The 115343-nt window shown below is 43.8% G+C and carries 91 protein-coding genes and 1 tRNA gene (2 of these 92 only partly in view); 39 read left to right on the top strand and 53 right to left on the bottom strand.

Going from position 1 to position 115343, the window contains the following annotated elements:
• The 6 genes from I6E86_RS03950 to I6E86_RS03975 all read right to left on the bottom strand — a co-directional run.
• Positions 1-539, bottom strand: the start of a protein-coding gene (locus tag I6E86_RS03950; protein ID WP_320158517.1) for a formate dehydrogenase accessory sulfurtransferase FdhD. The gene continues 544 nt to the left of window position 1, outside the view; only the first 539 of its 1083 coding nucleotides appear in the window; it begins with the start codon at positions 537-539; its stop codon lies beyond the left edge, outside the window.
• Between the two features lie 104 nt (positions 540-643).
• A complete protein-coding gene (locus tag I6E86_RS03955; RefSeq protein WP_197175479.1) occupies positions 644-2959 on the bottom strand; it encodes an FdhF/YdeP family oxidoreductase in 2316 nt (771 codons plus the stop codon).
• Between the two features lie 169 nt (positions 2960-3128).
• Positions 3129-3923 (bottom strand): ABC transporter ATP-binding protein, encoded by a 795-nt coding sequence (locus I6E86_RS03960; protein WP_197175481.1) that lies wholly within the window; start codon positions 3921-3923, stop codon positions 3129-3131.
• Positions 3924-3987: 64 nt separating this feature from the next.
• Positions 3988-4887: an ABC transporter permease gene (locus tag I6E86_RS03965; RefSeq protein WP_197175483.1), complete on the bottom strand. Its 900-nt coding sequence runs from the start codon at positions 4885-4887 to the stop codon at positions 3988-3990.
• Between the two features lie 356 nt (positions 4888-5243).
• On the bottom strand, positions 5244-6269 hold the full coding sequence (locus I6E86_RS03970; RefSeq protein WP_194362963.1) for an ABC transporter substrate-binding protein: 1026 nt from the start codon (positions 6267-6269) through the stop codon (positions 5244-5246).
• A 92-nt stretch (positions 6270-6361) separates the two neighbouring features.
• Entirely contained in the window at positions 6362-7402 is a 1041-nt protein-coding gene (locus I6E86_RS03975) for an ABC transporter substrate-binding protein (protein ID WP_197175485.1), read from the bottom strand.
• Between the two features lie 426 nt (positions 7403-7828).
• On the opposite strand from I6E86_RS03975, the gene I6E86_RS03980 reads away from it, so the two are divergent.
• On the top strand, positions 7829-8230 hold the full coding sequence (locus I6E86_RS03980) for a hypothetical protein (protein WP_197175487.1): 402 nt from the start codon (positions 7829-7831) through the stop codon (positions 8228-8230).
• A gap of 93 nt (positions 8231-8323) precedes the next feature.
• Here I6E86_RS03980 and metG read toward each other — a convergent pair whose 3' ends face one another.
• Together metG and I6E86_RS03990 are read right to left on the bottom strand one after the other, a co-directional pair.
• Entirely contained in the window at positions 8324-10417 is a 2094-nt protein-coding gene (gene metG, locus I6E86_RS03985; protein ID WP_197175488.1) for a methionine--tRNA ligase, read from the bottom strand.
• A gap of 486 nt (positions 10418-10903) precedes the next feature.
• Positions 10904-12319 (bottom strand): GntP family permease, encoded by a 1416-nt coding sequence (locus I6E86_RS03990; protein ID WP_197175489.1) that lies wholly within the window; start codon positions 12317-12319, stop codon positions 10904-10906.
• 410 nt (positions 12320-12729) lie between these two features.
• Between I6E86_RS03990 and I6E86_RS03995 the strand changes: the two genes are divergently transcribed.
• From I6E86_RS03995 to dcd, 6 genes are all read left to right on the top strand, one after another.
• On the top strand, positions 12730-14070 hold the full coding sequence (locus tag I6E86_RS03995) for a short-chain fatty acid transporter (RefSeq protein ID WP_197175491.1): 1341 nt from the start codon (positions 12730-12732) through the stop codon (positions 14068-14070).
• 255 nt (positions 14071-14325) lie between these two features.
• Positions 14326-15027, top strand: coding sequence for a CoA transferase subunit A (locus tag I6E86_RS04000; protein WP_197132185.1), 702 nt, complete (start codon positions 14326-14328; stop codon positions 15025-15027).
• Positions 15028-15130: 103 nt separating this feature from the next.
• The gene (locus tag I6E86_RS04005) at positions 15131-15760 is read left to right on the top strand and encodes a 3-oxoacid CoA-transferase subunit B (protein WP_197175493.1); all 630 of its coding nucleotides are present in this window, start codon (positions 15131-15133) and stop codon (positions 15758-15760) included.
• A 156-nt stretch (positions 15761-15916) separates the two neighbouring features.
• A complete protein-coding gene (locus I6E86_RS04010) occupies positions 15917-16717 on the top strand; it encodes a 3-hydroxybutyrate dehydrogenase (protein ID WP_197175495.1) in 801 nt (266 codons plus the stop codon).
• Positions 16718-16921: 204 nt separating this feature from the next.
• Positions 16922-18148 carry an iron-sulfur cluster carrier protein ApbC gene (gene apbC, locus I6E86_RS04015; RefSeq protein ID WP_197175497.1) on the top strand — a complete coding sequence of 409 codons (1227 nt, stop codon included), beginning with the start codon at positions 16922-16924 and terminating at the stop codon, positions 18146-18148.
• Positions 18149-18324: 176 nt separating this feature from the next.
• Positions 18325-18900, top strand: a complete 576-nt coding sequence (gene dcd / locus I6E86_RS04020) for a dCTP deaminase (protein ID WP_010199897.1) — start codon at positions 18325-18327, stop codon at positions 18898-18900.
• Between the two features lie 98 nt (positions 18901-18998).
• Here dcd and I6E86_RS04025 read toward each other — a convergent pair whose 3' ends face one another.
• The 6 genes from I6E86_RS04025 to I6E86_RS04050 all read right to left on the bottom strand — a co-directional run bounded on the left by I6E86_RS04025 (position 18999) and on the right by I6E86_RS04050 (position 25389).
• On the bottom strand, positions 18999-19436 hold the full coding sequence (locus tag I6E86_RS04025) for a ClpXP protease specificity-enhancing factor (protein ID WP_197175499.1): 438 nt from the start codon (positions 19434-19436) through the stop codon (positions 18999-19001).
• A 149-nt stretch (positions 19437-19585) separates the two neighbouring features.
• Positions 19586-20200, bottom strand: coding sequence for a glutathione S-transferase N-terminal domain-containing protein (locus tag I6E86_RS04030; RefSeq protein WP_197175501.1), 615 nt, complete (start codon positions 20198-20200; stop codon positions 19586-19588).
• Between the two features lie 195 nt (positions 20201-20395).
• Positions 20396-21112 carry a cytochrome c1 gene (locus I6E86_RS04035; protein ID WP_197175503.1) on the bottom strand — a complete coding sequence of 239 codons (717 nt, stop codon included), beginning with the start codon at positions 21110-21112 and terminating at the stop codon, positions 20396-20398.
• Entirely contained in the window at positions 21112-22317 is a 1206-nt protein-coding gene (locus I6E86_RS04040; protein ID WP_194363251.1) for a cytochrome b, read from the bottom strand. The genes I6E86_RS04035 and I6E86_RS04040 overlap by 1 nt, the downstream gene beginning before the upstream one ends.
• A gap of 22 nt (positions 22318-22339) precedes the next feature.
• Positions 22340-22924 (bottom strand): ubiquinol-cytochrome c reductase iron-sulfur subunit, encoded by a 585-nt coding sequence (petA, locus tag I6E86_RS04045; protein ID WP_194362976.1) that lies wholly within the window; start codon positions 22922-22924, stop codon positions 22340-22342.
• 527 nt (positions 22925-23451) lie between these two features.
• The gene (locus I6E86_RS04050; RefSeq protein WP_194362977.1) at positions 23452-25389 is read right to left on the bottom strand and encodes an ATP-binding cassette domain-containing protein; all 1938 of its coding nucleotides are present in this window, start codon (positions 25387-25389) and stop codon (positions 23452-23454) included.
• Between the two features lie 250 nt (positions 25390-25639).
• On the opposite strand from I6E86_RS04050, the gene I6E86_RS04055 reads away from it, so the two are divergent.
• From I6E86_RS04055 to I6E86_RS04065, 3 genes are all read left to right on the top strand, one after another.
• Positions 25640-25897 (top strand): SlyX family protein, encoded by a 258-nt coding sequence (locus tag I6E86_RS04055; protein WP_197175505.1) that lies wholly within the window; start codon positions 25640-25642, stop codon positions 25895-25897.
• A gap of 214 nt (positions 25898-26111) precedes the next feature.
• Positions 26112-27611, top strand: a complete 1500-nt coding sequence (locus I6E86_RS04060; protein WP_197175513.1) for an OmpP1/FadL family transporter — start codon at positions 26112-26114, stop codon at positions 27609-27611.
• 377 nt (positions 27612-27988) lie between these two features.
• Positions 27989-29419, top strand: coding sequence for an outer membrane protein transport protein (locus I6E86_RS04065; protein WP_197175521.1), 1431 nt, complete (start codon positions 27989-27991; stop codon positions 29417-29419).
• Positions 29420-30186: 767 nt separating this feature from the next.
• On the opposite strand, the gene putP is transcribed toward I6E86_RS04065, so the two are convergent.
• Together putP and I6E86_RS04075 are read right to left on the bottom strand one after the other, a co-directional pair.
• Positions 30187-31686: a sodium/proline symporter PutP gene (gene putP / locus I6E86_RS04070; protein ID WP_197175523.1), complete on the bottom strand. Its 1500-nt coding sequence runs from the start codon at positions 31684-31686 to the stop codon at positions 30187-30189.
• Between the two features lie 460 nt (positions 31687-32146).
• On the bottom strand, positions 32147-33019 hold the full coding sequence (locus I6E86_RS04075) for a LysR family transcriptional regulator (protein ID WP_197175525.1): 873 nt from the start codon (positions 33017-33019) through the stop codon (positions 32147-32149).
• 345 nt (positions 33020-33364) lie between these two features.
• On the opposite strand from I6E86_RS04075, the gene leuC reads away from it, so the two are divergent.
• The 5 genes from leuC to I6E86_RS04100 all read left to right on the top strand — a co-directional run bounded on the left by leuC (position 33365) and on the right by I6E86_RS04100 (position 39198).
• Positions 33365-34783, top strand: a complete 1419-nt coding sequence (gene leuC / locus I6E86_RS04080; protein ID WP_197175527.1) for a 3-isopropylmalate dehydratase large subunit — start codon at positions 33365-33367, stop codon at positions 34781-34783.
• A 135-nt stretch (positions 34784-34918) separates the two neighbouring features.
• Positions 34919-35569 carry a 3-isopropylmalate dehydratase small subunit gene (gene leuD / locus I6E86_RS04085; RefSeq protein WP_197175529.1) on the top strand — a complete coding sequence of 217 codons (651 nt, stop codon included), beginning with the start codon at positions 34919-34921 and terminating at the stop codon, positions 35567-35569.
• Between the two features lie 133 nt (positions 35570-35702).
• Positions 35703-36431, top strand: a complete 729-nt coding sequence (locus tag I6E86_RS04090) for a hypothetical protein (protein ID WP_197175530.1) — start codon at positions 35703-35705, stop codon at positions 36429-36431.
• Positions 36432-36476: 45 nt separating this feature from the next.
• Positions 36477-37580 (top strand): 3-isopropylmalate dehydrogenase, encoded by a 1104-nt coding sequence (gene leuB, locus I6E86_RS04095; protein ID WP_197175531.1) that lies wholly within the window; start codon positions 36477-36479, stop codon positions 37578-37580.
• Between the two features lie 460 nt (positions 37581-38040).
• Positions 38041-39198, top strand: a complete 1158-nt coding sequence (locus I6E86_RS04100; protein ID WP_197175532.1) for a L,D-transpeptidase family protein — start codon at positions 38041-38043, stop codon at positions 39196-39198.
• Between the two features lie 271 nt (positions 39199-39469).
• On the opposite strand, the gene infA is transcribed toward I6E86_RS04100, so the two are convergent.
• From infA to dinB, 7 genes are all read right to left on the bottom strand, one after another.
• On the bottom strand, positions 39470-39691 hold the full coding sequence (gene infA / locus I6E86_RS04105) for a translation initiation factor IF-1 (RefSeq protein WP_021814850.1): 222 nt from the start codon (positions 39689-39691) through the stop codon (positions 39470-39472).
• A 121-nt stretch (positions 39692-39812) separates the two neighbouring features.
• Entirely contained in the window at positions 39813-40652 is an 840-nt protein-coding gene (gene truA / locus I6E86_RS04110; RefSeq protein ID WP_197175533.1) for a tRNA pseudouridine(38-40) synthase TruA, read from the bottom strand.
• Positions 40653-40694: 42 nt separating this feature from the next.
• A complete protein-coding gene (locus I6E86_RS04115; protein ID WP_197175534.1) occupies positions 40695-41795 on the bottom strand; it encodes an asparaginase in 1101 nt (366 codons plus the stop codon).
• A 261-nt stretch (positions 41796-42056) separates the two neighbouring features.
• Complete coding sequence (locus tag I6E86_RS04120) at positions 42057-43679, bottom strand: FimV/HubP family polar landmark protein (RefSeq protein ID WP_197175535.1); 1623 nt, start codon at positions 43677-43679, stop codon at positions 42057-42059.
• A 51-nt stretch (positions 43680-43730) separates the two neighbouring features.
• Positions 43731-45488 (bottom strand): FimV family protein, encoded by a 1758-nt coding sequence (locus tag I6E86_RS04125; protein ID WP_197175536.1) that lies wholly within the window; start codon positions 45486-45488, stop codon positions 43731-43733.
• A gap of 110 nt (positions 45489-45598) precedes the next feature.
• Positions 45599-46774, bottom strand: coding sequence for a tRNA preQ1(34) S-adenosylmethionine ribosyltransferase-isomerase QueA (gene queA, locus I6E86_RS04130; protein WP_227680527.1), 1176 nt, complete (start codon positions 46772-46774; stop codon positions 45599-45601).
• A gap of 223 nt (positions 46775-46997) precedes the next feature.
• Entirely contained in the window at positions 46998-48083 is a 1086-nt protein-coding gene (dinB, locus tag I6E86_RS04135; protein WP_197175544.1) for a DNA polymerase IV, read from the bottom strand.
• 504 nt (positions 48084-48587) lie between these two features.
• Here dinB and I6E86_RS04140 point away from each other — a divergent pair.
• Positions 48588-48830: a hypothetical protein gene (locus I6E86_RS04140; RefSeq protein WP_227680528.1), complete on the top strand. Its 243-nt coding sequence runs from the start codon at positions 48588-48590 to the stop codon at positions 48828-48830.
• A 108-nt stretch (positions 48831-48938) separates the two neighbouring features.
• On the opposite strand, the gene I6E86_RS04145 is transcribed toward I6E86_RS04140, so the two are convergent.
• Positions 48939-49024: transfer RNA gene (locus tag I6E86_RS04145), tRNA-Leu, on the bottom strand.
• 146 nt (positions 49025-49170) lie between these two features.
• Positions 49171-49944: a ferredoxin--NADP reductase gene (locus I6E86_RS04150; RefSeq protein WP_194362995.1), complete on the bottom strand. Its 774-nt coding sequence runs from the start codon at positions 49942-49944 to the stop codon at positions 49171-49173.
• A gap of 450 nt (positions 49945-50394) precedes the next feature.
• Between I6E86_RS04150 and tsaA the strand changes: the two genes are divergently transcribed.
• From tsaA to gspK, 8 genes are all read left to right on the top strand, one after another.
• The gene (gene tsaA, locus I6E86_RS04155; protein ID WP_197175548.1) at positions 50395-51291 is read left to right on the top strand and encodes a tRNA (N6-threonylcarbamoyladenosine(37)-N6)-methyltransferase TrmO; all 897 of its coding nucleotides are present in this window, start codon (positions 50395-50397) and stop codon (positions 51289-51291) included.
• A gap of 66 nt (positions 51292-51357) precedes the next feature.
• Positions 51358-53139 (top strand): GspE/PulE family protein, encoded by a 1782-nt coding sequence (locus I6E86_RS04160; protein WP_197175549.1) that lies wholly within the window; start codon positions 51358-51360, stop codon positions 53137-53139.
• 128 nt (positions 53140-53267) lie between these two features.
• On the top strand, positions 53268-54056 hold the full coding sequence (locus tag I6E86_RS04165; protein WP_197175550.1) for a TatD family hydrolase: 789 nt from the start codon (positions 53268-53270) through the stop codon (positions 54054-54056).
• Between the two features lie 224 nt (positions 54057-54280).
• On the top strand, positions 54281-54964 hold the full coding sequence (locus I6E86_RS04170; RefSeq protein ID WP_197175551.1) for a TetR/AcrR family transcriptional regulator: 684 nt from the start codon (positions 54281-54283) through the stop codon (positions 54962-54964).
• A 203-nt stretch (positions 54965-55167) separates the two neighbouring features.
• A complete protein-coding gene (locus tag I6E86_RS04175) occupies positions 55168-55986 on the top strand; it encodes a prepilin-type N-terminal cleavage/methylation domain-containing protein (RefSeq protein WP_197175553.1) in 819 nt (272 codons plus the stop codon).
• Positions 55987-56027: 41 nt separating this feature from the next.
• Positions 56028-56480 carry a type II secretion system minor pseudopilin GspI gene (gspI, locus tag I6E86_RS04180; RefSeq protein WP_197175555.1) on the top strand — a complete coding sequence of 151 codons (453 nt, stop codon included), beginning with the start codon at positions 56028-56030 and terminating at the stop codon, positions 56478-56480.
• Positions 56477-57316 carry a type II secretion system minor pseudopilin GspJ gene (gene gspJ / locus I6E86_RS04185; RefSeq protein ID WP_197175556.1) on the top strand — a complete coding sequence of 280 codons (840 nt, stop codon included), beginning with the start codon at positions 56477-56479 and terminating at the stop codon, positions 57314-57316. Before gspI ends, gspJ begins: the two co-directional genes overlap by 4 nt.
• A gap of 72 nt (positions 57317-57388) precedes the next feature.
• On the top strand, positions 57389-58489 hold the full coding sequence (gspK, locus tag I6E86_RS04190) for a type II secretion system minor pseudopilin GspK (protein ID WP_197175557.1): 1101 nt from the start codon (positions 57389-57391) through the stop codon (positions 58487-58489).
• A gap of 71 nt (positions 58490-58560) precedes the next feature.
• On the opposite strand, the gene I6E86_RS04195 is transcribed toward gspK, so the two are convergent.
• The 4 genes from I6E86_RS04195 to ychF all read right to left on the bottom strand — a co-directional run bounded on the left by I6E86_RS04195 (position 58561) and on the right by ychF (position 62638).
• On the bottom strand, positions 58561-59241 hold the full coding sequence (locus tag I6E86_RS04195) for a TetR family transcriptional regulator (protein WP_197175558.1): 681 nt from the start codon (positions 59239-59241) through the stop codon (positions 58561-58563).
• Between the two features lie 104 nt (positions 59242-59345).
• Positions 59346-60776 (bottom strand): deoxyguanosinetriphosphate triphosphohydrolase, encoded by a 1431-nt coding sequence (locus tag I6E86_RS04200; protein WP_197175559.1) that lies wholly within the window; start codon positions 60774-60776, stop codon positions 59346-59348.
• 80 nt (positions 60777-60856) lie between these two features.
• Entirely contained in the window at positions 60857-61417 is a 561-nt protein-coding gene (locus I6E86_RS04205; RefSeq protein ID WP_197175560.1) for a hypothetical protein, read from the bottom strand.
• A 129-nt stretch (positions 61418-61546) separates the two neighbouring features.
• Positions 61547-62638 (bottom strand): redox-regulated ATPase YchF, encoded by a 1092-nt coding sequence (ychF, locus tag I6E86_RS04210; protein ID WP_197175561.1) that lies wholly within the window; start codon positions 62636-62638, stop codon positions 61547-61549.
• 373 nt (positions 62639-63011) lie between these two features.
• Here ychF and I6E86_RS04215 point away from each other — a divergent pair, with 373 nt between their 5' ends.
• From I6E86_RS04215 to I6E86_RS04225, 3 genes are all read left to right on the top strand, one after another.
• A complete protein-coding gene (locus I6E86_RS04215) occupies positions 63012-65192 on the top strand; it encodes an ATP-dependent helicase (protein WP_197175562.1) in 2181 nt (726 codons plus the stop codon).
• Positions 65193-65531: 339 nt separating this feature from the next.
• Entirely contained in the window at positions 65532-66779 is a 1248-nt protein-coding gene (locus tag I6E86_RS04220; RefSeq protein ID WP_197175564.1) for an NAD(P)/FAD-dependent oxidoreductase, read from the top strand.
• Between the two features lie 59 nt (positions 66780-66838).
• Complete coding sequence (locus I6E86_RS04225; RefSeq protein WP_194197603.1) at positions 66839-67177, top strand: RidA family protein; 339 nt, start codon at positions 66839-66841, stop codon at positions 67175-67177.
• Between the two features lie 174 nt (positions 67178-67351).
• Here I6E86_RS04225 and I6E86_RS04230 read toward each other — a convergent pair whose 3' ends face one another.
• Together I6E86_RS04230 and I6E86_RS04235 are read right to left on the bottom strand one after the other, a co-directional pair.
• A complete protein-coding gene (locus tag I6E86_RS04230) occupies positions 67352-68164 on the bottom strand; it encodes an enoyl-CoA hydratase (protein ID WP_197175566.1) in 813 nt (270 codons plus the stop codon).
• Positions 68165-68366: 202 nt separating this feature from the next.
• Positions 68367-68867, bottom strand: a complete 501-nt coding sequence (locus I6E86_RS04235) for a lactoylglutathione lyase family protein (RefSeq protein WP_114700921.1) — start codon at positions 68865-68867, stop codon at positions 68367-68369.
• Positions 68868-68973: 106 nt separating this feature from the next.
• Here I6E86_RS04235 and I6E86_RS04240 point away from each other — a divergent pair, with 106 nt between their 5' ends.
• Complete coding sequence (locus I6E86_RS04240) at positions 68974-69843, top strand: LysR family transcriptional regulator (RefSeq protein ID WP_197175568.1); 870 nt, start codon at positions 68974-68976, stop codon at positions 69841-69843.
• Positions 69844-69907: 64 nt separating this feature from the next.
• On the opposite strand, the gene I6E86_RS04245 is transcribed toward I6E86_RS04240, so the two are convergent.
• From I6E86_RS04245 to ppsA, 8 genes are all read right to left on the bottom strand, one after another.
• Positions 69908-71044: a glycerate kinase gene (locus tag I6E86_RS04245; RefSeq protein WP_197175570.1), complete on the bottom strand. Its 1137-nt coding sequence runs from the start codon at positions 71042-71044 to the stop codon at positions 69908-69910.
• Between the two features lie 67 nt (positions 71045-71111).
• Positions 71112-72470, bottom strand: a complete 1359-nt coding sequence (locus I6E86_RS04250) for a GntP family permease (protein WP_197100199.1) — start codon at positions 72468-72470, stop codon at positions 71112-71114.
• A gap of 320 nt (positions 72471-72790) precedes the next feature.
• Positions 72791-73030 carry a hypothetical protein gene (locus I6E86_RS04255; RefSeq protein ID WP_197175572.1) on the bottom strand — a complete coding sequence of 80 codons (240 nt, stop codon included), beginning with the start codon at positions 73028-73030 and terminating at the stop codon, positions 72791-72793.
• Positions 73031-73381: 351 nt separating this feature from the next.
• Positions 73382-73885: a 50S ribosomal protein L9 gene (gene rplI / locus I6E86_RS04260; RefSeq protein WP_197175574.1), complete on the bottom strand. Its 504-nt coding sequence runs from the start codon at positions 73883-73885 to the stop codon at positions 73382-73384.
• 24 nt (positions 73886-73909) lie between these two features.
• Positions 73910-74140 (bottom strand): 30S ribosomal protein S18, encoded by a 231-nt coding sequence (gene rpsR / locus I6E86_RS04265; protein WP_010198808.1) that lies wholly within the window; start codon positions 74138-74140, stop codon positions 73910-73912.
• A 16-nt stretch (positions 74141-74156) separates the two neighbouring features.
• A complete protein-coding gene (rpsF, locus tag I6E86_RS04270; RefSeq protein ID WP_045446907.1) occupies positions 74157-74561 on the bottom strand; it encodes a 30S ribosomal protein S6 in 405 nt (134 codons plus the stop codon).
• Positions 74562-74849: 288 nt separating this feature from the next.
• Positions 74850-75824: an RDD family protein gene (locus tag I6E86_RS04275; RefSeq protein WP_197175576.1), complete on the bottom strand. Its 975-nt coding sequence runs from the start codon at positions 75822-75824 to the stop codon at positions 74850-74852.
• A gap of 114 nt (positions 75825-75938) precedes the next feature.
• On the bottom strand, positions 75939-78323 hold the full coding sequence (ppsA, locus tag I6E86_RS04280) for a phosphoenolpyruvate synthase (protein WP_197175578.1): 2385 nt from the start codon (positions 78321-78323) through the stop codon (positions 75939-75941).
• A gap of 641 nt (positions 78324-78964) precedes the next feature.
• Between ppsA and I6E86_RS04285 the strand changes: the two genes are divergently transcribed.
• From I6E86_RS04285 to sthA, 3 genes are all read left to right on the top strand, one after another.
• Positions 78965-79861 carry a pyruvate, water dikinase regulatory protein gene (locus tag I6E86_RS04285; RefSeq protein ID WP_227669409.1) on the top strand — a complete coding sequence of 299 codons (897 nt, stop codon included), beginning with the start codon at positions 78965-78967 and terminating at the stop codon, positions 79859-79861.
• A 67-nt stretch (positions 79862-79928) separates the two neighbouring features.
• Positions 79929-80330 (top strand): DUF4377 domain-containing protein, encoded by a 402-nt coding sequence (locus I6E86_RS04290; RefSeq protein WP_194363018.1) that lies wholly within the window; start codon positions 79929-79931, stop codon positions 80328-80330.
• 78 nt (positions 80331-80408) lie between these two features.
• Positions 80409-82052, top strand: a complete 1644-nt coding sequence (gene sthA / locus I6E86_RS04295) for a Si-specific NAD(P)(+) transhydrogenase (RefSeq protein ID WP_194363019.1) — start codon at positions 80409-80411, stop codon at positions 82050-82052.
• A gap of 100 nt (positions 82053-82152) precedes the next feature.
• Here the strand turns inward: sthA and I6E86_RS04300 are convergent, their stop codons facing one another.
• From I6E86_RS04300 to I6E86_RS04320, 5 genes are read right to left on the bottom strand one after another with little or no spacing between them, the layout of a single operon-like run.
• Positions 82153-83355 carry an ABC transporter permease gene (locus tag I6E86_RS04300; protein ID WP_197175580.1) on the bottom strand — a complete coding sequence of 401 codons (1203 nt, stop codon included), beginning with the start codon at positions 83353-83355 and terminating at the stop codon, positions 82153-82155.
• Positions 83355-84680: an ABC transporter permease gene (locus I6E86_RS04305; RefSeq protein ID WP_197175581.1), complete on the bottom strand. Its 1326-nt coding sequence runs from the start codon at positions 84678-84680 to the stop codon at positions 83355-83357. Before I6E86_RS04305 ends, I6E86_RS04300 begins: the two co-directional genes overlap by 1 nt.
• Before the next feature lie 3 nt (positions 84681-84683).
• The gene (locus tag I6E86_RS04310) at positions 84684-85883 is read right to left on the bottom strand and encodes an HlyD family secretion protein (RefSeq protein ID WP_197175583.1); all 1200 of its coding nucleotides are present in this window, start codon (positions 85881-85883) and stop codon (positions 84684-84686) included.
• Between the two features lie 48 nt (positions 85884-85931).
• Positions 85932-86822, bottom strand: coding sequence for a YihY/virulence factor BrkB family protein (locus I6E86_RS04315; RefSeq protein ID WP_197175585.1), 891 nt, complete (start codon positions 86820-86822; stop codon positions 85932-85934).
• 51 nt (positions 86823-86873) lie between these two features.
• On the bottom strand, positions 86874-88544 hold the full coding sequence (locus I6E86_RS04320; protein ID WP_197175586.1) for a TolC family protein: 1671 nt from the start codon (positions 88542-88544) through the stop codon (positions 86874-86876).
• 643 nt (positions 88545-89187) lie between these two features.
• On the opposite strand from I6E86_RS04320, the gene glpK reads away from it, so the two are divergent.
• The 4 genes from glpK to I6E86_RS04340 all read left to right on the top strand — a co-directional run bounded on the left by glpK (position 89188) and on the right by I6E86_RS04340 (position 93700).
• Positions 89188-90819: a glycerol kinase GlpK gene (gene glpK / locus I6E86_RS04325; protein ID WP_197175593.1), complete on the top strand. Its 1632-nt coding sequence runs from the start codon at positions 89188-89190 to the stop codon at positions 90817-90819.
• Between the two features lie 255 nt (positions 90820-91074).
• The gene (locus I6E86_RS04330) at positions 91075-91587 is read left to right on the top strand and encodes a hypothetical protein (RefSeq protein ID WP_197175594.1); all 513 of its coding nucleotides are present in this window, start codon (positions 91075-91077) and stop codon (positions 91585-91587) included.
• 183 nt (positions 91588-91770) lie between these two features.
• Positions 91771-92793 (top strand): endonuclease/exonuclease/phosphatase family protein, encoded by a 1023-nt coding sequence (locus tag I6E86_RS04335; protein ID WP_197175604.1) that lies wholly within the window; start codon positions 91771-91773, stop codon positions 92791-92793.
• Positions 92794-93007: 214 nt separating this feature from the next.
• The gene (locus I6E86_RS04340; protein WP_194363028.1) at positions 93008-93700 is read left to right on the top strand and encodes a TetR/AcrR family transcriptional regulator; all 693 of its coding nucleotides are present in this window, start codon (positions 93008-93010) and stop codon (positions 93698-93700) included.
• Positions 93701-93829: 129 nt separating this feature from the next.
• On the opposite strand, the gene I6E86_RS04345 is transcribed toward I6E86_RS04340, so the two are convergent.
• From I6E86_RS04345 to I6E86_RS04365, 5 genes are all read right to left on the bottom strand, one after another.
• Positions 93830-94606 (bottom strand): hypothetical protein, encoded by a 777-nt coding sequence (locus I6E86_RS04345; RefSeq protein ID WP_197175606.1) that lies wholly within the window; start codon positions 94604-94606, stop codon positions 93830-93832.
• Positions 94607-94750: 144 nt separating this feature from the next.
• The gene (locus I6E86_RS04350) at positions 94751-99994 is read right to left on the bottom strand and encodes an SdrD B-like domain-containing protein (RefSeq protein ID WP_227680529.1); all 5244 of its coding nucleotides are present in this window, start codon (positions 99992-99994) and stop codon (positions 94751-94753) included.
• Between the two features lie 208 nt (positions 99995-100202).
• Positions 100203-102275 (bottom strand): beta strand repeat-containing protein, encoded by a 2073-nt coding sequence (locus I6E86_RS04355; RefSeq protein WP_197175610.1) that lies wholly within the window; start codon positions 102273-102275, stop codon positions 100203-100205.
• Between the two features lie 40 nt (positions 102276-102315).
• Positions 102316-102783 (bottom strand): hypothetical protein, encoded by a 468-nt coding sequence (locus I6E86_RS04360; RefSeq protein WP_197175612.1) that lies wholly within the window; start codon positions 102781-102783, stop codon positions 102316-102318.
• Between the two features lie 256 nt (positions 102784-103039).
• Positions 103040-105034 (bottom strand): hypothetical protein, encoded by a 1995-nt coding sequence (locus tag I6E86_RS04365; protein WP_197175614.1) that lies wholly within the window; start codon positions 105032-105034, stop codon positions 103040-103042.
• A gap of 581 nt (positions 105035-105615) precedes the next feature.
• On the opposite strand from I6E86_RS04365, the gene aceE reads away from it, so the two are divergent.
• On the top strand, positions 105616-108429 hold the full coding sequence (gene aceE / locus I6E86_RS04370) for a pyruvate dehydrogenase (acetyl-transferring), homodimeric type (RefSeq protein WP_197175616.1): 2814 nt from the start codon (positions 105616-105618) through the stop codon (positions 108427-108429).
• A 25-nt stretch (positions 108430-108454) separates the two neighbouring features.
• Positions 108455-110173: a 2-oxo acid dehydrogenase subunit E2 gene (locus I6E86_RS04375; RefSeq protein ID WP_197175619.1), complete on the top strand. Its 1719-nt coding sequence runs from the start codon at positions 108455-108457 to the stop codon at positions 110171-110173.
• A gap of 144 nt (positions 110174-110317) precedes the next feature.
• Here the strand turns inward: I6E86_RS04375 and I6E86_RS04380 are convergent, their stop codons facing one another.
• Positions 110318-110959, bottom strand: coding sequence for an OmpW/AlkL family protein (locus I6E86_RS04380; protein ID WP_197175620.1), 642 nt, complete (start codon positions 110957-110959; stop codon positions 110318-110320).
• Between the two features lie 307 nt (positions 110960-111266).
• Between I6E86_RS04380 and I6E86_RS04385 the strand changes: the two genes are divergently transcribed.
• Entirely contained in the window at positions 111267-111494 is a 228-nt protein-coding gene (locus I6E86_RS04385; protein ID WP_194363037.1) for a hypothetical protein, read from the top strand.
• A gap of 132 nt (positions 111495-111626) precedes the next feature.
• A complete protein-coding gene (locus tag I6E86_RS04390) occupies positions 111627-112610 on the top strand; it encodes an ion transporter (protein WP_197175621.1) in 984 nt (327 codons plus the stop codon).
• Between the two features lie 170 nt (positions 112611-112780).
• Here I6E86_RS04390 and I6E86_RS04395 read toward each other — a convergent pair whose 3' ends face one another.
• The 3 genes from I6E86_RS04395 to I6E86_RS04405 all read right to left on the bottom strand — a co-directional run.
• Positions 112781-113428: a TerD family protein gene (locus I6E86_RS04395; RefSeq protein WP_197175622.1), complete on the bottom strand. Its 648-nt coding sequence runs from the start codon at positions 113426-113428 to the stop codon at positions 112781-112783.
• Between the two features lie 100 nt (positions 113429-113528).
• A complete protein-coding gene (locus tag I6E86_RS04400) occupies positions 113529-114656 on the bottom strand; it encodes a helix-turn-helix transcriptional regulator (protein ID WP_197175623.1) in 1128 nt (375 codons plus the stop codon).
• A gap of 395 nt (positions 114657-115051) precedes the next feature.
• Positions 115052-115343 carry the 3' portion of an ATP-binding protein gene (locus I6E86_RS04405; RefSeq protein ID WP_197175624.1) on the bottom strand. 2591 nt of this gene lie beyond the right edge of the window, so the window shows 292 of its 2883 coding nt (coding positions 2592-2883); its start codon lies off the right edge, out of view — the gene reads right to left on this strand; it ends in the stop codon at positions 115052-115054.

Consider the following 115343-nt stretch of genomic DNA (forward strand, 5'->3'; position numbering starts at 1 on the left):
ATACGTTGATGGCAGCGCTGGCTTAATACCAGTTCTACGACATAGATATCATAATCTTGAAATCGCTCTAGGCTTTGCGCAATTGATGCTGGCTCGAAATTCTCATCGTTTGAGTCCTGAGTAAATTTTTGATAGCTTTCAATATCCGTAAGATGAGTCACTTCCCAATCGAGTAACTCATGACTGTACTGGATCAAACCTTCACTAAATAAGAACCCGATGGCCAAATACTCTAACTGGTGAGGACTGGCCATTAATACCGCATAATGAATGCCATTAATGATAATAGAGACAGCGGCTTCCACGGCGAGACTGGCATGTTGGTCTTCTACTCGAACAGATGGCTTATCACTACCATCCTGAGCGTGTGAGGGATAAGAGTGCTTCTGTGCCTCATGGCTGCGCGCAAGCGGTGTCTCTGACAACCCATCATCGTTAGACCGTTCAGGGGCCACTATCTCAGCACCAGTTGAACGATCTATCATAGTAGGGTCAATAAAAGCCCCACTTTGCTCAGCGTTATCTTCAATGGTTATCACGGGTTATCATGGCCTAAAATTATCAGCATATTTATTGTCAATTAGAGGGATAGCCTTTGAAAATGATATGTTCATTGGCTATCCGCAGTCGGGCTTAGGCAGGATCAGGCAGGCTCAGCGGTGCTTGCTTCTACGCGTTCTAAAACGATGGTCGTCGATTTGTACGCTGGGATATGAGAGTCTGGCGCGTGCGTGTCCAAATCAAATAGGTCATTGCATTCTGGATAGTAAGCAGCAACGGCGTTGGAGGCAATGTCCATCTCGCTCAATACCAATGGGCCTAATATGCGTGGTTGCTCTAGGCTATCTTTGGCACGCTGGCGAGTGACCATAACACGATCCCCTTTTTGCCAACCTAAACGACTTATTTCATCTGGATGCATGAATAGCACGTCACGGCGATCGGTTTGACGATAGCGGTCTTTAAACCCAAAAATCATAGTGTTGAATTGATCGTGGCTACGGACACTGGTCAATTGCCAAACCTTTTGTGCTGTATCTTCATTGTCATCCGTATCGTTTGCGGCTGTCATTTGTGCAGCGACATAAGTAATCGGATATTGTGGGACTTCAAACTGGGCTTTGCCGCTCTCGGTATTCCATACACGATGACGTGCCGCATGATATAAATGAAAGCCACGCTCAGTGGTACGGATGCGCTGATTAAAATCTTCAAATCCATTAATTGCTTGAGCGATATAGTCTCGAATGACATCGAAATCTTCACTCATCGCCAGCCAAGGGATGGATGAGTCAGCGCCAAGTACATAAGTGGCGATATCTGCCACGATTTGCGCTTCAGATTTCAAAGTATCACTAACAGGTTTGAGCGTGCCTTGAGTGGGTACGATCTGACACATGGAGTCTTCAATAGTCGCAAACTGCTCACCTTTCGTCGTGACAATACGCTCAGTACGACCCAAGCAAGGTAGGATTAAATTATTTGCCCCTGGGTATAGCATGGTCTCATTGAGCTTAGTACCGACAAATATATTAAGCTGAGTGGTGGTTAGTGCTTGCTCAATGGCAGTCGTATCTGGCGCTGCTACAGCGTAGTTACCACCCATGCCCATAAACACCTTTAACTTACCGGCGATAAGAGCCTTAGCACCAGTGACAACGTCATAACCATGCTCTTGCGGCATAGGATGCTCAAACACATGCTCAAGACTGTCTAGTAAGCTCTTGCTAGGACGCTCATGGATACCCATAGTGCGATCGCCCTGTACGTTGGAATGCCCACGTACTGGAGATGCACCCGCGCCATCTATGCCAATCATACCCATCAGTAGTAGCAAGTTGGTAATCATCGCTACGTTGTCATCACCTTGCACGTGCTGAGTAATGCCCATGCCCCATGTACAAATCGTCGCTGGGCTATCAGATACCAGCTCAGCGAGATTGATGATTTCCGCTTGAGATATACCGCATCCAAGTGTGATATCTGTCCAGTTTTGCACTGTTAACCACTGTTTTAAAGGATCAAAACCTGACGTGTGAGTGGTAATAAAGTCATGATTGATTTTGTCGTTTTCGATCAGCCATTTGGCAATGCCTGTTAACAATGCAGCATCCCCACCGATTTGAATCTGAATGACCTCATCGACCATGTCATCACTTTGACCGGCTGCCATATGAGTAGGTTTTTGTGGATTTCTAAATTTGCTCAGGCCTTGCTCACGCATCGGATTGATTGAGATGATTCGACAACCTTGCTCGTGAGAATGCGCAAGCATCTCCAGCATCCGTGGATGGTTGGTCGCTGGGTTTTGTCCAAACATTAGTATCAGTTTGGCCTGCTCAAAATCTTCTAACTTGACCGTTGCTTTGCCAATGCCTAGCTGCCTGCCTAGCATCACAGAAGTCGGCTCGTGACACATATTAGAGCAATCAGGCAGATTATTGGTTCCAAAACAACGAACAAACAGCTGAAATAAAAATGCTGGCTCATTGGTGACACGGCCTGAGGTGTAAAATAGCGCTTCATGGGGTGAATCAAGCTGCCGCAATTGCTCAGCGATGATGCGATAAGCATTTTCCCAAGCAATAGGGACGTAGCGATCTTGCGCGGCATCATAAACCATCGGTTCTGATAAGCGGCCACTATGCTCAAGCTCGTAACCAGACCATCCTTGTAGCTCGGTGACGGTATGACGTGCAAAAAACTGGGCATCTGCCTTATGTGTCATAGTCTCACTGGCAATGACCTTGATACCGTTTTCACAGACGTCGATGGCTTTGTGGGATTTATGGTCAGGCCAAGCACAGCCTGGGCAGTCAAACCCGCCTTGAGGTTGATTGCTTTTAAATACGCTTATACTACCTCGCAAAAATGTCTTATAGTCCATTAGCTTTTGAGTAGAGGAGATCAGCGCAGGCCAACCAGCGGCAGGGTGGGAGTAAATAGGAATTTTGCGCATGACAGACCTCATATATAAGTGAAAACAGCGAAGCTTTGATAGACGACAACTATATAATGGTCAGTGAAAACTTCCTATGAGCATTAACTATAGATAACAAAAAACCCCCAAGAAATATCAATTCTCTTGGAGGTCTAGAAAGTTGTTAAATACTGTAATGTCTGACAGGTTAGCTTAAAATCAAGCTATCATCTTCAACTTTTTCACCACGCGTCTGCTCAAACATATCGAGCAAGTCATGCACAGTCATGCCTTGACGTTTATCGCCTGACACATCGAGTACCACTTGACCTTGGTGCAGCATCACGGTACGAGTACCATGTGCCAATGCTTGTTGCATAGAATGTGTGACCATCATCGTGGTCAACTTATTGTCCGTGACAATCTTATCGGTCAATTCTAAGACAAACGCTGCTGTCTTTGGATCAAGGGCGGCTGTATGCTCATCAAGCAATAAAATCTTAGATGGCTGCAGTGAAGCCATGAGCAGACTGACCGCTTGACGTTGGCCACCAGATAGCAAACCCATACGGTCAGTTAGGCGATTCTCTAGTCCAAGCTTTAAGACTGAGAGTTTCTCTCTAAACAAGTCTCGGTTATTCGGGTTTAGGGCAAAGCTTAAACCACGTTTACCGCCGCGCTTGTATGCCAGCGCCATGTTTTCTTCGATGGTCAACGCTTCACAAGTCCCAGCCATTGGGTCTTGAAACACACGAGCGACCCAATGAGCACGCTGGTGCGCCGTTTTTTTGGTGACATCAATACCATTGAGTAGAATTGAGCCGCTATCAACACGTGTCGTACCACTTACCGCATTTAAAAAAGTCGACTTGCCTGCACCATTGGTACCAATCACGGTGACAAATTCACCGTCCGCGATATTAAGGTCAATACCACGCAGCGCAGGGTTTTCGATTGGCGTGCCTGGGTTAAAGGTCAACCGTAAATCTGTGGCTTGCATCATAATCGTTATTCCTTATTGTCTTATCAAGCGTCGCAAGGCGTATAAATACTTGCTGTAGTTGTCATTAGGCACGCACTTTACGAGATAAAAACTTGGTTTTCGCTTTTGGCAATACCAAGGCCAATACCACAAGAAGTGCGGTAATCAAGTTCAAATCCTGCGGGCCAAAACCAATGCTGCGCAGGGTGTCGCTTGATAATGCCACTTGAATAAACAATTTATACAATACCGCACCGATAATAACGGCAAAAGTAATCAGCCAAATACGCTTGGCAGGGATGATGGTCTCACCAATGATGACAGCTGCTAGACCAATGACGATCGTACCGATACCGATAGAGATGTCTGCACCGCCTTGGGTCTGGACAAATAGCGCCCCTGCGAGCGCAATCAAACCATTAGAGACAGCCATACCGATGATGGTCATCCATGAGGTGTTGATGCCTTGTGCCTGCGCCATACGCAAGTTAGAGCCAGTGGCGCGCATGGAAAGGCCAGTTTCAGTATTATAAAACCAGTCTAGCAATAGCTTTGCGGCAATAATGACAACCCCAATGATTAAGCAGCGCATCCAATAGCCATTGGTGTCAGTCACCAAACTACTAAATACTGTGGTCTCACCCAGTAGCGGTAAGTTTGGCGCGCCCATAATACGCAGGTTGACAGAATACAATGCTACCATGACCAAAATACTGGCCAATAGCTGCAAAATGCCAAGCTTGACATGCAGCCATGCGGTCACAATACCAGCAACCGCACCTGCAAGCATACCAAAGGCACAGGCTAGCCAAGGGTTAACCCCTGCTACAATAGAGATACCGGCGACCGCGCCACCCAGCGGAAAACTGCCGTCAGCGGTCAAGTCTGGAAAGTCGAGCGTTCGGAATGAGATGAGCACGCCAAGTGCTACTAGGCCGTAAATCAAGCCACTCTCGAGTGCACCAAAAAAAGCAATTAAGGACATAAGATATTAGTCGGTTATCATCAAGCGTTTAGCGATTATTATCACAAGCGAACAGTAGCAAAGGTCTGAACCCTGCTATCTATAGGCCTATATAACCCAAACGGCTAAGCGGTGAATTTAACAGATTAAGCAATCTGCGGTTAGGGTAAACCAAAACATCTTCCTATGAGGAATGAGCATAAAATACCTTGGTTCGAAATTCGGTTTTAATGCTTATATCACATTAAAAATAACCCAGCTCATATACCAGTAGCTGGGTCATTTTTATATTGAAATAATAGCAGTAAATATCAGCAACAATCTAGGATTAAACCATTAATATAATTGTTTAACCTGCGGCTTATATTCAGAGGGCGCTATTCTACCACTTCTTTTGCTTTATCGATAACCGCTTGTGGCAATGTGATGCCTTCTAATTTGGCATTTTTTGGACTGACGTACAAATCAAGTGCTTGCGGGGTATAAACAGGGATATCGCCTGCTTTTTCACCGTTCAAAATACGCACTACAATTTTACCGGTTTCGCGGCCAAGTGCATAATAATCAACACCTAGTGCAGCAATGGCACCACGTGCAACAGAGCTGGTGTCTGAAGCAACCAGTGGGATTTTGCTTTCTTTGGCAACTTGGAACAGCGACTCGTAAGCAGATACCACGTTATTATCGGTTGACGTGTAAATCATATCAACCTTGCCAGCTAAGCTACGTGCTGCCATGGCAATATCAGTACTGCGCTGAGCTGGTGCTTCGTGTACCGTGATGCCCATCGGGGTCAGTTTTTCTTTTAGATTTTTTAGGATGATAGTTGAGTTCACTTCACCTGGGCTATACACATAACCCACATTTTTCAAGCTTGGAATAATTTGGCGCATCAATTCAATTTGTGGCTCATAAGGGAGCGCATCAGAACCGCCAGTCACATTGGTGCCAGAACCATCAAGCTTAGAGACCAGTTTGGCTTCTACTGGGTCAGTCACCGCAGAGAATACCAAAGGAATGGTGCTGGTGGCTGCTGCAACCGATTGTGCTGATGGCGTACCAATGGCAACGATGACATCTGAGTTGTCTGCGACAAATTGCTTGGCAATCTGACCCGCGGTTGCGGTGTTACCCTGTGCACTTTGGAAGTTAACGGTTAAGTTTTCACCTTCTGTAAAACCTGCTTCAGCAAGCTCTTCAATCACCCCTTTACGCACGTCATCAAGAGCTGGATGCTCAACGATGGCCGTAATAGCAACGGTTTTCATAGCGGTTGCCGCATCGGCAGTGGCCGCGCCATCATTGGCCGTGGTGTCTTCTGCTGACTGGCTACAACCGGTCAAAATAGCGGTACAAACACCGCCCCATAGTAAGGCTTTAGCAAAACGATTCTGATACAACATGGGTGTTACTCCTAAAAATAATAATGTGTCCATACATAAATAGTTAACGTGCTTATTAAGCGTTTACTGCTGGTTGTTGCTCTTATTGCGGGTTACTTGTTATCGGTTTTTGCTTTGGTATCCACATCAACAGCGTTTTTCATCATCTCTGCTGATAGGCTAACGCCTTGTGCTTTGGCATGTTTAGGGCTGACATATAACGTTAAGTCATTCATGATCTCAGGCTTGATGGTGCTGACAGCCTCGCCATTTAAAATTCTATAAACCATTTTGCCGGTCTTGCGACCGAAGTCATAGTCATTAACGCCTAAAGCAGCCGTCGCCCCGCGTTGCACACTAAACTCATCAGAGGCCACAATCGGCATTTTTAGCTCATTTGCCGCTTGTGTCATGGCTTCAAACGCAGAGGCCACGTTATTGTCCATTGAGGTATAGATGATATCAGCGCGCCCTTGTAGACTGCGCGTTGCCATACCGATATCGGTTGGGCGATTGGCAGGTATGTCTAAAATAGACAAGCCACGCGTTGGCAACATCTCTTTTAGCCTGTCACGCAGGGCTACTGAGTTGGCTTCACCAGGGCTATACACATAACCGATGGTTTTGGCATTTGGCTTGATTTGTTGTAGCAAGTCAATTTGTGGCTCTAAAGGCAACTGGCTCGACAATCCCGTCAAGTTAGCTTGAAAGGGGGTGCCATCTGCATTGATGAGCTTGGCTGCGAGTGGATCTGAAACCGCTGTATATACAATCGGCACACTCGTGGTCGACGCCACAACGGATTGTGCTGATGGGGTAGATATGGCCACGATAGCATCTGGATTGTCTCCAGCAAACTGCTTGGCGATTTGTCCAGCGGTTGCGGTGTTACCCTGTGCGCTTTGGAAGTTAATGGTCAGATTTTGGCCTTCGATATACCCATTGTCTGCCAACTCATCAATGATGCCGCGGCGCATGTCATCTAGTGAGGGATGCTCAACAATCTGTGTGATGGCCAGCGTTTTGGCTGGTTTATCGGTTGTTGCCGTGTTATCAGTGGTTGCCGTATCGTCAGCGCTTGAGCAGCCGATTAGGCCAAGCGTACTGATGGCAATGCTGCATAAGCTTAGGCGTATAGTAGAAGCAATGGTCATTATTAGTCTGGCTCATAGGTTAGAGAGTGCAGGTCAGCCGAATGACAGCAATATCAGTCCTGTAATGTCAGTTCTGTGATGTCAAATCTGCGATAGTAGGCTAACTTCGAGGCGATCGATTCCTTGATCATTATGGCTATATTATGACAGCAATGTAACTTATCGCAATAAAAAATTCAGTCGTGTTCGTCATAGGTGCTAATAAGGAGTATGTTGGCTATCTTATTCAGTAAAATCACCATCAAAAATCTTACAAGCTAGCAACGCATCTATTACGGACTGCCTTCATAATTAACGTAAGCTAATTTTCATACGAGAATCATAATGAGTCTAGAGGTCATATAATCATTATGCTGACATAGTGAATGTACAACACACTCTACTATTTATCTGATTTTTTCGAATGAATACTTTAAGGATAATATTATGAATACTGCTAATCTTAAGTTATTAGCCATTGCTGGTATCACGGCTACTTCATTGGTTTGCTTGCCTGCTATGGCAAAAGACAATCACGGTAACGGTAACGGTAACGGACATGGAAATGCCAAGGGCAACTCTGCTCATATTAGTAAAGATTATAAGCATAGTGGCGACGCCCATCCTAATATCAACGCTTATCGCAATGCTAGCCCTAATGCCTCGTTTAAGCGTAATCTTGATAAGTATGGTTATAGAGTAGTCGGCAAGATTGATAGAAGGGACTATGATCGTTCTGTCGTTTTAGACCGTTATGATGACCGTTACGTTCGTATTCGCACGCCAGAAAATAACATTGTGACAGTGATTAATGATACGTTGCAGATTATCGATGTTTTAACCAGATAAATATAAGATTCGATTTTTAACTATTGCATAAATCAACCATAAAAAAGATGCCACTAGGGCATCTTTTTTATTCTTTACTACTAAAAATAACCGTTATGCTAGTACGTCGCCAACAACACAAGCATCTGGCAAGGTAACGACAGTTAAGCTGGTCTTCGGATCGCCAGTTGATAGTACCATGCCTTCTGATATACCAAATTTCATCTTACGCGGGGCAAGGTTGGTAACACAAATGACTTTCTTATTGACCAATTGCTCAGGCTCATAGAACTTGCGAATACCGCTAAACACATTGCGTGTTTGTGCTTCGCCTACATCTAAGGTGAACTGTAGTAGCTTATCAGCACCTTCTACATGGTTACACTCTAAAACGTGAGCCACTTTCATCTCAACTTTGGCAAAGTCTTCGATACCAATATAGTCAGCTTGTTCAGCATCGGCGTCAGTATCTTTCGCTGCTGGCTTGTTGTTTGTGATAGCAGTTGGCGCTGGCGCGTCTACTGGTGCGAGAGAGGCTTTTGAGTCTTCTACCATGGCTTCAATATCTTTTTCTTCGATACGTTGCATCAGTGGTTTGAACTTATTGATTTTATGACCAAGTAACCACTGGTTACGGCTAGCGAAGTCTAAGCTGTCAATGTTTAAGAATGCTTTGGCATTATTAGTCAGCTCAGGCAATACAGGTGCTAGATACACCATCAACTGACGGAAGATGTTAATCGCGACCGAGCAGACGTCTTGAACTTCTTGTTCAGTGCCCTCTAATTTCGCGAGTGACCATGGTTTTTTGGCATCGATATATTCGTTGGCTTTGTCCGCACATTGCATGATTAAACGCATAGCACGTGAGAATTCACGATTCTCATAAGCAGCAGCAATCTCATCGCCCGTTTTGGTAATGTCTTCTAATAGCTCTGACTCGACACAAATCTCTGACAGCATACCGTCGTACTTCTTAACCAAGAACCCAGCACTACGACTGGCGATATTGACGACTTTACCAACCAAGTCAGAGTTGACCTTTTGCATAAAGTCTTCTAAATCTAGATTAATATCTTCGACTTTGTCAGACAGTTTGCTGGCGAAGTAATAACGCAGGTATTCAGGATGCAAATGCTCAGCATACGTTTCGGCCTTAATAAAAGTGCCGCGTGACTTACTCATTTTTTCGCCATTGACCATCAAGAAGCCGTGGGCAAAGACGCCAGTCGGCGTACGTAATTCGCTACCAGCTAGCATCGCTGGCCAAAATAGGGCATGGAAGTAAACGATGTCTTTGCCAATGAAGTGATAAACCTCAGTTTTGTGCTCGTTTTCCTGCATCCAATAACGGTCAAAATCAAGCGCGTTATCAGTACCTGCACGCTTATCACATAGGTTTTTAAAGCTTGCCATGTAGCCGACTGGCGCATCTAGCCACACATAAAAATACTTGTCTGGCTCATCGCTTGGGGTGTCTGGAATTTGGAAACCAAAATAGGGTGCATCACGTGAGATGTCCCAAGTCGCCAAACCTGCTTCAAACCACTCTTGCAATTTATTGGCGACCGACGTTTGCAAACGGTTATCGCTGCGTGTCCAGTCTTTCAAGAACTGCTCAAACTCTGGCAAATTAAAGAAATAATGCTTAGAGGTTTTGAGTACAGGCGTTGCACCAGACAGCGTAGACTGTGGGTTTTTAAGTTCGGTGGCATTGTATGTGGTGCCGCATACTTCACAGTTGTCGCCGTATTGGTCGGCTGATCCACATTCAGGACAGGTGCCTTTGACAAATCGATCGGCTAGAAACAATTGCTTTTCAGGATCGAATAACTGCTCAACGTCTTTGGTACTAATATGACCTGCACTGCTTAAACGACGATAAATCAGCTCAGAAAACTCTTTGTTTTCTTCTGAATGGGTAGAATGATAGTTATCAAAATTAATCAAGAACTTAGCAAAATCGGCCTCATGTGAGGCTTTCACTGTGGCGATTTGCTCTTCTGGTGTGATGCCGTTATCTTGGGCCTTTAGCATGATGGCGGTGCCATGAGCATCATCGGCGCAGACGTAAGTGACCTGATGGCCTTGCGCCTTCATCGCACGTACCCAAATATCAGTTTGGATGTATTCTACAAGATGCCCCAAATGAATGTAGCCGTTGGCGTAGGGCAAGGCACTGGTTACTAAAATCTCACGCACTTTCATCACCTATATTTTTATATGAACGGGTTGGTTATAACAGGCTTTAAGCCATCAGCTGTTGTTGGCAGATGCACTATTATAAAGTCTAAATATTATGAAAATTAAAAATGGTGTCTATGATACCGTAATTCAGCCAAATTTGTGCCATTGCTTGGTAATTAACTCTGTCAGCACAGGCGTTGACCACGCACTTTTTGGCAAGCTCTACTTAGGGCGTGTCATCAATTAGCACATTAACGCATTTAGTGGCCTTAAAATGGCTAAATTTTGCTAAACATCGTCAGTAATTTTGTCAATATGTTCATATTAACGGCAATTTCTTCCTTGTTTATCTACAATTTTTCTCATTTTAAGCCTCACAATCTAATTGATGACACGCCCTAGGTCAGGGACTTATAATAAAAATGCGCCGGTAAAAAACCCCACTCAGTTCACTGAGTGGGGTTTTTATTTTAATATTAAAAGTAATGCTTGGATATTGCGTGTGCGTTAGAACGAGCCAAACATCGTACCCAAAATAATGACCACTGTCACAGCGACCAATGGAATAACCATCGTCACCATGGCCAAGTTTAAATAAGATTGCTTGTGTGTTAATCCGCAAATAGCGAGTAGGGTGATGACCGCACCACTATGCGGTAGCGTATCAAGACCACCCGCTGCCATGACGGCCACGCGGTGCATCAGCTCAGGGTCGATACCAGCATTGACTGCCATTCTGAGATAGTCCTCACCCAAAGTCGACAGTGCAATACTCAAACCACCAGAGGATGAGCCTGTGATACCAGCCAGCGTGGTCATCGCGACCGCTTCTGATATCAAAGGGTTGTCAGGGGTTAAGTTTAGGATACTGTCACGAATGATAAGAAAGCCTGCTAGCGATGCGATAACCGCACCGTAACCCACTTCTGATGCGGTATTAAAAATCGGCAACATAGAATCATAAGTACCACGGTTAATGGTTTTTTGTAGATTATTCCAATGACCAATACGTAGCAGAATCAACACCACACAAGCCACGACCAATGAGATAATAATTGACCATAATCCGAGTGAGCCTGCGATATTTAAGTCAGGAAACTGTGTCTGTAGACTACTAAAATCTATCGACGGGAAAACCACATAGGTCAACAAAGCGTTTAAGCCAATGACCAATACGAGTGGAATCATTGCAATGGTAAACGAGGTGTGATGCGTGTTTAATGCTTCAGCTTGCTGTGTGGCTGCACCAAGACCGCCCACATCCTCTTCGTCATGCTGACCATAGCCTTCGCCCGCTGCATTGGCTTTTCTGGCGCGTGATTGTAACCACATCCAACCACAAATAAACATAATCGTACCACCGATAATACCCAAGATAGGGGCGGCAAATACGTTGGTGTTGTAGTAAGGAATTGGAATAGCATTCTGAATGGCTGGCGTGCCTGGTAGGGCAGTCATCGTAAACGTAAATGACCCTAGAGCAATCGCTGCTGGAATCAAACGTTTTGGGATATCTGCAGCTCTAAACAAGTCTTTGGCGATTGGATAGATAGCAAAAGCCACAACGAACAACGATACGCCGCCATAGGTCAAAATAGCACAGACCAAAATCACCGCAAGGATGGCTTTGCTGGCACCGAGTTTTTCGACGACGGTATTGGCAATGGCGGTTGCTGCGCCAGAGTCTGCCATTAAGCGTCCAAATAGGGCGCCCAGCAAGAAGATTGGGAAGAATTTGAGTAAGAATCCACTTAACGCGCCCATAAAGACATCGGTATAGGCGGGAATGGTACTTAAGAAGTCACCTGACAGTAAGACTGCTAATGTCGCCATAATCGGTGCTAGGATCAGCACAGAATAACCGCGATAAGCAAAGAACATCAGTAATAATAGGGTAATGACAATAGCAAGTGTACTAAACATGACGGCCCTCCTTGGCAAAAAATTAAGGCAGCGAGTATGCCGTGCTTATCAATATAGGTCAATTAAATTAATCAAAATCAGCCTATTTCGTCTGTTTTACTAAACATAATTCCAGACTAATATGCTGTTGGTTATCAATATTCTGTCGACCTATAGGGTGCAGGGTGTTGACTCGCATGAGCTGCTTGTTATTTTCTAGTCGCTACGAAAATAATATGTTAAGTTATCACAACTGTTTCACGCATGATATAGCGAGATAAAATGTATTGTTATGGATAATAATGTAAAATATAATGCTTGCTATCTATTAGGTGCAGTAAACAGTAATTATTCTAAAATATGACAATCATTCAATAAAGCTCTAACACTAACTTTTAAAACCAAACATCAAATTTACAAGGAATGTGAATATGTTTAGTGCCATCACTAATGCGAGCGTACAGTTAGTCAACCGCTATCTACCATCCCCATTCGTGTTTTCGATCGTATTGACCCTCATTGCATTTGCTGTAGGACTGGCAATTACTGGCCAAGATATGATTGCGATGGCAGGGCATTGGGGCAATGGACTGTGGTCACTGCATAGCTTTGCCATGCAAATGGCATTGGTTTTAGTGACAGGCTATGCCTTTGCCAGTGCGCCATTCATTCAACGCTTATTGGACAATCTGGCTAGTCGTGTTCACTCTCCTACGACCGCCATTATCGTATCAACCTTGGTGGGATTGGTTGGTTCATGGATAAACTGGGGTTTCGGTCTGATCATCGGGGCTATCTTTGCCAAAGCCTTGGCAAAAAAAGTGGCCAACGTCGACTATCCGCTATTGGTCGCTGCCGCGTATTCAGGTTTCGTGATTTGGCATGGCGGTTTTTCAGGTTCGATACCACTGACGCTCAGCTCTGGCGGTGAGACACTGTTGACGTTATCAGGCAATACCATGACGGAAGCGGTGCCTCTGTCACAGACGGTATTTGCAGGTTATAACTTACTGCTAGTGGGTCTGCTTATTGTCATTTTGCCCCTCGTCAATCGCTTTATGCATCCAAAAAATCCTACCGTCATCGATCCTAAGCTGATCAAAGAAGAGGTCTACGTCGCGCCCCAAAGAGACACGCCGGCACAAAAGCTAGATGATAGCCGTATTATCGCTGTCATCTTATTGGCCTTAGCATTGATGTACTATATCAGCGAGTTTGGTAGTAACGGTTTTAACCTAGGGCTAAACATCGTCATTGGGCTATTCTTATTCATAGGTTTGCTATCGCATGGCACGTTAGAGCGTTATTATCGCGCCGTACACTCAGGCATCGGTGGCATCACAGGTATTGTGTTATTGTTCCCGTTCTACGGCGGTATCATGGGCATCATGACCGGTGCAAACGCTGATGGTATCTCTATCAGTACGCAGGTTACGGAGTTTTTTGTCAATTCAGCTTCTGCAGATAGCTTCCCGATCTTTGCATTTTTAAGTGCAGGTTTGGTCAATGTCTTTGTACCATCAGGCGGTGGGCAGTTTGCCGTACAGGGTCCTGTTATGATTCCAGCTGGCATTGAGTTGGGTGTCAATCCAGCCGTTACTGCCATGGCAATTGCATGGGGTGATGCGTGGACCAACATGATTCAGCCGTTTTGGGCCTTGCCATTACTAGGTATCGCAGGTTTGGATGCGCGAGCCATCATGGGCTACTGCCTGATTGTACTGGCAGTATCGGGTGCTATTATCATGAGCGTGTTTTGGCTATTGGTATAGTCATTCCACTATAGAAGTATTACTGCGTTAACCTCGCTTGAAGTATTTAATATACATCTACACTCGGTTGCCTTGTACTATTTTTAAATGGAATCGACTATACAAGGTTATAACGTTCAAAAGAAAAATAAGCATGATGAGTTTTCGTTGTTAGGTTTTGTTAAAAGTAACAAGCAAACGGATAATTGAAATACTTAATTCAGCAGTAGTTTATGCACGGATTAAAAATATAAATAACAGTCATAGGAGACAAGTATGAGTCAATCAAAAATATATAGTAGTGCTGAAGAGGCGCTAAAAGGCGTCGTAACTGACGGGCAAACACTTGCTATCGGCGGTTTTGGTCTATGCGGTATTCCAGAATCGTTAATCGAAGCATTGCGTGATAGCAAGGTTAAAGGCTTGACCTGTATCAGTAATAACGCAGGCGTGGATGACTTCGGTCTTGGGCTGTTACTACAGACTCGCCAAATCAAAAAAATGATTTCATCATACGTCGGTGAAAACAAAGAATTTGAGCGTCAATATTTGGCTGGTGAGTTAGAAGTTGAGTTGACGCCACAAGGAACCTTGGCTGAAAAATTGCGCTCAGGTGGTGCAGGTATTCCTGCGTTTTATACTGCAACAGGTGTAGGTACGTTGGTCGCTGAAGGTAAAGAGACGCGTGATTTTGATGGGCGTACTTATGTGTTAGAGCATACACTACGTGCTGATGTCGCCTTAATCAAAGCACAAAAAGCAGATAAAGCGGGCAATCTAATCTTTAACAAAACTGCTCGTAACTTCAATCCAGACTGTGCAATGGCCGGTAAAATCACCATCGTCGAAGTCGAAGAAATCGTTGAGACAGGCACCTTTGATCCAGATGAAGTACATCTACCGGGTATCTTTGTTCAACGTATTGTATTGAATAATAGCCCTGAAAAACGTATCGAAAAAACCACGACTAAAGCTTAATTGTGTTTGAAACTAATAATCAGTTTTTATATTTATGACAGTTTAGATAGCTCATCGTTTAGATAAGTAAAAATAGAATATCGTAAAAAATAAGGAAATCAGCATGGCATGGACAAGAGAGCAAATGGCGCAACGCGCTGCACAGGAACTACAAGACGGCTATTACGTAAATTTAGGCATTGGTCTACCAACGTTGGTCGCTAACTATATTCCTGAAGGCGTGGATGTGTGGTTACAATCAGAGAACGGCTTACTAGGGATTGGCGAGTTTCCAACAGCAGAAAACGTCGATGCTGACTTGATTAATGCTGGCAAGCAAACGGTCACAGCAGCGCCAGGCTCCAGTTACTTTAGCAGTTCAGAGTCTTTTGCGATGATTCGTGGTGGCCACGTCAACTTGGCAATATTGGGTGCAATGGAAGTATCAGAAAATGGTGATTTAGCCAACTGGATGATTCCTAAAAAGATGGTCAAAGGTATGGGCGGTGCGATGGATTTGGTTGCAGGCGTACAGCGCGTGATTGTCCTAATGGAACAAGTCAATAAACACGGCGACCCAAAAATTCTGGCCAATTGCGAGCTACCATTGACAGGCAAAGGCGTGGTTGATCGTATCATCACCGAGCTTGCCGTATTAGACGTTACTGATAACGGGTTAAAATTGGTTGAGTTAGCAGAGGGTGTGAGCTTTAAAGAGTTACAAGAAAAAACGCCAGTAAACATTATCCAGTAAACTTTGTACAGTAAGCTCTTTACTGTAATGTGATTGTCTTAACATTAATGAGCTCCATCCTTCAGATAAATACGCCACTATAATTATAGTGGCGTATTCATTCAGTTCTATTTTTATAAAAACTAACAATATTTTAGACCATTATAAGGAATATGTATGGCGACCCAATTACAACAAGATTTGACAGGCAAAGTAGCATTAGTCACTGGCTCTGCAAGTGGTATCGGACGTGACATCGCTGAGACTTATGCAAAAGCAGGTGCAGCGGTTGGTATTGCAGATATTAACCTAGAAGCGGCACAAAAAACCGTTGATGCTATTGAAGCTGCTGGTGGACGTGCTCTCGCGATTGCCATGGATGTTACCTCAGAAGATGCCGTAAACCAAGGCGTACAGCAGCTAGTCGATACCTTTGGTGGTATTGATATTTTGGTCTCCAATGCCGGTATTCAGATCATTGACCCTATTGATAAGATGGCGTTTAGCGATTGGAAAAAAATGCTTGATATCCACTTGGATGGTGCATTTTTGACCACTAAAGCTGCGATTGGGCACATGTATAAAGGCGACAAGGGCGGCACCGTCATTTATATGGGGTCAGCTCATTCGCATGAGGCCTCACTATATAAAGCGCCTTATGTGACTGCCAAGCATGGACTGCTAGGCTTGTGCCGCGTACTCGCCAAAGAGGGTGCAGCACACAAGGTACGCTCGCATGTGATTTGTCCAGGGTTTGTCAAAACGCCATTGGTCGAAAAACAAATTCCCGAGCAAGCGGCTGAAAAAGGCATCAGTGAAGAGTCAGTGATCAACGATATCATGCTGGTGAACACAGTAGATAAAGAATTTACCACGGTGGAAGACATTGCCCAATTGGCACTATTTTTAGCCGCTTTCCCAACCAACGTATTTACCGGACAGTCTATCGTTGCCAGTCATGGTTGGTTTATGAATTAAGCGATATATGTAAATGCTAAAAACCACAAAGTCAGACCTACTGGCGTTGTGGTTTTTTTATGCGTTCAATTCAGCTACACTAGCACGATAAAAGGTTTGGCTAAATGGCTCTATCGGCTCACCACCAGCATGTGTTAGATATGCTGCGATATGCCTTAAGCAGTTTGCCACACCTATCCACTTGTATAGGCAACAATAGTCGCTATGTTTAATTTTATGAAAAAAAAGCCCACAGAAGAAACGCCGCAGTTGCAAGCGGAACGAGACAGCGCTGTCGATAAGGTATTGCTGGGTTACGAGATAAACTCGGTCAGTATTGCCACCATGGTCACCGGCCTTGAGCGTAAAGGCGATGCACTCACGTTAGACTTGCGTCTGCCGAAAGATAGTAATCCTGAAGCTATCCAACAGGAGCTAGGACAGTTGCTACATCCGCATGGTATTACCACGATTCATATGAATGTGCGTCTGCCTGCGCCAGAAAAAGGCTCAGGTTCAAGCTTACCAAAGAAAATGCCAAAAACGACTGACGCGATGGCATCTCAATCTAAACCATCATCGAACGTTGATAGCAGTGCTAACAATACCGATGCTGAGCCACCAATCACTAAAGCAGCACCAACACAAGCCTCATTAGCAGCGCATCCTCGTATTCGTCATATCATCGTGGTAGCATCAGGCAAAGGCGGTGTTGGTAAATCGACAACGACAGTCAATATCGCACTGGCACTACAAAAACTTGGTAATCGTGTTGGTGTGCTAGATGCCGATATTTATGGCCCTAGTATGCCTACGATGTTGGGCGTTGCTGACGTAAAACCGCAGTTAGAAAACGAGCAGTTCGTACCTGTCGATGCGCATGGTATGGCAATGCTCTCTATCGGTAGTTTGCTCGATGGTGATAACACGCCTGTTGCATGGCGTGGGCCAAAAGCGACTGGTGCATTGATGCAGCTATACAATCAAACTAACTGGCCGCAGCTAGATTATTTGGTGATTGATATGCCACCCGGTACGGGTGATATACAGCTGACATTGGCGCAGCGTATTCCAGTCACGGGTGCTGTCGTTGTCACGACACCGCAGCATGTTGCGCTATTGGATGCACAAAAAGGCATTGAGATGTTTAACAAAACCAATATCCCGGTGCTGGGTGTGGTTGAAAACATGGCGCTACACACTTGTAGCAACTGTAACCACACCGAAGCGATTTTTGGGTCTGGCGGCGGTGAGTTTATCGCTGAGCAGTATCAGGTGCCACTACTGGGTCAGTTGCCACTTGCGAGTGGTATTCGTGCACAAGTAGATAAAGGCATACCAAGTGTCTTGGCTGATGATGAGTTTGCGAGCTACTATGTGAGCATTGCAAAAAATATCGAAGCCAATATCAATAAATTTGCCAAACCTATTGATGACAAGCGGATTTTTTAGCGAGTATTGATAACAATAACTGTAAAGAATAAAAATGATATAAGGTGATGGTTGTTTGAATATCCTGAGGTCAATGTGGGATAAAAAAGCAAGTAGGATAAAACAGCCTTCACCCTATAAATTTTGCCATCACTTCCGTATAATCGTCGCTATTAAATATTTGCTAAGGAACAACAATGTCTATCAAGTCTGACCGCTGGATTCGTAAAATGGCTGAAGAGCATGGCATGATTGAGCCATTTGAAGCCGGTCAAGTACGTTTCAATGATGCAGGCGAGCGTTTGGTGAGCTATGGCACCTCAAGCTATGGTTATGACGTGCGCTGTGCACCTGAGTTTAAAGTTTTTACCAATGTACATTCAGTCGTGGTTGATCCTAAAAACTTCGATGAAAAAAGCTTTATCGATATCGTTGGTGATGAGTGCATCATTCCACCAAACTCATTCGCACTCGCTCGTACGATGGAGTATTTCCGCATTCCACGTGATGTATTGACCATTTGTCTTGGTAAATCAACTTACGCGCGCTGCGGTATTATCGTCAACGTGACGCCGCTTGAGCCTGAATGGGAAGGGCACGTCACGCTAGAGTTTAGTAATACCACCAATTTACCAGCACGTATTTATGCGGGCGAAGGCGTGGCACAAATGCTGTTTTTCCAAAGCGATGCTGATGATGTCTGCGAGACCAGCTATAAAGATCGTGGTGGTAAATACCAAGGTCAGCGCGGTGTCACACTACCGCGAACGTAATGGTATTAAAGATATAAGCATTGAGTAATGCATAAAAAGGCCCGTCATTATTTAATATGACGGGCCTTTTTTTATAGCTGATGGCTTTATAGATTTGGTTATTTTAATACTTTGAGACCCGCTTTGTTATCACGCTTTGGTTTAGGCGCTGGCGCAGTAGACTTGTTAGACATAGGCGATGAATCATCTACTGGCTCGTAATTGTCATACTCGTTAGGATCAAAAAACATGCCCTGTTGGTTTTCTTTGGCATAGATGCCTAAAACAGCAGTAATCGGTACCCAAATCTCTTGTGAGACACCACCAAAGCGTGCACTGAAGTTGATATACTCATTCCCCATAACCATGTTACCGGTCGCACGACTGGCAATATTGAGTACGATACGACCATCTTGTACGTGTTCAGTGGGTATTTGCACGTTGTCAGCAGTCGCATCCACCATCAAATATGGCGTTAGGGCATTGTCTTCTATCCATTCATAGAGTGCGCGCACCATGTATGGACGGGTCGGGGTAATAGAGGTGGTTTCGCTCATCTAATGATTTCCTATACTCATGATATTTAATAATTAAAGTTATTTTATTTAGCCATTTATCACGTAATAAATGCAAACGGACTTTTGTCTTATTTATACTTATTTTAGGATTGGTATTTATTCTAAGACAGCTTTTTGTATTTGTCTAATTAACGCACGCTTTTTTGAAAGCTCTTGCGCTCAAACACTCTTGTCTGGTATTCAAACAACGGACGGCTAATCGCACGTGGTAGCTCGATATCCATCTCGTCTAGTCGCCACAATAGCGGTGCTAATAGCACATCACACCAACCAAATTCATCCGCCATAAAATAAGGCTTGTGAGCGAACAGCGGAGACAAAGTAATTAATGAATCACTCAGCTGTTTTTTGGCCAACACTGCCTGTGCTTTGTTAAAGCTGTCTGGATGCATGAGTAGACGCTTACCGAGGACCAGCCAGTCCCGCTGAATGCGCCATGCCAATTGACGAAACTGTGCACGTTCCTGCGGTGTCTCAGGGAGCAATTTATTGGTATGGTAGCGCTCTTCAAGATACTCAAAAATGACATTAATCTCATAAAGCGCAATCTCACGCTGCTGTAATACTGGCAAAGTATGATAGGGGTTTAGCTCAGTCAAATCTTCAGGACGCTCAGAGTGCAAACGTGACAAATAATAATCAAGTTTTTTTTCTTCAAGTAATAGGCGTACCACATGACTGTCGTAACCGTCATCAGCGTACAAAATCAGCTGACTACTTGGAATATCGTTTGCGTCAATCATGAAAACCTAATGTTAAGAGTGAAGACTGCCATCGTAAACAAAGTTGCCATGATTATCAAGGCAACGTACGTAAACATTAGCGCTGAGCGACTTATTTCCAACTTATTTAATAAATATAGCCAGTATCAGCACATAAAAAAAGGCACTACCGAAGTAGTGCCTTTTTTATTTCCAAAACTATCTGCTAACCATTACTTACTTAACATCTTTCCAGAATTCTTTGTTCAATAAGTAAACTGGGATGAGTAATACCAATAAGAACAGAATGACAAAGAAACCAATCACTTGACGATCGTGACGAGCAGGTTCACCCATCCACGCCATAAAGTTAACCAAGTCACCAACCTCAGATTCAAACTCTTCTTGGCTCAACTCTTCTTGCATGTTATGCAGTACGTGAGGCATCGCTGCATTGGCCAGTACTAAGTTATTAGCACCCCAAGGGCGGCTTGGATCTTCATAGAACGACAATAGATAAGTATATACCCAGTCATCGCCGCGCAAACGTGTCTCAAGTGATAAATCAGGCGGCGCTGCACCAAACCAAGAGGCTTGAACCTCAGGATCAATCTCAGCATTGATATGATCACCGATTTGATCGGTAGTTACCATCAGATACTTTTCAACCAACTCAGGCGGTATCTCTAAGTCTTTGGCGATACGCGAGTGACGAACGTACTTGGCTGAGTGACACCCAGCACAGTAGTTCATAAAAGTTTTCGCGCCGTTTTGTAGCGAGCCCTTATTGGTAAAATCAATAGGGGCAGTGCTACAAGCCAAGTGCTCTTCAACACCTTCAGCATTGGTGAATGTACCACATCCATGACCGCCAGCTGCAAATGCCGTACCAGCCGTCAAGGTCAATGCTGCGCCTAAGCCTAGACCTGCTAGGGATTTAATTAGCGTGCTCATCAGTGACCTCCGGTAACGCGTTCTGGTGGCTGTTTACACTTCTCAATGGCAGTGTAGAACGGCATCAGTAAGAAGAACAAGAAATATAGAATCGTGAACACACGCGCCATGATAGTTGCTGTCGGCGTCGTTGGCGTTGCACCCAAGTAACCTAGTACGACAAAGCTGATAGCGAACACAGTCAATGCAATCTTAGACAAGATGCCTTTATAACGTATAGAACGTACAGGCGATCTATCAAGCCATGGGATCAAGAATAGTACAGCAATAGCAGCACCCATCGCGACAACACCACCAAGCTTATCAGGAACCGCACGTAAGATGGCGTAGAACGGTGTGTAGTACCATACTGGTGCAATATGCGCTGGTGTTTTCAGTGAGTTCGCTGTCTCAAAGTTTGGTGGCTCAAGGAAGAAACCGCCGCCTTCTGGGAAGAAGAATACCACTGCAAAGAAACAGATAAAGAATACAACGATACCAACCATGTCATGCACAGTGTAGTACGGGTGGAATTCGATACCATCTAATGGCACGCCATTTTTGTCTTTTAGCTTCTTGATATCGATACCATCAGGGTTGTTCGAACCCACATGATGCAGTGCCACGATATGCATGAATACTAAGCCCACAAGTACGAGCGGAATAGCAACCACATGCAGAGCAAAGAAGCGGTTTAGCGTGATACCTGAGATAATATAATCACCACGTACCCATTCAGCCAGACCATCACCAATGACAGGTAGAGCCGCAGGTAAGTTCAAGATAACCTGAGCACCCCAGAATGACATGTTGCCCCAAGGTAGGAGGTATCCGAAGAAACCTTCTGCCATCAGCGCTAGGTAGATACCCATACCGATGAGCCAAATAAGCTCACGCGGTTTTTGGTATGAACCGTAAAGCAGAGCTCTAAACATGTGCAGGTATACCACGACGAAAAACGCAGAGGCGCCGGTCGAGTGCATATATCGGATGAGCCAACCGCCTTTTACATCACGCATGATGTATTCAACAGAGGCAAAGGCCCCTTCAGCGCTTGGGTTGTACATCATTGTCAACCATATACCAGTCACCAATTGGTTGACCAATACAATCATTGACAGCACACCAAAGAAGTACCAAAAGTTAAAGTTTTTTGGTGCATAGTACTTTGACATATGGTATTCATAGGTTTCAGTCGCTGGAAAACGCGCGTCCACCCAGTGCATTAACTTTTTGCCAATACTCATATTAAGCCTCCCCAACGGTCAAGATGGTACCATCCATACCATAGTCTGGGACGGGTAAGTTAAGTGGTGCAGGGACGCCGCTATAGACGCGACCTGCTAGGTCATATTTTGACCCATGACACGGGCAGAAAAATCCGCCGTACCAGTCGTTACCACCCAAATCAACCGCGCCCACATCAGGACGGTAGTTTGGTGCACAGCCCAAATGCGTACAAACGCCTTCAACTACCAATACGGTAGGATCTAAAGAGCGCGTAGGATTTTTGCAATATTCAGGCTGTAGAGATGCATCCGACTCAGGATCAGACAGTAAAGGTTTGACTGACTCAAGTCCTGCAACCATGTCTTCTGTGCGTTTGACGACATAAATAGGTTTGCCACGGTATTTGACAACGATCATTTGTCCATCTTCGATAGAACCAATATCTTGGGTTACTGCAGCCCCTGCAGCCTCAGCTTTAGCGCTTGGGTACCAAGAACGGACAAAAGGTGTCGCCACGGCAGCTACACCAGCTGCCCCGATTGCGGCAGTTGAGGCAATAAGAACTCTACGGCGTTGTACATTAACGCCTTCGGCTTGGCTCATTAATACTTCCTCCAGGTGAATGAAATGGGATTATCCCACACTGGGTTTGTGGCTTAGAAAATATACAATATCAAGCCACTTTGGCTGTGCCTAATTTTGCTAATTGTTGCTATTCTAAGCTATTTCGGTGATAAAATAAATTATTGCGTTAAAAATAAAGCAACCTTGATAGGACATATTATAAGGTTGAATAGGGCAATCAAGCCACAAGGGCTAGATTATCAGTGTTTAACGGCAGTTTTGTTTTAACAAGGATTGTAAGCGTGATGACCTTAAAATTAATAAGGGTTTTTAGCAATAGCGAATGATACTTGAAATTAAGGTAATGTTCACTAACTTTCACTATCTAATCACTATGTAAGCAGCTGTAAAACAAATATCACCACTTTATACAATAAAGTGGTGATATTTTCATAATAAGTGCTAGCTTTTTTATCTGGCTATCAGGCACTTGATTATTGAGATGCATACGTCAAAATGCGTATGCCACTCTCAATAAACTTAGCTCGCGAATCGCTAATATAATGTTAGCCTTCTAAAACGCTCCAACGTTCAAGCTTAGTCATCATTTCATCTTCAATCGTTAGCAGACGTTCGCTCGCGGCAGTGGCTGCAGTGATGTCAGTCGTGAACCATGAGCCATCAGCCAGTTTCTCTTGTAGTTGAGCTTGTTCTGCTTCTAGTGCAGCGATTTCTTTTGGCAAATTGTCCAGTTCGCGCTGCTCATTGAAGTTAAGCTTTTTGGCAGCTTTGCTAGGCTTTGCGGCAGTTGGTTTACTGGCTACTTTACTTGCTGCATTATTGGCTGGTGCTCTAGCAGCATGTGCAGCTTCCTCACGGGTTTTTTGTACCAGATACTCTTGATAACCCCCAACGTATTCGCTAACGGTGCCTTTACCATCTTCATCTTCGCCGAACACCCATGTTGAGGTGACGACATTGTCCATAAATGAGCGATCATGACTGATGAGCAAAATCGTACCACCAAAGCTGGCGACTGATTCTTCTAATAGCTCAAGTGTCGCCATGTCCAAATCGTTGGTTGGCTCATCGAGTACGAGGATGTTGGCAGGCTTCAATAGCTGCTTGGCAAGTAGGACGCGGTTACGCTCACCACCTGATAATGCTTTGACTGGGGTGCGCGCACGCTCTGGGGCAAATAAGAAATCTTGCAAGTAGCTCATGATGTGTGTCTTACGACCACCCACTTCTACAAAGTCTGAGCCTTCTGAGACGTTTTGCGCCACGCTCGCTTCAAGATCTAATTGATCACGTAGTTGGTCGAAGAAAGCAATTTTTAGGTTAGTCCCTAATTCGACGTTACCAGACTTGGTGACTTCGTCATCAGACATATCGAGTAGGGCTTTAATAAGAGTGGTTTTACCCGCACCGTTGGGTCCGACAATACCGATTTTATCGCCGCGCATGATAGTGGTCGTAAAGTTATCGACCAATACGTTGCCATCATACTCAAGATGTAAGTTTTTGACTTTACAGACAAGCTTACCGCTTTTCTCGCCTTGACCCATGGTGATATTGACATTACCGACTTGCTCACGGCGGTCACTACGCTCTTCACGCAGTGCTTTTAGCTCACGCACACGGCCTTCGTTACGGGTACGACGGGCTTTGATACCTTGGCGAATCCATACTTCTTCTTGAGCCAGTTTTTTATCAAAGTTGGCGTTGTTTTTCTCTTCAGCCAGTAACTGTAGCTCTTTGAGCTCTTGATAGCGTGCATAGCCGCCTTCGCCTTGAGTCACGTCATAGCTGGTCAATTGACCACGATCCAGCTCAATGATGCGCGTCGAGAGCTTATTTACGAATGCTCTATCATGCGTGACAAATAGTAGGGTCAGACCTTGCCAATCTAATAAGAAGCGCTCTAGCCACTCAATACTATCAACGTCCAAATGGTTGGTTGGTTCATCGAGTAGTAGTACATCAGGTTTGGTCACCAATGAGCGCGCTAGTAGTACACGGCGCTTACGACCACCAGATAGTGAAGACAAATCATCGTCTGGATTAAGCCCCATGGTTTTGATCAGACGGGTGGCTTCGCGCTCTAAGTCCCAACCATGTACGGCATCGATATCATGCTGCAAATCAGCCATACGCTCACACGCATCCATGTCGCCATTGGCGCATAAATCTGTTTGGGCGTTATAATTGATTAGCAGATCAGCGGTGCGGCGGCTACCACCCATGACGATGTCTAGGATACGTCCACTTGTCTCAGGAACGTCTTGCTCTAGCATCGCAACACTTACGCTACTATTAATAATGACTTCGCCACTATCAGGCTGTAAGGTGCCGTTAATCAGTTTAAACAAGGTTGATTTGCCTTCGCCATTACGGCCAATCAGACAAACGCGTTCGCCAGCTTCAATCGCAAAATCAATGCCATCAAGAACAGGAGCCACGCCAAAGGCTAGGTGGATATCTTTTAAATGTATCAGTGCCATAGAGTATCTTAAGCTTATATAATAGTGAGGTAAGGGTTGTTGCAAAATTGCCAGCAGTATAACATGCCACCACGAGACTGTAGTGCGAGTAAATGGTTTTATCAGTACTATTTATCGCTTTTATCATTTGCGACTACTGTCTAATTATTATCACAATTTTTTAGCGACTGTCTCGCACTGACCATTCGACTTTCATCGCTCTCATGAGCGCGTATGCTTATTGTCTACCTATTATAATTAAGAGAAGAATATGAACCAATCCAGCGATATAAACGAGACTGCTACGAGCCAAGTTGATTTGCAAGCACAGCTTATTGACTTACAAACTAACTTCTCGCATCTTGAGATGACAGTAGAGCGTCTTGATGAGGTGATTGCACGTCAGGATAGAGATCTGCAAACACTACAGCGTCAACTACAGCTGATATACAAGCAAGTTGAAAATCAAGACACAGACAGTGGTATCGCGCCATTTGATGTCATGGCAGACAGACCACCTCATTACTGAAAAATAGAAAAATCTATCCAGTGATGGGCTAGCTAATACGCAGTAATATATTCATATTTAAACATAAAGATACTGTCTAGTCATAAGGCAGATATAATGTATTTTTATAGTTGTTTTCATGTTAAAAAATCTTTAATATCTCCCACCTAGGATGCTGCTCATTACTAAAAATAGTGTCGAGCAGTAAAACAATGCGGATGTTTGGAGATATACAATGCGGGCCACCTTTCACTTAAAAACTCTTACAGTTGCTGTTGCAGCGCTTTCTGTTGCTAGCATGGCTAACGCTGCCGGTCTTGATCGTTCAGGCCAAGATGTCACCGCATTTTTACAAGACGGCACTTACGCTGAAGCGGTCTATACTTATATTGATGCCGACGTCACAGGTAAAGATACGTCAGGTAATAAGATAGGCGACATTGCAGAATCATATGACTTCTTTCGCTATGGCGTAAAAGCAGACGTTAATGATACTTTTAGTGTTGGTATCTTATATGATGAACCGTTTGGTGCAGCAGCTGACTATACTGGCACCAACAATTTTGTAGGTGCGCCAACTGATGCAGTCAATAATATTATTGCTTCAAGTTTAACTGGCACAGGTGTTACTGATATTCAAGGGTTGAAAGCTTTGGTTGAAGGAACTCAAACCCAACTAAGTGCTGCTGAAAACCGTTTAGATGCAGCGAGAGCACAGGTTGGACAAGCTCAAGCAGCTGTTAGCCAAAACCCAGCGCTTGAATCAGTGCTTCGTCCGCAGATCGAAGCTGGTTTAGCGGGTATTGCTGCTGGTGAGACGCAGTTAGCTGCAGGTCAAGCGCAGTTGAATCAACTTGAGCGGTTAGAAGGCTTTGCAGATGAACGTCTTTCTAATGACGAAAGCACCAATGTTGAGGTTCGTACAGAGAGCTTAACGGGTATTTTGGGCGCCAAGTTTGGTACAAATAAAGAGTTCCAAGTCTATGGTGGTCCTGTTGTTCAGCGTGTGAAAGCTGATATTAAGCTACGCGGTAGTGCTTATGGTGCTGCGACTGGTTATACCGCTCATCTTAGCACAGATCAAGATTATGGTTATCTAGCGGGTATCTCTTATAGCAAACCTGAAATTGCATTGAAAGTTGCGTTGACATATCGTTCAGAAATTGATCACAGTATGAATATCGACGAAAACTATCCAGTGGTTGCTGCTTTAGGCGGAGATGCAACTCAAGGTGGCACAATAGATATCACCACACCTGAGTCAGTTAACTTTGACTTCCAAACAGGTATCAATCCAACCACGCTAGCGACTGCAAAAGTACGCTGGGTGCCATGGAGTGATTTCTCAATTGTACCGCCGCTCTATAACGAAGTGAGTAAGCGAGCCACTCTTGATGATAAAGGATTGTCATTGGTCAGCTACGACGATGACCAATGGGTAGTTGAACTAGGTCTTGCGAAACGTCTGACGCCTGCGTTAGCGGTCAGTGGTAACGTTGGTTGGGATAGTGGCGCAGGCAATCCAGTTACCTCTTTAGGTCCTATCGAAGGCTATTACAGTGCAGGTCTTGGTGCCAAATATAACATTACTGAAAACTGGGCAATCTCAGCTGGTGGTAAGTACCTATGGTTCGGTGATGCTGAAGGTCAAATCCCAACGAAAACGATTGTTAGTGACTTCGAAAGCAATGATGGTTATGTTGTTGGTGTAAAGGTTTCTTACCAAGCTCAGTAAACTATAATTAGCTATATGATGTTTGTTATTTAATAAAGAAAAAAGCGATCCTTTATGGGTCGCTTTTTTGTGATCTGATGTTTGCAAAATGATATTTAAGTGTGTGTGAGTTAGCGTGCCATTTTGTCCAAAGATTACATTTGTTTGTTAAGATATAACACATGATTTTCAAATATTACTATTAATGAACGTCTAATATCTTATTTGTACTGTTCAGTCATATTTGGGAAATAAAGCACTTTAATTGTTGTTTTAGTGTCAAAAAGGCATTAGTATTCAACTTAGGACACGACTTTGATAATTCAAATGTTAAGCAGAGTAACGCTAACTATTGGATATTGAAGTAATAATACAACAAGGACCGTTGGAGATACAAAATGCGCACTACCTTTCATTTGAAAACCCTTGCAGTAGCGATCGCTACTCTTTCTGTTGCTAGCGTGGCTAGCGCTGCTGGTCTGGATCGCTCAGGCCAAGATGTCACTGCTTTCTTCCAAGACGGTACCTACGCAGAAGCTGTCTATACGTATATCGATGCCGATGTAAGTGGCTACGATAGCGCTAACGGTAACCCTTCTAGTAATACCTATGTTAAGGGAGACTCTACTGGTGATATCGCTGAATCTTATGACTTTTTCCGTTATGGCGTAAAAGCAGATATCAATGACACGTTTAGTATTGGTATCTTATACGACGAACCTTTTGGTGCTGCTGCTGGATACACTCAAAGCAACTTTGTATCGGAAGGAGATCTTGACGCTTCCATTTCTTCTATTACTAACGGCGCCGCTCCGAGCCTAGCAGCAGCACAGGCTGGAATTGGTGCACTGGCTGCAGGAGAAACAGCTGGTGTGTTAACCACAGCACAGCAAGCTCAATTAGATGGGTTGCGTGGGGCAGTAGCAGTAGCGCAAGCCGAAGCCAGTACCGCAGGTGAAGAAACCAATGTAGAGGTTCGTAGCCAAAGCCTAACGGGTATTCTTGGTATGAAGTTCGGCGCCAACAAAAACTTCCAGATCTATGGTGGTCCAGTAGCGCAGCGTATTCAAGCGGATACTAAGTTACGCGGCCTAGCGTATGGTCCTGCTACCGGTTATACCTCAACCAGTAACCCTGATATGGATTATGGTTATATCGCAGGTGTTGCCTATTACAAGCCTGAGATTGCGTTAAAAGCAGCGTTGACTTATCGTTCTGAGATTGATCATGACACACAAATCTCTGAATATTATCCGCTAGTAGCTATTAGAGCTGCAGCAGCAGGGGCTACACCAGAGCAAGCAGCGGCAGCAGCGAATAGAAACAGCAAGTACGAAATTAGTACGCCTAAATCAGTCAACTTTGATTTCCAAACTGGTATTAATCCAACGACGTTAGCCACGGCAAAAGTACGCTGGGTACCATGGAGTGATTTTGTCATCACGCCGCCACTGTATAATGCTACTAGTAAACTTAATCCTTTATACGCAGATGGCGGACTTAACTTGGTCGAGTATGATGATGACCAATGGATGGTAGAGCTAGGCTTAGCGAAACGTGTTGCACCAGCACTTGCTATTAGTGGTACGGTTGGTTGGGACAGTGGCGCTGGTAATCCAACGACCTCACTAGGTCCAGTCGAAGGCTACTATAGTGTCGGTCTAGGTGCTAAATACAACGTGACTGAGAACTGGGCAGTGTCTGCCGGTGGTAAATACTTGTGGTTCGGTGATGCTCAAGGTGCTCTACCAACAGACAAAATCGTTGCTGATTTTGAAGACAATGACGGCTTTATCGCTGGTGTGAAGCTATCTTATCAAGCGAGATAATTTGACTTTATAATAGCAACCTAACAAGGAGCGACCTATCATAGGTCGCTTTTTTATGGCTATGACATTGTTACATCATCGAGGTCGTCAAGGCCAACATCATGAGCGTAGGATGAATTTTTCTTAGTCTCTGAGCTGGCTCACAAGCAGTTACCATTGATACCAGTCGCATAGGGTTATTGGTGAAGCCGCTTTATGTCTAGCGCCCTTAGTTTGGCACAAAGCACTTCAATTACGATTGAGTCTATACCTTGAAAAACGTTAACCAAGTACTGGGTGGGCATGTCTTCAGTCTAAGTATCACATTTTAAATGGCTTAAAAACGGCCAAAGCTGTGCCAAACTTCGTCAGAAGCTTTATCAATACGCGCCTATCTGCGACGAGTCCCTACCAGTTTAGTAGTCATTTTCTTCTTCTGAAGCCTTGTAATCTAAATAATGACATGTCTCAAAGGCTGACATAATCAGCTGACAGAGCGCTTTGAACACCACTATTATCATATCGTTGTACAGCCACTGAGAGTGACATTGACGCTGTAGATATTCTTTTTGGTGTATTAGGATATATAGTGAGTTCAAGAGTATTTGGATACAGGGAAACCGAGTGTAGATGTGTAAGTGATTCTTCAAGCGAGGTTTACGCTGTCACTCTTTTATAGAGGATGGAGTGATGGAGCATTGATGGTTGGTCATGTTTGCTATCACTGCAATGAGCCATAAAAAAACCTCGCCATTATTGGCGAGGTTTTATATAGCAATACGATAAACTTATTTGTTTAGATTTAATTCCATTTCTTTGTACTTAGCAGATACTGAAGGTTTCGGACCACCAGTCATGATACTAACGGCAAAGATTGCAATAGTACTGAGTACAAAGCCTGGAACGATAGCATATAACCAGCTATTTAATGCCATACCGTTCATTTGGAAAGGACCATAGATCCATAGAATGACTGTCAATGCACCAATGACCATACCAGCGACAGCGCCGTTACGGTTCATACCGCGCCATGTCAGACTGAAGATAACCAATGGACCAAATGCAGCACCAAAACCTGCCCAAGCATTAGAAACCAAGTTCAATACTGAGCTTTCTGGATTAGAAGCAAGCATGATAGATACGAGAGCTACCGCTACTACAGAAATACGGCCAACCAATACCTGACGAGCTTCTGGCGCATCTTTATCAAAGAATAGTTTATAGACATCCTTGGTCAGTGAGCTTGACACAACGAGTAGCTGTGAAGAGATCGTACTCATGATGGCTGCTAAAATGGCTGCCAACAAGAAACCTGACACTAGTGGATGGAACAAGAATTGAGTGAATACCAAAAAGATGGTTTCAGGGTCATCTAGTGTCATGGCTGTTTTTTGTACATAGGCACGACCAGCAAAACCAGTCATCAACGAACCAACAAGACTGACAACCATCCAGCTCATACCGATGTTACGTGCAGTAGGTACGTCTTTAACTGAACGGATCGCCATAAAGCGAACGATAATATGTGGCTGACCAAAATAGCCCAAACCCCATGCCATTAGCGAAATAATACCAATAACAGTCATACCACTAGTAATATCTAGCAAACTCGGATCAATATTTCTAACGGCTTCCGTAGTGGCTGAAATACCACCAAGATCAGTAAAGGCAACGACAGGCACGATTACCATCGCAAAAAGCATGATAACACCCTGTACGAAATCGGTCATAGATACGGCTAAGAATCCGCCAAATAGAGTGTATGCAACGACCACGCCTGCAGTGACCCAAAGGCCTGTGCCATAAGATAAGTTAAGCGAGCTTTCAAACAGTTTACCACCACCAACTAGACTGGCAGCAGTATAAACGGTAAAGAATAGAATGATAACCACTGCTGAGATGACACGTAGCATGTGCGACTTGTCTTCAAAGCGGTTGGCGAAATAATCGGGCAGGGTGATGGCATTATCAGCCACTTCGGTATAAACACGAAGACGCGGTGCCACGATGATATAGTTTAATAACGCACCTAGCGTTAAACCAAGCGCAATCCAAATACTGACGACACCATCGGCAAACATATAACCAGGTAGACCAAGTAATAGCCAACCTGACATATCTGATGCACCTGCTGACAATGCAGTAACTGCTGGTCCTAAATTACGACCACCCAGCATATAGCCCTCAGTATCATTGGACTGCTTAAAATAAGCATAAACACCAATACCCAGCATGACTAAGAAATAAGCGCCTAACGATATAAGCACACCACCTGAAACTCCGTTCATAAAAATTGTCCTTAACCAACATTGTTGGCTGTAATTATTTTTAACTATCAAATTTTATATTTACAAGACAAGGTCTGAAACAAAAATCAAAGACAAAAAAAGCCATTAATTAGGACATAATGGCTTCTTTCAGTACGTGCTTTTAGTGATATATGATCGGTGCTATTCTATGGCTAGCACTCATATAGAGATAGAGAACAATGGAAAACGCGCATTTCGCTTTTCTGTTTTTATTGCTCGCATCTACTATTTATATATGAGTATTAGCAACCTATGTAACCAATCATATAAGACTATAAAACTTACTGTTAACCATCATATCTTACTGAAAAGATTCAATATATGACTATCAGTGTCCTTGTAGTAAATTTTTGTTATAAAAACAACGTCAAGCGTATTATAACGCATGATAGATATAAATGCGAACAGGCTAAATTTATATCGTTATATTAGGTGGTTTTTATTCAATAGGAGCAAGCAAATCTAATAGAGCAGTCACACTGCTAGACTGAGTCAGTTTTGGATTGATGACCACCCCAAGATAACGCTGAAGCTCGATATTGTCTGCCATGTCAATACGTTCTAAATCTTGACTGACCATCGTTTGAGGTAGTACCGACCAACCAAGACCGACAGACACTAGCATACGAATCGATTCAAGTGGGTTGGTGCTCATCGTGGCATAGGGTTTGAGGTTATGCTTGGCAAATTCTGCCAAAGTAATTTGACTGGTAAAAGTATTGGCAGACGGTAAAATAGCAGGATAGCGTGCCAATTGCTCCAATGTCACATTGGATTTGCTAGCAAGTGCGGATAAGGTGCCTGTCATAAAGTAGAGCGGATCTGACCATAGGGTATGGTAGGTCAAGCGCTTATCATAGACAGGCGGCAGCGTCACAAATGCCAGTGACAAATCGCCATCCAATACGGCTTTGTGCGCTTTTTCTGAATCAACAAAATGCACTTCTAGCTGTACAGCAGGATAGGCTTGAATGAAGTGCTTGAGTACAGGTGCTAGATGATGCAAACCAATATGATGGCTTGTGCCAATGACTAACTTACCTGACACGATATGCTGAGAGTGTTGCAGATTTATCTTAAAATTTTCGTAGTCTTCTAACCAGCGCTTGGCATGTGGTAGCATCTCGCTGGCCGCTTGGGTCGGTACAATGCCGCGTCCGACGGTATCAAACAGCGTAATATTGAATTCATCTTCAAGGTTTTTGATGCGTTTACTGACAGCAGGCTGCGTGATAAACAGTTTTTCTGCCGCCCCTGAGATACTGCCGGTGTGCATGACGGTGACGAATGTGGTTAAGTTTGTGGTATTCAAACGAATGTCCTTAGCTGCTTTATGAGCTATAAATAAAAGTTGGCTGACCCAATCACAATGTATTAGAAATAAAAGTTTGCGTCTGGCTAAAAATCATCAATTATTATTATAGGATTAGCCTGCTATAATCACAAGACATCAAGACGTATTGTGACATATTTATTATAGGTATTTGATGATATACCGCATAAAACAAGCGCTAAGAGTGGCATGGCTGTAAAATAGACAGTAATAAGTATCAAAAATATCTCATCTAAAAATCGCTAGCTGAAAATTATAGAAGCACATAAAGCTATATAAGCAAGCTGAGAACAACGCAATTAGCAACTAATAAAGGATAGCAACATGGCTGGTCAAACGTTATATGACAAACTTTGGAACGCTCACGAAGTCACCAAGCGTGACGATGGTTCAAGCCTGATTTACATCGACCGCCATCTGTTGCATGAAGTGACGAGCCCGCAAGCATTTGAAGGATTGGAGCTGGCCAATAGAGCACCGTGGCGCTTATCTGCCAATATCGCAAGCCCCGATCATAATGTGCCAACGGTTACCAAAGAGCGCCTAGAAGGTGTGCCTGGTATCAAGGACAAGGTATCACGTCTACAAGTTGTCACTTTGGATGAGAACTGCACCAAATTTGATATCGCTGAATTTACGATCAATGACGCACGCCAAGGTATTTTGCATGTCGTTGGCCCTGAGCAAGGCTTGGTATTACCTGGCATGACGGTAGTATGTGGTGATTCACATACGGCGACTCATGGCGCGCTTGGTTGCCTAGCACATGGTATCGGCACCTCAGAAGTCGAGCATGTATTGGCAACCCAGTGCTTGATTCAAAAGAAATCAAAAAATATGCAAATCCGTGTCACCGGTCAGCTAGGTGCTGGCGTGACATCAAAAGACGTGGTGCTGGCCATTATAGCCAAGATCGGTACGGCAGGTGGCACAGGTCATGCCATTGAGTTTGCAGGACAAGTGTTTGAAGATATGAGTATGGAAGGTCGCATGACCGTCTGCAACATGGCGATTGAAGCGGGCGCTCGTGTGGGTATGGTGGCTGTCGATAGCACAACGATCGACTATGTAAAAGGTCGCCCTTATGCACCAACAGAATCACAATGGGCACAAGCGGAAGCGTACTGGCGTACGCTGTATTCAGATGATGACGCGGTATTTGATACTGTGGTTGAGATTGATGGCAGTCAAATAGCACCGCAAGTGTCATGGGGCACATCACCTGAGATGGTCGTTGATATCACGCAGTCCGTACCGACACCTGATCAAGCCATTGACGAGGCTCAAGAAGAAGGCTGGTTACGCGCTTATACTTATATGGGTTTAGAGGCAGGTCAAAAGATCACCGATATTCAGCTTGATCGTATCTTTATTGGTTCGTGCACCAACTCGCGTATCGAAGACTTACGTGATGCGGCAGCCGTTATTAAAGGGCGTAAAGTCGCTGACAATATCAAAGAAGCGATCGTGGTCGCAGGCTCTGGTCAAGTGAAGCTACAAGCAGAGGCAGAAGGTCTGAACACTTTGTTCACTGATGCAGGCTTTGAATGGCGTGAGCCAGGTTGCTCAATGTGTCTGGCCATGAATGCTGACAAGCTTGAGCCACAAGAGCATTGCGCCTCAACCTCTAACCGTAATTTTGAAGGTCGTCAGGGTAATGGTGGTCGTACGCATTTGGTAAGTCCGGCAATGGCTGCTGCTGCTGCATTGGCAGGGCACTTCGTCGATGTGCGCACGTTTTAAAAACAGTGATGGATAGCTGATACTAGATAGCCGTTCTCTGCTACCTGTCAGTAGCTGATGAGCAATATCGAGGTGTTAGCTATGACTCATTTGGATGATAAACCATCATAAAGAACATAATTGATAGGAAATTTTATGCAAGCTTATAACACCCAAACTGGTATCGTTTGCCCCCTTGACCGCGCCAACGTCGATACCGATCAAATTATTGCAAAACAGTTTTTAAAATCGATCAAGCGCACAGGGTTCGGCGTGAACTTGTTTGACGACTGGCGTTATCTGGATGAAGGGTATCCTGGTCAAGACAACAGCACGCGAGTGATTAATCCTGACTTTGTCTTGAATAAGCCGCGTTATCAAGGTGCGACCATATTACTGGCACGTAGAAACTTTGGTTGTGGTTCTAGCCGTGAGCATGCGCCTTGGGCATTGTCTGAATACGGTTTTCGTACCGTCATCGCCCCAAGCTTTGCAGATATCTTTTATAACAACTGCTTCAAAAACGGCATGCTACCGATTGTCTTGGATGAGGCGATTGTTGACACATTGATGAAATCCACGCTTGCTAATGAAGGCTATGAGCTAACGGCTGATCTTGAGCGTCAAGTAGTCATCACCACAACTGGCGAAGAGTATCCTTTTGAAGTGGATGCTTTTCGCAAGCATTGCTTATTGAATGGCCTTGATGATATTGGCTTAACCCTGCAACAGAGCGATGCTATCAAAGACTATGAGCTTAACATGATGCAAAAAACACCGTGGATATTCAACGATGTGCGTGCATAAATAACCACGCGATAAGCGACTGCTCATTAAACTGCTGAACAGTCGTAAAGCAACGTTGAGTTATGGTGGGGAACTGGCTAAAATAAAGAATAATCTTATTATATTCTTCTTTTTCTTATGAGTAGCTGCCCTTATGAATAAACACCGTTATGCTCTAGCGACAAGCACAATTGTCGCTGCAAGTTTATTATTGTCAGGTTGTCAGTTACTGACGGGTTACCAAAAAATAGATGAGGCAGAAAACGCAGCGGCAGTAGTAGGTAAAATACAACCGATTGCTGGCGAGGTGAATATTGCCTGTCTGGGTACCTATCACTGTGAAATCATGCAAATAGATAAAACGCTGATTATGGCACCTGATAAGCATGAGCCAATTCATGCTCAAATGGTGGCGACTTTGCCACGTGATAAAAGTGTCAAGTATCCATCAAAAGCCCAACTCAGCATGGACATAACGCCGCTCACCAATAAAAGTGCCATAAAAATAGTGCCACTGGCTGCATCTGGTATGGCAGGGCTGACCAACTATTATGCAAGGGTGCTGCCTGCAAAGCGTGAAGTACATGTTAATTTTTATCCAGAAAATAATATGGGCTATGTTGAGCGTTTTGCGATGATTCATGATTTTGTGGAAGCGGGCACTTATCAGTTGCGTGCTTATCAAAAAAAATCTAGCCAAAATTCAGGCAGCTTGCTGGAGACGGCATCGCCTGCGCCCTTGTGTATTGAGCTGTTGCAGGACAACAGCGTGCAGCGCCGATTCTGTAAGCAGATGGATGCAGAACGTCAAGGAGAGTTTGTGGAGACGGGTATGATCAAAGCAGTATCATCAGCCCCTAAAGCTAAGAAAACCACAGCGTAATAAGAAAATTAATTAACCAATAAAAATATATCCAAAAGGATTAGTATGGCGACGATTTTAACATTAGCAGGCGATGGTATCGGTCCTGAGATTATGACCCAAGCTATTGATGTGCTGAACGCAGTCAATGAGAAGTTTGCACTAGGTTTGACACTTGAGTCTGGATTGATTGGCGGCGTGGCTATCGATGCAACGGGTGAGCCTTTGCCTGATGAGACACTAGCACGCGCGCGTGCTGCAGATGCCGTATTACTAGGCGCTGTTGGTGGACCTAAATGGGACGCTATTGAGCGTAGCAAACGTCCTGAACGTGGTCTGCTTAAGATTCGCGGTGAGTTAGGTCTATTTGCTAACCTACGTGTGGCCAAGCTCTATCCGCAGCTCGCAAACGCCTCAAGCATCAAACCTGAGATTATATCTGGTTTAGACTTGCTTATCGTCCGTGAGCTGACTGGTGGTATTTATTTTGGCGAACCACGCGGTATCCGCACATTAGAGAATGGTGAGCTGCAAGGCTATAACACGATGGTGTATAGCACCAGCGAGATTCAGCGCATTGGTAAAGTGGCTTTTGAGTTGGCAAAGACGCGTGCTGAGGCGGCAGGCACTGCGCCAAAAGTATGCTCGGTAGACAAAGCCAATGTCTTGGAAGTTACTGAACTATGGAAACAGACGATGACCCAGATGCAGCAAGCAGAGTATACCGATGTGGCATTGTCACACATGTATGCGGACAATGCCTGCATGCAATTGATCAAAGACCCCAAGCAGTTCGATGTCATGGTAACGGGCAATATGTTCGGTGATATCTTATCTGACGAAGCGGCGATGCTGACAGGTTCTATTGGTATGCTGCCCTCTGCTAGCCTAGATAAGGATGGCAAAGGTATGTATGAGCCATGTCATGGCTCAGCACCTGATATCGCAGGTCAAGATAAAGCCAATCCATTAGCTACCATTTTATCTGTTGCCATGATGCTGCGTTATACCTTTAAGCAAGAAGCCGCTGCACAGGCGATCGAGCAAGCAGTCAGCGATGTACTTGATGATGGCTTACGTACGCTTGATATCTTCGATACTAGTGAAGAAGGTCTGAAAACAGTAGGCTGTAAAGAGATGGGTCAAGCAGTATTGGCTAAGTTGGTATAAGCTTCGATTGACTGCTTAATCAAGTCTAGATGGCCATGATTACGCTAATATAGCGTGCTTGATAGAATTATTTCACACATTAAATACCCATAAATTGCTTAGCGATTTATGGGTATTTTTGGTTAATATTGTAATAAAATTTACCAATCAGCATGGCATTAACAGAGAGACTGCACAACTAGAGCCTATTTAACATAAAGCTGTTATATGATCACAAGGGAATATGGCAATATCTGTTATTTACGAATGAGCTATTTGTTAATCGTTGGAGATGTCGTTTATTGATAGGGACTATCACAAAGATGGAGTGAGCCCTGTTATTTCGACAATATCAAGCGAATGATAAATAACCGAATGAATGGCAAAGGATTAATAGCATATTGAAGCATGATTGAAAAACTAAAACTACATAATAAAAACTGTACCAATCACTTAATAATTAAAAACTGAGGAGTGTTTCATGTACCAATTAACGAAAATAAGTAAAGCAATGGCTGTCATCGGTCTATCTACAGCAGTGTTTATGGGTCAAAGTATCGCAGCGACGACTGATAGCATGAGTATGGATAATGGCAGTGATAGTGATGTAAGTAGTGATAGTGAGGCAAGTTCTGTCAATGAGGAGGTCAGTCCAGTAACCAGTGGCTCTGGCATGAGCCAAAAACTCACAGGCGATACTAAAACTACTGTGTCACGTAACAAGTTTTTGCCTACCATAAAATATACGACTGAGGATTTATCGACGACAGCCAAAAAGGTCAATGAAGCAAACTGGACAGAGGGTGCCAGTATAGATCGCAATACGGGTACAAAGCTGCAAGCGTTATTGAATTGGCATCATAATGGTGTGGGCGCTGTCGATGGCTATTGGGGGAAAAATACCCGTAAAGCCATGCAAGCGTTTCAACAAGCAAATGATCTAGCAGTGACTGAGACCTTAAACGACGAAACATGGCAGGCGCTCACCAAAAATGAAAAGCTTATGACGCAGCCAGTTTTGATCAGCTATCAGCTAAGTGAGGCCGATATCAATGTCAAAACCACCACCATACCTACTGAGACAGCAGCAAAGGCCAAGCTAGAAGGGATGTACTACGAAAGCCTAACAGAAGCGCTCGCCGAAAAATTTCACATCAGTGAAAAATATCTAAAATCGCTCAACCCTAATGCTCAGTTTGCTGTTGGTGAGACGGTTACTGTCTATAATCCGGGCAATCCTAATACCAAGCCTGTCAGCCGTGTGGTTGCGGATAAAGACACTGAAACGCTTTATGCTTATGACGAGAATGACAACTTGATTGCTAGCTATCCAACGACGGTGGGTAGTACCGCGACGCCATCGCCAACAGGCACGCATACGGTAAAAGTGAAAGTGTATGAGCCTAACTATACCTATACTGCTGAAGATGGTAGCAAGTTAATCATTCCACCAGGACCCAATAACCCAGTGGGATCGGTATGGATTGGACTCAGTAAGCCTACGTATGGCATTCATGGTTCACCAGATCCTGCACGCATAAGCCGTCAAGCATCGGCAGGTTGTATTCGTCTGACCAATTGGGATGCGCTCAGTCTGTTAGGGGTTATACAAAATGGTGCAACTGTAGAGTTTAGCTAAATCATAACGGTTAACTATTCTAAACAATAGACAAAAAAATACCGCTGATATTTAGCGGTATTTTTTTGTAAAACAAACAGCGAATACTAAATAACTAAAACATTGATAGGCAATAATGAGCAGATTAGCATTTTCATTATTATTATCAGTTAAACCACCCAAGCGTCTATATCAGCTATCAGCGATAAAGTAGCTATTCGGTTATTGGCTGTATTTTTACAAATACGTTGATAACCATCTTAGTTAGCAATGATTCTGATTTAACTATGATTTAGTTTTTACCACGGTAAGTGATACGACCTTTAGATAGATCATAAGGGGTCATCTCGACCTTAACTTTATCACCTGTCAAGATACGAATGTAATGCTTACGCATCTTACCAGAGATGTGCGCAATGATTTCGTGTCCGTTTTCTAAACGAACTTTGAACAAAGTGTTAGGAAGGGTGTCAATGACTTCGCCTTCAAATTCGATAATATCGTCTTTTGCCATAATTTATATCAATCAATTAAAAATAAGCCGATATTATACGTAAGTTAATGGATTAAAGCAATACGAAACCCGGTTTTCACTTGACAGCATGTAAGTGATATGTATGCTAATTTACATGAATTTAGTCAGGTAAGTTCAACCAAACCGGTGTTAATGGTGCATCCGGCAACAGACGCTGGAGACGCTCAGGATAGTAAGCATTAATAAAGTATAAGCCATCTCCTGAAGCAGTAGGCGGCGCAATCGTCCTGTCTTTTTTATTAAGGATAGTTAAAAAATCTGCTGGCTCTAGCTCATGCTTACCAATCGCGTATAGCGTGCCCATTAGGTTACGTACCATGTGGTGCAAAAACCCATCTGCTTGAATATCAAACACAATAAACTGACCATGTTCAAAAAGCCTAGCATGGCTGATAGTACGCACTGGCTGATTGGACTGACAGGCAGCCGCGCGGTAGCTACTAAAATCATGCGTGCCAACGATATCGGCAGCAGCTTGCTGCATGGCTGCTAGGTCAAGAGGCTCGTAAATATGGGTCACCTGATGATTGAGTATCGCAGGCCGCTGCGGTTGATTGAGTGTGATATAACGATAACGACGAGCAATCGCCCCAAAGCGCGCATGAAAGTCCTCTGGCATCGGTTGAATCCAGCGCAAAGCAATATCATCAGGTAAGAGGCTATTGACCCCGCGTAACCAGTTATTAGCAGGACGATAGGCGTGTGTGGTGAAGTGAGCAATCATATTGCTGGCATGTACACTCGCATCAGTACGGCCTGCTGCGATGACCTCAACAGGTTCATTGGCCACTTTTCCAATAGCCTTCTCCAAAGCTTCTTGGACGCCAAGCACTTCGCGTTGACGCTGCCAGCCATGATAATGGGTACCCAAAAACTCAATGGCAATTGCTAAGGTATACGTCGGTAAAGATTTAGATTCGATAGAGACAGTTTCGGACATGGTGTTTTTGAGCTTATAAAAATAGAGATAGTTAAGAGTGACTTAGCGTTTTTTGATGGTTGTGCCGGTTTTACTGACGGTGTTTATCCAACGCTGTTTGCGTCTGGCAGGACTGTCGTAACGTAATAGGAGCCATAATAACCGTGCATAAATAGCAGGTATGGTTAAGCGACCACCTGCAATAACATGATGGTCATACTGCCAACTGCCTGCCGCATAGCTATCACTAACCCCGCCAAATGGACACTGACTGGCGCATATAACGATGTGTCCTTTTTTATGAATCAGCTCTAATGTTTCTGCTAGTGCTTCTGAATAAGGGACATTGCCAGCACCAAATCCCAATAGGATAATGCCGCATGGTGGCTCTGATAAGAGAGCCAGTAGCTGATTATTTATCACTGAGACATCATTGGGTAGACAGTATAGAGCGTGAATACTGGCATGTTCAGCACGCATTTTGACTGTAGCGATGGCCTCTTGCTGATCATCAAGCCAATGTTGTCTGCGAGTGTCAGGTAAATGCTTGATATAGCTGTTGGCAGGATAGGCTGCTCGAGAATGGCCCGTAAAAGCCATCAGGTCGTGACTGTGAATTTTTTGTACAGTTTGGGCAGGCCATGATTCACCGCCAAAACTAATCTTGACACCCGATTCACCTGCAGCGGCCAGTTTTAATGAGTCACTTAAGTTGCTCCACGCATCACTATGGGCATCTATATTATAAGAGTGCAGCATGTCACTGTCTAATAGAGGGCGCATACTGGCAGTCAATACCACACAAATATCGCTACCTGCAAACGCCTCTGCCAAAAATGCTCCTAGATAGCTCAATGTATCCGTACCAGTGATGAGTAAAAAACGTCTGTCACCTTGCGAATAGGCATTTAGCAATAATTGATAAAAATGCACGAAGTCATGCGGGGTCAGCTGGCTACTGTCTTTAATCAGCGTGTTCTCTAACCAAGATATTTTTGGCAGAGTTACTGCTGTATCTTGAGCGATAAGGAGCTCTTTTAAGGTAGGTAAAAACACCTCTGCCGATAGTGGCGCTAGAGGACGCCCGTAGCTACCAAAGGTGCCACCCGCATAAATCAGTTGGATAGGGTCAGAGAATGTTTTAGTCAGAGCTGAAGAAGGCATAGTATCAACACAGTAAATAAGTTCGAATGAGAGGTGGCTTTAAATGGTCTTGCAATGCGTTAAACAGTTTTAGAACGATGATAAGAGGGATCAATAATAGACAGTATTAGTGCCAAATGCAAAAAATCAGCAATTATTCTAAGCGTATAGAATAATTGCTGATAAGTATCTAGAGGTTTATATTGAATTGATATGCTGACTTGAATTGACGGAGCATTGAATCGGTTACGCATTTTAAAACGACCATGCTTAGTAAAGCGATTATGCAGTGCGTCCAAGTAACATTTTAGCTTTGCTCTTTTGCTCATTATTGCCTTGAGTCATCACCTCATTCAGCAACCGTTTGGCGCTATCGTACTCGCCCAATTGTAGGTACTGATCAGCCAACTCTAGAGTAACTTGATTACTATCAAGTGATTTAACGAAATCAAAGTCTGCTGCGAAACGCGATGAAAAATCTGCTGCTGATTCAATACCATCAGCATACGTGTCGTCTTCAACAGGCGCATCAGCAGTTGATGATAGAGCCGTACTATCGTCAGTATCAAAGCCATCATCGTCTATCAACGTGTTGTCATCGAACCTTAGGGGCGTGTTGGATTCGGCATTAGAGGTGTCTAAACGACTGACATCAACATCATCATTTAAAAACTGCTCTTCAAAGTTGAAATCAGCGAAACTATCGACTGCCGCAGTCGACGCTGTAGCCGTGTCATTTTCAAGAGCAGTATCCTCAAGAGTAACGGCACCCATATCATCATCTGCTTCGATGACAGAAGGCTCACTATTGAATGCAGTCTCAAAATCATCTGAGGTATCGAGACGGTCCAAAGACAGTGCAAAATCATCCTCGTCGTTTTGGAGATGAGCAATGGAGGTTTCGTCTATATCGTTAACGGCATCAGTTGCGACGACAGTATCTTTATCCGTATCAGCTGCTAAATCATCGAAATCTAAGACGAAGTCCTCATTTTCTAATGAGGCTTCGTGGTCTTGTATCTCTGAGTTTGAAGTGGTAGGTGTCGTTTCTTCAATAGGTGAATCAAAATCGAATTCAAAGTCACTGAAATCACCATCTTCGTTAGCGTCAGCGCTATCGTTAGTCACTGTGTCGAGAGCGTTGTCATCTACCGTTGATATCGGTGTGACGGGCGTCTCGCTCGTAGCGGCTGGCGTATCAAACCCATTTTCCAAATCGCTAAGTGTTAGATCAAAGCTATCGTCTACATTTTCAGCAGTAGAATTAATATTATCAAATTCATTTGAAAATGCCAAAGGATTGGTGGTGTCATTGAGAGTAATCGCAGAATCACTCTCAATGAATGGAGCATCAGCTATCACATTTGTCGTATTGGCTTGGCTGGTAGGTAAGTCGAAATCTAAACCGCCAAAACTATCGTTGGTCTCCGCTGTTACTGTAGACATAGACTGGGTGGCTACTGGAGATGCTGACTCTCCAATATAAGAGGCCTTTAGCTTATCAGCGAGGGTAATGGTGTGTGCATCCTGCTGAATTTTTATGCGGTCATAAAGAGTATTGAAGTTCTCTGGTTGATCCATCGTAGCGTATATACTGAGTAGCTTGAGAGACAATGGCCCGTCATTAGGTTTTTCACTTAGACCGCGATTGACCGTTTCCATTGCTTTATCATAGCGCTGCTGATCCATGAAGCGCTGCGCAATCATAATATGATCAAACCTATTGGTTTCAGTGCTTTGCGTTGGTGTGCCATAATCCGTTTTTGTCGTCGCAGTAAAAGCATTTCTTGCTGAATTTGCAGGCGGCCTTATGGCAGATTTTTGCGCTTTATTTTTGCGCAATACCAAAACAGCCCCTAACAATATAAGTACTAGCCCAGCGATGATATATAGCATATTGTCCATGAGTTACTCCACACCTGTGATCACAGCCTATCGTATTGATTCAGTAGGCGGTTATTGATTGCGTAATTTTTTAAGACGAGCTTGTAGCTCAGCCAGTTTTTGATTTTGTAATTGAATCTTTCTTGTATAGTCACTGAGTGCACTGCTGGTCTTCATCAACTGCTGTGCTTGTGAGGCAGTGCTTTGTCTTGATGCTTTGAGTGTGGCCAATATATCAGTACTGATGCCGTTACCAGTATTAGCTGCGGCTTTTGCCTGTGTGCCATCTGCATTCCCATCACGTCCAGGAGCGAGTACAGAAAACTGTGCTTTGGGTAGCGTTCGTGTTTTGGTGGTTACAGGCTTTTCGGGGCGTTTGGCTGCAGTAGATGTCTCAGAAATCGGCTTGGATGATTTTGGCACAGGCGTCATTGCAGTAGGGGTATTCACTCTGCGGCGATATTGTCTTTGAGCATTGATGGCCGCTTCTAGGTTTTGCTGTGAGGGTATGACATCGTAACTGGGTAGACTGAGCTTGGCATCGGCTTTTAATTGATCGGCATCTTTATTGATAAAGGCATCAGGATTCTGTGATTGGATTTGTTTCATCACCGTTTGAACGTTTAGATTGTTTTCTTGTGCAATCTGCTGCGCAATCATCCATAAGCTGTCGTTATTTTGTACTTGATACTGATGAGTGGTATTAGCAGTCACAGTGCTATCAGAAGGCGTCACGCGATTATTGAGTGCGACGGTATTAGATGTGGTGCTAGTATCGACACTGTCTGTTGGTATATTTTCTACATTATTGTTTGGCGTTGGCGGAGTGTTTTCTGCGACAAAGGTTGCATCGTTTATTTTACTACTTGGCTGTATTTGGCGTGTGACCTGAATGCTCAATGTATCAAGCGACTTATTCGTCAGTAACGGATCAGCTGTTATTGCCTTTTTGCTCGTATTGACCTCGTTACTACTGCTATTCGTGACGGTAGACTTGTCACTATTTTTGCCATTTAAAGGCTGATTGTTTAAACTCAGCGCAGAAATGCGTTTGTCATCAGTAGTACCCAAGTTATCAACAGCGGCACTAGCGTCTAAAGGCGTTTGATTTGGGCGAGAGGGCGTATAGGTACGGCCACTACTCTGTGTAGTAGCGGTTAGTAATGGTGCTTGGATACGAGATACTGGTAGGTTAGGCACTGGTAATCTAGACATGTCTAGGTCAGTTGTTGGCGCTGTCACTAGTGAGGTTTTCGGTTGTGTCCGCGTGGATGATGACAGAGCCGACATGGCCCCCAGTGGCGGCGGCGCGCCTTTCCGTAGCATTAAGGGTTTTGCCATACTGGGAGAAACGCTTGGCAAATTTGGTTTTTTGGCACCAGTGACGATATTCTTGGCCGTATTAATAGGCAGGCTATTACTCAGCGGCATCAGTAATGTTTTTGGCACCATGTTGCGCTGGCCGTTGTCATTGATCGCTAAGACTACATCAGCAAAAGGCTTGGATACCGGCTGTGACGTGGTAATGAGTACCTGGCCACTGGTGGCTGAAGTCGGTTGAAAGCGCACCGATATAGAGTCAGTCGGTGTCAAGCCCATCTGTTGATAGATGATAGGATTGGCCAGACTGGCAGAAAAATCAGCAGCTCGGATATTACTAATGCTAATACTGGCGACTAAAGGCTCGTGCTGAGCTGAGGTAACCACCGTTTGACCAATGGTTGCAGCTTGCACACTTGATATGAAAGATACATAGCTCACAGAACACAGCAATGCCATCGATACCGCGCGATGTATAGTAGTCAAGCGACGAGAAAGATGACAAGACATGAGCAGTCCTTTAGAGTATAAGTTGTCTATGCTTTTATAACAAAATACCAGTTAGTTTACCAGTTTATTTCAGAACTGTTGTGACTAATGAAAAAGTGTCTATTTATTGTTTACTGTGTTTTCTTATCGAGCAGCATCGCATCGCCATAACTAAAAAAGCGATATTGTTGCTCAATAGCATGTTGATAGGCATGTTCAATAGCAGCTTTGCCTGAGAACGCCGACACGAGCATAAGTAGGGTTGATTTTGGCAAATGAAAGTTAGTCAATAGTCTGTCTATCACACCGAATTTAAACCCTGGATAAATAAATATATCGGTATCGCCCGACCAATTAGACAGCACTTGTCCATTGATCGCCGTTTTTTGATAGGCCGTTTCAAGGACTCGTGTTACCGTCGTCCCAATAGCAATGACTTGATGGCCGTTTGCATGGGTTTGATTGATCATATCAGCAGTAGCTTGTGGTAAGTGCGCATATTCACTATGCATGGTGTGATTGAGCAAGTTATCTGTTTTTACTGGTGCAAAGGTGCCTGCGCCAACATGCAACGTCACAAACGCTGTATTAATGCCTTTTTCAGCAAGTTTGCTGAGCACTGACTCATCAAAGTGTAAACTTGCGGTAGGCGCAGCCACGCTGGCAAGTTTGGCAGGGTCATGGAACACCGTTTGATAACGAGTATTGTCGGTATCATCAGCATGACGTTCAAAATAAGGCGGTATAGGCAATTCACCATATAGCTCTAAATGTGGCAGGATAGGTGCATCAAACGCCAAAATAAACAAGTTATCTTGACGTCCAATCATCGCAGCGCTCATATTGCCATCCGCCAGTTGCAAGCGTTGACCGAGCTTAAGTGCTTTACTCGCCTTTATATGACACAGGGCAATATGCTCTTGGTTGACTGACTTGCCATTATTGTCTTCTAAATGCAATGTGAGACTCTCTAGATCAGACATACCCACCAAACGTTCAATCAGCACCTCAAGTTTACCGCCCGTATCCTTTTGCCCAAATAAGCGCGCTTTCATTACCTTAGTGTCGTTGAACACAATCAAGTCACCCTTACTCAATAAATCTGGCAACTCAGAAAATAAGCGGTCTTGTGCCTGTGCTGCTTGTGTATAAGCAGGTAAATAAAGAAGCTTTGAGGCAGAACGCTGTGCCAATGGATAACGCGCAATTAAGATATCCGGTAGCTCATAATCATAATCTTCCACGCTTAGGTAATCTAAGACATCAGGGTTTTTATCGGTATCGAGTGGGTTAGTAGAGTCAGTCATAATCAGTCTTTCGGTAGATAAGAATTTTGGCATGATTGTAGCAGAAATGGCTATATAGGAGGGTCTTTTACTTCAGGATTATCATACATAAAATATGATTGAAGTAGATAAATAGCCTAAGCACAAAAGTAATTAATCTCTATTAATATCATGGTTAACGATGCAACACGCCTTAATACTGTTAATTGAAGATAAAGGTAAGGAATGAGGAATCGCCTAATATTTACTCAAATAAAGTCAATTGAGGTAATAGCTGGCTGGCAGGTGTTAAAGAAGAAAAAGTCACACCGACCAGACGAATAGGTAGATGACGCGGAATGCTCAAAAATAGCTTGTCTAACCAATAATGTGCAGATTCCGCAGTGTCAAAGGATCTTGAGAGCGTATGTGAACGTGTGATTTGAGTGAAGTCGGAGTACTTTATTTTCAAGGTAATAGTATGAGAGACAAGCTGTTTTTTGTGCATCTGATTAAAGGCATCGCTATTTTGCTCATAGATCTGCACACGCAATTCATCATCATTGCTCAAATTGTCCGTAAACGTGGTCTCTGAACCAACGGATTTATGAGTATGTTCAGATTTGACAGGACGCTCATCGCGGCCATGAGCGATATCATGATAGAACTGACCGCGTTTGCCAAATTCCTGAACCAGTGTCTTAGCTGGCACACCTCGAAGATCTGCGCCATTACTCACACCCATTGCATACAAGCGCTTTGCCGTTGCTTTACCGATACCATGAAAGCGTTCAATAGGTAGTGTACTGATAAAAGCCTCGGCATCTTTTGGAGTAATAATGGCAGTACCATTGGGCTTGTTGATATCAGAGGCAATTTTGGCCAGCATTTTATTGAATGAGACCCCAGCAGATGCCGTCAGTCCTGTTTGCTCTAATATTTGTGCTCTTAGCCAGTTTGCCATCAATGTCGCTGAGCCTTTATGTACCAATAAGCCTGTGACATCGAGATAGGCTTCATCCAACGATAATGGTTCAACATGAGGCGTCAAGCTATACATAATACGTCTTATGTCGTCACTCACAGACCGATATACCTCAAAACGAGGCCTAACAAATATCACATCTGGGCATCGCTTACGCGCCTCATAACATGACATTGCCGAACGTACACCAAACGCCCGCACCTCATAACTGGCTGCTGCAACGACACCGCGGCCATTTGGATCACCACCGACTACTAAGGGCTTGCCGCTTAATTCAGGGAAGTCACGTTGCTCCACACTGGCATAAAAAGCATCCATGTCTATGTGAATAATCTTGCGAGGGCTGGTATGTATAGAGGTCATCATAGCTATCATTTTACCCCATATAACGACCATGCTTTGGTATCGATTATTAGACTCTAAACTACATTTTTGTATACATCAGTGTTAGCTAACAATAGTATAAAAATATTTGTATATATCAAAAAATAAATATAGTGTAAAATTAGTTATCTAGGAATAAGGAGGTGCACATATACTGATTGGGTGGAATAAAAGGTAAATTGCTGTTTTATATATATTTATATGCATATATAGCAAGTTATATTACTTTTCCATACCGTTCATCTTAAAAGCTTTACCACTTGTCATAAAAAATAGATTGATTGTTACAGTCATGATGCTATTACTTTACAATAAATTATCGATAGTAACAAATTGCTATGAAGAGTGAACGCTGACTTTTGTCATGCACTATCAGCTAAAAGGACAACGCTGATAGCTCATACCAAAACGATAAGTCAGAAACGGAGATATTGTCTCTCTAAGGACGTCATTTATAGAGGACAAAGGATAATTAAGGAGCTGATGATGAGTAAGTTAGAAGGAAGTGACTTGACCCGAGCAATGCTCGCACATGATGCTCAAGAAATATGGTGTGCGGTTTGTGATGAGAGTGATGAGCGTGCCATGACAGAGCTTTGTGGTAATGACTTTACCGCTTATATTGTCTCATTTCATGATGGGTACTTTTATTGTACGGGCGGTATGCCCTGGAAGTACGCTGTACCAATAAAGATAAGTGCTGTCATGCAATGTGAAGTAGCAGTATAGACATATATGTAATAGTAATATGAGTGGCATAGAACACACTGCCATCATAAGCAATAATAAATAGGCACAAAAAAACCTCCGAATAGGAGGCTTGTTTGTACTAAATATTGGTACCAGTGGTCGGACTCGAACCGACACGCTTATTAGGCAACGGATTTTGAATCCGTCATGTCTACCAATTCCATCACACTGGCATGTTACAAGATAATGTTTATTAAATAAATATTATCGAATTGGGCTACAGGGTTAACTCTGTATAGGCTGCGTATTATATCAGCATATATTTTAGCGTCAAGGATTATTTTCTATAAAATCGAAAATAATCCTTTTTTATGCTTATCTATCCTACAAAAGCACGTTCGACAGCATAGTCAGCTTGAACACCCATACGTGGAGATACTGTCAATCCAAAATCATCTAGAATGGCTGATACTTCAGCATTAAATGGCATGCTGCCACAAATCATGACACGGTCATCTTCTTTATTGATTGGCGGTAGACCGATATCTTCAAACAGCTTACCTGATTTCATCAAGTCGGTGACACGGCCTTGGTTTTTGAACTCTTCACGTGTAACGGTTGGGTAGTAGATGAATTTTTCGCGATACCATTCACCAAAGATCTCATCGTTAGGCAACTCATTTTCGAACATGTCGCGATAGGCCAAATCATGGGCATGACGTACGCCATGAACCAAAATAATTTTATCAAAGCGCTCATATACTTCAGGATCGCGTGCCAATGACAAGAAAGGTGCAAGTCCTGTACCTGTCGAGAGCATGTATAGGTGCTTACCTGGTAATAGATCGTCTAGTACCAAAGTACCGGTTGGTTTTTTGCTGACCAATAACTCGTCACCCACTTTGATATGCTGCAAGCGTGAGGTCAATGGACCGTCTTGAACCTTAATAGAAAAGAACTCTAACTGGTCTTCATAGTTCGGACTGGCAATCGAGTAAGCACGCAATAGAGGTTTGCCATCGACGACGAGTCCAATCATCGCAAATTCGCCATTACGAAAGCGTAAGCCATCGTCACGAGTGGTTTTGATACTAAATAGAGAGTCATTCCAGTGATGAACCTCTGTGACCGTTTCGGTGCGAAGTTTTGACATAAAGTCCTCGTTAATAGGTTGTTATCAGTATGGTTGAATATAAATGCGTATTAAATAAGAATTTTCAACGACGAGCAATAGACCCATCGGTATTTTAATATTGGTAAAGCCAGTTATCTTTTGCCATATGCGTGAGAGACATGCCCAATTATGCGTTGGTTTATTCGTCTATTTGGCATGCATACCATACTATCTTCGACAGTATATTGATGCAGTAGCGACACTCACAGTTTCTATAAATAGTAATAAACAGTCAGAATGAGCCATAAACATAAGGGGCTGTTATCAAATTTCTCGCTCATAATACCAAACTTTAAAACAAAAAACCGTCCAGCAGTGCCTCTTGAGCATGATAAAATGGAATATCGTTAGTGAGTAATTTTGTATCATTTGACAAAGTTGTCTGGTAAAAGCAGTTTGTCCTTATTGGCAGGTTTTTGGAGAGGTTTTATGCCGGGCGATATTTTTGATGGCACAGCAGCATCAGATGGCGATCATTGTGCACCAATCATAGGCTATCATCGTGCGCCGTTATCACAAAAATTCGGTGCACCGCGCCAGCCAAATTTGGTGCCATTAACTAGCGTGATTGAGATGTTACCACCTTACGATACACCTGCTGCCTTCGAAGGACTAGAGACTTTCAGTCATATATGGGTCAGTTGGCAATTTCATCATAATTATCGAAAAAAAGACACGAATCAGACAGATAGCAGCTTTCGCGCACAAGTGCGACCACCAAGGTTAGGTGGCAATCAAAAGATAGGGGTATTTGCCAGTCGCAGTATGTATCGGCCATCAGGATTGGGGTTGTCTGTGGTGACGCTTGATCGGATTGAGATAGTAGAAGGCCGCGTATTACTGGTCATCAAGGGCGCCGATATGATAGATGGAACACCTATTATCGATATAAAGCCTTATGTGGCCTACAGTGATGCGATTACGCATGGAGAAAGTGGCTTTGCGCCAACTGCGCCAGCGCTGCTAGAGGTTGTGATGACTACACCAGCCTATGAGCAGTTTATGACAGTAGTAAATGCAAGACAGACTGGTGAGATTGATAGCAATAACTGCGATAACGTTAATAATCACGATGACGTCGACAATCAAGACGCTAGCCAAACATTAAAAAACGCGACGATTGTATCGAGTATCCATAACGTACAGAGTCAATTGCTTATCTCTGACATGGCAATCATTCAAGCACTCATCGCGCAAGACCCAAGGCCTGCCTATCGCCGTAATGAGATCGACAAGTCTTTTGTGATGCGTTATAAATCGATTGATGTGAGCTTTCAGTTGATAGATTCAGGGCAACTACAGATAACGGCTGTGGTGGCAGTATAAGTGATACTATCCTTGATGATAAGTTTTCGATAACCATAGGTTTTCACTTAATAGAAGAAGAGATGTATGTCTGCCCAAAAATATTCGATTGTGATTGATTTGCGCTGGTGCTTAGACGAATTACTGGCGGACAAGGTAATTGATCAGCGCGGCTATAACTTAGTGATTACTAGCCGCCGTAATCAGGCACAGCATCCGCTGCTGACGATTAGTGAGTTTGGCTTGCCTAATGGTCATGCTAGCGATAGTGACAATAAACTGACGCTGGCATGGCTAAATCAGTGGCTCGCGGCCAAAGCAGACATGCCACTCGTTCGGATTGATCCATTAAAGATTGATGTTCCTGCAGTGACTCAGCTCATGTCGTTTGAATATGCGCGTTCACAGCATATCTTGCCGATCGAAGTTGGCTTAGCTGAAGTCATTATTGGAACAGATCAGCCTTTTTATACCGACTGGCACTCTAGTATCGAAAAGTTGATTAAATCAAAAACTTACCGTACGGTCTACATTAATCCCGAGCAAATCAATCGCTATCGTCAAGAGTTTTATCAAGTCACGCAAGCGATAGCAGGGGCAAACAGCGTACATAAGCGTGCCGCAGCTGATGTCACCAATGTCGAGGCATTGCTACAACTGGGCGACAATACCAACCCAGATGCAAACGATCAGCATATTGTGAGGGTCGTTGATTGGCTGTTGCAATATGCGTTTGAGCAGCGTGCCAGTGATATTCATTTAGAGCCTCGCCGCGAGACGGGTAAGGTGCGTTTTCGTATCGATGGTGTACTGCATACCGTGTATGAGATGCCGCTGGCTATCATAGTAGCAGTGACCGCACGTATCAAAATTTTGGGGCGGTTAAATGTCGCAGAAAAACGCAGACCACAGGATGGTCGCCTAAAGACGCGAACGCCAAAGGGATTAGAGACCGAGCTACGTCTCTCCACTATGCCCACCGCTTTTGGTGAAAAGCTGGTCATGCGCGTCTTTGATCCTGAAGTGCTGGTGCGCTCGTTTGCTCAGCTTGGTCTATCGGGTAAGCAACTTGAAACATGGCATGAGATGACCGCACATCCCAACGGTATTATCTTAGTCACAGGTCCTACAGGGTCAGGTAAGACCACGACGTTATATAGCACCCTAAAGCAGCTGGCCACCGAGCAGGTGAATGTCTGTACGATTGAAGATCCGATTGAAATGATCGAGCCTGCTTTTAACCAAATGCAGGTCAATCCAGGCGTCGATTTACACTTTGCTGATGGTATTCGCTCGTTGATGCGTCAAGATCCGGACATTATTATGGTTGGGGAAATTCGAGATGCAGAAACGGCGAACATGGCGGTACAAGCCTCACTGACAGGGCATCTGGTACTCTCGACATTGCATACCAACGACGCCCCAAGCTCACTCACTCGTTTGCACGATTTGGGCATTCAGCCGTTTTTGACGTCAGCGACCATACTAGGCGTGATGGCGCAGCGTTTGCTACGTACGCTATGTCCGCATTGCAAAAAGGCCATGGACGTGATGCCAGACAGCGAGATAGCCATTCAGTGGCAAGAGCTGGTACAACCTTGGCGTGCGCCAGTACCCGCGCAGATTTATACGGCGCAGGGCTGTGAGCACTGTCGACATACGGGCTATCAGGGTCGCATCGGTCTCTATGAGATCATGCCGTTATCCAATGAGCTAAAAAAACTCGTGGCAGCAGATGCAAATTTAGATGTGCTCAAGCAGCAAGCGTATCGCGAAGGGGTACAGCCACTGCGGTTGTCAGGTGCAAAACGCATCAGCGAAGGGTTAACGACCATAGAAGAGGTGATGCGTGTGGTGCCTTTACACTAATGCTATGGTCATTAGCTATTGAGAGCAGGTGTATGTTTGCTACTTGAAAACAGCACCCTTTATAGCAATCAACATGCCCTAGCGACTCTTAATTTTTTACAGACAATGTTCCAATAACGAGATTATTTATGTTTACAGATACTCATTGCCATCTTAATCGTTTAGATTTAACCAAATATGATGGTCAGCTGTCCGGTGCAATTGACGCGATGAAAGCTGCTAATGTCACCCGTGCCATGGCCATCATGTGTGATTTTGCCGAATATGATGATATCGCCAATATCGTTAGTACTTATAGTGATGACACCTTAAATTTAGGCATGAGCGTGGGCATTCATCCTTGTGAGGACATGAGTGTCTTGCAGTCAGCGACAGTAGAGCGTCTGATAGAGACTGCCAAGGCTGATCATGTGTGGGCGATAGGCGAGACGGGGCTTGATTATTACTGGTCAACAGAAAATAAAAAAGAGCAGCAGGACAGTCTTGCCCGTCATATTCATGCTAGCCAAAGCTTAAAAAAACCACTCGTCATTCACATGCGCGATGCCAAAGAAGACACTATCGATATCTTAAAAAGTGAAGGTGCTGAGCATGGCATCATTCACTGCTTTACAGAAGACTGGGAAACGGCGAAGCATGCTTTAGATTTGGGCTTTTATATCTCATTTTCGGGAATCGTCAGTTTTAAAAGTGCGCAACAAATCAAAGATGCCGCAAAAAACATGCCTAGAGACCGACTGCTTATCGAAACCGATAGCCCTTACCTAGCACCCGTGCCTAAACGTGGTCGACCCAATGAGCCTTCTTATGTACCCTACGTGGCAAGTTGTATTGCAGACATGTATGGGTGCAGTAGCCAAGAGGTCGGTGCACTCACCGCAAAAAACTTTGAGAATTTACTGGCACAGTATCATTAAAATGGTTATGCTATGACCAACCAGTCATTTAACTGACAATCTCATGGTTTCATTCTTTTTAGTATGCATAATACTGAATGTAACCATATGATTATTTAGAAAACATAAGCATATTTCCTATTGTGGTCCTTGAGCAGTCTTTGTATAAAATCATACTCTTATTGCCAATATACTGACATAAACGATGGTCGTATGCTTAATCTTGTCATGTTTTAGGAGAGATTATGAGTCGTCAGCATCAGTTTAAGGCACGAGAAGAGAACATTTTAGCGATGGCAGAGCAATTGCTACTTGAGTCAGGTGATGGTGATATTACTTTAGACAGTTTGGCAGACCAGCTTGATTTGGCTAAAGGCACACTATACAAGCATTTCTCCAGTAAAGATGAGCTATACCTGCGTATTATCATTCGTTATGAAGAGCAGCTGTTTGATATCAACCGTATTGATGACTGCCCATCGGCAGGCGTTGCTCGTATGATCTTTCAACAACTATTCAATCCACAAAAAGCCATGCTACTCAATCAAATCGAAGAGCGTCTAGCGGCATCAGTCACTGGATTGAATCGTCTGTTTGGCGAGCTGTATGATATTCGCCGTCAGCGTATGAAGCGTTTGATTGATATCATTAGTGCCTATCTAAAAGATGAGCACAGTAGCCTTAGCACGCGAGATTACTTATCGTCTATTTGGGCGATGGGTCAGGGCGGTGCAGGGCTATTAAATTCAAGTTTTTATCAGCGTTATCTGGGTCGCCGTGATACCTTGCGTTATGCGTTCGTCCAACAAATACTTGAGCTGCCAAGCCATTATCCTGCTGCCGATGACGAAGTGATGGATGAGGATATGCAAGAGTTGGTCGAGCAGATCGATACAGAGTCAGAAGAGCATCGCAATACCAATTATTAATGTGCTTATCACATGGCAGATAATACAATAAAATCTTTAAGTGTCCGTGCTGTCATATCTATTGTGGCAGTACGTTAAATGCTACCTGCTCACAATCGGCACATGCCTATTAGTTTTATGATTATCAGTATCATGACTGTCGTAGCCACTCTCAGTTAATCATTTTATATACCACCGCCTCATCGTAGGCTTATAGGTGCAATATGCCGGTCACTGTCAAAAATCAGTCCAGCTCAGTGATCAATCGCTCTGTACCCTTAATCAATCAGTTCTCACGTATTCATACCTTAAAGACCCTATCACCATGCCATGATGGTGACTTATCTTTCGTACCAAATAACACTCGCAGTCGCTCGTCTAGGCTACCAAACCACACACAGTCGCAATTAGGTTTTACCTTGGTCGAGCTGGTGGTAGTGGTCGTTATCTTGTCTATCTTTGCAGGTATGATGAGTTTGTCTGTTGGGAGTAGTGAGTCCCGAAAAAACCGCGCATTTTATGAGCACCTGACCGACTCCTTAAATTATGTGCGTTTGCTATCTGCTGAACGTATGCAGCCGATGGGCTTGAGTTTGCAAGCAGACAAACAGGGTCAAGTGTCGCCTGTTATTGTCACCTTATCAAATCCTTATATTGCTTATCAAACTGCTGATATCGCATCAGGTAGCACTGACAGTCAACCCAAAAACTTAATGGAGCTGTCTGCAGATTTGAGCGGCATGTCAGGCTCTACTGGAGAGCCGCAGCCAACACCGAGCTGGGAGGTTGAGCCAGAGGTGAGCTTGCCTGAACTGCCTGATGGCGTCAGTATTAGAGTTCAGAGTTTGGATGCTAGCAATCCATCAAGCACAGGACAGACGCTACAGCCTTGGTTCAGCAATCAAACCGTACCGCAGATATTGTGGTTTGGAACAGGCCAAGCAACCCCTGTGACCATTGAGGTACTTCATAACTCGCGACTGGTAGGGGACGTCATTACGATAATGCCTGATGGTAGTATGATGATGGGACAGGGGTTATAGTGGATAAGTTTTCTAAAAACGCTAAGCTGAAGAATAAGCCTATGTCTCTGAAATCTAAGCGTGAGAGCGGCTTTACCTTGATTGAGGTGATGGTCGCTCTAGCTATTTTGGCAGTGGTGGCAGTCGCTGCCAGTCGTGCCAGTAGTGCTTATCTGCGCTCGGTTGATATCTTGCGCACCCGCACACTTGCACACTTTGTCGCACAAAATGCAGCAGCCGACCTGCGCATTCAAGATACCTGGCTGACAGCCAATCGTACTCAAACGATCAACGCTCAGGGTCGTGATTGGCAAGTAACCATGACCGTTGGTGATGCTATTACACCCGCATTAAAAGAAGTCAATATCGCCGTGGCACCCATTGTAGATGGCCAGACAGGCAATTCCGTCACCGATATTGGTGTGATGCTAAGTAATGCTGAGCAAGACATGGGTAGCTTAGATTTGAGTGGGCGGGCTCAGGGCAGTGCTGGACAATTGGGGTCTGGCCTATGAAGTATCAGCGAGGATTTACACTACTTGAGCTGATGGTTTCTATGGCGATATTTGCCATGCTAGCCGTTGCAGGCTGGCAAGTATTTGATGGCGTCAATCGCGCACGTGAACGCGCACAGGTTTACGCTGACCATTTGGCTGTACTGCAATACGCCTATTTACAGTTGCAGCAAGACATGGGACAAGTGATTCCTTATCAGGCTTCTAGCAGCCAAAACACCAATGCAGTAAATAACAGTACAAATGCTAACGACAGCACTAATAGCAATGCCCAAGCAAAGGATATAGCACCTGAGCCATTTATGAGCTTAGATGGTGATCACGTCAGCTTTGTACGTTTTGCCGATCCTGATCCACGCTATCAAAGTAGTACCAGTGTCCAACGTATCGAATATATATTTACTGATGAACGACTGATTCGTCGCCAATATACTGGCCTTGAGGGCGATAGTGTCAGTTTAGACAGTGTGTTATTGGACGGCGTGACAGCTGGGCGTTGGCAAGCTTATATGCCAGAGCCAAGTGATAAGTTTCCCACTAATGATAGTGCGGATAGTAACAGTGCAAATATTGCATTGGCGCAGATGGTAAACGGCGCGAGCACTGCGCCAGATGCGGTTATGCTACCGAAGGGTGTCGCAGTCAGCTTTAACTACCAAGATATGCCGATCACTTGGCAATGGGCGCTTGCACCGCAAGCGATATCACAGCGTCCTCCAAATACGAATGGTCGCCCAAATAGCACGAATACCAAGGAGGGTAATGATAGTGGCAATAGCAATGACGATAATGACAACAGTGATACAAGCAATGGCAGTGTCGAAAATGCTAACTAATAAGACACTCTCCAAGAGAAAAGCGGTCCCTAACCTGAATCAGGTGTCTCATAATAAAAGCCATACACGTCCATGACAGGTCACTCTCAGCGCGGCGTCGCACTGCTCACTATCTTATTATTGGTGGTGAGTATTACTGTGGTGGCAGGATCAATGCTTGCCAGTCAAAAGGTCGCCATCAGACGCAGTGGCCTATTGTTTGATCAAAACCAATTGCTACAAGACATCAATGCAGGTCAGCAGTTAGCAATCACGATGATTCGTGCTGATAGCAAGCTCAATGATACTGATAGCGAGCAAGATATTTGGGCGCAGCCGATACCTCCTTATGCATTGGCAAACCATAGCATCAGTATTGAATTGCGCGATGAGTCTAGTCGTTTTAATCTTAATAATTTATATCAAAATGGTGCCGCTGACCCCGTCGCTTTGGCTATATTTCAGCGACTGCTGACACAATTAAATCTAGAGGTAGATATCGCAGTTGCTGTATTGGACTATCAAGATACAGACAGTGATGTCTATCAAGATGGCGGTGATGAGAGTGCGGTGTATGCGCAGCAGTCAAATGGTACAGCACAGCAAAAGCTACCAAATCAGCCCTTTGTTAGTATTGATCAATTGAAGGAAGTTAGAGGGGTGAGTGCTGAGGTACTAGCGGTATTACGGCCTTATGTTACAGCTGTGCCTTATTACGTGCCTATCAATGTGAATATGGCCAGTCCTGTATTGCTAGCAGCATTGGTTGACGGTGGTAGCAGTCAGCAGATGCAAGGGTTGGTTGATATGCGTGAAACCCAAGCACTGACCTCTATCGATGAGTTATGGCAGCTACCAAGTTTGAGTACTCTGGATGAAGCGCAGCGTACAGCGCTTGCACCACTATTAGCAGTTGACAGCTCCGCTTTTTTGGCACTGGTTATCGCATCTGATAATGTTAATAATACTAGTCAGACCAGACAACGGTTTGCCACTGTATTGATTGGTAAGACGGCAGCTAATGATGGTCAGGCTAATAATACTGGTAACAACAGTGGCAATAATAACAATAACAGCAGTACCAATAGTAATGCCGTCAATAGTAGCGCTATTGACGGCAAAGTGTCTGAAGAGGTGGAGAAAGAGGTGAAGATAGTCACGCAGCGACTATGGGCATTTCGACCCAGTTTTTAATCAATCACTATTAACGGTCTATAGTTAAGCTCAAATAATTGATATAGCGGATTTATATGGATTTGGCTATATCAGTCTCTCAGGCGTGTTTCTTCCGTAGATTTCCAGTTATAAGCACCATAGAACAACATCTGTGCTTGGCGCGTACAGTTATGTAGCATCAGCTGTTTGTTCTCTTCGATCTCTTCCATATCGATCTCATCATCATGGTCTTCTGTATAAGTCAGCTCCAACCAATCAATAATCCAAGAAAAGAACATGTTGACGCCAGCCTCGGCCAATAGACGACGATCATAGGCATTGATATGCGTAAAGGCTGGTTGTAATGCCAGATCGTCAGCCAAACTCTGAGCGTGCTTCTTAACCAATTCGTTGATGGCTTTTCTCACCGCTTCTGAGCCACCATAGCGTTCACTGACCAAAAACTGCCAGTAATAAGGCTGGTCGCTGACCATATGTAAAAACAATTGAATGCTTTTGGCGATTTGGCGATCAAAGCTACGCTTGCGTCCAATTTGTAGACTATCGCTCAAAGCCGCTAGCGTACCGCCCAATTCCTCAATGACCAGCGCGCGACCAAGCGATTCCATGTCATCGAAATGTCGATAAAACGCAGTCGGCACTACGCCAACCTCGCGCGTGACTTGCCTGAGGCTAATGGAGCTAAAGGATTGTCCTGTCATACATAAATCAAGCACGGCATTAAAAAAGGCGTGCCGAGTTTGAAGCTTTTTCTGTTCGCGACTGCTCATAATATTTCAAAATTGTCCGATAGGTGTTTATCATACTCATTTCGACGCATAAATACGACTGAAATACGCAACTTGTGTTAATTTCTCAAACTTACACTGTTTTTTTAAACCATTGTGCCCCAGTGACCTTGCAATTCCTGCGCCAATCGATAGGCTTCATGGTCATTCATACCAGTGATAAAATCTAAGATATTTAAAATATTGTGATAGATATTATCCGATAAATCGCGGCGATGCTCATTCAGATGTGGCTGTAGCAAGCTGAGCAGACGCTGCTGTTCAAAAGACATCGATGCGCTGGCTATCGCTTGTGTGCCCGCCCAAGCCAACGGCATAAAAGCATCTAATAGACGATGCAGGCATTGATTGGCCATCAGCTCCATTCTCACTTTGCTTGGATGGTTAAATATCTTTTCGCGTGCCAACTGTTTGGCTTGTTTGATACCACTTTGTACACTGATATCACAGTGGTCAAATAAACTGCCCTGCAACGTGCCTGCTAGCAGCTCTTTATTGTTGACTACAAAAGCATCGGTCACTGTGTTGACCAGCCGCATCATAGCACGTGCACGCAATGACGCTAGGCTTTGTCTGACAGATAGGTGTGTTGGCAAGCTAATATTACTAGGGCGCTCACCAATCAGCTCATAAAATATCGTGGCGACCTCCTGATAAGTGAGCATGTTTAGATTGATGCCATCCTCTAAATCTATGAGCGCATAGCAAATATCATCGGCCGCTTCTAGCAAATACGCCAGTGGATGTCTGGCAAAACCATCATGTTGCTCAGAGCGCGGCAGATTTAAGCACACTGCCAGCTCTTCTAGCTGAGCCGCCTCACTATAAAAACAGCCAAATTTTTGCACGTTGGTCGCGATGCCGCCTAGATTTGTGCTTTGAGGAGTATCGTTGCTATGCGTCGCTAACCAAGGGTATTTCATAAAGGCACCTAAGGTCGCACAAGTGAGGCGCATACCACCTTTGTCCGGATGGTGCTCGTTATTGACGAGCAATCTGAACCCTTGCGCGTTACCTTCGTATGCCAGTAGATCTAGCTGTTCATGGGTGCTCAAGGTTTGCAAAATCGTCTGTGGCTCAGGCAGCCTGAACCAGTCACGAATGGCATATTCTCCTGCATGACCAAACGGCGGGTTGCCAATATCATGAGCGAGGCAGGCGGCTTGTACAATGACGCCGACATCCGCGGGCGAGATACCTGCTGGTAGGCCATTGCCTAATTTATCATGGAGCTTTTCTGCTGCCATCATGGCCAACGAGCGTCCAATACAGGAGACCTCAAGCGAATGGGTTAAGCGAGTATGAATGCCGAGCTGATTGGTCAACGGATGAACTTGGGTTTTTTGATTGAGCTGACGAAAGGAGTGCGAAAATACCAGTCTGTCGTAGTCTTTATGAAATTGAGAGCGAGTGCTTGTATTGGCGTTGAACTTCTTGGAAGCACCAAGGCGCTGTGAGTTGAGAAGGTGAGACCATTGTGTGGTAGGAGACGGCAAAGAGGTTGGTGTACTTAGCATATTAAAACATCCGAAACCAAGGGAGCCTCTAGCATAGCAAAATAGCGCCCTTGGTACAGCTATATAGTCAGAGAACTACATTAAGATTTCTGGCAGTTAAAAAGGACTTCTTCCTTTTCGATAGCCACATTACTGCCCAATGTTTTGTTGAGTAAGGTTGCTTTGTCACTATTTACTTGCCAGATGATGCCATGGGTATCATCTAGGCCAATATCACTCATATAAATGGCCTTATCAGCGTCACTATCAGCAGCAGCTGTTAAATCGTACTCTAGATCGTCGATGAGTAGGGTCGCTGTCTGCGGTGTACTGTCGTTATGGTAAGAAACATAGATAGTAGCCGTAGGCTCACAAGAAAAAGGCGTGCCTGCACTGGCATGGTCATGCCCTTTGTGATCATCATGCTCTTCGTGATCGTGCCCTTCGTGATCATCATGTCCTTCATGCTCTTCGTGATCATGACCTTCGTGTTCTTCTCCCTCATGTTCTGCGTGCTCATGTGTTTCATGCTCATCGATTTGTACTACGTTTTCAGGTTCAGGTGTCTCTTTATTAGGCTGACAGCCCAATAGTGAGCCTGTCATCATACTGCCTATGAGCGTAGCACTTGCAAGTTTAGAAAAAGAGAAATAAGCCGCCATAATATAAGTCCTCAAATAAGAAAAATAAAGATATGTTATAATATAACAATTAATGTACAAAATAAAGCCGATGCTGGAGAATCTCCAACATCGGCTTATTAACTGTCAGACAGGATGTGCCGCTTAACGTTATACGTTAAAGCGGAAATGCATCACATCACCATCTTGCACGATGTAAGTTTTGCCTTCTAAACGTGATTTACCAGCAGCAGCTGCGCCTTTTTCACCATTGTGTTCGATGAAATCATCATACGCAATGACTTCGGCACGAATGAAGCCGCGCTCAAAATCAGTATGAATCACGCCAGCAGCTTGCGGGGCAGTTGCGCCAATAGCGACAGTCCAAGCACGTACTTCTTTAACACCAGCGGTAAAGTAAGTTTGCATATCAAGTAAGTCATAACCACCACGGATTACTTGATCAAGACCGGCTTCTTCCATGTCCATCTCAGCTAGGAAGTCTTTTTTGTCATCTTCATCGAGCTGAGCGATTTCAGATTCGATTTGGTTGCACAGCGCGATGACGATAGAGTCTTCACCAGTGGCGTAGTTACGAACGGCATCAAGGTAGGGATTGTTCTCAAAACCATCCTCAGAGACGTTAGCGATATACATGGTTGGCTTTAGCGTGATTAAACCATAGCTTCTGATGAGTTTTTTCTCATCCGCATCGAGATTGGCGGCACGTGCTGCCTGACCATCTGCTAATAATGGTTCGATTTTTTTGAAGATATCAAGCATGGCACCAGCGTCTTTGTCACCGCCTTTGGCCTTTTTGGTCAAGTTGAATATAGCACGCTCAACAGCCTCTAAATCTGCCAATGCGAGCTCAGTATTGATGGTTTCGATGTCATCGATTGGGCTGACGCGACCATCGACGTGGACGACGTTGTCATCATCAAAACAGCGCACGACATGAGCAATCGCATCAGTCTCACGGATATTGGCTAGGAACTGGTTGCCCATGCCTTCGCCTTTTGACGCGCCTGCAACTAGACCTGCAATATCAACAAACTCCATGGTCGTTGGTAGCACGCGTTCAGGATTAACGATATCAGCCAATTTCTTCAGGCGTGGGTCTGGTACTGGTACGATACCCGTGTTGGGATCTTTGGTACAAAATGGAAAGTTTTCAGCGGCGATTCCCGCTTTGGTCAACGCATTAAACAAGGTGGATTTACCCACGTTTGGTAGGCCGACGATGCCGCAATTAAAACCCATAACATTCTCTCAATGTATTAATAAAATCAGTTGGTATAAAGATTGGTTAAATGATAAATCAAAATTGGGCACATTGTAGCAAATTTACCGGAATAGGGGTGAGGTTGTTGTATTGTATACTGAGATTTTGCTTCTTCTCATGACTGGCAACTTTGCTGTTTTATCGATTATGGTAAGCTGTGTTATAAAATAATAGTTTGGCTTATAGGCGTATGACAGGTAAGCGCCTACGACTCGCTACACTGTACGAGCAGTCTTCATTATGAACGCTAAATGTATTAATGTGCTAATTGACGACACGCCCTAAGTATAAATGATAAATGCGCCGTATCGATAAAGGCAGCTAAAATAAAATGAAAGGCAAAACCTTATAATGACTACCACGATCTTTGACACGCGCTACTATAATTATCCACAGAATTTCATGGAAATTAAGCCCAAGCTGGCACGTCTGGAAAAGGCGATTAAAAAGCTAGAGGCAAATTTAATCGATGCTAATGGTGATGCCAATATTGAGCTGTTAAATCAAAGGCTGAGTGGTGAATTAGGATTAAAAGTAGACTATGTCCGTGAGTTAAATCCCGACCAATTATTAGCAGCCACAACTATCGAAGGCAAAGTATTGGTTATAGCAGGAGCTGGCTCAGGTAAGACTAAAACGCTTACGTACCGGACCAGTTATTTGTTAGAGAATGGGGTCACGCCTAAAAGCATCTTGCTACTGACTTTTACGCGTAAAGCTGCCAATGAAATCAAAAATCGTGCAAAGACTTTATTGACTAATAGTTTATCTGATGAGGATTTGGCTAAGGATGAACTGCCAACTGATAAGCGGCTCAACGATATCACCAGTGGTACATTTCATTCGTTTTGCAATATGTTGCTGCGCCAATATTCAGGTCTACTCGGTATCAATCCGCGATTTACGATTTTAGATACTGGCGACAGCGAAGATGCCATCGACTTAATCCATAAAGAAAAAAAGTATCCTGCGCAAACCAAAAGCCAAGCCTTTCCGCGTAAGAAGACACTGCAAAATATCATTTCTAGCTCTCGGAATAGACGCATTCATATCCGCGATTTAATCGAAAGCAGTTATCCTGATATCGCCGTACATATTCCGATTATCGAGCAATTGGCGGTCGATTTTCATGAGTATAAGCGTGCCAATCACCTCTACGATTTTGATGACATAATTAGCCAAGTTGTGCGCCATTTGAAGACCAACGACACCTTTCGGCAAATGCTACAAAACCAATATCGCTATATCATGGTTGATGAATACCAAGACACCAATATTCCGCAAAAGCAGCTGATAGATTTGATTTGTGAGCCTGAGTCGGTATCGCTGATGGTGGTCGGTGATGACAATCAAAGTATTTATGCTTTTCGCGGCGCCAATTACGAAAACATTCTGTTATTCGGTGAGACCTATCCTGATGCCAAGCTGATTAAGCTCGAACAAAACTATCGTAGTACGCCTGCTGTTTTGGATTATATCAATGCCTTGTCCGCGCAAATCACGCTAGGCTATCAAAAACAGCTGTACTCTGGCGCATCGATAAGTGGGCATAAGCCAGTGTTTAGCCGCCTAAGTAATGAGACAAAAGAAGCAAAATATATCGCCGATAAAATCATCGAGCTAAAATCGGATCATGATTACGATGATTTTGCGGTACTGTGCCGTACGTCGTTTCAGTCCAACTATGTCCAGCTAGAGTTTATGGAGCGTCATATTCCATTTATCGTGGTGGGTGGTATAAAGTTCGTTGAAAGGCGACATATCAAAGACGTTTTAGCCTTTATGAAAATTCTTTATAACCCCAATGATACGATTGCTTGGCATCGTATTTTGACCTTGTTCCAAGGCGTTGGGACAGTCACCGCGACGCGTTTGACCCAAGCGATTAATGCCGATAACAACTCCTTTGAGCCACTACTCACGGCGAAGTTTGCTAAAAAAAGCGAACAGCTTGAGCCTTTATATAATACGCTTACTAAGGCAAGTCAGGCCGAATCAGTAGAGACGGTCATTGAGCATATTTTAGAGTTCTATATTCCTGTCTTAAAAACAATTGAGGAAAATTGGCGAGAGCGTAACGAGGACTTTCGTGTGCTCAAAAATTTGGCAACAGAACAGAGCAGCCTTGATAATTTCTTAGAAAATTTGGCACTCGATCCACCCAATGATTCGGTAGCTACAACCAGTCAACCTGATGATAATGACAGTGATAAAGTTACTATCTCGACTATCCATAGTGCGAAAGGGCTAGAGTGGCCAGTGGTGTTTGTCAATTCATTGGTCGATGGTATTACGCCGCATCATCGCTCGTTGGATGACTTTGAAGAGCTAGAAGAGGAACGGAAATTATTCTATGTTGCTTGTAGTCGAGCCAAGACCAGACTGTATCTAACAGCACCTGATTACTTCGCCAGTTATTCAGGGTATTTTGACAAGCCGTCGCGGTTTATCGCTGAGTTGTCTGATGATGAGGTGACGGTAGAAAATTCTAGACAGGTGAGAGAGGAGAATGATGATCCAGTATGGTGGTAATTTTCTTTGTTCATCGATGACATGGCTGAGTCAGGTTTTCTACGACATTACTTAGCGTTGTAATTAGTACGTCATTATAAGAAGAGAAATCAAGAAGAGAAACTCGTGCAGGATTTCAGCCTGTTTTCCTCATTTTTGCTGTCAAGTTACTGCTAAATGCTTTAGCTATTCCTTTTGAAAATACGTTACTAATAAAGGGATAACCAAAAGTATTTAATAGCAAAAATATTTATGAGATTGGGGTTTCATATTTAGCTCAATGCGTTACTATTACCACCTTATTCCGTTAGACCCTCGTATTTGATACTCTGTATTAACACCCTAAGAAAAGGATAGGTTATGCGCTATGAAGTGATCGTTATCGGTGCAGGTATGGTTGGCACGTCAGTTGCGTGGCATTTACAAAAAAACAATTCACAAGTACTGATGCTAGACAAGAAGCTGCCAGGGTCAGAGACCTCGTATGGTAATGCTGGGTTGATTCAGCGCGAAGCCATTCATACCCATCCTTTTCCTCGTCAATTGACTGAGATGATCAGAGTATTGCCCAACCAAGGTACGGACATTCGCTATCGTATCCCAGCGATTCTGCGTTACCATCAAGCGCTGTTACAGTACTGGAAATACTCTGTACCTGCGACTGTTAAGCAAATCGAAGCAGAGTGGCAGACACTGATTGAGCATTGCACCAGTGAACATCAAACAATGATTGAAGCATCGGGTGCTGACGAGCTAATCACGCGTGACGGCTGGTTACAGCTGCATCGTTCTGAAGAGACGTTTAAAGAGGCGCAAGCAGCAGCCATTGATGCACGCAACCAAGGGGTTGAGCATAATGTGTTGAACGTTGCAGAACTAAAAGCCATGGAGCCTAGTGCCAATTTTGAAGGTTTCGTTGGTGCGATTCATTGGAAAAACTCTTGGCAAGTATCGAACCCAAGCTCGCTAGTCAAAGCCTATGCGAAAAACTTCCAAGAGATGGGTGGTACGATCAAAGAGAGCGATGTAAAAGAAATCGTACAAGACGGTGAAGGCTGGAAAATCATCACTGATAATGATACTTACTATAGTGATAAGTTGGTCATTGCAGCGGGTCCATGGTCGAATGACTTGATCAGACCACTTGGTTATAATCTGCCATTGTTCCCAATGCGTGGTTATCATCAGCATTTCAAAGTAACAGAAAAAAATACCATCAATCACAGCATGTTTGATATGGACAAAGGCTTTGTGATGGGTCCAATGCAGCAAGGCATCCGTATTACGACTGGTGCTGAGATGACTACTATGGATGCGCCAAAGAACTTTGGCCAATTGAAAACGGTTCTGAAGCTGGCTCGCAAAATCTTACCATTAGAAGACGCGGTAGAGTCTGAAGCTTGGGCAGGATCACGTCCTTGTATGCCTGATATGAAGCCAGTTATTGGTCCTGCAGACAAGCATGAAAAATTATGGTTCGCCTTTGGTCATAGCCATCAGGGTTTCACCTTAGGGCCTATGACAGGGCGTCTGGTTGAAGAAATGATTCATGAAAAGCCATCATTAGTAAACCTTGCACCATTTAGTGCTCAGCGTTTTTCAAAATAAGCGCATATCTGCTAGATTTAGCACAGACTTAAATTAATAAGTTGAAGGTATATAATATGATAAAGAAGCTACACAGCACTCAACGTATGAGCAAAACCGTAATTCATAACCAGACTATCTATTTATGTGGTCAGGTAGGTAATGCAGAAGACGATATCAAAGCACAGACATTAACTTGCTTGGAAAAAATCCAAACCTTGCTAGAAGAAGTGGGTAGCGATAAATCAAAACTACTATCAGTAACTGTTTGGATCAAAGATATGGCAGATTTTGCTGCTATGAATGAAGTCTACGACAAATTTTTTGAAGGCATTCAACCACCAGCACGTGCTTGTGGCGAATCAGCATTGGCACGTCCTGAGCTATTGGTTGAGATGATTGCCATCGCTGCTGAGTAATAGTCTGCTCGTAGTATTTGTATTAAACGAAAAGTCCATGATAGCGATATCATGGACTTTTTTATGCTTGGCAATAAACAAGTTTAATTATCGAAAAGGAAAATACTCGCTTTATAAATCAAGCATATTCTGTATGACGTTAGCTAAGTAATACAATGATTAGTATTATAGGAATTAGCACCCTTTCCATACCGCTTGGCGCTTCTCAATAAAGGCGTCAATACCTTCGCTCACATCGTTCGCCATCATATTGCCCGTCATCACGTCACTGGCATAGTCATAAGCATCTTCGAGGCTCATATCCAGTTGCTTATAAAACATGTCTTTACCAGTTCTTACCGCTACCGGAGACTTAGCTGTGATCGCCGTTACTAAGGACTGTAATACCTGATCTAATTGTTCTGCTGGCGCAACTCGATTGATCAAGCCATATTTTAAGGCAGTGTGCGCATTGATAAACTCGCCAGTAATCAGCATCTCAAACGCTTGCTTACGAGGTAAGTTGCGACTGATTGCAACAGCAGGTGTGGAGCAGAACAGTCCAACATTTATCCCAGAGGTAGCAAACTTTGCATCATCAGCGGCAACGGCCAAATCACAAGCTGCGACTAGCTGACACCCTGCAGCGGTGGCAATGCCTTGCACTTTTGCGATGACGACTTGCGGCATACGGTTAATGGTTAGCATCATTTGGCTACATTGCTGGAATAGGGCACGATGAAATGCTTCATCTGAGTGCGAGCGCATTTGCTTTAGATTGTGACCAGCACAAAATGCCTTGCCTGTCGCTTGAATAACCAAAACTCTGACGGTATCGTCTTGAACAATGTAGTCTAGCTCTGTTTGCATGGCAGACAGTACCTCGACGGATAATGCATTAAATTGTTTGGGTTGGTTTAAAGTGAGAGTGACTATGCCACTTTCTTTATTGTCTTCTCTAATAACGAGACAGTTATTAAGGTCTAGAGTAACGTCAGATTGTGTCATTGGTCATCCTTGATAATGGGTTGTCTGGTTTGGCAACTACCATATACAGAGATTTAAATAATAGCATGGCTTATATTCTATACAATAGTTTATTAATATAGAGTGCTCAAAAACAAAAATAGCGCACTCAGGTTATGAGTACGCTATTGGTTTGTCAGTCAGATACAAGTCAAGGCTGTATTAAGCTGTATTTACACTGAGATTAGTATGCGCCTTCGCTATAGATAAGCTCATAGCTGTGGCTATAAATCTCAACGATGTTGCCAAACGGGTCTTCCATATAAATCATGCGATATGGCTTTTCACCAGGGTAGTAGTAGCGTGGTTTTTCCATACGTTTCTTACCGCCTGCTGCAACCATACGCTCAGCCAACTCTTCAACATTTGGATCTTGAACACAGAAGTGAAAGATACCTGTTTTCCAGTATTCAAAGTTGTTTTCAGGATCTTCTTGATTTTTGAATTCAAAAATCTCAACACCGATACGGTCACCAGTAGATAGATGAGCGATACGGAAGCTGCCCCAACCAGCACCAAATACTTCGGTACACATTTCACCAATGGCACTGTCATCTTCGACAATCTCAGTAGGTTCCATGATGGTGTACCAACCCATTACTTCAGTATAAAATTTTACGGCTGCATCCAGGTCAGGGACTGAAAGACCGATGTGCGAAAAGCTTCTTGGATAAACGTTGTTCATATTGTGCTCCTGTTTGATGTGCGTTTTCTTTAACGTGGAGTCAGTATACAAATGCACCGTAATTATGTAAAATTATCAAATATTATATAAATAATTATGAAACGTAATGATAAATATCACATGGTTACGTACTTTTTGTACGCTTGTTGACGTCGGTCACTTTACTCGTACGGCTGAACGTCTATATATGACGCAGTCCGGTGTCAGCCAACACATAAGTAAGCTAGAGGAGCAGCTAGAGATTGACTTGCTGATTCGACAAGGAAAGCAGTTCTCATTGACCAATGCAGGTGAGCAGCTCTATAAAGAAGCAGGCGAGATATTACAGCGCTTATCAAATCTAGAGCAGCGTATTGGTGAGGATCCACCTTATGAAGGATTGGTGCGACTGATGTCACCGGGTAGCGTGGGGCTTAAGCTGTATCCGCAGCTGTTGACACTACAGCAGCAGCATCCGAATCTAGTGATTGATTATCGCTTTGCACCCAATGCTGATATCGAACGAGCACTGGCAAATCACGAGATTGATATTGGTTTTATGACGGATATCTCAGGTGACGAGACAGTGAGTTGTAAGCCAGTGGCTCAAGAAGCATTAATACTAGTAACACCTGCGGCTACAGTAGAGCCAAGTTGGGAGCAGCTCATCAAGCTTGGATTTATTGATCATCCAGATGGTGCACATCATGCAGGCATGCTACTAACTGCTAATTATGAGCAATTCCAGCATATTAATGACTTTGAGAAAAAAGGCTTTTCTAATCAGATAGGTTTAATCTTAGAGCCCGTCAGTAGAGGAATAGGCTTTACCGTGCTACCTGCACACGCAGTGGCTGCTTATCCAAAGCCTGAGCTTATTCACAGTCACTATCTGCCCGTTGCCGTTAGCGAGACGCTATATCTTGCCATAAGACGACAGCAGGCACTCTCTAATAGAATGCATACTGTCATTAATGAAGTAAAAAAATGGCTATAGAAATAGAGCAAGGTCGATATAGTATCAATGGATACATGCGCTGACTATAAATTATAAATCTGCATTATGCCATTGATTGACCTAATTTGATGGCCGCCGCAATATTGGCTGCTGTCGTTTCGATATTGTCATAAGCCTGACTCAGCACATTATCGAGAGTATCTATCTTTTGTATACTTGGCATGATGACATCGAATTGGCTGGTTTGCGCAGGTTTTAGACCGTCTACACTACCGCAGATGGCGATGACAGGCGTATTATTGGCTTTAGCGATATGACTGATACCGCCTGCCACTTTACCCATGGCAGTCTGCACGTCTAGTTTGCCTTCACCTGTGATGACCAGATCAGCATCAGCGATATGCTCTGACAAATGAGCCACTTCGGCGACGGTGTTAAACCCTGATTTTAACTGCGCGTTAAAAAACGTCATCATCGCATAGCCAAGACCACCAGCGGCTCCTGCACCCTCGACATTTTGACACTCATCATAGCCTTGCTGGTCGCACACAGCCGCAAAGTGACTGAGTGCCTTATCCAGTTCGTTGACTTGCTCTGGATAAGCGCCTTTTTGCGGCCCGAACACGGCACTCGCGCCCAATAGTCCGCATAGTGGGTTGGTCACATCACAAGCAACCTCAAATACCGTATCGAGAACCTTTGCATTAAGATGACGATTATCAATCCTATTCAGCTGGGCAAGTGCGCCACCACCATGAGTGAGCAAGCTGTCATTGACATCATGAAATGTCATACCCAGTGCCATGAGCATGCCAAGACCTGCATCATTGGTTCCGCTACCACCGAGGCCAATGATGATACGTTTGGCGCCTTCGTCCAAAGCATCAGCAATCAGCTCACCAACACCATAACTACTGGTAGTAACAGGATTGCGTTCTGTCGCCTTTAACAAATGTAATCCGCAAGCTTGAGCAATCTCGATAACGGCAGTATTATCCGGTAATAGCAAGTATTTAGCCGTGATCGGTCGCATTAAAGGATCATGTACTCTAACGTCTTTCCAGCGTCCGCCCAATACATAAGACAATACCGCAGAGGTGCCTTCGCCGCCATCTGCCATCGGCAATAGCGTATAGTCAGCATTTGGAAACACCTGACTAAAACCAGATTGGATAGCACGGCAAACATCCAGTGCTTCTAAGCTTTCTTTGAACGAGTCGGGGGCGATTAAAATCTTCATGAATGTCTCTCTGGGTATTTTTGAACGTCTTTCTGGATATTTTAGCGAACGTGTTAAATGAACACTGTTAAATAAATACTAAGGTCAACAGCCAGATAAACACAATACTGGTCACACCTTGAATACCAGTTGCCATTGAATGGGCTTTGTATGCCTGTGACACACTCATGCGGCTAAACTGACTGACAATCCAAAAGAAGCTGTCATTAGCATGTGAGATAGTCATAGCGCCTGCACCAATTGCCATCACACAAAATACGCGACCCAGCTCACTGTCTAGACCAATTTGATCCAATAACGGTGCAACCATCGCAGAGGTGGTGACTAGCGCTACGGTGGTCGAGCCCTGCGCAGTCTTTAGTGCAGCAGAGACGATGAATGGCATAAAGATACCCAGTCCTAATGCAGACAATGTCGTACCTAAATAGTCACCGATTGGTGTCACTTTTAGCATGGCACCAAATGCACCACCAGCACCAGTAATCAATAAGATAGGAGCTGCGACTACCAAACCTTGTGAGATGCTGTCGCTGATCTGCTGTGTTTTTTGCTCAGTATTAATAAGTAAGAATGATAAAAATAGACCAATGAGCAGTGCCGTTAGTGGATTACCAATGAATACTAAGATGTCTGTCAACGTACCACTACCAAACGGTGCGCTTGGGAAGTTGGCAACAGACGATAAGCAAATCAATACGATAGGAACGATAATAGGTAAAAATGCCATCGTTGCTGACGGCATATTGCTATAGTCATCACGCGTTTTCATGTTTTCAGGTAACGTCGCTGCTGGTGCATCCAGCGCATCTATATTATCAGGCATCACATTCAGAAAACGATTAGACCACCACCAGCCCGCCAATACAGCAACGGCTGTCACGACCACACCGACCATGATGACCAAACCTAGATTAGACTCTAATCCTAAGTTGCCTGCCGCTGCAATCGGACCAGGTGTCGGTGGTACGAAAGTATGTGTTGCGTACAAGCCCGTGGCTAAGGCAATACTCATGGCCACGCTAGAAACTTTTAAACGCTCAGCTAAGGTCTCTTTTAAAGAGTTTAAGATGATGTAGCCTGAGTCACAAAATACAGGTACTGACACGACTGCACCGACGATAGACATAGTCAGAGTAGGGAAGCGTGGCCCCAACACTTTGATAACGGTTTCTGCCATCACGATAGCAGCACCAGTTTTTTCAAGGATTAAGCCGATAATGGTACCGAATACAATCACTAGACCGATATAACCTAAGATACCACCAAAGCCATCAGAGATTGTCTTGGCGACAGTATTAAGCGGTACTTGGTAAAAGAGTGCAACCAAGAAAGCAGACAGAATTAACACTAAAAAAGGATGCCACTTTAATTTTGCGGTAGCGAAAATAATAAAAAGAATGGTCAGCACAAGCCAAAATACAATCATCACTGTCTCAATATGGTTTATATCTTAATGGATTATTCACGCGAACAGGCATCAATAACGATACGAAATTTTAAAGGGGCATATTTTATAGCAAATAGACGCGACTAGGAAATAAATTTAAGGAAGAGAAGCTGTTATCGGTCATTTTCCAAGCGCATCTGAGGTTCCTTGTGAGACCATTCTATATGCTGTATCGTTACTTCTATCATTCTTAAACCAAAAAAACTGGCCATTTATAATGACCAGTTTTAACTGAGCTATGAGTACTAATATCTAAATTATTATTGTTATCAAGATAGTATTTTTAGTGAGGTCTATTTTTAAGCAATCTGGTCAAAAAATGCTTTATTATCTCCGGCTATCAAAGTGCCAAAACTAACATAAATGCCCTGATCATCTAATGTGGCGTACCAATGGTCATCATTGCCACTGGTCAGCAGCTGAAAGTACTTGTCGTTGACGATTCTACCGACCGTATAAACTTCGCCTTCGGCATAGTATTCATTACCTTGGGTACAGATGAGCTTATCATCAGTATGGATATCATTATTTTCTTTCATATTCTTGCGCCCTAGCAGTCCATAAGATAGCAGTAGATTATCAATTCTGCTAATGATAATAAAGAGGATTATATAGGCAGTATCTTGTTGTCTGGTATAGCATTTTTAAGTAAGTTGTTGCATTTAGTTACTACAATATTGCATGGATAACATCGCTATCCAAGCAATAGGTTTTTCGAGAATCCTAAGCTGTTTGGTGATATATAAAATCCTAATTCAGCGTGATAGAGCTGCATGGATTAATAATATGAGTGGCTTATATATAACTCTAAGCCAAAAATAGCACGCATAAAAAAACCAGCGACATTGAGTCACTGGTTTTTTTAGAACTGAACCTAACTATCGAGAAAATTACTCTTCAGAATAGTCTTCGCCAGCTTCTTCTTCGTCAGCTAAATCTTCGTTGCTATCTTCAGAAAGAATAGTCACTAAGATGCTAGCAGTAACGTCATGGTGTAGCTGAATATCAACATTGTATTCGCCAACTTGACGTAAAGTGCCTTCAGGAAGCTTGATTTCAGCACGGTCTACTTCTAGACCTGAGTTAGTCAATGCTTCAGCGATATCGCGAGTACCGATAGAGCCGAATAGCTTGCCTTCGTCACCTGATTTAGCACGCATGATAACATTAACGTCAGTCAATGCATCAGCACGTTCTTGAGCAACAGCTACTTCTTTCGCTTCTTCAGCTTCAAGTTCAGCACGACGTGCTTCGAACTTTTCAATGTTAGCTTTAGTAGCAGGTAGTGCTTTACCCAAAGGGATAAGAAAGTTACGTCCGTAACCTGGTTTCACATCGACGGTTTCACCGAGTTTACCAAGGTTGACGATACGCTGTAACAAAATAATTTGCATGAGTCATTCCTAGTTAATTAACGGTTAACCCTGATGGTTATCAGTGTATGGAAGTAGCGATAAATAACGAGCTTGCTTGATAGCAGTAGCTAGTTGACGCTGATATTTAGTAGATGTACCGGTAATGCGGCTTGGTACGATTTTACCATTATCACTGATATACTGTTTTAGCAATTCAACATCTTTATAATCGATGTGAGTGATGCCTTCAGCAGTGAAACGGCAGAATTTGCGACGGCGATAGAAACGTGCCATGAGTATTCTCCTTTAATTAGTCTTCACTGTTGTCGTTGTCGTCATTATCGTTTTCACGACTGTCTGGACGACGAGTAGTTGCTTTGCGTGCGCGTTTTTCATCGGCATTCTTGGCTAACTGCGACTCTTCAGTGACAGCGTCGTCACGGCGCATAACTAGACTACGAATGATCGCGTCGTTATAACGGAATAATTCTTCAAGTTCAGCTAAAGTTTCACCGTCAGTTTCAATGTTGAAAAGAACGTAATGAGCTTTGTGAATCTTGTTGATTGGATATGCCAATTGACGGCGGCCCCAATCTTCTAAACGATGGATAACACCGTTGTTGTCTTGAACTAACTTGATGTAGCGCTCAACCATGCCGACCACTTGGTCGCTTTGGTCTGGGTGTACAAGTAACACCAGTTCGTAATGTCGCATTATGACTCCTTACGGATTAGTAGCTATTAACCCTATGTTAATAGCAAGGAGATTTATAAGGTAAGCCTAAATCCTACAAATTTTATAAAAAATAATGAGGAATAAGCTTAGTTTATAAAGCGCCGTATTATAACAGTACTTAACAATTAACACAAAGGTTAATCACTAATGCACTGTCAATAAAATATAAAAAGAAAATAGATGGGTTTTGCTCAATAAAAAAGCCGCGATGGTACGCAGCTTTTTTAAAAATATAATTAGCGATATCACTGATAACTGAAAATACAGTTACTCAGATTTAGATTTTTTTACCAACTGACTGCTGTCTGCTTTTACTACCAGGGTCTTGGCAAGTTTGTCATGCCAGCCGATATTTTCAGGACTTTTTGATGCCATATAATAATGAATGGCGATAATCACAAAACCTAAAAAGCTGGTAAATGAAAATAGTAAGTTATAGATAATAAATAGCAGTAGCGTACGCGTACCAATCAGCTTAATAAACGAAGGTAAACGGTGTGTGGTTTGATCGACGACCCGAATACCAGTGATGACTTTACCTAGTGATTGACCACGCATGGTAATAAATACCAGCTGCAGTGCAAATAGACCAAAAACCATTACCTGTGACATCATCAATGTGCTACTAGGAAGGCTTTCCATGAGCGTCATTGAGTACTGATAAGCGGCGTCCATATCTTGAATGTTTTGGAATTTACTATAATCCACATCCATTTTGGTCAATGCCATTACTAATGGCAGTATGGCCAATATGTACAATAGACCATTAAGCGCGGTTGCCAATATGCGTGACATGATAGGCGCAAGTACCACATTGCCGACGACTTTGTCTGCAGCAGTTTTTTTGGCAGTAGTTTTGCTCAACGATACATTGTTATGCGGCGTTTGATGACGATTGTTCGTCATATCGGCTTTCACGTTTTTAGGACGTTCAGGCTTGCCATATAGTCTATCTAACGATACTGACTTATCATCTTTTGCTTTGTTAGTATCTTCAGGGAAGACGGTCACATTATTAATGATAGAGTCATTTACTTCAGGCGTGTTAGCACTGGTCGGTCTATAAACCGTTTGATTATTGGTTAAGTCACCGACGCGTTGCCACTGACCCAAACCATCATGCCACATCAAATCATCCAGAAACACTTCACCAGATGCCAGCATGATATTGAGCTGAGCCAAATCATATGGGCCAGCTTGTACGTTATTTCGAGCAAGGAAAATCTGCATAATTGCCTGCATAGTTAGTCATGTCTTGATACATTATATTAGGGTCTATTTGAAAAAATCAAATAGACCCTAATGGTGGTATCTTTAGTGACTGTGTGAATGACCGTTAGAATTCAATCTAATGGTTTACTTTGCTTCTTCACCAGCTAAGAAGAACCAAGTATCTAGTACAGAATCAGGGTTCAATGAAACTGAGCTGATACCTTGCTCCATGAGCCAGAACGCTAGATCTGGATGGTCTGATGGACCTTGACCACAGATACCGACATACTTGTTCTGCTTACGGCAAGCATCGATAGCCATAGATAACAGTTTCTTAACAGCAGGGTCACGCTCATCAAATAGGTGAGAGACGATACCTGAGTCACGATCTAGACCAAGCGTCAACTGAGTCAAATCGTTAGAGCCGATTGAGAAACCATCGAAGTATTCTAGGAATTCTTCAGCTAATAGGGCGTTGGTTGGTAGTTCACACATCATGATGATGCGCAGACCGTTTTCGCCACGTTTGAGACCATTTTTCTCAAGTAACTCGAGGACCTGTGCTGCTTCGCCAACGGTACGTACGAAAGGAATCATAATCTCGACGTTGGTCAAGCCCATCTCGTCACGTACACGTTTTAGCGCTTTACACTCAAGCTCAAAGCAGTCACGGAAGTTGTCAGACACATAACGACTCGCACCGCGGAAACCAAGCATTGGGTTTTCTTCTGATGGCTCGTATAGCTTACCACCTAGCAAGTTTGCGTATTCGTTAGATTTAAAATCTGACATACGAACGATGACTGGCTGATCCATAAAGGCAACGGCTAAGGTTGAGATACCTTCAACCAATTTATCAACATAGAAGTCAACAGGTGACGCATAACCAGCGATACGCTCTTGGATAGCTTGTGCAATTTCACGTGGCAAGCTGTTCATGTTTAGCAACGCTTTTGGATGCACACCAATCATACGGTTGATGATGAATTCTAAACGCGCAAGACCAATACCTTCGTTTGGCATTTGCGTGAATGAGAATGCACGATCTGGGTTACCAACGTTCATCATGACTTTGAACGCAAGATCTGGCATAGACTCAACAGAGTTGGTCTGTACTTCAAAGTCGATTTGGCTCTCATAAATGAAACCAGTATCACCTTCAGCACAAGAAGCGGTCACGTCTTGACCATCAACCAATAGCTCAGTTGCATTACCACAACCAACGATGGCTGGAACACCTAGCTCACGCGCGATGATAGCCGCGTGACAGGTACGGCCACCACGGTTAGTGATGATGGCAGAAGCGCGCTTCATGACTGGTTCCCAATCCGGATCAGTCATGTCTGATACCAGTACGTCGCCTTCTTGTACTTTGTCCATCTCGTTTAGGTTGCTAACGATACGCACTTTACCTGAACCGATACGTTGACCGATTGAACGACCTTCACACAATACTTTTGCGTTGGTGGTGTCAATGATATAACGCTCCATGACATTACTGTCTTGGCGGCTCTTAACCGTTTCTGGACGTGCTTGAACGATAAAGATTTCGTTAGTATCGCCGTCTTTAGCCCATTCGATATCCATCGCTTGGCCATAATGCTTTTCGATCGTTACGGCTTGTTTGGCAAGTGAGGTCAGCTCTTCAGTAGATAACGAGAACTGCATACGATCTTGTTTTTCAACATCGACAGTTTTGACTGATTTGGCAGTGCTGCCTTCATCGCCATAAACCATTTTCTTATGCTTGCTGCCTAGGTTACGGCGGATAACTGACGGTTTACCGTTGGCTAGCAATTGTTTTGAGATATAGAATTCATCTGGGTTAACCGCACCCTGTACGACCATTTCGCCTAGGCCGTAGCTTGACGTGATAAATACCACTTGATCAAAACCACTTTCGGTATCAAGTGTGAACATCACACCAGCAGCGCCAGTTTCTGAACGTACCATACGCTGTACGGCAGCAGACAATGCAACGCCTTCGTGCTCAAACCCTTTGTGGACACGATAAGAGATAGCACGGTCATTATATAGTGACGCAAATACTTCTTTAATCGCAATCAGGACGTTATCAATACCGCGAATGTTTAGGAATGTCTCTTGCTGACCAGCAAACGAGGCATCTGGCAAATCTTCGGCAGTGGCAGAAGAACGCACGGCAACAGCGATGTCTTCGCCGCCACTCATGGTTTCAAATGACTGACGCACTTCTTGCTCAAGATCTTTTGGCAGCTCTTGCTCAATAATCCAAGTACGAATCTTTTTACCCGTTTCTGCAAGTTTTTTGACATCGTCAACATCTAGCGTTTTTAGTTCGCTGTTGATCTTGTCAAGCAAGCCAGTTTCGTTCAAAAAACGGTTAAATGCATTTGACGTGGTGGCAAATCCGCCTGGAACACTAACACCCAAATCAGACAAATGGCTGATCATTTCACCTAATGAGGCGTTCTTACCGCCGACCATCTCAATGTCGTCTTTTCCTAGCTGATCAAGATTGATTACAAGTGCTGTAGATTGCGCTGCCATGATAACTCCAGAAAATAAGGTTATTTAGTAAGGATTATAACGGTGGATTATACCGCCATATTTAGAGAATTTCGAGGGGTTTGACCAAAAAACTTGTTAAAAATATACAAATTATGGGATTCGCTACATAATTTATAGCAGCTGTCCTAATATTTGACTATCTAAGTATGAGCAAAATATCAGCAATAGTAATAATTAGATAAGCGATTGACTAGGTATGGAAGCAGAATTTAGCTGTTTTTTGGACCATAATGTTAAGTAACAAACAGTCGTGAAACTGGTCGAACATTTTTGGTATATCATCAGCATTGGCACTAGCATTGGCATTTTTATCTGTCTTATCGTTATTTAGCTCATTATAGTCAGTCAATCGTTTGATAAAGAGCAAATAAGATAAGGTAATGAAACTAAAATCTGTGTTGGTTCTCAATTGTACAGGGGTAACATTGATTTCTATTAGGGTGCTAATATGCGTATAATGTAGCGCATGGCTAGGCAGTGTAAATGACCATACTTGTAGTATGTGAAAGCGTGCTAATTCCGAATATGTCAACCCTAAAATAAGACAGACTAATACTCAGTCAGAAATATTCTAGTGAAATAAAGATTATTATTGAGTTTTCAACCGAGGTGTCAACGTTATGTACTCAAGCAATCCATCTGAACAAGTCAAGTCCACTATCCAAAATCGTCATGCACTGAATTTGGACAGCTCTCAAACCGTCAGAACAGCCTTTTTTATCTCAGATGGGACAGCCATTACGGCTGAGACACTTGGCCGTGCTATTTTGAGTCAGTTTGCTTCAATACCCTTTGAGACACGCGTATTGCCTTATGTGGATAGTATTGAGCGTGCAGAAGATGCCGTTGAGCAAATCAATATGGCCTATCAACGGGACGGATTTTTGCCCTTAGTATTTGATACGATTGTTAACCCTGATATCCGTGAAAAAATTAATGCGGCACAAAGCTGTAATTTGGATATGTATGAAGGTTTGATTGGCCGTGTCGCAGAAGAGACTGGGGTAGAGCCAGATGGACATTCAGGTCATGCCCATGACAATGTGGACTCTGAAACGTACAAAGAGCGTATCGATGCGGTTCATTTCGCTTTGGACAATGATGATGGTGCGCGTACACGTCATTATAATGCCGCCGATATTATTTTGGTTGGGGTGTCACGCTCTGGCAAAACGCCAACATCGCTATATTTAGCATTACAGTTCGGCATTCGAGCGGCCAACTATCCTTTGACCGAAGATGATCTGTATGACAACCAGCTACCTAAAGCCTTACGTGAGCACAAAGACAAACTGTTTGGCTTGCTGATCGACACCGATCGCTTGGTAAAAATCCGTCAAGAGCGCCGTGCAGGCAGCCGTTACTCGAGCTATCAGCAATGCCAACAAGAGCAGCGCGCGATACAGGGCATCTATATTACGCACGGTATTCCAAGCTTGGATGTGTCTGAGATGTCTGTTGAAGAGATCGCCACACGTATCTTACAGAAAACCGGTCTCAAGCGCCGTATTGGTTAATTGAGTATCAATAAAAACAGTAACGAAGACATGCTACTTAACACAACATCATTATGCAGAGAATCTTATGATTTCATTTTATCAGTCTAGCAAGGCACCGTTATTATTGGCAGGCTTGTTGAGTGCGACCGCTTTATTGAGTGCTTGTCAAACGTCACCGTTTGCAAAGGATCCAGTACCTGAGCCGCGTTATATACCAAGTGTGGTGTTGGGCGAGGCGCAGACGTTGACCATCATGCCAAACCGTGTGGCGTGCGAATCTGCCTTACCGATGCAGTGTCTGCTTGCCAAATCAAGAGATGGCAGCGTGTTCCAAATCCCTTACGACTGGATTGATGACTTTGCCCCCAGCCTTGGTACGGAATATGTGATCAGCGCGCGCCCACAAATCGATGAAGGACAGCAAAGCGCTACTGGCCATTGGACATTGCAAAACATACTGTCACAACGTATGGTGGGCACGATTTAGTATAGCGAATCTGATTTACATCTACATGGATTCATTTATTTGTCTCAATATCTATCTAATAAATACAAAGAGGGCATCATGGTAAGTAAAAGTGCAAGCGACGCGACCAATGATACGGGTAAAGACGTTCATACCGAAGTATCCAATAAAGAAAACGGCCGCACGCCTAACCCTGAGCATACCGAAGGCAAAGACAAAAAACAAAGAATTGAACAAACTCATGAGCAAGTCACAGATGACGTCATGCACCATCCTGACCTTATCAATCCGCTTGATGACACCCGCATTGATATCAAATCTGGTTTTGCCAAAGACTCTCGTCGTCTAAAAAGCGATGATCACAAGTATGAGTATGATGTAGTGATATTGGGAGCAGGGCCTGCTGGTGAAGCGGCTGCTATGAAACTCACCAAGTCTGGCAAGCGAGTCGTCGTCGTTGATCCGCGTGATCAGGTGGGCGGCAACTCGACTCACGTAGGAACCATTCCTAGTAAAGCACTGCGCCAGTCGGTCTTTAACTTGATTAACTTTCGCCGTGATCCAATGTTCACTAAGGCGATGGAATATAAGCAAGTGCCGCTCAATAGAGTGCTTGCCAATGCGCGTCAAGTGATACGTCGTCAAGTCAATACCCACACAGGGTTTTATGAGCGCAACCGTATTGAAGTGATCCAGGGTTGGGGCAGTTTTGTCGATAAACACACCCTGCGTATTGAAACCGATGACAATGTGTTTGAGACCATCACCTTTAACAAAGCTATTGTAACGGTGGGTAGTCGTCCGTATCGACCGGACATTTTAGACTTCAATCATCCGCGCGTTTTTGACTCTGATAAAATTCTACAAATGGATTATATCGTTAAAAAAATCATTATTTATGGTGCTGGCGTGATTGGTTGTGAGTATGCTTCTATCTTTACGGGTCTTGGTTATAAGGTTGATTTGATTAACAACCAAGATCAGCTGCTCAACTATCTTGATAGCGAAATCAGTGATGCGATTGCACACGATTTTAGACAGTTCGGTGTGCTTATTCGCAGTAATGAAGAGATCGATCATCTTGAAACCCATGATGACTGTGTCATTCTGCATCTCAAAAGTGGTAAAAAAATCAAATCAGATGCAATTCTGTGGTCAAACGGACGCTCAGGTAATACCGAAGGTCTAAACCTAGAAGCTATTGGCCTAAAGGCGAACAGCCGTGGGCAGCTAAAAGTTGATGACACTTATCGTACGGACGTCGATAACATCTATGCAGCAGGGGATGTGATCGGTTGGCCATCATTAGCATCAGCGGCTTATGACCAAGGACGCTGTGCAGCTGCCTTTATGGTTGGCGATAGCGATGCTGAACCCGTATCTAGCGTACCAACTGGTATTTATACGATTCCTGAAATCTCATGTATCGGCAAAACCGAGCAAGAGCTCACGGATGAAAAAGTCCCATATGAAGTAGGTCAGGCGTTCTTTAAACATCTGGCACGCGCCCAAATCATTGGTGAGCGTACGGGCGTACTCAAAATCCTATTCCATCGTGAGACGTTAGAGATTCTAGGGATTCACTGCTATGGTAATCACGCCTCAGAGATTATCCATATTGGACAGGCGGTCATGAAGTGTAACAACACGCTTGAGTATTTCGTCAATACGACCTTTAACTATCCAACGATGGCAGAAGCCTATCGTGTGGCGGCATTGAACGGTTTGAACCGAGTGTTTTAAATCCTAAAGATGATTGAACATTTAGACTTATACGATCATTTCAATAAAAAAGCGCCTGCTACTATTAGCAGGCGCTTTTTTGTGGGGCTACTAAGCGGAATTATTTTTGACCGCTATAAACCGCTCTTTTTTGCGGTATCCGCTCGCGTAAAAATAATAGTAGCACAAAGTAAAATAGCCATAAACCAGCGAGTGCATAAAATCCGACGGCGACTTGAGAGATACTGGCGCCCATTTGATTGAGCTGTACCGAGGTGTTGATCGCAGGCGTGGTTGGAAAGATCCAGCGGACCACTTGCAGCACTTGAGGCAACTGTTCTGCTGGCCATGGGTAGCCACTCAAGAAAAATATCGGTAGTGAGACAAATATTAAGATCTGCATGCTGCGCTCACGCTGCCTGAACCATAGCCCCAGCACGCAGCCAAGGGTGGCCACCGTCGGACAAAAGAGTGCTAAAAACAGCAGTGTACCGAGCATATTTTGCCCGCGTGGATAATGGTGTAGCTCAAATGCCCAGCCATAATAAAAGCAACCAACGATAAAGCTCAATGAGCTCAGCGCTCCGATACGTCCGAGCCAACCACGTATACTCGCAGCATGGCGGCGCTGCTCATACCATGTGCCAATCAGCATGGCTGTTGCCATCAAAAGCGTCTGTTGTAAGATAATAACCGAGACAGCTGGCACCACATAGGCGCCATAACCTTCGGTTTGATTGTACAGTGGCATAATCCGTAATGGCACAGCTTGAGTGTTCTGTGCTGCGGTGTGTGCATAAGCCCCCTTAGCGATACTTTTCTTGACTTTAATGCCTGCTGAAACGGTACCAACTGCTTTAGAGAATCCCAATTGTAGGTTCTTGTTCAAAATAAAATAGCCGCCATTGCCAAGTACGCTGACATGCGCCTGTTCTCCTGACAGTACTTGCTGCTCTAAGCCCGCCGGGATAATCATATAGCCTGCGATTTGATCGGACCATAGGGCTTCTTTGGCAGCTTGCTCGTTAATCAGCTGATTAGTATCTAGATAGGGACTGGCACTGGCATATCGAATAATAGTGCGTGATAGGTTACTGTTGTCTTGGTCAATGATGCCAACTGGCACATGGTTAACTATTTCACTCGAGTAAGGCCAAGGGTAGAAAAAACCGTAAATAATAGGGGCAATAATCAACATCAAGAGTACACCTTTGTCCCCAAAGACATCTTTAAACGTTTGGATAAAGCTTGTCCAAAACGATTGTGATGCTGGCGGAATGGCCGACTTGGTTGTTCGATGCTGAGTGTTTGATGGTTTAGACATTAGCGTGCCCCCCAACGTTCAGGATGTGTCAATGCGCGCTTGGTCAATAATGTGGTAAGCAGTAGCGCCGTTATGGTGGCAAACCCTAGTCCATAGACGATGGGTAAGGATACGGCAATAGGTGCTTGCATTTGCAACTGTGCAATGTGGAGCTTAAGGTAATGCGTTAGTGGCAGGGCGTTTGACCAGTATTGTGCGCTGTCACTGATCGCAATATAAGGAAAAGTCACGCCAGCAAAGGCATAAGAAGGCGCTGAAATAAAACCAGTGGTGGACAAACCCATACGCAATGAAAAAGAGTTCAGAGTAAAAATAGCACCCAGCCAAAACGACAGAGTTATTAGGCATAACAGGCCGATATAGACTGCGATGAGCGACGTAATGCTCGTGGTTTGATTCGGGTTTGCAAGCCATAATATCAACGCTGACCACAAGCTGTAAGCCAATATGGGCCAACAGTATTTTCCCAACAGACCAAATAGTAGCACCGAGATGCTGACAGAATCAGGCGTTTTGGAGCGTGCTGATAAGGCAGTAAGGTCTCCGCCACCTTGCTTAGTTTTCAGCACTGATGTTGTCCTAGACGAGGTTGTCGCAGCAGGATTAGACGAGGTCAAGTCAGGAGTGGCTGTATCGATAAACCGATACCAGCGACCAATATTCTTATCACGTAGCTCGCGACCGATGGTGGTCGCTCCCACGACCATTGCCAATATATGTAGCAGGGCAGGTATCACGGTGGATGCTAGAAACTGTTGATAATTGGTGGCCGCATTGAACAGACTGATACGTTGAATACTGATGGGTGTGTAAGCAGTCATGGCTTGCGATTGGGCAACCCCTTGCTTGACCAATCGTTTTATCTCAACCCCTGCCGATATTGTGCTGGCGACCGCTTGGACACCCGCTTGAATAATGCCAGAGTGCGTACCGTATTGCGCGTTTACTTGCAATATTAAGGGGGCAGGCTTATTGGATAAAATATTACGCGAAAAATCCTCAGGAATAATCACAACTGCATAAATATCACGTTGCAAGATGGCCGCCTCTGCTTCCGCTTGGGAATAGTAAAGCTGTCTGACTGTCAGCGTAGGGCTGGCTTCGAGATAGCGTACAGCCGTATTGGCCACCGCGCTGTTGTCTTGATCAATGACCCCAATAGGCAGATCGGTAATCTGAGTCTGTGAAAATATCCACCAAACCAGAAGCACCGTTGCCAGTGGTATCCACACCACCATGCTAAAGTCCCAATGATTTTTGGTCAGAAAGCGCCGCTCGTAGGCTGCACTGCGTACAAAAGCCTGACCCAATTGACCTAAACGCATGGCTTACTCTTGGTTCTGATTGATAGGCGTGGCATTGATGCGTACCACCACACTCATTCCTGAGCGAATACGGGCATCAGGCGTAGTCGGTCGCGCTTTTACCTCAAACGTACGTACATCAAAACCATCGTCGTTATTGGTTGGGCGCCAAGTAGCAAAGTCAGATAAGGTCGAGGTCGCATAGACAGTGAACAGTTTGCTATAAGGCTTGTCTGCTGACGATAATGCAGGGATAGTGCCCGTAAACGTTTGACCAATCGCGAACTGATTCAGATAAGACTCAGTGACGTTGAGCACCACCCATTGGTCATTGGTATCCACCAACGTTAAAAGTGGCACCCCTTGACCAATGACTTCTCCAGCGCTGACAATAACATTATCAACAACACCAGCGATAGGGCTTTTTAGATTGGCCTCTTTTTTGGCAGCCATTGCTTCATCTAGCTGGGCATCCACTTGTGCCACTTGTGCGGTGGCGGCTGACTTGTCTTCACTGCGTGCACCTTCTAATGCCAAATCATACTGTAAGCGTGCCGCTTCTGTTTGATCTTGCGTGGCAAGGTATTGGGCATAAGCTTCATCACGCTTTTGCCGAGCCATTAAGCCTTCTTCATACAGGCGATTGACGCGTTGATAAGTGTTTTCTGCCAAGTCGGATGCGGCCTTATTGGCTTGCCAAGCGGCTTTCGCTTGTGCGATTTCCTGCGGGCGAGCCCCGTTTTCTGCTTTGTCCAATTGACTTTGCGCTATTTGCTTGCCAGCCTGTGCTTGATTGATCTTAGCGTTGATTTCAGGCGAGTCCATCTCAATCAATTGTTGACCTACCGTTACGGTATCACCTTCTGTCACCATGATCTGAGCAATACGTCCGGGCACTTTTGCTGCGATGGATGTTTGCTGCATTTGCATCTGCCCTTGGAGCGTAATGACTTCCGGCTCGTTGTGCTGACTGCTTTTGTACAGGCCATATGCAATTGCACCAAGGATCATCAATATAAACAGGGCAAGTAACGCCTTTTTTATACGGGCAGACTTATCAGCTTTAGAATCGCCGCGATTATAAGTAGGCGTAGGCTGCTCTGGTTCAGCAGCAGACGCATCCTCTACAGGATCGACCGAAGCCTGACCCTCTCGAGAGGTCACTGACTCGGTTGAATCAGCGGGTTTTTTTGAGTCGTCTGATTCATGTGGAAATTCAGTCATGACAGTGAGATTCCTAAAGCAGCAAAGTTGAGAATAAGGGGTTGGTGACTAGTACACTCGAACAGCATGAGGTTTGGTGTTTTCTAGGGCTTCAGAATTCAAAATCGCCCCAAAAGCGACGATAAATGCTGAATAGTATAGCCACAGCATAATGACAACCGCTGCTGAAAGCGCACCAAACTCAGCACTATAATTATTGAAGTTCTGTACATAAAACGAAAATAGTATGGACAAGACAATCCAAAAAACAGTCGCCAGAGCAGCGCCTGGTGCCAGTTGTTTTAGTGCCACGCCGTCACGGTTTGGCGCTAGGCGATAGAGGCTCAAAAAGCTGAAAAATATGATAGCAGCCAATATGGGCCATCTGCTCCAAAGCGCAATGCTTTTGGCTATTTGAGGGAAGGGAAAGTAGGCTGCCCCCAGAGGAATGATAGCGATAGAGGAGACCGCTATGATCAATACCACCACTGCCCCAAAGGTCAAACTTACTGCTCGAATAGTACCTTGTAAAAAGCTGCGCTCTTGAGTGATATGAAAAGCAAGATTGATAAGAATAATCAACGATTTGATGCCTTTTGAGCCCGCATAAAGAGCAAGAAAAGTCGATAAAATCAGACTAAAAGTAAGCGCAGATGCTGTACTAGAGACCAAGTCCGTTAGGCGTGAATTGAGAACGTCATAGACAGTATCAGGTATAAATGGCTGCAAAACAGCAATCTGTTCCTGCATCTCAGCGGGTGAAAACGCGAGACCATAAATAAGCACAAACACTGCCATCACTGGAAAAATGGATAAAAAACCAAAAAAACCGACGCTTGCGCAATGTGCCCAAACGTTAGAATTGTTTGCGATACGCCATGTCTCTAGCAAAGTCTTTAGCCACCTGCCTATTAATTGAGGCGTTAACTTAGGCATTAGCTTAGGGGGTAGTTTATTCATAAAACAGGTATTCACAATAGGGTAGATAAGAGTAATGATTTTTATATTAAATCATTGTTCAGTATATAAAGTTGGCAGTTGAATGTCAGCGGCATTGAGGTACGCGTTAAAAGCAAGCGGCGTCCCGCAGCTTTGCATCAGGGCGGCCAATGACTGTACGTAACTATTAGCTGCTTGAGCTTGTTCAGTCCGTGCTTTAAGCGATTGCGTTTGGGCTTGTACCACATCGACCGTGGTATTCACGCCTTCTTGTAGTCCTAAGCGGCGCAAGCGTAGCACTTCTGCTGCCAAATCAACATTGCTTTGTAATGCTTGATAGCGTGACTGGGCATTATTGACATCGTGCCAGTTTTTTTCTACCAGCAGTAGCAGGTTGTCACTGACTTCTATCTCAGACAGATCGGCTTGGCGTATCTGAGCATTGCTTGACGCCAATGATGCGGTTTTGTCGAGCCCGCCCCACAGTTTCCAACTGGCAGAAATACCAGCGACCCAGCTCGGGTCTTTTTCAAGCTGACCATAACCATATAGCAATACCGTCGGCTTATAACCCGTATCTGATAGCGCGTGCAGTTGCTGTGCTTGAGCGCGTTTGGCGGCGACCTTCTGTAGACCTGGATGATTATTGAGTGCCAAGTCTTGAAAGTAGCTGACATCTGGTAGAGGGCTGCTAGAGACAAACAAAGGCGTGGTCGGTTTAATACGGTAGTCGGTACGTAGCAGTCGTTGTAGCGCAATCATGGCTAGACGCGCGTCATTATTGGCATTGACCGATTCGCTTTTGGCATCAGCAAGCGCAGACTGCGCCTCCAATCTATCGACACGTGAGATAAAACCTTCTTCAAACAAACGCTCTGCCATATGGTCAGTCTGTTGTAATGTGTCATAAGCATCTTCGCGCAGATAAGCGGCAATAATGGCCAATTGTGCCTTAAAGTAGCGCTCTATTAACGTATTATAAAGCGTGTTTGTATCGAGTATGCTATCGGCCACTGCTTCTTGGGTACGTGCATCTGAGGCACCAGTTAAGGCTTCTGCTCGCCCAGCAGTATAAATGGGCCACGCCACGCCAATACCGGCACCTGTCGTTGACCCTGAACGTTTGATGTTATAAGAATCAGGTATCCGCTCACCGACCAGCTCACCAAAATTTGGTAAGTCTGGAATAGCAGGGGTAATACTGTCGACGGTATTATTGACCCCATTAACAACCCCATTTCTAAGAGAAGATAAGTCTATATCTTCGTCTAAATGGTAGGCGCTGGCTGATACACGAGCGAATACGAGCGGGTTATCGATGGTTCTGAGTGCATCCGTTTGATATTCGCTGGCAGCGATGGCTGCTTGATTGGCTGCTATTTTGGGTGAGACTTGGACTAAAATCTTTTGCGCTTGTTCTAAGCTTAAAAAGCTCGAAACCTCTAATGGATAGCTATTATCGACGGCTTTATGGGTGATAGGGTCGATTAGAGTATCTAAGGTTTGTTTTTCGGTCGTCTCGTAGCCATTGGGTGCTTGATGATTGGATGCTACCATTGCGTCATTATTGACTTGATTGTCCACATCCACGATTTGTGTGACAGCCATTGATGTCACTTTATCCTGCAACCCAGGGAGGTCTGCATCAGTACTAGCCTCAGTATTGGCATAAGTCGCTACAGGCACACTGATAAGTGCAGCGGTCATCATAGCAGTAGGCAGCACGGATAAAGTGAATTTCATAAGTCGTATAAGCCGTTAATTAGAATATCAGGTATGATGAAATAAGGTATAACATCAATCAATGTCAGCGCTCATAATATAGTCAATCCTTTATAAAAGAGCGACAGCGTTAACCTCGCTTGAAGTATCACATATACATCTGCACTCGGTTGCCTTGACTCTCTTTTAAACTGAATCCACTATATCGAAATTTTTGCTATTACAAGCTGTTTAATAATTATAGGTCATTTCATAGTCGCTAGCTGACATGTTTCATTGTCATTTACGCGCTAAAAGCAGTTCATTGATAACAAGGTGTACACTGTAAAGCCACAATGGTGACGGGTCAATGCTTAGTATTCTCACGTTTTCTATTGTGTCTTTAGCCACGCTATGATAGAGATTCGATTAGTTTTATAAATACTTGTTTATAAGTAATATGATAGTGACTATTTATCATGCCTTAAGATATTGGTTATCATGTCTTGTAGGATTAGATAAAGCTGTTTTTGTTTAAATATTTTTATCGCAAATTGCGGTACGTTGTCCATCAATCATTATTTATAAGCTAATAGTTCATAAGAAAGTAGTTCATAAGCAAATAATAAATCATCACTGGTTTGTCATCAAATAGAATAAACAATTTTAGTAAAGGATGCGTGTCATGGCAGGATATATTTTGGCGTTGGACCAAGGAACCACATCGAGTCGAGCAATATTATACGATGACCATGCGCGTCCTATCAAAATGGTGCAGCAGCCAACGACGCTACAGACGCCAAGCGCTGGGTTTGTGGAGCAAGACGCGCAGCAGATATGGCAAACACAGATCAGCTGTGCTCACGATGTGATCAATCGGGCAGGTTTGCTCGCTACCGATGTCAGTAGTATTGCGATTACCAATCAGCGCGAATCTATTGTGATGTGGGATAGGAACACTGGTAAGCCATTGGCACCAGCCATTATTTGGCAGGATAGGCGAACGGCCAGCTATTGTAAAACAATGGCCAATCAACGCGTCGAAGGGAAGGGTAAAGATTTCAGCGAACATCCTCGTAACAGCGCGAGCGTAGAGGATCACCAAACCAATATGGCACAAGACGTTCAGCGCATCACAGGGTTACGGTTAGATCCCTATTTTAGTGCCAGTAAGATTGCATGGTTGCTCGAAAACAATCCCACGCTTAGAGTGCGTGCCAGTAAAGGTGAGATAGCCGTTGGTACGATTGACAGTTGGCTGATATATAAGCTCACGGGCGGAGAGCACGTCATTGATGTGACCAATGCCTCTCGTACATTGTTGTTTGATATTCATAAGCTGGCATGGTCAGAGACCCTATGTGACCGCTTTACTATACCCATGAATATATTACCCAAAGTACTACCATCTGATGGAGATTTTGGTAAAACCAAAAAAGGCTTGTTTGCAAAACAAATACCCATTCAGGGCGTACTAGGGGATCAGCAAGCAGCACTGTTCGGACAGGGTTGTCTAAAAGCTGGCATGGCCAAAAACACCTATGGCACAGGCTGTTTTATGCTCATGAATATCGGTCAGCAGCCAAAACTGAGTGAGCATAAGCTGCTAACCACCATCGCATGGCAACGGAAAACATCGCCAACGCGTCCAGACAATTTATCGTTTGATCAAATCGTGCAGTCAGGCAAACGAATGCTGCAGCCACCCAAAAAAGAAGTGACTTATGCCTTAGAAGGCAGTGTGTTTATGGCAGGTGCTATCGTCCAATGGCTGCGGGACAACCTAGGCATGATTCAACAAAGCGGTGAGGTCGAGGACTTAGCACGGCAAGTGGACAGTAGCGAGGATGTGGTGCTACTCCCTGCGTTTACAGGGCTTGGCGCACCTTATTGGCGCTCTGATATTAGTGCTAGTATCACGGGAATGAGCCGCGGTACTACTAAAGCCCATATCGCCCGTGCCGCGTTAGAAGCAGTGGCTTATCAGACTTATGATGTGCTCATTGCTATGCAAAAGGACAGTCCTCATCCATTGACGGAACTCAGAGTAGATGGCGGCGCTGCAAATAATGATTTGCTCATGCAGTTTCAAGCGGACTTATTGGACGTTCCTGTGCTGCGTCCAAAAGACACAGAAATCACTGCTAAGGGTGCAGCGTTGCTCGCTGGGTTAAAAACGGGACTGTACGATGACTCAACGATGCAATCCTCATGGCAAGTAGATCGGGTGTTTGAGCCAAACATATCAGCGGATGCGCGTGATCAACATTTAGATAAATGGCAACGAGCCATCGCAAGATCGTTGATGCCTATCTAGCATCAATGTATGTATTCAGTGTTATGTCTAGAACAATAACGCTGTACACCAATGGTTACTCAATGTATGACACCCTCATACAAGTAATGGATAAAGATACAGGCTGTAACGCAAAATAATCGCAATATGGACAGAGTTTACATTAGTAGACTATCTGTATCTGCTCATAAATCCTTATACTCTATTTGGATTCACCGATATAAATTTTTAGTCATAAAATAATCAAATAGACAATAAATAATTAAGGATAATACTATGAGTAACCATGATGCTATCGATCGCAGTGAAGTAAAACATATGTCTAAAGAGACAAAAGAAGATTTAAACGCAGATATTATCACTGGTGAGCCAGGCTCGCATCCAGTTGGTACAGGGATAGGTGGCGTAGGCGGTGCAGCAGCAGGTGCAGCTATCGGTACGATGGCAGGCCCATTAGGGACATTAATCGGCGGTGCTATTGGCGCTATTGTTGGTGGGGGTGCAGGTCATGCCGCAGCTGAAGCGATTGATCCGACACACGAGGAAGCCTATTGGCGTGCAGAGCACGCAAACGCTGATTATTATACAGATGCTCATGACTTTGAGCGTGATCTACATCCAGCCTATGCGGTAGGGTATGCTAACCGCGCTCGTTATCCAGCAGACGCCCGCTTTGAAGATCATGAAGCAGATTTAGAGCGTTCATGGCATGAAGTAAAAGGCGAATCTCGCATGGAATGGAATGAAGCACGTCAAGCATCACGTGATGCATGGAACCGTATATCGTAACGCTTTATCATTGTTTATTGTCATCAAGTGAACGCTGTTAGCGGGTTGCTTCAATGCAAAATACTTACATTATCTCAGAACCTTCAAGGCAAAACCTTGGAGGTTTTTTGGGGTTATAACATTTACTTTGTATACATATAAATGAATATTATGTATTATAATACTAAAGGTAATAGGTGATCTATGAGTAATCATACTGGTAGTAGCAAGCAATTTTATATAGCGACAGCCAATTTGCTGAATTTTGCCAATCCTAACAGAATCTATTACGAAAATGCACCAGCTTATGATGACAAAGCTTATAAGCATAAGCTGCAGGGTATGACGGAATTGTTATCTAAAGCACATGCAGATATCATTGCAGTGCAAGAAGTGTGGGACAGCGAAGCACTTGAAGCGTTGGCGATATCATTAGGCTTTAAAGCAGAAAATGTAGTGATTCCATTGGCAAGTAATGATAGTGCAAGTCCACACACTCAAGGAAAGGGCGCACAGAATACACCAGCCGTTGGTATTATTAGCCGATTTGAGCGATTAGAGACCAGCCTGCTAGAGGATATTGAGCCCAAAGCAGTGATCGATATTCCCGATATCGGCCCTTATCAACGTTTCAACCGTCCGCCGCTAGTAGTACGTGTAGATGCGTATGGTCAACCAATCACCATTGTGACAGCCCATCTGAAAAGTAAGCGTGCTTTTTTCTTACGAGATGAAAACGGTCACTTGTTAGAAGATATGGATGATCCAAATATACGAGTTCGTGCCAAGCTCCGCAGCTTGTGTATGCGAGCTGCGGAAGCTGCTTCTATTCGGATGTCTATCATGGAGCGGTTGTACCACACACGTGAGCCACTGATCTTATTGGGCGATATGAATGATGTCACAAACAGTGTGACTACCCAGTTAATGACTGAAACGGGTGAGGTGAACTACGATAAAGGGTTGCGTGATGTCGCACTTTTTGATGCAGCTCGTATTCAGGCTCGTTATGGTTGGATGAAAGATGTGGCTTATACCCATATCTATCAAGGTATGCCGGAAATTATCGATCAGCTGTTTGTATCAGAAGAATTTTTGCCTGATAGTAAATTCTCGCTCGGTCAAGTTGAAAGAGTAGACTATTTTAATGACCATTTGAAGTGGGATTATGCAGATAGAGTGACTGATCATGGTATTATAAGAGCGAAAATCAAAATCAACGACTAACTGTCTATTGATAGAGTGTTAGTTGACGAAAATTATGACCCGATACTGTGTTTTTAACCCATTTATGCCCCTTGCTTGATAGTGTGCAAGCGTTTATTATGCCTCTTCTGTAAAAGTGGTGGTCATTATTCAAGCGATACATTTTGGCTTAGGATAGACACCATACAGTGAAGATTATATTTATAACATAGGGCGCAACATTAAGAGACTTACAATGAGTGATAACAAAGACGAAAAAATTGAAGACGTGTTGGTGGATTCTGAATTGGCAAAAAAACTTGTACCTAATAAGTTTAAATTTACTAGCCAACAAGGTCGTGCTCGTCGTCAAAAGCTTTTGGCTGGTGCCAAAAAGTTGAGTGAAACACAAGCGATTAACGACATTACGTTAGCAGCTGTGTGTGAAGAGGCGGGTATACCAAGAGCTTCTGCTTATCACTTCTTTCCTAATATTGAAGCAATATTCTTAGCACTGCGTTTTTTGAATGCGATTGAAATATTAGAAATGGTAGAGACGGTCGATATTGGTAATTATGACAGATGGCAAGGGTATCTAACGGCACTTATTGATCATTGCATCACGATATTTCATAATGACAAGACCAAAGCCAAGCTGATTTATGACACCAATACGCCTGATTTTGAAGGTGATAGTTTTGGTGAAGATATGGATCATCAAATTATCAATCTGGTATACAAGCGTTTATCAGAGCGCTATGAGATGCCAAACTTCGATGACATTAAGAACACATTATTGATTGCTTATAGCATTGTCAATGCGATCTTTACCTTGTCTTATCGTCGTCATGAAACCATCACTGAAGACTACATTCAAGAAGCAAACACGGCGTTTATCGCTTATCTACGTTGCTATCTGCCAGAAAAATTACCGCGTAAAAACCGCTAGTTTTTACGACAGTAGACATAAAAAATCCGACAAATCTGTCGGCTTTTTTATGTCTACTGTTTAGGGCGTGTTGAACAAACAGTCAATGAGCACTTATGTGAGTTCGCTATCAGTCTGATGACAGCTGTCCTAGCTATTAGACGTCAAGTCTTGCCCACGGCACACATCATCATTTGGATCTAAAGGTACATATTTTTTATAGTAGCTAACGGTCAATGCTTCAAAATCAACATTGGCTTGTGAGTCATGTGTATTGACGTAAGCTTCGCGTGCTTGTTCCAGCCAGCGATCGGCCATGCGAAAGTGCATGGCTGACTCGCGCCAACCACGTGCGCATTGGTTGGTTGCTGCCCAAATCAGTGCCACTTCACTAAAGGCCATTTCTCGCGGTGCTGACTCTATACCGCCACTGTCTTTTAGCGTACTTAAGACAGCCCAAAGATCAGGGCGCATCAAAGCTGAGGTAGAGGGAATATCTTGATGCAGGGCAATGTCTTGTGTTGTATCCGTCTCTAACGCTTGCAATAGAGACTCAGCCCTTTCTATCGCCACAGTACCAGCCGATGACCGACTGTTCATGCTGTCTTGATGAATGGCATAGTTGAGCCATGCTTGTGCTTTATAAGCAAGATATCGCTGCTGTGCTGTCTTATCTGCTTGTTGATAGGGCTGTAGCTGTTCGACCATACAGTTGAGAGTACGTTGCTGTGTGCTTTGATGTTTATAAGAAGGTGCTTTAGCCTGATTGTCGTTGTGACAGTAATCCATTATGCTTGTTTTATGGACAATCTGAGCGTCGTTTGTCTTCGCAGAAACAGGCGATACGATACTGAGTAATGCTATTGCCGATAGTGCAGCATATATTGGCGATTTATCAGAAATGGCGCTAATGGCGGATGTAAACATGAGGCAAGCCTTATATTAAGGTAATAAGTATTGATGTTTATTATCATTATGATTGACGTCATGGCTGATTGAGCGAAACACCGGTACAGCCATGAATACATTGTCATAAAATGCTTATGACAATGCTTATCTAGGGTCGCCAAACTATAAGCCAGAGGCGCTGGCTAGACGGTTGTTTTTGCGTGGGTCTTCACGTTTGAATAAGTCTTCATCAAACTTGAAGCGCAGTCTAAAGTAAGCGCCTTCTTGGGTGCTGTCATCATAAGCAATGTCTTCGTCTTCAAAGCCCATGAAGTTATAGCCAAGAGACAACCATAGATTGTTCATTGGGCTATAGCCCACTTCGGCACCAAGCATATAAGACATGTCATTGGCTTGTTCGTTCCAATAAGTACCTGCCTGCATGCCAACATCCCAGCGCTCGCTAATATCGTAGAGACCGCGACCATAAACAGCATGTGCTGTGTTATCACTAGAGATGCCATCTGCTGTATATTCTGTATATTTACCAGCATAACGCCCAGATAATGTCAGTGGACGCGTTGGATGATAGTTGCCATTCCATGACCAAATAGTCGTGTCTTTTTGATAGGTGTCATCGCCCGTATTGTTGTCGTCTAAACGATACTCAAGCTTTGCTAGCATATCCAATTGATTGCTATCATAGTCGCGATAAGCCGCGCCTAACTGAAAACGGTTGATGGTACGGTTACCATCATCATAGTCCACACGTGAATAGATGTCTTTGGCAAGTAAGGTAATCTCATCAGTATAACGATAAGCGATACCAGCGCTACCAAGCACTGTGTCGCTTGTCTCGCCCCAACGTTGCTCGAAACGTCCTGACGCTTTGTAGTTTTCTTTTGCAAGATATTCAACACCGATACCTGCTGCGGTTGCCGTGTTGTTTTCTTCACCTTCAAGCGATTCTACACGTTCGAACAAGGTGTTTAAGGTTAGACCTTCTTGGACATACCATTTGTTCTTTAGACCAATAGCCGCTTCAGCTTCACGCGCACTAATGGCATCGTTCATACGGTATTCGCTATATACTTTACCGTCTTTCATATAAGTGGCATCAAAACCAAAAACAGTACGCTGACGTTCATCCGTGTCATCAAGGCCGTAAGTGCCAGATAAACTGTTGATCAAGTCATGACGAGCATATAAGCGGCCCAAGCTGCCGAGTGGTGTTTCGCCACCGACAGACGTGGCGTTACGTGAGCTGTTTTCGATATCTTGCTCATATTCTGCAAATACTAAAGAGTCATTTAGCTTTGGCAAACGAGAAGTGATACGAGCACGAACCGTCGTACCTTCGATGTCTTCATCTGCACTGCTGATACTGCTTAACGCTGACTGATTGATGATGTCATCGTTGAACAATGTATCGTCTGTGACATCTACAACATCAGTGACAGCTTGGGTATTGCGTGAGGCCGCTGTTGCATCTTGCTTGTAATAGCGTATACCAATTTCACCAACGACATTTTCAGTCAAGCGATGCTCGATACTAGCTTGTACGCCTTCACGGCTGGCTTCGGTGCTATTCTCTTCTGTACGTACGCCTTCTAAGGTTAACGCTGTTTTTTTACTGTTTAAAGTATGGGTAACTTCTAAACCAGACTCAGTGCGTCCAGCAGTAAGCGGTGAGGCACCAGTGACGAAACCTTCGTCAGCATCATTGTAATAAGCTTTGGCACGCGTGTTTTTCTTGTTGTCAAAATCAAGCTCGATACGAAGTGCATTGCCTTCGACGTCGCTGTCATTTAACTCTGTGGTGTTGATTTGGTTACTTGCTTGAAAATTTGGGTTTTCAGCTTTGTTCATCGCATATTCTGCGACCAGCTTTAGCTTGTCATTGAATTTAATGACACTATTCAAGCTAGCAAGCTCTTCTTTATTTAGTGGGTCATCACTATTGACATAGCTACCGCCGATAGAGACTTTATCATTTAATTGCTGTTTGGCTGCGATACCACCAACCAGATAGTCTTCACCACCTTCATCCACTTCTACCGTGACACGGATATAGACAGGATTGCCTTCGATGTCTTGACTGGCAATAGGACTCTTTAAATATAGGCTACGGCTAATCGGGTCAATCTCATAATCAGCAAAACGTGTCAGTGTCTCACGACTGACAATCAGTCCAGAGTTATTTGCGTCACGAGTGATGACTTCGATGGTTTCTGAATTTTCTAATACCGCGTCAAAGTTTTCAGCCAATGGGTAAGGGCCTGAGATGCCAAGACCACGAGTCTCGTTGACACGCTGACTGGCACTGGTCTCTGCTAAAAAGGCGGTAACACGAGTATTACTGTCTTCAAACTGGGCTTTTAAACCTGTTAAGGTACGGTTGTATTGACCGAGTTTGATGCCTTCATCATTATCAATCTGTGTCTTTAGATCGCCATACATGGCGAACGAGCGACCTTTATCCAAGCGAACATACAGCTTGCTGGTAGATTGCGCATCAAAACCTTTGGCTGATGAGTCACCATAGACAGGATAATATTCGCCAGGATCGATATCGCGGAACAGGCGCTCGCCTTTTTTATCACTGTCATAGGCTAATGTCAGCAGATAGTCGCCGCGTACTTTGCCCTTGAGGAACATAGCAGCACGACCAGTCGCTGAATAGTTGTCATCGCCAGAAATCTCATTGAGCTCTTGCTCAAATGCGCCTTGAGCATCAGTAATGCTGCCGCCATCAAAGTCTTTAAGCGAGATAGCGCCTTCTATGATACCGACGGCAATGAGAGGACGCAGCTGAGCGGTAAACTGTAGAGGGATTATTTGCTTGCTACTGCCAGTATCGATAACCAGCTCGCCTTTACCTGGTGCGCTAGGGGCGGTCACAGGAATCAATAGCTCACCGCCTGATACGATAACTTGGGTACCGGCCTTGTCTTTACTGCCATCTTTCAAATTGATACGACCGATATTGGTATCGATAGTAATCGGGGTCGAGGCGATGTATGGACGACCATCACGATCTTTTAGGCTGATGACGACTTGGTATTCGCTGACACCGTCGGCAGCTACTAGCTCGGTTTGAGTGCGATAGTCAATCGCTTGCAAGCTACCTGGTGTCAAGACCTTGATGGTTTGTTCAGAGATGACTTTACCATTGATATCAGTGGCCACACCGCGCAATGTATTGTTACCACGTTGTAAATCAACGGCATAGTAATCAAAAGCGGTCACATTTTGCTTTTCTTGCTCAGCCGTTTTTCCGATCTGTTGCGCTGATACCGCTTTGCCATTGGCATATAATGTGAATATTGATCCAAGTGGTGCTTGTACCTGTACCATTTGCTTATAAGAGCTAAGCTGTTGGCCTTCATTTAGATTGATAAAAGCGACATCATTATTAGCCACTTCTTTTAGATATTCTTCTAGCTCTTTTTCTACTGGTGGCGCTACTGTTGTAACCGCCATATCGACATGGTTAGTTGCGGCATTGACCATGTCATTAACGATAGCAGAGTCGCAACTATTACCTAAGTCTAAGTCACCATTGATGTTACAGCCACTGGCATCGACATTATCAGTCGTGTCAGTATTATAGTCAGGCTCTAGTGTCAGCTCAGTTTTGATAGCTTGCTCAAGCGTATCGTTCTTAGCACCTACTGATTTGCTGCGAGCCACAAGCTCAGTATTTAGACGTTCAGTACTATCCGCCATGCCAGCAACGATAGCAAAATCCGCACGATGCAGTTCACCATATTTTAAGTCAACAAAACGGCTACCGGCATCACCTGCATTTCGATTGCTTTGGGTGACCATCTCAGTGGCATGTGGGATAGTAGTACGGTCAACTTTCAGGACGTGTGTCTTTGCACTGACACCATAAAAGTTATACTTACCTTCAGGATCGGTTATCACAAAGTTACCGTTTTCCATATAGATACGGACGCCTGCGACACCCAGCTCGCCATCTTCTTTTTGTTGAATGCCGTCACGGTTGATATCGTGATAGACCTTACCGATGATGATACCATCCGTATTCATCACGCCGCGCTCTACATCAATCTTCCACTGTGCTTCTCTTGAGCCGACGCTTTGACCTTGGTCGTTATTAGCAACCGCAGTTGCACGGTTGATACCATCACCGCCTAATGATGAGGCACCAATCAACACGCGATAAGTAATCTTTTTACTTTCGCCGATTGCCATATCACCTAGGTTTAGTACCTGATATTTACCGTCTGCCTTAAACTCAGTGGTCTGTGCTTGATTGATATCAAGGTTAGTGGTTGGGCTAACACGCACACTGCTCTCGACGTAATCAAAACCACGGGGTAGAGCATCTTTTAGCTGTACATCGTAAGCAGTCGATTTTCCGCTGTTGGTGACATTGATGGTATAGCTGACATAATCACCGAGTTCCGCACTTTTGACATCGCTTTCTTTGGTGACAACCAAACTTGCACTATCATCAATGATACTGATTTGCGTATTTAAATCATCGATACGGACGGTAAAGTCGCTATCCGTTGGTAGCTGATCAGCACCCGTGCCGACAGAAGGATCAATACAAGCCTCCAAACTGGCGGTCAGGGTATCGTTTACCAATGTCTGAATAAACTTATCATTGATAGCATTGGCGTTGTTTTGGGTCGGTGCAGACAGACGATATTTGCCTGTGTTGTTACCAGTTTCGATGCCTTTGAGAGAGTAGGTGTCACCTGTCATCGGAGACTTAACCGTGATCCATACCTGATCGGGCTTATCAGTTTGCACGTTACACTGAGCATAGCTTGCGTCAATATAAACGTTTTCATCAATTTGTGAAGTGGCTTTGGTTCCATCAAATTGAGGCGTGGTAAATTTAATTTCCGGCTCAATAATGACCAGTCTGTCGATAGCCTCAACGGCCGCGACTGATGGATCTTCTAATACAACTGCACCGATTTTTACATCAGCAGTGTCACCATCGCTGCCATTAATATCTGATAAAGCTTGCACGATAAGCTGAATGCTTTCACTCTGACCAAGCTTAATTTGGGTACTCAAGTTGTCCAGCATGATTTGTCTATCTGCTGAATCAATTTGGCCGTTTTTATTAAGGTCTTGATAGACTTTTAAGTTAGAGATGGTTGGTGATATCGCAAACGTGAGCTCAACCGTTTGATCACTGTAGCTTGTGTTGCTCAGTACATTGGTCCAGCTGACCTCTGTATTGGGTCTGACAGTGCGTAGAGGCTGCTGAGTCAAGCTAATGCCGTACTCAGGTAAGGCCGAGGCTTTTAACTGCACTTGGTTTGAAGCCGTGCTTATAGATACATCAGTTTCGTTATCAACACTATAGCTGGCTTGAGCTGTGTTATTGATCAACTGTACCAGTGCATCTGGCGCAGCAAAGGCCGTATTTGATTGCATAAGCAACATTGCAAATGACAGCGCAGAAACTTTGGCTGTGCAAGATGTGATGCTTTTAGACGTATTGATTACAGTAGATGTCATAATAAGTCGCTTATCCAATAAAACATGAAAGAGTAGTAACGCTCTAGCTTGGCTAACATAAAATGATTAAAGCAAGCTAGAGCATTGGCCTATAAGCAGCTGTTACTACTTATAGATTTTTAAATTAACGAGCGTTTTTAATCTTAACTTTAAAGGTTAAAGTAGCAACGCCTTGCGGTACTAATGTTGAAGCTGTCGTACTCACAGCAGTAGTGCTGGTAGAAGCTGCAGTAATAGAAGATCCAGTTCCAGTAACACTAGAAGCAGGTGAACCAGTCACCAAATCTGCACCAGCTGAGAAGTTAGACAATAAATCCGAAACCGTTAAGCTTGTGATATTAAAGCCAGAAGCCGCTGCTGGAGTGGTGGTTTGTATAGCAGAAGAGGTATTAGTCGCATTGATACGATAAATGATACATTGATCAGGTGCTGCACCACTGATCGCGTCTTTACTGAAGCTAGCAGCAGCAACTGTACCTGTACAAGTGGCATCTAGAGCTTGGAACTTCTCTAAATTTAACCCTTTCACATTAGTCGTATCTGTCACTGGTGCAACAGTAGGGGCACCATTACCACCCGGTGTTAAAGTTACGATAGTAGTTTCGTTGCTACCAACAGCAGCAGCTGTAGAAGTTACTTTATAATTAATAGCAACTATGCCACCTGGTGCTATACCGCTAGGTAGCGTCGTACTATTGATGGTGTATACACCACTCACAGGGGTAAGCGTAATCGGCGTTCCTGATACGCCACCTGGTGCAGTATAAGTGATGGTAACAGGGGTGGTAGGAGCAACGGCTGTATTCAGACCACCGTCAGCGATAGTAAAAGTTAATGGATTAGTATTAGTACCTTCAGCATCCTGACCGTTGTTAATGATATTGGTCGTATGGGTGACTTGCCCCGCTGTGTCAGAAGTAGGTGCAATTTCTCTCGTCGTTGGATTATTCAATACAATCGCACGATTGCTAAAGCTAGTAACGCCCGGTGTATCTTCACCAACTCCGCCAGCGACATCAGCACTAGTAGGAACTCTGGTTCTATCATTAGTAGTCACTGTGCTGTCTAGAATATCGTAATTGGTGTCAGCCACTGGAGTAACAGGTAACGCGCCAACATTACCGACAAACTTATCATAAACGGCCACGTTGTTAGTCGCAGTAGAGCCAGCAGCAGTATAGCTAGCTTTGGCAACATTGACTTTAAACGTGACAACTTGATTTGCGCCAACTGCTAAGCTTGGTACCGCGATATCAATAATTTGTCTACCTTCAGCATCTTTATTAGTACTAGTAACAGTCGCACTCGATGCTGTCACATTACCAGACAATGTCATACCTAAAGGAAGTACATCTCTGATAACGAAGTTATCTGCGATAGCGCTATAAGCTGTGTTAAGGTTAGTCACGGTAATGATGTAATCAATCTGCGGATTAGTAACTGACAGATCTACATTGCTAGTCGCTGTTTTTGCGATCTTAAAGGTAGGCAATCTAACGATGTTTTGGTTTTCATTAACCAATGTAGGGACTTTGCCACTTGCAGTCGCAGCGGTAATAAAAGTACTAGTCGCTGTCAATGTACCAACGGAAATGTCGCCACCTAAATGAGTATTAGGTGTCGTTACTGTATAGCTAAGATTAGCTTTGAAGCCTGGTGGTAATTTAATAGTACCGCCATTGCTAAGGGTACCACTTACAGCTTGTCCACTAGATAAATCACTAGCTACTGCTGCAGTACCATCAGCTTTTACGATAGTATAGGTAATGCCGTTTGTACCTGCAGTGCCTAGCGCATAGTTTGGAGTGGCAGTAGTGATAGTAGTATCGTTATTACCGGTAGTATTAATCGTATAAGTATCAGAAACGTTACCTTCATTGGTTAATGTATGGTTAAACGTAGCACCATTACCTGGTGTAGTCGTTATATCTTCGTTTTTGTCATCGGTAGCACTGATACCATTAATGGCGACTAATGAGAAGTTAGCCGTCTCACTCACATTGACAGTTACGGTGTTAGAAGTAACAGTGGGCTGAGCAACAGAGCCAATAGTATAGCTTGCGGTCGCGACGTTATTGATCGGGGCTGCACCACTACTTGTAGCTCCTGAGGTCGTAGCAGCATTGGCAGTAGTAATACCCATTGCCGCTACAACACCTACGGTTAATACTGAATACTTAAAGGAATTTGGTTTCATGCGGTAGATCTCCAAAGAGTTAAATTGGCAAGGTTAAGAGTTATTTGTTGACGACAGTGTTGAGAGCAACGGCAGCTGATTTTTTCGCTGGTAGTAGTTTAATATTCCAGCGTAAGGTGCGATATTCAGAGTAGGGTACTTTAACCATCTTGCCATCGACTTTGCGCATCAAAGGCATGTCAGCATAGTTTTTACCATCGATACTGGCTTGTGCGCTAGCAGGGTTTGCCTCACCTGTGAATGTCATGTTTGCAGGGATAGGCAGTGTCACCATCAGATCATTAATATCATTGTTGACGGTGTTGGTATAAGTTGCTTTGTACTGAATGACAGTACCAGCTGGCGCTGTACGTACTGGTGAATATGCTGTCTTGCCATCCGCATTTTTGAGGACTTGATTGGCAGTCAGTTCCATTTTGAGGGCATCATCAGCATGTGCGACGTTCAATAAAGAAATAGAAGCAGCAGTTGCTAATAAAATACCGTGCAAGAGATTAAAACGTTTCATATAAAATCCTTTCTTAGAACATGACCGTCAGTAAAAAGCGAACGTTGTAAATAGTGATGGAAGAATATGTAATCTAATATAATTTTCATTTTTAGAAGGCATCTGTCTCCCTTTTTTCTATTGTCACGTAATCAATACAATTATTCATCACAAAGATGACAACTGGCATTTTGAAGTATATAAACGGTAAAAGCCCTGTCTGACTAGACAGGGCTTTTATTAGATGGTTAAAAAGGTAAATGTAATAAAACGAATATTAAGTACCAGAGGTAGTGCCATACTTGGTATTGAAATACAAAGTTGCTTTTGAAGCTGTAGTGCTCGAAGATGTATTACTTAAAGTAAATTTGTCAGAGACAATAGTTCCATTTTGTCCTATTGGCGCTGTTTGATTGGTTGTCTTAAATACGTCCGAAGGTACTCCTAACGCTTTAGGGAGATAAAACTCAGATTTCACTTTAACATTTTGTAATACATCAGAAATTTGTATGTCTGACAAACTAATGTGCCCGCGATTATAGGCTTCGATTTTATAAGCAATGCATTTGCCTGGAATTATGGTGTTATTAGGGGCAGATGTACTAAAGCCTGTACTTGGATCTGAAGTGTTTGTGACAGATGTATAATCGAGACTACTATTACATTCATGCACATACTGGTATTTAATAAGTACCAATGCAGTGTTGTTAGCTTGTACTTCACCAAAGTCTAAATTGTTATATACGTAGATATCATTAGTCAGTGTTACTTCTCTGATATTAGCAGTAGTATCTATATCATAAATCCAAGAGGTTGGCTCAGTTTCTACTAAGCATACTCTTGTTGGCAATGCACCTGATTGAACAACAAAATTGTATTTACCTAAGCTTGATACTGTTTGAGGATTAGCTGAGCTTGTGACAATTTGGGTGCCATTGCAGTTGGTTAAAGCAACTTGTAACCCGCTATCGAATATTCCAGATTCATTGCTATCTAAGATGCCATTGAAATAGGCACTGTTTCCAGTGAAGGTGCTAGTAATATTCTGTTTGGTAGAATCTGCAGCAGTAATACCACCGTTATCATTAAAAACGGTTCCTGAAAAACTATAAGATTTTGGCGTGTTAGTGATGGTACAGGTTACTTCGTCTCCATAATTCAAGCTTGATAAGGTAAATGAGCTTGCAGTGCCTGATGGCATAGTGGTAGTACTGCCAGTCGTTGCATTAGTACAGGCATAACTAGTGCTATAGTTACTAGCATTACCACTTATTATATTTTCAGATATAGTGTAGGTGGTACTTGGGGCTAATTCCAATGGGGTAACAGTGCTTCCGTTAGTTATGGTTGAACCTGTCCCTGTTGTTGTAAAAGATGCTGTAGAGCCTTGAGTATCGGGAGTGAGTTTTCCACCAGCGACTTTGATATTGAATTGGTCACGTTTAGTATCACTGTCGTTAAAACGAGTACCTTCTAATTGTTTTTTCACAGTTAACTTAGGTGGTGCAAGACAAAAGTAGAAGTCTGAGTAGCCCACAACATGGTCGCCAGTAGATAATGTCGTAGATGCACTAGAATAAGCATTACCATGAGTTATAACAAAAGGTGTGTTTAAAGACTGAGAGCCCCAATCAATATTAAAATTACACGGGCTAGTAGGATTACAGTTTAGCCATTGATTGCCTGTAATAGTTTTGCTTGCGTTTGATAGTGTGTAGTTTGCAGTAAGTATATTACTAAAAGCACCACCAGCACTAAAAATCGATATGGACTCAGTATATTTCCCATTTTCATTTGAGTCTAAATCTTGCACAACAAACCCATACTTCGATACGGGCTTGTTAATAGTAGCAGTCAGTTTGTGGTTTATATTAAGGTACTGGCTACTATGACGCATATTAATAGCGCTTGTAGTTACGCCGGTAAAACTACTGGCTTCTGGATAACCAGCAACTAAAAAATTAGTATCAGAAAAAGACAGTTTGAATTCAAGATTATTGTTGAAACTATAAGTAGTGCTAGTGTTTCCTGCACCTCCTGTCCAACTCAATGCCACTTTATTAGCTGCTGCAGGTGCAGGGCTAAAAGTTTTGGACCCTACATAGTACATTGCATGATCAGCGGGGCAAGTGGGACTAGCTTCTGCAGCAAAAGAGACACTACTGACTGATAGCAACATCATAGCAACTATCAATACTGGAATCTTATGCATAGGCTCATCTAATAGAGAGGAGGATTTTGCTAATTTTAAAGAGCGTTGATAACGTTGCATGATGCTGTCCTGAATATCATTATTTACCAGATTGTATAATATGTAACTTTTTTTATACAAAAAAATTACTTTTTATAATATCTAACAGAGCATGTAAATGCTATTTCAAAACTACCAATGGTAGTTTTTACATGACAAAGTGTAAAATAGTCTTAATATAATCCGCATAAACAAATACAATGTATTCGTCAAGGAGTATTTTTCAAAAAACTAATCATTATTTATTTAAAAAATACTTGTTATTTCTCCATTTCTCTACAGCCATAAACAATTACGTCATAAACGCTTATAATAGAGTGTTGCAGTTATCTACTGACGGAAGATATAGGGAACACACTATGGGCTGTGTGGCAATGGTGTCGATTTGATGCACTTGCTGATTCACAGTGGCACTATCTTGTATGAGCAGATTTGTACAATCGAGTTTGTATGATCGAGCTATATATCAATATCATCGCATAAATCAAAGGAATGCTTGGACATAGCAGGGACGTGGCAAGTAAACCAATACCTCATCACATATTATTTAACAAAGCTCTGCCTGATAGACAGGCATGACTGATATAAAAGGATTCACAATAATGAATTACTACAAGGATGCTGACAGCACCGAAACCAAAGAATGGTTAGAAGCTTTTGAGTCAGTGGTTAAACATGCCGATAAAGACCGCGCGCAGTTCCTACTAAAAGCGTTGTACAACATGGCGGTGCAAGAAGGCCTGCCGTTCAACAGACTAGATACGGCCTACATCAACAGTATCGCAGTAGAAGACGAGCCAATGTACCCAGGCGATCTAGGCATGGAGCGTAAGATTCGTGCTTTGATTCGCTACAATGCGCTTGCCATGGTGATGCGTGCCAATAAAAACGATGACGATTTGGGTGGTCACTTAGCGACATTCGCGTCTAGTGCCACGCTATATGAGACAGGTTTTAACCATTTCTTCCGCGCCGCTAGCGATCATTTCGGTGGGGATATGATTTATTACCAAGGTCACTCAGCACCTGGTATCTATGCTCGCTCTTACTTAGAAGGTCGTCTGACAGAAGATCAGCTCGACAATTTCCGCCGTGAAGTCGGTGGTAAAGGCTTATCAAGCTATCCGCATCCGTACCTAATGCCGGATTATTGGCAGTTCCCTACCGTATCGATGGGCTTAGGTCCGATCATGTCGATCTATCATGCTCACGTGCATCGTTATATGGAAAACCGCGGCTTGTTAGAAAAAGAAGGTCGTAAGATTTGGACGTTCTTGGGTGATGGCGAAACGGATGAGCCAGAAAGCTTGGGCGCTATCTCTCTTGCGGGTCGTGAGAAACTGGACAACTTAATATGGGTAGTCAACTGTAATTTGCAGCGCCTTGATGGTCCAGTCCGTGGTAATGGTAAAATCATTCAAGAGCTTGAGTCAGTATTCCGCGGCGCAGGCTGGCGTGTGATTAAAGTCATTTGGGGCGGTAACTGGGACAGCCTACTGGCCAATGACAAAACAGGCGTGCTAAAACACCGTATGGAAGAAGTGGTCGATGGCGAGTATCAGTTGTATGAAGCGCGTACGCCTGAATTTACTCGTAAAGAGTTCTTTGGTAAATACCCAGAACTAGAAGAGATGGCTGATGCGCTAACGGATGAAGAGATTTCACGCTTGAACCGTGGTGGTCATGATCCTATGAAGGTTTATGCAGCCTTTAGTGAAGCCATGAAAACGAAAGGTCAGCCAACCGTTATTTTGGTCAAAACTGTCAAAGGTTATGGTTTGTCTGCCCAAACGCAAGCGGTCAACAAATCGCATCAAGTGAAAAAGCTGGATCAAGAAGCATTGGTTTATTTCCGTGATCGTTTTGATTTGCCATTCACTGATGAGCAGCTAGAGACCCTACCATTCTACCGTCCTGAAGAAGGATCGGCAGAGATGAAGTATCTCAAAGGTCGCCGTGAAGCGCTAGGTGGTCATCTGCCTAACCGCCGCAGTGGACATATTCCATTGAATATTCCTGAACTGTCTATGTTTGATCGAGTATTAAAAGGCAGCAATGGTAAAGAGCAATCGACGACGATGGTATTCGTACGCTTGTTGTCAGCCATGCTAAAAAACAAAGATATCCAAGACCGTGTGGTGCCAATCGTACCGGATGAAGCACGTACTTTCGGTCTAGAAGGTATGTTCCGTCAGTTGGGTATCTACTCAGCTGTAGGTCAAAAATATACGCCAGAAGACAGTGAAGCATTGATGGGCTACAAAGAAGCCATCGATGGTCACATGTTAGAAGAAGGCATTAACGAAGCAGGCGCAATGAGCACTTGGATTGCATTGGCAACCAGTTACTCTGTGAACGCGCTACCGATGATTCCGATGTATATCTACTACTCGATGTTTGGTTTCCAGCGTATTGGTGATTTGGCTTGGGCGGCAGGCGATTGTCAAGCACAGGGTTTCTTGTTGGGTGCAACAGCTGGCCGTACGACGCTTAATGGCGAAGGCTTGCAGCATCAAGATGGTCATTCACAAATCTTGTTCAATGTCGTGCCTAACTGTGTGACTTATGATCCTTGCTTTGGTTATGAGCTAGCGGTTGTGATGCATGATGGTTTACGCCGCATGTATGGTGAAGGTGAGCGTGTTTATTATTACCTAACGCTAATGAACGAAAACTACGAGCAACCTGCAATGCCAGAAGGTGCCGAGGAAGGCATCAAGCGCGGTATGTATTTGCTCGAAGACAACGGCTCAGCACAAGTACAGCTATTGGGTTCTGGTGTGATTTTACGTGAAGTACAAAAAGCATCAAAAATCTTAAAAGATGAGTTCAACATCACCTCTAACGTCTGGAGCGTGACCAGCTTCAACGAGTTGACTCGTGACGGTATGGCCTGTGATGACTACAACCGCTTGCATCCAATGGATGAAGAGAGAGTGCCTTGGGTGACAGAGCAATTGGCACCGCACGAGGGTATCGTCGTCGCTGCGACAGATTATATGCGTAACTATTCAGAGCAGATTCGTGCTTGGTTACCAGACAACCGTCCTTACACCACGCTAGGAACTGACGGCTATGGTCGTTCTGATACTCGTGAAAATCTACGCAGCTTCTTCAATGTGGATGCGGCTCATATTGTGGTTGCCACGCTCAAGCGTCTAGCAGATGAAGGTGAAGTTGAGATGCGTCTGGTAAAAGACGCGATTTCAAGCTTAGGTATCGATGTCGATCAGCCACCTGCATGGCAACAGCAGTCTTATTCGGATCATTCTCCAGATGCGCCAGCACCAGGTAATGTCAATCCAACACCTGTGCCTGAGTTCGTTGCTGAAGATGACGAAGAGATCAGCAATGAAGGCCGTGCTGAAGACCAAGCCGATGCGACTTTACTCAATGACGGCGATGTCAAAGAATAATAATCATAAGACAAGGAAATAAACCATGGACATTAAAGCCCCCGATTTGGGTGTTGATAGCGCCGAAGTTAGTGAGATTATGGTAGAAGTTGGTGATGTCATCGCAAAAGATGACAACATTATTCTGTTAGAATCTGACAAAGCCTCAGTAGAAGTGCCAAGCTCTGCTGCTGGTAAAGTCACCAAAATTAGCGTTGCGATCGGTGATCAAGTTAGCGAAGGCATGGTACTGATTGAGCTTGAGAGTGCAGAAGACAGCGTAGAAAGTGATAATAGCGCTGCTGATGACAATCAAGAAGCGAGTGATACAAAAGCTGCTGCTAAGTCAGAAGCAAAAGCTGAGCCAGCTGAGACTGAATCAAAGTCATCAGAGTCTAGTGCAAAGCCTGCGTCTAACGCTGGCAAAGCCACGACTCATGCATTACCTGATCTAGGTGTCGATGAGGCGCAAGTTTCTGAGATTATGGTCAGTGTTGGTGACATCGTGACTGCGGATCAATCAATCCTATTGATTGAATCTGATAAAGCGTCGGTAGAAGTGCCAGCGCCAGTCGCTGGTAAGATTGAAAAAATACTGGTCGAAACAGGCGATATGGTTGCCAATGGTCAGGACTTTATCGTCATTGTCAGTGATGCTGCTGATGAAGATGAGTCTACATCAGATAGCTCTGAGCCAAAGCATTCAGCACCAGCCAAATCAGAAGAGAAAGCTGCTGCTAAAACAACTGCTGAGCCAAAACAGGCAGAAAAATCTACAACGCCTAATACGGTCGTTAGTAAGCAAGCTGGCAAGTTGACCGAAGCACAGGTTAATGAAAAGCTGGTCGATGTCTATGCAGGGCCAGCCGTACGCAAGCTGGCACGTCAGTTGGGTGTTGATATCACTCAAGTGAATGGCTCAGCATTGAATGATCGTATCTTAAAGGAAGACTTATTTGCTCACGTCAAAGAGAGTCTGACCACACAGAAAGCCGCACCTGTTAGTAGTAGTACTATCAGTTCAGGACTGCCAAAACTGCCAGATATGAGCAACACTGAGATTTGGGGTGAGACAGACACACAAGATCTTAGCCGTCTACAAAAGGTGTCGATACCGCAGCTTAACTACAATACGTTGCTGCCACAAGTCACACAGTTTGATCTGTCGGATATTACCGAGACAGAAAAACTACGTAGCGAGCTAAAAGGTAGCATGAAAGCGGAAGGTATTGGTTTTACCATTCTAGCGTTCGTTGTCAAAGCAACTGCTCATGCCTTGACGCAGCATCCACGTTTTAACAGCCACTTAAGCGATGATAATACTCAAGTTATCTTGCGTAAGAGCGTTAATATGGGTATCGCAGTGGCGACTGATGATGGCCTCATCGTACCTGTCATCAAAAACGTGCAAGACAAAGGCTTGAAGCAAATCGCTATTGAGATCGGTGAGCTTGCAGTCAAAGCGCGTGATAAAAAGCTCAGCACCAAAGATTTACAAGGCGCGAGCTTTACGATATCAAGCCAAGGTAACTTGGGTGGTACAGCCTTTACACCACTCGTTAACTGGCCACAGGTGGGTATCTTGGGTGTGTCTGAGGCAAGCATGCAGCCACGTTGGAATGCCAAAACGCAAAGTTTTGAACCACGTCTGATGTTGCCGTTATCATTGTCTTATGATCACCGTGTGATCAATGGCGCGGACGCAGCTGTGTTCACGCGCTATATCACAACGCTATTGGCTGATCCACGTCATATATTGATTTAGATTGGTTTATGGGTTGATAAAATCCTGAATGAAAAAGACTGCCTAAGGGTGGTCTTTTTTTTATGTGTGTATCATATGCGGCGAAAGCGCACAAAAAAGCCAGCTATCAAGCTGGCTTTTGTTACTCATGCTATTTTTACTGTCTTAGAACTGTTTTACAAATGCTACGCCGTATACCCAAGGGCTGATATCGACTTCGCCAAGCTCAACAGTATTACCATTAGACTCAACACTGGCGTCTGTTTTGATGTCCATATAACGAGCATCAATACGGAAGTATTCAGTTGGAGCAAATGGGATATCAAGACCAATATGGCCAGCAATGCCCACGCTGTCATCAAGCTTTAAGTTCTCAAAAGCATCACTATAGATTTTTTCTTTGAAAAAAGTCGTATAGTTCACACCAACACCTACGAACGGCTTGACGTTCATTGGCATGTTATAGCCATCAAAGTGGTATTGTACAGATAAGGTCGGTGGTAGATGCTGAGTTTTGGCATCAATAGTGGTATCGCCAGCAGTTAGAGTAATGTCATGATGGAATGGCGTCGCGGCTAGTAATTCAATACCAATGTTGTTGGCAACGAAATATTCGCCGCTAACGGTTGGTTGAATATCGCTGTCGACGTCGACCCCAATAGTGCCATCTGCCAATGTACCGTTATTGCTCTTTGGGTCAACCATATGAGCGCCAGCAGCAACAGACCAAGTACCTGCAGGTACAGCAAATGCGGTGGTCATAGTCAGTGCAGCAGCAGTAGCTAAAACTAGGGATTGGAGTTTCATTATTTAATTCCTTAACATGACAGGGAGTGGTTAATCAGTTTTTGATGAGGGATGACATTAGAAACTGATACATAATGCTATAATAAAAATCAAAATAGTAACATTATGACGATATTGTAATACAAAAATCACTGCTTTTGGTAAGGTTTTGAACATAAAGTAGCAATGCTTGCGTAATAAATAGTATGGATACGTACTATCATCGACTAAGACTAAAAAGTTTTTTAATACTAGGTGATTCTTAGAGGTACTTTATCCGCATCATTTAGGGTTTTTTACTCACAATCTAAAAAAGGCGTAATACATTATGCTGGGTTATTGTAGTAACTCTCCTCTACGCTGTGAGCAGGCACGGGCTACCAAGATATTGAATCAGGTGGATTCTTGTTGTCATGAATGTGGGTTGTTTTTGATACCTGCTAAGGACATCAGTCAACAACTGCGTGCTGATGAGCGGTTTTTGAGATTGTCCATGTTGATTGCTATGTCTGTCATGTTGCTGTCAGTGAACATCTATTACTTAGTTTCTATGTAGTATGTATGTAGTGTGTTATAGCTGATAATGATTTGCTGACACCGTTTGAATTGAGAAGAAGCCTTCGTCAGGGTTATGTTCACTTTACTATTTTATTCATATAACGCCGGTATTTCACCGCATAGGGATAGCATGCTGCTGCAATCTATACAGCGCTTACGTCATTTTGTTTATGATATTTTGCAAAATGACGAACATGACACCTTGTTCAGTCGTTACGTGGATTATTTTCTGATATTTCTGATCATGACCAATGTGGCTGCTGTGATAGCCGAATCAGTCGATCAATGGTATTACCCGTATCAGAATTATTTTACTTGGTTTGAGAACTTTTCCATCGTTATATTCTCGATCGAATATCTGCTGCGTTTATGGAGTGTTGGGGAGGCTAAGCCCGATCACACCACTTGGAAACAGCGTTGGAATTGGCTCAGAAGCCCATCAGCATTGATTGATTTGATTGCTATTGTCCCTGCTTTTTTAAACTTTTTTGTCAATATCGATTTGCGTTTCTTGCGTATTTTACGCTTGTTCCGTATTCTTAAGTTGACCCGTTATTTTGCCTCTATGCGTATCCTGCTCGTGGTGATTAGTAAAGAGCGCGGCTCGTTTCAAGCGGTTATTTTTATTTTGATTATTATGATCGTAACCGCCTCTAGCGGTATTTATTTGGTTGAAAACCATGCACAGCCGGAGGAGTTTGAGTCGATACCTAAGGCAATGTGGTGGGCAGTGGTGACTTTGACGACCGTGGGTTATGGTGATGTTACACCGATCACCAACGCTGGCAAGATACTGGGTGCCGTTATTACGATATTGGGTGTGGGTCTCGCAGCACTGCCTGCCGGTATTTTGGCAACAGGGTTGGCAAATGAGCTTGCCCAGCGCCGTGAGGAGCTTGAACAGCATTTTCGAGAGCAGCTGATTGATAGTGATTTTGATCTGGTACAGAATCAGATGATGATTGATAAGATTCGCCGTGAGCTGGGACTCGACAAAGAGCAAGCACAAAATATTGTATTACAAGTGCTGCGTGAGCAAGAGCTTGAGCGGCGCGAAAGAGAAGTTGAAGTACGTCAAAAGAATTTTTGCCCGCATTGCGGTGAGGGTTTATGATGGCAGGTATAGTTGTCTGTAGTTACTTATAGTACGCAGGACTTTTGCTGCATCTATTAACTACGCTTTCTGACTGCTTTAGAACCTGTATTTTGAATGCTAAAAATAAAAAGAGGCGGTTCAGTCATTAAACTGAACCGCCTCTTTTTATATACTGTTATTGATAAGCGTTATATGCCCTGAGGAATAGGTAGTGCACGTGCAAGCTCATGAGCGACTTCTTTGGCGGCCTCTGATAGGTCGTCAGCCGTTAGGGGTAGATTCTGTAGCGTCAAATGCCAGTCATCAACAGCTCGGCGCAGGTGTGCCACCCAAAGCGTCGTACAATCACGGGGTAGTTGCTTTAGATTGACTTCAAAAAATCGATTGCCTTCATCATCACTCAGATGAATCTCACCTTTGATGACTCTAGAAAACGGATGACCATGGTAGGAGTTGGCAATCAAAGCAATATGAGTGATGTGCGGTGGAATTTTTTCAAGCTCCAGTCTGATCTGCTCTTGATCAAGTGGGGCAAGATACATGGCTTGCTCGCCGCGATCCTTTCCGTTTAGACTGTCCCCTTGATGCTTGACTGATTCGGCTTTGTCACGCAATTGCTTGAACCAAACGATATCGCTGATGACGCAATTGTCATCATATAAGACACAAGCCAAATCAATATCTATTGCGCTTTTGTTTTTCTTAAAACGCTTAAACAACCCTTTTGGCTCAATTTTAGTAAATTCATAATTGAGTGCAAAAAACAAAGTTCCCGCATCCAAGCCCAGCCCTCTGAGACTGTCTGAAAGCAATGGTAATGGGGCGCTGGTCGGCATAATATTCCTTTTTAATTCTTATTTAGTTCTTAGTTTTTAAGTTCTGAGCTTTTAACGACTGTCATCATATCAGCGCTACTTAGATTGAGCATTATCATCGTTAGTCATTGTTCAGTGTTGGCGATTTGTCCAATACGGCTTCATAGAGCAGGGCAGGCTTGGCATCTAATAAACCACTACCGAAACCGCGTAACCACCAGACCAGCTGTGAGGTCAAATTGATCGTCGCTTTTATCGTTAGAGTATTATCATCATTTGATAGGACAATTTGATCGTCACTCAGCTTGCTTTCGGTGAGGCTTTTGCCTGCTTGCTTGGTAAATTGTAGCTCAACGGCTGTGTTTTTACCACGTTCAGCCAGTGTACCAAATAAAGGATGACTAAAGCCCATGCTGCCTTCATCTAGATAAGTATCTAGTTGAAAGTCTTTGGGTGTCTGCGCTGGGCTATCGAGAATCTCAACGCTGTCAAATCGATGCAGTGCAAAGGTGCGAATGATGGATTCTTGGTCATCAGTACGAGTCGCTAGCAGATAGATAATTACCCCGCGCTGGATAATGGCAATGGGGTTTAGGGTATATTCGCTGGCTTGTGATTGATTGCCACGGGTATAGCAGGCACTGATTTGTAATTGATAAAACAGCGCGTGATAGATATTGTCTTTGCTGTCCAAATCTATATCTGGGGCGATAAGAGGCTGCGTGGCAGGTTCGATACTCACTCTGTCTATCCACGAGTGAGTTACCTTGCTGTTTTTGAGCTGTCGCCGCGCTAAGTCAAACCAAGGAAACAGCTCATCTAAGATAACAGGCGGTAGTAGCTGCGTTAGATTGGCTTCAACCATATTGAAAGCCACGGCTTGTGATAGGTTCATATGTGGCAAGCTCTGGAGCGGTGCATCATCACACCAACGCCATCCTTGTGGGTTGGCATTGTTTTTTTCGATAGGAAAGCGTTTGGCCAGTGCGTTTAAGTCACGCTGTACAGTACGCAGACTGATATCAAAGCCTGCCATCATTAGCTGGTCATAGATATGCGTGGTGCCGACCCAGCGGTTGCGTTGTAGCTGAGACAGTACTTGCCACTGCCGAGCAGTTGTCGCTGCACCGTGGCGATTATCATTACTGTCCTTTGAGGCACTGCTATCCGCCGTTACTGGCGTGTCCGCTTGCTCATGAGACTCTGCTCGAGTTTGAATAGTATCGGCGCCAGTAGGGGTTATAGTCATTGGGAGATAGCCTTTATAAAGTCACAAGTCGATTCTGACAGTTCTGATAGTTATAACAGTTTTTTATGCGGGATAGTCATTCCACTATAAAAGTATGACTGCGCCAACCTCGCTTGAAGTATTCAATATATAGTCAAAGAAGTCTAAAATGGATACAAGGCAGCCGACCGAAGATTGTACAAGTAGTACATCTAGGAAGAATAACGCCGTAGCCGTTTAGCAGTTCTCTGACTATACCTCTACGCTCGGTTGGCCTTGTCCTACTTTTAACTTGAATCGACTATAGAAGCGTTTATCATCGCAGAAAAGCCGCATCGCGTTTAGAGACGTTCGTCTGCGTTTATATTCTATCAAATGCTGAACGCTTTAATGTCATAAGCGAGCAGGTTACGTCACTAGATGTCGTCTACTATTATGTCAATGGGTCTGCTTTTTTCTTGATGATCGATGCTTTTCTCAATACTAGAGTGCTGCTCAGCATCAGAAATTTGCTTGTCATCAGTTTTGTCAGGGTCTTTTTTCGTCTTTTTAAGCGTGTCTTTTTTGCGCTTAGGTGCCTTTTTTTGGTGCTTTGCTTTGGGCTTTTTCTTTGATTTCTTATTCTTTTTTTCATCATCGATGTCATCGCTACTATTTTGGTTTTCATCCCAAAGCATCAGACGACTTAGTACTTTGCCAAATAATGTG

It is taken from the genome of Psychrobacter sp. SWN149, from assembly GCF_015864565.1.
GTDB lineage: Bacteria > Pseudomonadota > Gammaproteobacteria > Pseudomonadales > Moraxellaceae > Psychrobacter.

Coding starts and splice junctions, on each gene's coding strand:
- I6E86_RS03955 (WP_197175479.1), bottom strand. CDS start 2,959: ATGCGCAAAATTCCTATTTACTCCCACCCTGCCGCTGGTTGGCCTGCG.
- I6E86_RS03960 (WP_197175481.1), bottom strand. CDS start 3,923: ATGATGCAAGCCACAGATTTACGGTTGACCTTTAACCCAGGCACGCCA.
- I6E86_RS03965 (WP_197175483.1), bottom strand. CDS start 4,887: ATGTCCTTAATTGCTTTTTTTGGTGCACTCGAGAGTGGCTTGATTTAC.
- I6E86_RS03970 (WP_194362963.1), bottom strand. CDS start 6,269: ATGTTGTATCAGAATCGTTTTGCTAAAGCCTTACTATGGGGCGGTGTT.
- I6E86_RS03975 (WP_197175485.1), bottom strand. CDS start 7,402: ATGACCATTGCTTCTACTATACGCCTAAGCTTATGCAGCATTGCCATC.
- I6E86_RS03980 (WP_197175487.1), top strand. CDS start 7,829: ATGAATACTGCTAATCTTAAGTTATTAGCCATTGCTGGTATCACGGCT.
- metG (WP_197175488.1), bottom strand. CDS start 10,417: ATGAAAGTGCGTGAGATTTTAGTAACCAGTGCCTTGCCCTACGCCAAC.
- I6E86_RS03990 (WP_197175489.1), bottom strand. CDS start 12,319: ATGTTTAGTACACTTGCTATTGTCATTACCCTATTATTACTGATGTTC.
- I6E86_RS03995 (WP_197175491.1), top strand. CDS start 12,730: ATGTTTAGTGCCATCACTAATGCGAGCGTACAGTTAGTCAACCGCTAT.
- I6E86_RS04000 (WP_197132185.1), top strand. CDS start 14,326: ATGAGTCAATCAAAAATATATAGTAGTGCTGAAGAGGCGCTAAAAGGC.
- I6E86_RS04005 (WP_197175493.1), top strand. CDS start 15,131: ATGGCATGGACAAGAGAGCAAATGGCGCAACGCGCTGCACAGGAACTA.
- I6E86_RS04010 (WP_197175495.1), top strand. CDS start 15,917: ATGGCGACCCAATTACAACAAGATTTGACAGGCAAAGTAGCATTAGTC.
- apbC (WP_197175497.1), top strand. CDS start 16,922: ATGTTTAATTTTATGAAAAAAAAGCCCACAGAAGAAACGCCGCAGTTG.
- dcd (WP_010199897.1), top strand. CDS start 18,325: ATGTCTATCAAGTCTGACCGCTGGATTCGTAAAATGGCTGAAGAGCAT.
- I6E86_RS04025 (WP_197175499.1), bottom strand. CDS start 19,436: ATGAGCGAAACCACCTCTATTACCCCGACCCGTCCATACATGGTGCGC.
- I6E86_RS04030 (WP_197175501.1), bottom strand. CDS start 20,200: ATGATTGACGCAAACGATATTCCAAGTAGTCAGCTGATTTTGTACGCT.
- I6E86_RS04035 (WP_197175503.1), bottom strand. CDS start 21,112: ATGAGCACGCTAATTAAATCCCTAGCAGGTCTAGGCTTAGGCGCAGCA.
- I6E86_RS04040 (WP_194363251.1), bottom strand. CDS start 22,317: ATGCACTGGGTGGACGCGCGTTTTCCAGCGACTGAAACCTATGAATAC.
- petA (WP_194362976.1), bottom strand. CDS start 22,924: ATGAGCCAAGCCGAAGGCGTTAATGTACAACGCCGTAGAGTTCTTATT.
- I6E86_RS04050 (WP_194362977.1), bottom strand. CDS start 25,389: ATGGCACTGATACATTTAAAAGATATCCACCTAGCCTTTGGCGTGGCT.
- I6E86_RS04055 (WP_197175505.1), top strand. CDS start 25,640: ATGAACCAATCCAGCGATATAAACGAGACTGCTACGAGCCAAGTTGAT.
- I6E86_RS04060 (WP_197175513.1), top strand. CDS start 26,112: ATGCGGGCCACCTTTCACTTAAAAACTCTTACAGTTGCTGTTGCAGCG.
- I6E86_RS04065 (WP_197175521.1), top strand. CDS start 27,989: ATGCGCACTACCTTTCATTTGAAAACCCTTGCAGTAGCGATCGCTACT.
- putP (WP_197175523.1), bottom strand. CDS start 31,686: ATGAACGGAGTTTCAGGTGGTGTGCTTATATCGTTAGGCGCTTATTTC.
- leuC (WP_197175527.1), top strand. CDS start 33,365: ATGGCTGGTCAAACGTTATATGACAAACTTTGGAACGCTCACGAAGTC.
- leuD (WP_197175529.1), top strand. CDS start 34,919: ATGCAAGCTTATAACACCCAAACTGGTATCGTTTGCCCCCTTGACCGC.
- I6E86_RS04090 (WP_197175530.1), top strand. CDS start 35,703: ATGAATAAACACCGTTATGCTCTAGCGACAAGCACAATTGTCGCTGCA.
- leuB (WP_197175531.1), top strand. CDS start 36,477: ATGGCGACGATTTTAACATTAGCAGGCGATGGTATCGGTCCTGAGATT.
- I6E86_RS04100 (WP_197175532.1), top strand. CDS start 38,041: ATGTACCAATTAACGAAAATAAGTAAAGCAATGGCTGTCATCGGTCTA.
- infA (WP_021814850.1), bottom strand. CDS start 39,691: ATGGCAAAAGACGATATTATCGAATTTGAAGGCGAAGTCATTGACACC.
- truA (WP_197175533.1), bottom strand. CDS start 40,652: ATGTCCGAAACTGTCTCTATCGAATCTAAATCTTTACCGACGTATACC.
- I6E86_RS04115 (WP_197175534.1), bottom strand. CDS start 41,795: ATGCCTTCTTCAGCTCTGACTAAAACATTCTCTGACCCTATCCAACTG.
- I6E86_RS04120 (WP_197175535.1), bottom strand. CDS start 43,679: ATGGACAATATGCTATATATCATCGCTGGGCTAGTACTTATATTGTTA.
- I6E86_RS04125 (WP_197175536.1), bottom strand. CDS start 45,488: ATGTCTTGTCATCTTTCTCGTCGCTTGACTACTATACATCGCGCGGTA.
- queA (WP_227680527.1), bottom strand. CDS start 46,774: ATGACTGACTCTACTAACCCACTCGATACCGATAAAAACCCTGATGTC.
- dinB (WP_197175544.1), bottom strand. CDS start 48,083: ATGATGACCTCTATACATACCAGCCCTCGCAAGATTATTCACATAGAC.
- I6E86_RS04140 (WP_227680528.1), top strand. CDS start 48,588: ATGAGTAAGTTAGAAGGAAGTGACTTGACCCGAGCAATGCTCGCACAT.
- I6E86_RS04150 (WP_194362995.1), bottom strand. CDS start 49,944: ATGTCAAAACTTCGCACCGAAACGGTCACAGAGGTTCATCACTGGAAT.
- tsaA (WP_197175548.1), top strand. CDS start 50,395: ATGCCGGGCGATATTTTTGATGGCACAGCAGCATCAGATGGCGATCAT.
- I6E86_RS04160 (WP_197175549.1), top strand. CDS start 51,358: ATGTCTGCCCAAAAATATTCGATTGTGATTGATTTGCGCTGGTGCTTA.
- I6E86_RS04165 (WP_197175550.1), top strand. CDS start 53,268: ATGTTTACAGATACTCATTGCCATCTTAATCGTTTAGATTTAACCAAA.
- I6E86_RS04170 (WP_197175551.1), top strand. CDS start 54,281: ATGAGTCGTCAGCATCAGTTTAAGGCACGAGAAGAGAACATTTTAGCG.
- I6E86_RS04175 (WP_197175553.1), top strand. CDS start 55,168: ATGCCGGTCACTGTCAAAAATCAGTCCAGCTCAGTGATCAATCGCTCT.
- gspI (WP_197175555.1), top strand. CDS start 56,028: ATGTCTCTGAAATCTAAGCGTGAGAGCGGCTTTACCTTGATTGAGGTG.
- gspJ (WP_197175556.1), top strand. CDS start 56,477: ATGAAGTATCAGCGAGGATTTACACTACTTGAGCTGATGGTTTCTATG.
- gspK (WP_197175557.1), top strand. CDS start 57,389: ATGACAGGTCACTCTCAGCGCGGCGTCGCACTGCTCACTATCTTATTA.
- I6E86_RS04195 (WP_197175558.1), bottom strand. CDS start 59,241: ATGAGCAGTCGCGAACAGAAAAAGCTTCAAACTCGGCACGCCTTTTTT.
- I6E86_RS04200 (WP_197175559.1), bottom strand. CDS start 60,776: ATGCTAAGTACACCAACCTCTTTGCCGTCTCCTACCACACAATGGTCT.
- I6E86_RS04205 (WP_197175560.1), bottom strand. CDS start 61,417: ATGGCGGCTTATTTCTCTTTTTCTAAACTTGCAAGTGCTACGCTCATA.
- ychF (WP_197175561.1), bottom strand. CDS start 62,638: ATGGGTTTTAATTGCGGCATCGTCGGCCTACCAAACGTGGGTAAATCC.
- I6E86_RS04215 (WP_197175562.1), top strand. CDS start 63,012: ATGACTACCACGATCTTTGACACGCGCTACTATAATTATCCACAGAAT.
- I6E86_RS04220 (WP_197175564.1), top strand. CDS start 65,532: ATGCGCTATGAAGTGATCGTTATCGGTGCAGGTATGGTTGGCACGTCA.
- I6E86_RS04230 (WP_197175566.1), bottom strand. CDS start 68,164: ATGACACAATCTGACGTTACTCTAGACCTTAATAACTGTCTCGTTATT.
- I6E86_RS04235 (WP_114700921.1), bottom strand. CDS start 68,867: ATGAACAACGTTTATCCAAGAAGCTTTTCGCACATCGGTCTTTCAGTC.
- I6E86_RS04240 (WP_197175568.1), top strand. CDS start 68,974: ATGATAAATATCACATGGTTACGTACTTTTTGTACGCTTGTTGACGTC.
- I6E86_RS04245 (WP_197175570.1), bottom strand. CDS start 71,044: ATGAAGATTTTAATCGCCCCCGACTCGTTCAAAGAAAGCTTAGAAGCA.
- I6E86_RS04250 (WP_197100199.1), bottom strand. CDS start 72,470: ATGATTGTATTTTGGCTTGTGCTGACCATTCTTTTTATTATTTTCGCT.
- I6E86_RS04255 (WP_197175572.1), bottom strand. CDS start 73,030: ATGAAAGAAAATAATGATATCCATACTGATGATAAGCTCATCTGTACC.
- rplI (WP_197175574.1), bottom strand. CDS start 73,885: ATGCAAATTATTTTGTTACAGCGTATCGTCAACCTTGGTAAACTCGGT.
- rpsR (WP_010198808.1), bottom strand. CDS start 74,140: ATGGCACGTTTCTATCGCCGTCGCAAATTCTGCCGTTTCACTGCTGAA.
- rpsF (WP_045446907.1), bottom strand. CDS start 74,561: ATGCGACATTACGAACTGGTGTTACTTGTACACCCAGACCAAAGCGAC.
- I6E86_RS04275 (WP_197175576.1), bottom strand. CDS start 75,824: ATGCAGGCAATTATGCAGATTTTCCTTGCTCGAAATAACGTACAAGCT.
- ppsA (WP_197175578.1), bottom strand. CDS start 78,323: ATGGCAGCGCAATCTACAGCACTTGTAATCAATCTTGATCAGCTAGGA.
- I6E86_RS04285 (WP_227669409.1), top strand. CDS start 78,965: ATGTACTCAAGCAATCCATCTGAACAAGTCAAGTCCACTATCCAAAAT.
- I6E86_RS04290 (WP_194363018.1), top strand. CDS start 79,929: ATGATTTCATTTTATCAGTCTAGCAAGGCACCGTTATTATTGGCAGGC.
- sthA (WP_194363019.1), top strand. CDS start 80,409: ATGGTAAGTAAAAGTGCAAGCGACGCGACCAATGATACGGGTAAAGAC.
- I6E86_RS04300 (WP_197175580.1), bottom strand. CDS start 83,355: ATGTCTAAACCATCAAACACTCAGCATCGAACAACCAAGTCGGCCATT.
- I6E86_RS04305 (WP_197175581.1), bottom strand. CDS start 84,680: ATGCGTTTAGGTCAATTGGGTCAGGCTTTTGTACGCAGTGCAGCCTAC.
- I6E86_RS04310 (WP_197175583.1), bottom strand. CDS start 85,883: ATGACTGAATTTCCACATGAATCAGACGACTCAAAAAAACCCGCTGAT.
- I6E86_RS04315 (WP_197175585.1), bottom strand. CDS start 86,822: ATGAATAAACTACCCCCTAAGCTAATGCCTAAGTTAACGCCTCAATTA.
- I6E86_RS04320 (WP_197175586.1), bottom strand. CDS start 88,544: ATGAAATTCACTTTATCCGTGCTGCCTACTGCTATGATGACCGCTGCA.
- glpK (WP_197175593.1), top strand. CDS start 89,188: ATGGCAGGATATATTTTGGCGTTGGACCAAGGAACCACATCGAGTCGA.
- I6E86_RS04330 (WP_197175594.1), top strand. CDS start 91,075: ATGAGTAACCATGATGCTATCGATCGCAGTGAAGTAAAACATATGTCT.
- I6E86_RS04335 (WP_197175604.1), top strand. CDS start 91,771: ATGAGTAATCATACTGGTAGTAGCAAGCAATTTTATATAGCGACAGCC.
- I6E86_RS04340 (WP_194363028.1), top strand. CDS start 93,008: ATGAGTGATAACAAAGACGAAAAAATTGAAGACGTGTTGGTGGATTCT.
- I6E86_RS04345 (WP_197175606.1), bottom strand. CDS start 94,606: ATGTTTACATCCGCCATTAGCGCCATTTCTGATAAATCGCCAATATAT.
- I6E86_RS04350 (WP_227680529.1), bottom strand. CDS start 99,994: ATGCAATCAAATACGGCCTTTGCTGCGCCAGATGCACTGGTACAGTTG.
- I6E86_RS04355 (WP_197175610.1), bottom strand. CDS start 102,275: ATGAAACCAAATTCCTTTAAGTATTCAGTATTAACCGTAGGTGTTGTA.
- I6E86_RS04360 (WP_197175612.1), bottom strand. CDS start 102,783: ATGAAACGTTTTAATCTCTTGCACGGTATTTTATTAGCAACTGCTGCT.
- I6E86_RS04365 (WP_197175614.1), bottom strand. CDS start 105,034: ATGCAACGTTATCAACGCTCTTTAAAATTAGCAAAATCCTCCTCTCTA.
- aceE (WP_197175616.1), top strand. CDS start 105,616: ATGAATTACTACAAGGATGCTGACAGCACCGAAACCAAAGAATGGTTA.
- I6E86_RS04375 (WP_197175619.1), top strand. CDS start 108,455: ATGGACATTAAAGCCCCCGATTTGGGTGTTGATAGCGCCGAAGTTAGT.
- I6E86_RS04380 (WP_197175620.1), bottom strand. CDS start 110,959: ATGAAACTCCAATCCCTAGTTTTAGCTACTGCTGCTGCACTGACTATG.
- I6E86_RS04385 (WP_194363037.1), top strand. CDS start 111,267: ATGCTGGGTTATTGTAGTAACTCTCCTCTACGCTGTGAGCAGGCACGG.
- I6E86_RS04390 (WP_197175621.1), top strand. CDS start 111,627: ATGCTGCTGCAATCTATACAGCGCTTACGTCATTTTGTTTATGATATT.
- I6E86_RS04395 (WP_197175622.1), bottom strand. CDS start 113,428: ATGCCGACCAGCGCCCCATTACCATTGCTTTCAGACAGTCTCAGAGGG.
- I6E86_RS04400 (WP_197175623.1), bottom strand. CDS start 114,656: ATGACTATAACCCCTACTGGCGCCGATACTATTCAAACTCGAGCAGAG.